This is a genomic window from Sinomicrobium soli, assembly GCF_003285545.1.
Classification (GTDB): Bacteria; Bacteroidota; Bacteroidia; order Flavobacteriales; family Flavobacteriaceae; genus Sinomicrobium.
The window spans coordinates 1-95,976 of record NZ_QLNV01000015.1 but is presented as its reverse complement, the minus strand read 5'-3'; the positions used below and the strand labels follow the sequence as shown (position 1 = coordinate 95,976).

Sequence of the window (95,976 nt, the reverse complement as noted above, 5' to 3'; positions counted from 1 at the left end):
CAAAGAACGATTTGGACCAAATGGGCCAAGTTTATTTAATTTTTAACAACGTCCCAATTTTAATGGGACACTAGTGATACCTAATATAAAATTAAAAAAGGCGTAAAATAAAAGTATCCATATTTTGTGTTCGAACACATAATTTATTACATTTGCCACTACTGTTCGTAGTCCCTTATAATTTCAAGATCTCATAATTATTATTCATACATGACCGATCATATAAAACCAGAAGAAATACATTCCATAGCCCCCGGCAGGGTTTGTCTTTTCGGGGATCATCAGGATTACCTGGGGCTTCCGGTAATTGCCTGTGCTATTAACCGTTATGTAAAGCTTCGGGCTGTTCCGAATACCAGGGGCGTCTTTCGTCTTTTCCTGAAAGACCTGGGGGAAGAACGCACCATTAACCTGGACGTATCTTCAGAGGATCTGGCATACAGGGACTACCTGTTGTCTTCCCTGAAGGTACTGCACCGTTACGGTTGCCGTCCCGATACGGGTTTCGACATAGATATCCGGGGCGATGTCCCCATGAACGCCGGAATATCGAGCTCCTCGGCCGTGGTGGTGGCCTGGATCAACTTTCTGGCCTCTACCTTCGGTATAGATGAGGAAATAACACCCGAGCTGATCTCCCGTATCGCTTATGAGGCGGAGGTTACCGAACACGGCGAACCCGGCGGTAAAATGGATCAGTACAGCATAGGGGTGGGAAATGTGGTACACATAGAAACGGGGGCACATTTTTCCTGTAACATTATACGGAAGGAGCTCCACGGACTGATCGTGGCCGAGTCGGGGGTACCGAAGGAGACCATAGGGACCCTGAGCAGGTTAAAACAGTACGCGCTGGATGCCGTGGAAGCTGTAAAAAAACAATATCCCGGTTTCCGGCTCGAGGAGACCACCCCGGGGGAGCTCGGCAAATACCTCGGTATTCTTCCGGAGCGCCTACACCCTTTCTTCGAAGCAGCCGTAAAAAATCACGACTGTACATTAAAGGCCCTCGAACTGTTCAGGACAGAAGATCCGGACCTGCAGTCGCTGGGACAACTTATGAATACGCATCACAATATCCTCCGCGACCTGCTTCACATTACCGTACCCCGTATTGATGCCATGATAGAAGCCGCGCTGGATGCCGGGGCGCTGGGAGCAAAAATAGTAGGCTCCGGCGGAGGGGGATGTATTGTAGTAATAGCCCCGAAAGAACCGCAGAAGGTCATACGCGCCATTATAAAGGCGGGGGCCCGGAACGCCTATCAGGTAGATGTGGACCGGGGTGCCCGGGTAGAAAACCATATGATAAACACCAAACCGTAAAATATACAAGATATGCACGACAATCTGATCATTCTGGCTGGCGGAGCCTCTTCGCGAATGAAAAAGCCTTCCGAAAACGCTCATCTTACGGAAGAGGAAATACACCAGGCCAACGAACGGAGCAAGGGACTTATAGGGGTAGGGCCCGAAGGCCGCCCGCTGCTGGACTATGTGCTTTTCAACGCCAGGAAGGCGGGATACAAAAACATCTATATCGTGATCAGCGAACAGGGAGAACTTTTCCGTGAATTTTACGGGTCTTCCCAAAAGGACAACGTCTTTCATGGCCTGAACATTTCGTTTGCCATACAGTATATTCCCGAAGGCCGGGTAAAACCCCTGGGAACGGCAGATGCCCTTTTCCAGGCGGTAGAGCAATACCCTCAGCTCAACCAACAGGCTTACTCGGTATGCAACAGCGACAATCTCTACTCCGCAGAAGCTTTTCTGGCCCTGCGCCGTACAGATGCTCCCAATGCGTTTATCGCGTATGACCGGGATGCCCTGGAATTTCCTTTCGAAAGGGTCTCCCGTTTTGCCGTTGCCCATACCGACAGCAGCAATGCGCTGCTCAATATCGTGGAAAAACCGGCCCTGGAAGAGGTACCGCAATACGCCGATGACAAGGGAAAAATAAGGGTGAGCATGAACGCTTTCAAATTTGACGGCAAAATGTTGTACCCCTACTTAAAAAACTGTCCCATCCATCCCGAACGCAACGAGAAAGAACTGCCCACCGCCCTGCTGAACATGGTTCATGATTTTCCCGGGTCTGCCACAGGCATCCCTTTTTCGGAACACGTACCGGACCTCACCGCCAAGGACGACATTGCAGATGTAAAAAAATACCTGGAAAAACATTTTCCGAAACTGGATTGGTAGTAGGTGATGGGGAATAGTCTGAACAAAGCCTTATTCGAGGGCGGACAGGTCTACAGACGGGGGAACTCCCGTATCCTGACGGGTATGGTAGCTGTCTATTTCGGTATTTTTACTGAAAAAACCACAGTTTCGCATAAAGAAGCCTGAACCTTCAGTTCCCCCGGCATAGTCCATTCGCGCTTCTTTCCTGGCAGTGGCATCGGCGGTAAACTTCGCCCTGGTCAGTTCGTGCCACTCGCCCGAAACATCCCTTACCCATTGATTGGAATACAGGCCCTTCCTGGATTTAAACCCGGTTTCCGTCCTGAAATTTTCCAGGAAAGAATGCGGCCTCGTCAGATAGGTACTGGTATGCGGCCTCCGGAAACTGGCCATAAGCTCCCACTCCCCGGTCTCCGGGGCAAAAAACCAGGCCGTAAAATCGGTGGAGTTATTTTCCGACGGCTCTCCTTTCAGCAGAAACCTATAGGTGGTTTCCGCTTTCCACATAAATTTCCTGTAACTCTGTCCGCCGGAACCCTCATTTCCGAATTCTCCGGCATGTACGTCGTCTCCCTTATCCAGCAATATGATCTTGTAATCATCGGGTATGCCGGAAGGGTCATCGGTTTCATAAGGGCTCCATACCGAAAACAGCACCCGCCGTTCCGATTCCGAGTTGACCTGGATACCGAAATACCCCTGGCCAAACCCGTTGGCCATAAAGTAAGACCCCACAATATCCTCTCCTTCCGGTACGGTGACTTCATTGTAAAACCAAAGAATATCTTTCGCAGCAGGTACTTCATAATTCAGGTGTACGGAAGGCCCTCTCCTGCCCCAGTAAAAATCGTCTTTTACGTAATACACCGTTTCCTCAGTGGCACTTCCCCCGATAAGTATTTCATTGATATCCGCTATATACCCGGATGATCTTTCCTTACCCTGAAGTTCCACATAGTAGTATCCCGGCGTCTCCACCTCAAATTTCCCGGCGTAAACATCCTTATAATCCGTATGATCCAGGACAATTTCACGGGTATCTCCCTCCAGGGTAACTCTCAGCACGGAGGTTCCTTCGGGAACCCTGGCATTCAGCCCCACATAGACCTTCCCCGGTGCAGTTACCTTAAACCATGTCCGTATCACCTGACCGGTATCGGTCCAGTTATGGATCCCGGAATCGGAGATAACATCTTCATTGGCCCCGGGATCGTTCACCACCCAACTGTTACCCCCCGGCGGGATACGAATGGAAAAATCCGTTTCAGGGTCACTGCCGGAACCTCCCGGCCTGGTTCCGTTTGCACAGGAGACCAGTACAAATACCGACAGTAGCATTTTAAAATATTTCACTCGAATAAATTTAAATCAGGACATTTATTTACAGCAAGTTACTTCAGTGTAAGGTTACAGGTTACAAGTTGCTGGTAACTTGCAACCTGCTCACTTCGAACTTCTGACAAATACCGTATTAATACGTGTCTTTTATCCAGTTATAGGGGTTCCTTTTTATCCAGAGTCCTCTTGTAAAGTCAGGGAAGTCCTGGGGTTCGCCGTTGTTTTCTATGGACGCTTCCGAAAGCGGGGTCACCGCACTCCATGCCGCCGCATCATAAGCATCCATCGGGGGGGCTATATTCTGTTTGGCCGATTCCACAAACGCATTGAGCACAAAGAAATCCATTCCCCCGTGACCTGCACCTGTGGCGTGCTCACCGTATTTCTGCCAAAGCGGATGGTCGTATTTTTCCAGCCATTCCTTATCGGCATCCCAGCGGTGCGGTTCCGATTTACCTTCTATATAAATACGGTCGCCGTCATTTTCCCACAGCCCGTTGGCTCCCTGCACCCTGAATCCAAGGGAATAAGGCCTCGGAAGGTTACAGTCGTGTGTTACGATGATGGTCTCACCGTTTGCGGTTTCTATAGTGGTTGTGATCACGTCGCCCTGTTTGAACTTTACTTTGGCATTGGGGTGATCTTTGCCTCCGTGTTGCACCACGTAATTGTGTAACCCGATACCCTTGGTGGCATGTGATGTCAGTGATACAAACCGGTTTCCCCTGTTAATATCGCTCATGGCTGCAATCGGTCCCACGCCGTGAGTAGGATACATATCCCCGTTGCGCTTTACGGAATGCCAGGTACGCCATTTTGCTTCCGAGATGGCCTTGTCGCCAAATTCCACTCCGCCGCCATAGGGCTGTTTTCCGTCGTTGAACTTCACCTCTCTCAGATCGTGCTGATAACCACAGCGGAAATGTACCAGTTCGCCGAAAACATTCTGTTTTACCATATTGAGCACAGCCAGGACATCTCTCCGGTAATTCACATTCTCGAGGATCATCAGGTGGCTTCCGGTTTCTTCATGAGTGTTCACAAGATCCCAGCACTCTTCGAGCGTATTGGCCGCCGAGACCTCAAGCCCGGTATATTTTCCCGCCTTCATGGCATCAACAGCCATCCTGGTATGCCAGAGCCAGGGGGTAGCAATAACCACGGCATCCACCTCATCCAGCTCCAGCAGGTTCCTGTAGTCGTATTCGGAATCTCCGAACACCTTGGGCTTTCTGAACCCTGCATCCGATATTTTTTTCAGTGCAATGTCGATCCGTTCGGGGTCCACATCGCAAATAGCCGTAATTTCCAGGTCCTTGCGCTGTAGTGCATTGTTGAGGTGGTTGGTCCCTCTCAGCCCCACTCCTATAAAAGCCAGCCTCAGGGTACTGTCGCGCTGTCCGCGACCCTGCCCGAAAGATATATGGGGCGCCACGGAGATCCCGGCACCGGCTATGGCAGCCTTTCTGATAAAATCCCTTCTTGAATTCATTTGAGTCAGTATTATGCTATGTTTTAAAATAATGAGTGATATTCCGTTACGAAGAAATGAATTTTTCATCAGAAAACAAATGTGTTCGATAACAATTTTGTTTTCAGGCCTGAATTTTAACAATTTTTAAAAATAAAAAACAGAGTGTTTTAACCAATCCGGAATCTGTGGACGTGAAGCCATAGGGTTCGACAAGTAGTGAAATTGGTGCTTGGTTGCCGGGTTATTGGGTTATTAAGTTATTCAGGCAACAACTCATTAACTCATCGTCAGTTTGCAAACGACGAAATGGTCGGAAGTCGGGAATTGTCATTCAGAACAAGGTGGGGAATCGGGCTAATGAACTACGACAATTTCTCTTCCTTCAGCTTTTTAAAATAACGGTTCATGGACCTGTTCATATCCGGGGCCAGCCACAACACGGCTATCATATTGGGGATGGCCATCAGGGCAAAGGCCAGGTCGATCAGTGAGACCACGAAATCTACGGATGCCATGGCCACAAAAATGATACTGAAGATATAGACATAGTTATAAGCCTTTCCTACCTTCTCCCCGCCCAGAAAGGTAAGGCATTTGGTGCCGTAATAGGAATAGGTAAACAACGTCGACAAGGCAAAGACGAACACCATGACCATGAGCAGGATATCGCCATACCCGAAGAGCAGTTTCTCAAAGGCATTCAGGGTCATTACGATACCGTTGGTTTCGGTCGTTTCGTGTGCGCCGCTTATAATAATGATAATTGCGGTAATGGTACACACCACGATGGTGTCAATAAAAGGGCCGAGCATGGCCACCAGCCCTTCCTTGGCAGGTTCGTCAGTCCTGGACTGCCCGTGATACATGGGCGCATTCCCTATCCCCGATTCGTTCGAAAACACAGCCCGTTGCACCCCCAGGAGCACCAGCCCCCAGAAACCACCCTGAACCGCAGTGTGAAGATCAAAGGCCTCGCGGAAGATCAGTACTACGGAAGGCCATACCTGACCCGGATTGAGCACCATGATGAGCAGTGCCGAAAGAAAGTATACCAGTACCATAAACGGCACCATGGCCGAGGCAACCCTGACAATTTTTTTAAGTCCGCCGAAGATGACCATAGAAGTAAGTACGACCAGGACAATACCGATAATCAGCCTCCATTTCAGCTCGCCGAGACGGTAAAAACTGTCGGGGTTTACCACCTCGACAATCGTCTGGGTAAGCTGGTTGACCGTAAATGCCGGAAGCACGCCGAACAGGCCGGCCAGGCAGAAAAAGACCGCAAGTATTTTTCCTTTTCTACCCATTGCAATCTTCATGTAGTACATGGGCCCTCCTTTTACCTGCCCCTTATCGTCCACTTCCCTGTACAGTACCGCCAGCCCGCAGGAGTAAAATTTGATGCACGCCCCCAGTACAGCCGTAAGCCACATCCAGAACACCACTCCCGGTCCGCCGGAATAAATGGCTATGGCCACTCCGGAAATATTCCCCAGTCCTACGGTAGCCGCCACTACAGATGCCAGAGCCTGAAAGTGGCTCACCTCCCCGGTTTCCCCCGCCTTATCATATTTTCCCGACACCACTCCTATGGCATGCCTGAAGTGCCGGTAAGGCCTGAACCGGGAGTATCCGACGAGAAACAGCCCGCCCCCGATAATGATAATAAGCATAATCCATTCGGAAATACCAGTCAATTGCTTTAAAACTCCCGTTACTGCATCCATAGACAAGGTTTTCAGTTCCAAATATAACCAAATCGGACTACAGGGACCATCATCCGGGCATTGCTTACCACAAGTTTTACAGGTCGTATCCGGAATATTTTCATTCCACAGCTCAAATACAGAAATAAATTACCAGGGCACAGATCCGGGTGCAGCGTCCGGAACGGAAGACTCCCGGACCGGATAACACATTGAAAAACAACATCTGTATCCTCTCCTGGCAAGTCATAACTCTTAAAGCCTTACGCCTGGATTTCACTTCAGGGCATCATTGGTTTTAAATTAAAATCATGTATCCTTTGGTATTGTTATTTTTCGTCGTATATTTGCCACCGCAAACATCGCGGGATAGAGCAGTAGGTAGCTCGTCGGGCTCATAACCCGAAGGTCACTGGTTCGAGTCCAGTTCCCGCTACAAAGAGTCCCGGCCTGTCGGGACTCTTCTTTTTAGGGTCATTAACTCAGTTGGTTTAGAGTGTCACCTTGACAGGGTGGAAGTCACTGGTTCGAATCCAGTATGACCCACGTTTTCAGATTATTACAATGAGAGTATCGGGGAATCGGTGCTCTTTTTTTGTGTTTGATTTTCACGGATTACAGCATTCCTGTTATTTGGGATAACTCCCTGTCATAAGATTAAAGGAATATCTTTTTTATTCATTTTGGGTAGGTTTTAGCCTTACATCATATATATCATACACATGTTTAAATGCATAAATCGCAGCACATGCAGATGTCGAACCGGATTCCGTAACCCTGAAATTGATATGGAGGCCCTCTTCCTGATATGAACCCGGCAATGTTGGGGTCGTCAAAGTATCTATCGGGGTATAATTCTCCACTTTAATCTGATATACGGGTCCGGTACAGGTCAGCTGCTTCAGTACAGTTCCCGAAAAGGTCAACTCGCTGATATTAGCATCGTCATCCCCGGAACAACTGATTCCGGTCACCAAAATAAGGAGTAAACCGAGGGGGTATATTACTTTCATAATACTAATTTTTTTATATCATATTAAAAATCAAGCAAACAGGAAATCGCAAAAGCCTTCCTGCCGACATACTAAGGGAGCTTTTTAAGCATCCATATATTACAGGACGGATGCCCTGAATTTCCCAGGCGATTGTCCAGTTTCCGGAAACCCAGTTTCTCATACCAGGCTACAGCATCGGAAAATGCCGGTAAACTCTCCAGGTATAATTCTTTATATCCGAACCGGATTGCCGATCGGATATTCAATTCCATGAATTTTTTACCCAGTCCTTTTCCCCTGGCCCTGTCTGCAATGTAAAATTTGACAAGTTCTGCACAACCGGCAGGTAAGCCTTCAGTAGGATAGACTCCGCAACAGCCTGCAATTTCCCCGTCATCCTCAGCTACCCAAAGTACGGATTTTTCCCTTTCCTTTTCAAAAAGGTCATAAAGCCTGTTCGTTACGGGGTCAGAATATACGGTTCCTTCTTTCGGGGCATTGTATTCTTCAAAAACATTCTTGATCAAACCGGCCAAAGCCCGGTTATCCGTTTTTTCTACTTTTCTGATTTTCATAAACTTAATATTTTATGTAATGATGTGGTATCCCGGCCTTCCCCTAAAGGGATCACCATACGGCACATCCGATAACCGTTTTATTGTTAAGCATTGCGAGCCACAACCTGTTGTCGTGCATTTCCCGGGAATTACCGGGAACACCTAAAGGACAAATTTACTTATTTCCCGTGTTATACCCCATTACGGCAAAAGCAACTTAAAACAGCTGTTTACCCCATAGTTAAAAACCTGACCGGGCTTTATACTTCTGTTTGGCACGGATATTGAAACCATCTCAAAAAAATATTTATCATGAAAGTAATATCATACAAACAAGCCGGTTTCTCCTTAATCGCATTTTTATGCCTGACTGCCGTAACCATGGCACAGTCATCCCTGACCAAAACCGATCTGTCCGTTTATCCCAAACCCGAAGAAGGGTTCAAACAGATGGTTATCGAAGTGCCTCATTCGGAAAATGATGCCGAAAAGAAAATAGAATTTGTCGTCGGAAAATGGATACAGGCAGACACGTGTAACAGCCACGGGCTTCAGGGAACCTTAGAAGAAAAGGATCTCGAGGGATGGGGATACAGTTATTATGTGTTTAACACAAAAGGCAATGTCATCTCTACCCAAATGGCCTGCCTCGACAATAAAACGGTCAGCAAATTTGTTTCTGCACAGCCCGAAATGGTACGATATAACGGAAAACTACCGGTAGTGATCTATGTCCCCGAAGGGTATGATGTGCAATTTAAAATATACAGGGCGGAAAAAGATGTTTACCAGGCCGGTGAAATAAAACAGTAACGGGTTTTCCGGTCTTATTTAAAAACAGAACGGGGTATTTTACCGATCCAGGAATCGGGGGCTGCGCCATCCTTACCGAAAAGCTTTAAAACAAATATCCCGGTATCTGTATTGCTATGGGGCTCGGTCATCTGCTGTTGCCTGATACCCGGGCCCCTGACTGCCCACGGAACGATCATTTCATCCGGGCTCATCCCACCGTGGCCGCGATTGATCCCTCCGTGGTCGGTAATCAGTATAAAATGTGTGTCGTCATACATATCTCCGGATTTTAACCCTTCTATCACCTCCCCCAAAGCCATATCGGCTTCTTCTATGGCCGTAATATAGGGGCCGGTCATCCAGCCGTTCTCATGCCCGGCATGATCGGTGGCGACATTGTACAGGAAAACCAGTGACGGACGGTCCCGGTGTTTTTCCATAAAGTCCAGGGCCCGCTTACAGTTAGGTATAAAGGCATCTTCTTCAAGAAAGTTAACTTCGTCAAAATATTTCCGGTTCATGGGGTTAATGAGATTGCCCCAGTTGTAGTAATAGCCGATCCTTATCTCCGGAATTTCTTCTTTTAATATCTTGAACACCGAAACCGGATAACCGTCGTTATCCGTCTCTGACGGATCTAAAGCATGTTCTTCCCTGGTCCAGTTGTTATTGTCGACACCATGTTGCTCCGGGCCACTCGATGTCAGGTGTGAAGTCCAGTTCGGCAGGGTTACCGACGGCATTACCGCTCGCGTAGTGAACGATACCGATCCGTCTTTAAAAAGCGCATCGAGATGAGGAGTCCTTGCGGTTTTAAACCCTTCTACACTCAAACCGTCCAACCCCATGACCAACACTCTTTTGGCGATAGCCCCTTTTTTACTGTCCCGGTCCTTTCCGGTTCCGGGTTTACAGGATATCCCGAATGCCAGCAGCAGCAAAACGCCGATAACCGTTAGTTTTCGTCCCCGGTCTAAAGTTTGATTGTGTATGCTCATTCCTGATATTTTTCCTTTATTAGAAGAAATCATTTATATTTTATTCCCGCTTTTGCCGATCTCCTTTTCCGGCAAGCACCTCCCGCGTACGGCGCCATCTGCCGCGAACAGCAGAATTCAGGACTGTAATTTACTATAAATAAAACCACTATATGCAAAATATCAAAAAAATCACAATACTTTGCCCGTTCACACCAGTCCTCCGTCAAAACGGAAAAACAGCCGGGTATAGTACGGAATATCGGGAATGTATGAAAAGAAAAGTGCCTTAACGGGATAATCCGAAACAATACGCGATGGTTTCCTCATAAGTTTCGGACGGTTCCAGGAAGGTCCCGGGAAAATGTTTGTGATTGGGACTATCGGGATAAAACTGACATTCCAGGCAGATTCCTTCATAAGGGCCATAACATTCATCATCACTTATCCGGGAGTTCAGAAAATCTCCCGTATAGATCTGCAAGCCGGGGTATGTTGTAAAAACCTCAAGTGTTCTGCCGGTCTCCGGATCATGTAAAAAACAGGCCGGGCTGCTTTTACCACACTCCGTCCGTACCGGGTCGAGAATAAAAAAATCATTAAGCCCCCTGGCCGTATCCGAATGTATCAGGTTTTCTCCCAAACTCAGGCCGTTGTGCGGATAAACCTCTTCCGAAGAGATGATCTTTCCGGTAGGGATGTAATCCGGGGAGGTTTCCAGTACCCTGTGGGAAGCAACCCTTAGTTTATGGTTCCAGATTTCGGACCGGGCTCCGGACAAATTAAAATAGCTGTGATTAGTTATGTTCAACGGGGTTGTTACCGTGGTTCGGGCTATATACTTTATACCTAATTCCCGTTTACGGCTCCAGGTATAATGCACTTCCAAAAAAACATCTCCGGGAAACCCTCCCGCCCCGGAAGGTGACCTCAAATAAAGAATGAGTAACTCCCCGTTTATCTCAAAATCAAAAACCTGCGCATTAAAACCGTTACAGCCTCCGTGATTTTGATGAGGTCCGTCATTGCTTTCCAGACAAACCCTATAGCCTTCGTGTACATACGAAGCATTCGCAATACGATTTGCAAACCTTCCCACCGTAGCCCCCAGGTAACACCTGTCATTCTGATACCCGCTCAAAGCAGGGAAATCCAATACCACATTCCGGAATACCCCCGCATTATCGGGAACGACAACAGATTTTATAGCTGCCCCGTAATTAGTGACCTCTGCGTAAGATCCGTCTGTATTCTCATATTTAAAAAGGAATACCGGTTTATTTTGGTGTATACCCCAAAAGGTCTGCTTCCAGGTATTGATCATTCCCATGTGCGGTTTAAATATTCCTTAAAACGGATGATTTTCACGATCTTCTCTTAATGGTCTTAATGGTCCGGATGGTTCCGTTCACTTTTACGGCAATTGATTCTACCGAGCCGGAATAAACTTTAAACCCGGTCACTTCTCCATTACTCCAGCTTACGTCCACGGTATACCCGCCCTGGGCTTTCAGGCCTGTATACCATCCGGACTCTGCCCATCGGGCGGGCAGGGCGGGCAGCAATTCTATAATACCCGAATGACTTTGCAGCAGCATTTCGGCAATTCCTGCCGTGGCCCCGAAATTACCGTCGATCTGGAAGGGCGGGCCGGCAGACAACAAATTCGGGTACACTCCTCCCCCGTCACCATAATTGATACCGGTATCTGTAGTGGGCCTTAAAATATTGGACAACAGCTCAAATGCCCGGTTGCCATCCTTTAAACGGGCCCGGAACAGCATTTTATAGGCAATGGTCCAGCTCGGCCCGTCATCTCCGCGCGCCTCCAGTGTTTTCCTGGCTGCCTCAGCCAGCTCAGGCGTATGTTCGGGAGTGATAAGGCTCCCCGGATAGAGTCCGTAAAGATGTGAAATATGCCTGTGATGTACGTCTACTTCCCTGTAGGGCCGCAACCATTCCATGATTCGCCCGTCTCCGGCAATCACGGCTACAGGAGGAATTTCCTCCAGTTTTTCGCTCAACTCGGCAGAAAAATCCGCATCGGTGTCCAGGACTTCAGACGCTACGAGTATATTCGTAAAAAGCTCCCTCACGATCTGGTTATCGATAGTCGGGCCCATACAGATATTGGTTTGTTCTCCGTCCGGAAGATAAAACGAATTCTCCGGAGATACCGAAGGGGCCGTCACCCACCAGCCTGTCTGCGGATCTTCTATGAGCATGTCCAGGTAAAACTGTGCAACTCCCTTAAGTATGGGATATATTTCCCGGAGATAATTCTCATCCCCGGTGTATAAGTAATGCTGCCATAAATTATTGCACAACCATCCGGAACCCGCATTTGATATTCCCCAGGAAGCCTGCTCTCCCGGAGCCGTATACCCCCAGATATTGGTAATAACATGAGCTACCCAGCCGTCCGAATTATAATAGGCCCTGGCTGTTTTCTCCCCGGATGCTACCATACCTGCTACCAGGTCTTTCAGCGGCAGGCTAAGTTCTGAAAGGTTAACCGTTTCCAGCGGCCAATGATTCATCTGTACATTTACATCCAGGTGATAATCGCCATTCCACGGCGTCTGTACATTTTTCGCCCAAAGCCCCTGTAAGTTAGGCGGTAACAGGCCGGGGCGCGTACTGGAAATACTCAGGTAACGGCCAAACTGAAAAAACAGCGAGGCCAGGGCATCGTCATCATCCTTGTCTTTCAGAAATTTTTCCAGACGACGGTCTGTGGGAAGGTCACTTCGTGATGAAGACCCCAGGCGTAAATTAACCCTGTCAAAGTATTTCGCATACGAAGCTATATGGTTTTTCTTTTGTAATGCATACGTTTTTTTCCGGGCATTTTCCAGCTCCCTGTCTATTCCGGCTTCGTAATCGTCCGTTTTATAATCGGTAGCAGCCGAGATAAAGAGAATCACCTGGTCTGCATTTTTTATGAGAAGCTCATTATTCTCCGCATAAAGGCTTCCTCCCTGTAACAGGGGCTTCAGTTTCACCAGGTAGCGCATTCCCTTACCATTCGTACCGTTGTTCAGTTGTCCCCTCATCACCAGGCTGCTGTCACGGGTATAGGTTGCAAACCGTTCTTCCCTGTCCATTCCGATCTTCAGGCTGATCATTCCGCCCTTATCCGCCGACAGCCTTATAATGGCAAGATCATCGTCAAAACTGGTAAAGTACTCGCGTTTATAGGTGATATCATTCATTTTATAACTACAGGAGGCGACGGCCGTATTGAGGTCCAATGCCCTCACATAATCCGAAACAGCCATTTCTTTTTCGCCTTCATGTTCGAAACCGAGATAAAGGTTGCCCAGGGTCTGATAACATCCAAAAGGCACATCGGCACCATTCCCGTTACCGGAACCTGCACCCTTGGCCACAAAATGAGTATTAATAATAGCTTCTGCCTCTTTGTTCTTTCCTTCTTTCAGGAGTGTTCTTATCTGCGGTAAATAGGCATGAGCATCGGTTTTATCGGCATCCTGCGGTTGCCCCGACCACAATGTGATATCGTTTAATACGATTTTATCGGTCTGAATGCCGCTATCCGGTGTCATGCCCAAACGGCCGTTTCCCAGCGGCAGGGTTTCCTCCCATATTCCGGCCGGCCGATCGTACCAGATGGTATTGCCGTTCTCCTGGCATTCCGCCTCCTGAATCCCGAAAGCGGCCAGGCACATCATAAAAATCAAACATTGTCTTTTAACAAATACCGGTATCATATCTTTCGTTCTTATTCAACGCTAAAGGTATATACGGGCGAATAGCTGCTATTGGCCCCATCCGAAGCTTTGATTCTCCAGTAATACGTCCTGCCACCATCCAGTTCGAGCGAAATAGCAGTATTTTCAATTGCCGTAAAACCATCATCCGGCTGCTGCATACCATCCACCTCATCCAGGTACAGGGTATAAGACAACTGATCCCCATCGGGGTCGGATGTTTCCCATTCCAGGTTAACCATCCCGTCTGAAGACCGGATTGTACTCCCGTAACCGGGGGAAAGTAGTCTGGCAGGAAAAGGGGCGTAATTATCTTTTGGCTCACCTACAAAGAAAAAATTCCATTCAGGGCTCATCCCGGTCTCCTCACTATCGATATTTCTCGATATCACATACCAGGAATACGCACGGTTATGGACTAATTCCAGTTCCTTTTTCGTATCGTATATCTCCGTATAGGTAATAAAATTCTCGCCGGTTTCAAGGTCGTTGACCACCAGGTCATAGCGCTGTGCATTTTCCGCCGGTGTCCACTCAAAGAATATCCTGCTCCTGTCTCCTGCGGAATTTATACCCTGTTCACAAGGCTGGTCCTTTAACGGGAAGACCAACCCGACATCACCGGGAATGACAGGTGCATCGTCGTCGCTATTGCAGCCTCCTGCCACAATAACAAGTATAAAAAGGGCCCATACGGAATTGAGAATATTTTTCATTTTTTCATGACTTTTACGGTTTCACCAAATGTACCGCCGGATATGCGGATCAGGTAAGTTCCGGCCCTCAGGTTGCCCATATCAATTCCTATCGTCGAATCGTTCACTTCTGCTTCAAAGCTTTTGACCGGTCTTCCCTGCAGGTCAAAAACATCTGCCGTCACTGTTTTATCCGCAGCAGGAATAGTGATATAAACCATGCTATCCACCGGGTTCGGATATACCTCGACCCCCTGTGACACATAAATTTTTTCAGTGTAGGTCCCCTGGCATTCCAGGTCTCCCTTCACGCTCAACTCGTTTAATCCTTTTTCCAATGGCAATTCATACTCTCCCGGGGTGTAAAACACTTCCCGGCCATTTAAACTGACATAATATCTTTCCGCCCCCTGCAGGCTGAGGCGGACCCTCTCCGTTCTCTTATCGTATTTTGTAACGGCACTGATCACACCCGGCTGGTCTACAGTGATCTCAAAGCACTGCCGGTAATCTTCGGCCCCGTCGATGGTAAAACATATTTCATAGATCCCGGCATCCAGCCCCTGTATATCATAATATTCCGTATTGGCAGGAAGTGCGACAGGGTCCCGATCTGAAATATGGACCGTATAGACATATCCCGGGTCCTTGAATTCCACGGCTATTTTACCATCAGCCTTTCCGTGGCAACTCACATCCGTAGAGCGTATCCTGTAATTATCAGGTAATGAAAACACACATGAATTTTCCCCCGCATTGAATTCGTAAACAGCAGCATCTTTCGCACCCAATGAGGCACTAAACTCATTGCCGTTTAATGAGAACCGGTTTCCCGAAAACAATTCCGTAATACAATAACTCCCCGTATTTATCCCCAATCTGCCCAGGTTGACATTAAATGTTTTCTCGTCCCCGTAATTAAAAACGACCAGGTAATACTTCCCCTCAGACCGGTGGATGAATAATTCACTTGCCGTTTGCCCGGTATTGCCCTCTACAGGGACAAAAACACTTCCCTCCCTGGCGAGATCCAGAATACGTCCGTTCTGTAATAATTCCCTGGAGCGTTCTGTCCATTGCCCGGAGGTCGAATAATCATCGCCGAGAATGATGCTCCCGTTAACAATGCCCGATGCCAGTCTGGCCCGGTTTTCACCTATGGACGAATTGCCGAAGACAATATGATCTGCATCGATATAATCATAGATCTCCGACTGCCACCAGCCATAAGTGGTGCTGTTCAATGTATATTCCGTAGCATTAATATCCGCATAAGCATCGCAGGCTATTCTTCTCATATGTACATAACGGCCTGTAGCCAGGTTGGGGGAGATCGCTGCATACACCAGCATATCGTTCCCTATCCGGTCTAACAGGTACTCCATTCCCGATTTAAATGCCTGCATTCCCGTAGTTACATCCGGATCATAAAAAGATGTTGCTTCGGCTGCGGCATGGCCTATAAAATCGATCTTGATCATTTCAAAACCGGCCTGCCTGAACTTATCGATGACCAGGTCTATCCTGTCTCTCGTACCGGGATGTGTCGGGTCCATCGCCCTGGCATCATCCAGATCATGGTACCCGTCTCCTACTTTGGTCCAGGTGGATGAGTAATTATAACCACTGCCCTCTACCCTTCGCTCATATTTTCCCCAGTCCACAAAAGGGGCCCAGTAAATGCCCGGGGCCAGATCATGGCTCTTACAATAATCCACAAATTCAGCCAACCTGGAGAAATCTCCCTCAAGGCCTCCGTTCACCAGGTTATCCCAGTAAGAGTCCAGGTCGATATACGCTGTATCATCACTGCGGAATACCGGAATCTCCCCGTCAAAAAAATCAACTACAGCTTTAGCTTTATCCAGTGAAATGTCCGACTGTATGCTTCCCCAGCTGTTCCACCCGAAAGGAGCTGATCCGCCCCAGTCGTCGACATATCTTCCATTCACCGCCTTACTGACCCGACCATAGGTTTCCATTCCCTCTCTCCAGTCCTCAAAAAAACCGGCAAATATCCTTGGCGATTTCAACAGGTTTCCACCGATCTTTCCGTGCGGCACCTTATCTCTTGTTCCCGAAGAAGAAGCATATCCTCCCCAGATACGAAGATAATCCAAAGAGCTTCCCGATCCCCGGCTTTCAATACCCGTTTTCCACACCGTCTGTTCTACCGATCCCGTGACCAATCCATTACGGCTATTGTTTTCATAAAAAGCGGTAACCTCAGCACTTGTATTACTTATACCACCTGCGGTAGGTATCGCATTATACCTGACCCATGCATCATTGTCAAAAGGGATATCCAGCACCCGGTTATCTCCGGCAGCGTCTATAGTGACCGCAGAAGAGATCAACGGGGCCATATAATTACTTTCCAGTATTTCCGTATCTTCCAGGAATACTTCCATTAAAAAAAACGGCTTATCGGGATAGGTATAAAATACCTGTCTCATCTCGGGCAGGTCTTCACCGGTCAGGGTCACGACAATTTTTTGCCCTGCCCCGGCATCATCGGAAAAGCTGCTTTGACTTATCGTCCGGCCGCTATAATCCCTGGAGGAGATCACGGCATCAAAATTCGACGCTTCCGAATAAGCCCTCTGAATGATTAATGTTTCCTGCCTGTAAACATCAAATGTCCCCCGGGCCTCGTTATAGACAATCCGGCCATCAGTTCCGTAATCATAGGTGCTGCAGTTTTCACAATCGCCGGGATCCGCCGGGATCAGCTCCAGGGAAAACTTATCTATATTGGGCCCGTAACCGGTGTCGTTGAAAAACTTTATGGTGTTTATCCCGCTATGGAGTTCTATCTCCAGGGCAGTTTCCGCAACCGTCGTCCAGCCACCGCTTTCACAAACCACCTCTTTAGGGCTGTCGCCGTTTGCAGAGATGAAAATGGAACGGGGGTCTCCTGAAGAAAAGGCCAACCGCAACATATATACCCCATCTTCGGCCACTTCCACATCATAGGTAAAATAACTTTGGTTGTTTCCCCCCAGGTCACCTACCTGTTTTCCTCCCGAACAGGAATCGCAGTCCTGTATGGTGGCCCCGTCAAACAATGCCCCGTCTTCGGCTTCGTATACCGCTGCAGCATATTCGCTGGCATAACTCCTGCCCGACCCATGCACACAGACTATAAAAGTAAACAATAGTGAAGCAAGGCCCTGTAAGGTTCTGTTTAAAGTAATTCCGGTTCTCATTGGCTGGTTTTTAATACAGAAGAACTGTTTTTCAGTTCGTGTCATTCACAAACTGAATGATAAACCCTCCCCGGGGAGCCATGGTATACGTCCACTCCGTGTCTACAGGATAGGTATTACTGTCGAATTCCATCAAGGGGTCCTCTCCCTCAGCAATGAGCCTGAATGCTGAAAACTCCCCGCTGTATTTGCTGAGATCTATTTTTACGGAATGCTCTTCAGCGGTACCGTTAATCCCTATGATATAGGACAGCGAATCTTTCTGCCGTGAAAGTACAATGCCCTTCCCCGGCTCCCCGACAATGCATTCGGTTTTATCCCAGGTAGCAGGCATCTCTTTCAGCAGATTTTTAACCTCTTCCGGAAAAGATCCGAATATTTCCCGGGAATCGGCAAAATGGATGATCCCGGAAGTATATATCATTGAAGTAGCCAGTTCATGTGCTGCCGTAGTTAAACGGGGAAATTTTCTCATGGTAAGGGCCACCGGTGTATAATCCGCAGGCCCGGCAACATTTCTCGTAAACGGCAATACGGTATTCTGTTCTGCGGCCCTTTCCGGAAATCTTTGCTCATAAAAATAACTCTCCGTTCCCAGAATCGCTTCCGCGGTCATAAAATTAGGCCAGGTCCTGTGCCAGCCTCTCGGCACTGTCGCTCCGTGAAGGTTGACCATCAGGTGCTCGTTTGCCGCATCTTCAAACACCCCTTGCAGAGCATTCATGGTTTCCTGCCGGTCGGAACACCAGAAGTCGATTTTAACGCCTTTAATTCCCATTGCTGCCAACTCTTTAAAACGCTTTTTTCGTTCTTCCGGGTTGAAATAATTTGCCGAATAGCCCCAAACCATAGGTTTAATTCCTTTGGACAATGCCTTTTTTATGATGTCTCCCTCCTTGTTTGCCTCTTCCCACCCGGCGTCGAACAAGGTATATTCCCAATCAAAATCGACAGCGAGATCAGTAAACCCGTCATATATTTCAGGAGAATGGTCATCGGGATGGGACCACCATGACCAGGAGGCTTTCCCTGATCCGATCCAGGAGGTGTCCTCGATCTTCGATGCCGGCGCCAGGTCCGTAATCAGGGTTGAAAGTAATATATCCCCGGCTTTATCCCCGATAATGACTACTCTCCACGGCATGGTCCAGGGAAGATCGGACCTGGGTGCAGCGTCTGCTTCTTCATCTATCGGAAGCGTATATTTTTCATCCTTTTTTGCAAAGGCAATTTTATAAATACCTCCTTCCGAATCCGGGCTCAAATGGCACCCTACATAAGACCCATCGGTTCCCGATTCGGCAATAAGCACCCAGTTTCTCTGGTTATTGACATTGAAAAGTGCAGGCATACACCAGCCCACAGACGGATTTCTGGGATCGGACATGGCATCTCCCGAGTCCATATTAAGATAAAAGTCTTCATAAGCCGGGGTATAATCTCCTGCCTTATTGTACGGCTGCAACCAGGCTTCCGCCCCTTCTCCGATATGAAAACCGGTGATCTCTTCCTCTACAATACGTATGTCCGCCGGTGCTTCCGGAAACCGGTACCGGAAAGCAACGCCTTCCTCTCCGGCAATCAGGTCAACCGTCATCAGGGCCCCGGAATCATTCTTAAAACTTACGCTCTTACTCTTCAATGCCCGGTCTATCTGCATGCTGTTGCCCACTTTTAACCGGTAGTTCTCCCTTCTTTCCTGTACAGGAGAAACTTCGTCTACGGCAAGCCCCCGTGTGAAATCACCCTGATTACATACGAGTCCCAACGGAGACTTTTTAATGAGGGATTCCCCGTTTCTCTTTACCTCGTAATAAAGTGTCCCGTTTTCATCCAGTGATAATGCTATGGTATTCAAACCATCTTTTAATGATAATTCCTGAACGGCACTTTTTTCTTCACAGCTTATAAACAGAAAAAAAAGCCCTGACATGACAATGATACTCCGAATGTCAACAAATATATGTCTCATGATGCAGTTTGTTTTTTATAAAGGTCCGTTTCTCCGGGAATCTGCCCGAACCGGACCTTTGTGTTTAGTAGCCCGGGTTCTGATCTTCCGGGTTAATATACTCATTCAGCCTGATCTCGGTATCAGGGATCGGCCAATATTTATGAAACTCCTGGATAGTTCCTTCTTCGTTTGCCCACGGATTCCGGTCCTGTATATAGGAAACAAAATTCCCGGTCCTGATGAGATCCATCCTTCGCCAGCCTTCAAAACCGAGCTCCCGCATCCTTTCGTCCATGATCTGGCTTCTGAACTCTTCCTGCGACATCCCGGTGGGCCAGGCTTCTTCCGCAGACAAGGTTCCGCCGAAAGCCCGGGCACGGACTGTGGAGTTTACCAGGTTAACGGCTTCTGCAGTATTCCCCAGCTCGTTCAGACACTCCGCCTTAAGCAACAGTATGTCTGCAAGCCGCAGATAATAAATCAGCCCTCCCGAATACCAGAAATTCTGCTGACCCTGTGTACGGATATCTTCAAACTTTCTGGTATGAGCCTCCAGTTCATCTGCCTGCCCTGTCCAGCTTGGCCCCGGGACCCTTCCGTCGGGAAGCGTAAAGTCTGTGCGGAGGCTGGCTTCTTTCCTGGTATCTCCATCCAAACCTTCCCAGACATCCTCGTAATAGTATCGGGTAGGAAGGGCAAGGTCGTATCCCCCGAAGTAGGTATTTCCGTCCAGGTCGGCTACCGGCCGGGACCCTGCATGGTGCTGTACCATATTATTATCGTTGTCCTGATTTCTGAACTGGAAGGCGTAAATGACCTCACTGCTGTTCTGGTCGAGCGTGGTATTGAACAGATCGGCATAGTTGGGGATCAGCGTATAATTCGGAATTACCATGTCAAAGTATTCCATAGCCTTCTGATAGTCCCTTACTCCCGAATCTTCGGGGGCATACATATATATTTTTCCCAGCAGGGCCTGTGCTGCTCCTTTGGCAGGCATCTTTTTATCCTCCTGCGTGGCGGGCAGATGCTCCGCTGCAAACTCCAGGTCGCGGATGATGAAGGGATAAACCGCTGTAATGGGCTGCCTTCCATACTTCATATCCTCCACATCAACAATCGGGATAGGCCCCCAGAACTGGACGAGTTCAAAGTTGACCGCCGCCCGGAGAAAGGCCGCTTCCGCCTTGAGTTTGTCATTGGGCGCATAGAATACTCCCTTGGCCGCAGGCGCTATAATCTTCGCCCGTTTGCTCCATTCTCCTGTCACCGTTGTATTGGGAGCACTAAGCGCCCCGTTGTATTTGTCGAGGGCGGCCTGGTCGCTGTTTTCCAATATCTGCTGTCCGCCTTGTTTTACCTCGTCGGTACCAAGGGAGAGGTATAGCATGCTGCGATCCTGCCGGGTTTCCCTCCACTGGGTATAGAGCCCGGATATCATCAGGGTGAGTTTCTCCTCATCCCCGAAAACTTCTTCTTCGATGAGTTTGGTCTCGGGTTGTTCATCCAGAAAATCGGAACAGGACACCACCTGAAGCGAAGTGACCACTACCAACATCAGCCACAATCTGTATTTTATGATCTTTTCCATTTTAGTCATTTTTATGCATTAAGGATACGGTGTGTTAAAAAGTAATATCGAGGCCGGTGACAAACATTCTTGCCGTAGGGTACCAGTCCCCGTTTTCAGGATCATAGCCCTTGTATTTGGTCCATGTATGCAGGTTATTTCCCGATACATAAACCCTCAGGTTCGAAAGGCCGAGTTTCTGCAGGACATTCTCCGTAAAACTATAAGCCAGTGTAAGGGTGGAAAGCCTCAGGTATGAAGCGTCCTGTAACCCCCACGAAGTTTCCCCGGCACCATAACGTAAGGAACTGTCATAAGTGGCCCTGGGGATATTGGTTTCCGTATTTTCAGGCGTCCAGCGGCTGAGCATATCGGTATGCGCCGGGCCCAGGCCCGTTCCGCTCATCAGACTTTCGTAATAGCCGCTTATCTTTTTGGCCCCGTAAGAATAGGTAAAGACCGTATTCAGGGAGAAATTCTTCCAGTTCACACCGGTGGAAAAGCCCCCGTAAAATTTCGGGTCTGACTTTCCTACCACCACACGGTCGTTCTGATCGATAACCCCGTGGCCTTCTTCTCCTTCGGGCTGCTGATCCCTGGGAAGGATATCCCCGGGTTGCAATTCTTTTCCCAGCAGGTCGAGACTGTTTACATAGTCCATGTCTTCGGGCTGAATGATCCTGTCAAACTCATAGGCATAAATAGAATTCAGCGATTCGCCCAGGAAAAGATTCCCGTCTCTCTGTATCTCGTTCCCCGTAAAGCCCCCGCGATTATATATGGCATTCGCATCACCGTAGAGTTTAGTAATCTTGTTCTTATCCGTGGAGAAATTTGCCGAAGCATTCCACTGGAAATCTTCCTTTTCCACGAGTACCCCACCCACAGTCAGTTCTACCCCCCTGTTGGTTGTTTCTCCTATGTTTTCTATGGTCTTGTCGTATCCGCTATAAAGGCTTGTCTGGTCGCGTTTTATCAGCAGATCGGAGTTTACAATATCAAAATATTCCGCGTTAATGGTCAGCCGGTTATTCAACAGGGAAATATCCACACCTATATTGAATTGCTTCTGCCTCTCCCAGACAAGGCCGGGATTACCCATCAACTCTTCCTGTATGAATTCAACGTTTTCATTGGTATACCTGGGGCCGTACAGGCTGTAACCGGAGTAATTGGGTATGCCCTGGTTTCCTACACTTCCGTACCCGAGACGCAGCTTGAGAAGGTCGAACAGGTTCTGTTCTGCCATAAAGTTTTCATTCACCAGGTTCCAGGAAAGTGCTACAGACGGGAAAAAGTTCCACCGGTTTCCTTCCGTAAAACGGGACGACCCGTCATATCTTCCGCTAAGGGTTACAAAATAGCGGTTGTCGTAATTGTAATTTACCCTCCCGAGAAAGGACACCAGGGTATTGGTGGAAAAGTCGGAACTGAGTTCAAATCTTTCTTTATCAAAGGCCGCCCCCATGTTGTGATATCCAAAATCATCGGTGGGAAAGCCCCGGGCCATTGTATTGGAATAATCAAACTCATACTTACTCATACTGTGGGATACCAGGGCATTAAGCGTATGTTTGCCAAAACCGGTATCATAAGACACAGAATTATCCCATTGGAAATAGTTGGACTGATCGAAATTATGATCAGCCTGCCCCCGGTAGGAATCCCTTTTTGCCTGCTGGATATCCTGCGGGATATATTGGTAATATTCCTGCCTGACGTTATCAATGGCAAAGGTAGTCCTGATCTTGAGTCCCTCTGCAGGAGTAATTTCAGCGTAGTTGGAAGATGCTATTTTGCTGCGGGTCCTGTCCTTATCCATCGTCAAGGTTTTCAGCGGGTTTTCCGCATTGACATCCCAGTTATTTCCCCAGCCGAGAAACAGGCTGTCTCTCGCTCTCTCTATCGGTAATAAAGGGTTTGCCGCACGGGCATCTTCAAAAACGGCCCCATCCACATCCTCACTGACAGCTTGCGTGTATGAGGTGTTGGTCCCTACCTTTATCCAGGGTTTAAGCTGGTATTCGGCATTGATCCGCCCACTGATACGTTTGTTGGAGGAATTTTTCATTAAGCCCTGTTTGTCGGCATACCCGAAGCTCAGGTAAAAAGTGCCCTTGTCCGACCCTCCTGAAAAACTAAGGGAATGGTTTTGCTGTATTGCTGTCCTGGACACCTGGTCGAGCCAGTTATAGCTTTTACCCTGTGCATAGGTTTCCCTTTCATAGTCTGCAAACCAGTTGGGCAGCACTTCATCCTCTATAAACTGTTGCCTGCTGGCATTGGGGTTAGCGGCAAAGTAGTCGTCCGCAACATGAGAATTTGCCATGGCATCGATCCTCAGGTCATATATATCCCTGGCCCCGAGTGTAATATCGTCATTGGTGAATTCCTGCATCCCTATCCAGGTCTTATAGGTAATACGCCCTTCTCCCTTTTCTCCCTTTTTGGTCGTGACCACCACTACCCCGTTGGCTCCCCTGGAACCGTACAGGGCCGTAGCACTGGCATCTTTAAGCACATTTATGGAAGCTACATCGTCGAGATTAGTCAGGTTAAAATCCCCGCTCATGACAATACCATCCACCACAAAAATGGGATTACCCCCGTATTGCAGGGAATTATTCCCCCGGATACGGATGCTGGCATTTCCTGCCGGTGACGGGTCGTTCTGTATAAACACCCCGGAAGCCCTTCCTTGCAATGCCTCGTTAATACTGGTCACGGGCCGCTCCTCGAGCACTTCGTTGTCTACATTGACAATGGCACCGGTAAGGTCGCCCGTTCTCATGGAAGTTCCCACTATGACCACCTCGTCCAGCTGCTGGGAATCCATCACCATGACAACGTCAATGACCGTTTTTCCTTCCGTCGCCATGGTTTGTGTGGTAAACCCTATATAACTGAATTCCAGGACCGATCCTTCGGGTACATTTTCCAAAACATAATTACCATCGAAATCTGTGGTCGTGCCCTGTTGCGCACCCCTGATAAGGATGTTCACACCAGGCAGGGGAACACCTTCCTCGTCTGTCACCGTACCTTCAACAGACTGCGAAAACAGTACATTGCCGGTAAACAGTGTAAAAAAAAGACATAGACATCCAATTTGAAGTTTCATAATAGTCTTGTGTTTAGTTAATAGATTGATTAAGCTCCAAAAAGCATATACGAAGTAGGTTTTTCTCGGTAAAGGGCAAGTTTGACAAAACTATGCTATACTATTCTATTTTTACTATGCAAGTATACAAATATTTTCATTAACCCCATAGACTCTTTTCTAAGAATTCACTAAAAAATTATTTGATTTTTTATTTTTTTGAGGTTACCGGAGATTATTTATGAGAAGTGGTCAATCTAAGCGATTCCCGCAGCAGAAAAAAAGGCAAAGACCAGCACCATCCCCAGCAACAGGGTTATAGCAGCCCAGTGCCGGTACTTCCAGGGAGAGATATCTACGTCTTTCCGGATCGTCTCCCTGTAGTGATGTTCCGGGAACCACCGTACAGACAACAACATACATACCGAGGTAAGAACAAATAATATGCCCAGCAAATGCAGGTAATGCAATGGTATATCCAGTATGAAATTACAGATGAGATAGGCAACAATAAAAAATACCAGTCCGGTTTTTGCAGCTCCCGGGGGCACCTTCCTGGTCACAAAACCGATAAATATAATGGTAAATACCGGTACGCAGAACATTCCCGTAAGTTGCTGCAGATAGGTATAGAACCCGGTATTTACAAACATGATGAACGGTGCACAGCACATGGCCAGCAGGGAAATCGCGATCTCAAACCTTTTTCCGTTCCGTACCAGCATGGATTCCGTAACTTTTCTGTTGCGCAACTTCATCCAGGGTTTGTAAAGGTTCAGTATAAACAGGGTACTACTGCTGTTAAGGCCGGCATTAAAGGTGGTAATGGCGGCACCCAGTACCACTGCTGCCGTTAAACCGGTCATAACGGCAGGCAGGGTATCTTTTACCACCAGGGGAAAAACTGCCGCGGTATAGGATAAGTTGTCATACAGGTGCACCCCGATAATACCTGGAATATTGATCAGAAAGGGACATAACAATTTCCCTACGCAGGCCAATGCCATTCCCTTCTGGCTATGGGAAAGGTTTTTTGCGGTCATGGCCTGCTGTACGATATACTGCTCCATCCCCCAGTAATAGAGGTTAATGATAAACATTCCCGTAAAGATGGTCCCGAAGGGAATTTCGTCGCCGGCCCCTCCTATGGAATCCAGGTGTTCCTTATGCGTGGTCAGGACCAGTTGCAAACCTTCTGTCCAGCTATCGTTTCCAAGATACCTGAATCCGAAATACGGAAAAGCGACCCCGATGATCAGCAGGCCTATACTAAGCACACTGTCTGAAATAGTAATGGCCCGGAGCCCTCCGAGTATGGAATACAGGGTCCCTATTAATCCTATTACCCATACCACGATCCAGATATTCTGCCAGTAGGTGAGGTTCAGGAAATCCAGAAAATCAAACATCCCGGTAAAGGCAACTGCTCCCCCGTACAAAACCGCCGGAAGCAGGTTTACGATATAGCTGACCAGGAACACCAGGGAAACCAGCCGCTTCGTGGAGGCATCGTACCGCTTCCCCAGGAAATCGGGAATGGTCATGGCTCCGGTACGGAAATATACCGGTAAAAAAAATTCCGCCACCAGTAACATTGCCGCAACGGAACTGACGCCCCAGGCAATGACACTCATGTTGTTTATGTAGATGGACTCATTTTCACCGATAAACTGGTTGGCACTTATATTACTCAGAAAAAGGGCTCCCCCCACCACCCAGAAGTTGTTCTTCCGGCTTGCAAAAAACAGCCCTGTAGTAGTCTCCGTATTCTTTTTCCGCGTCTTCCACCAGGAGACAAGGGCTACGAGAAAGGTAAAAAGCACAAAACTCAAAACGGTGGAAACATCCATTGCCTACAGGGAATTTCTCTCTATCAGTACAGTGGGAAGCACTTCCCGGATCTTTTCCTTTTTTACTATAAAATCGGCCGCCTTCCTGCCCATAAGCGAAAAATCCGTGGAAAATGTCGTTACCCCGTCAAAGATGATCTCCTTGATGATATCGTCATTATGCGATATAAATCCGACATCCCTGCCCAGTACAAACCCCTTGGACTTGGTATCTTTCAGCATTTCCCACAGTTCCAGGTTGTGAATGGTGAAATAGACCTTTCCCTTTTCCAGGGATCCCGGTTCGTAATTGTCCCGGATAACAGCATTTACTTTATGGTCCCTGACAAAATCATTGAACGATTCGAGGATCTCGATAGGTTCGGCCGAATTATCCGTCCTGAAGAAAAAAACAAACTGTTCAAACTTTTTTATCTTGTCCTTGAGCTTACAGAAAGCGTCATAAGAAGATTCCCTGAACTCCTGGACAATATAACTGTATTTCTCTTTCGTCCGGATATAACGGTCTACCAACAACACCCTGTTTACCGGCAGCAACCTCAGTAAACCGGGCGTGCCGGCATTCGGAATAGGAGCTATGACATACATCCCGTATTTACCCCTTATATTGTTTATGATGTTGTCAAACGTATTGTAATTGTTGTGATGAAAGAAAATATCGAGTTGGATATTATCTCCAAGGCCGTTTCTGAAACTCTCATAAAAGGTCTCCTGGAAAGTGTCAAAGGCATAGATCACCAGGGCAACTTTAAGCTCCTGCTGAATATCCTCCGTAGCCACAAAATACCCCAGCCTGTTCTTTGATTCGATGATCCCGCTATGGATGAGTTCCTTATACGCCTTAACGATCGTCTCCCTGGCAAACCCCAGCTCCTGTATCATTTTATTCACGGAAGGAAGCATTTCTCCCTTGGTGATCACTTTTTCATTAATCGCATTCAGTATTCCCTGCACGATCTGTTCGTGTTTTGACAGGGAATTAACCGACTCCAATTCCCGGATCTGCCGAATCACTTGCTCCATGTAACTTTCGTATTTTAGTACTAAGATATTACCTTCTGTTAAAATATATCTTATTTCGGTACCGTTTTTAGCCTGAGTACCACACTCGGATTATCTTTTTTCACATTCGGATTTATTCCCACTTTCATTAAATAATCCCCCGTATAGTTCCGGCTTTCGAAAACGGCCTGCTCCCCCGGATAGATATTTATTTCCTCCACCGTATACCTTGCATCCGGACGCAGTCCCTTGAGCTTTACAGGAATGTGGCTGCCTTGTTCATAACGGTAATTCACCCGGTAATTAAACACTACCGCCTCATCCTGGTGCTCCCCTACATACATCAACGAAGCCGTATTGTTTTCCCAGGGGCTGCGGAGCCGGTACAGATCTCCCTGCCATATCACATCTTCCAGTTCGTTATAATTCGCTATGGCCTGCCGGCAAAACTCCAGTTCGGAATCTTCCAGCTCGTCTATAACGACATCAAACCCCAATTTCCCCATCATGGCTACGTCGGTCTTGAATTTTATGGACTGATCTCCCCAGTCCGTAACATGTGCAGCCATAGTGAGCGAGGGATAGAAAACGGAATATTCCCACTGCATATACACCCTCTCCAGGGGGTCGGTATTGTCGCTGGGCCAGAACTCCGTAAAATATTCCAGTGCCGCGTAATCCACCCTTCCGCCCCCACCGGAACACAACATCATGGGCACCTCGGGATATTTTTTCCTGATCCTTTCCAGAACGTCATAAAGCCCTTGTACATACCTGATATACAATTCGGACTGGTTCGCTCCCAGGTAATCGGAATACGCATTGTAAATCACCGCATTACAATCCCATTTGATATATGCCAGATCGGGATTTTCGGTAAAAAGCTTGTCTACAACCCCATAGACAAAATCCTGGACCTCCGGGTTCGAGAGGTCGAGAACCAGCTGATTCCTGAAATAATGCTCCTCACGTTCCGGCTGTTTGATCACCCATTCCGGGTGTTTGTGATACAATTCACTATCCGGATTCACCATTTCCGGCTCTATCCATATCCCGAATTTCACCTGGTTTTTCCTGGCTGTTTCCACCAGGGTACCTATACCATTCGGGAGTTTTTTCCGGTTAATATCCCAGTCGCCCAGCCCGGCATCGTCATTATTCCGGGGGTAGGTATTGCCAAACCAGCCATCATCCAGCAAAAACAGGTCTACGCCGAGTTTCCTGGTATCACCGATCAGCTTTTTCAGTTTTTTCTCGTCAAAATCGAAATAGGTCGCTTCCCAGTTGTTCAGCAAGGTCAGGCGGGAACCTTTTCCATCCAGCACCTTGTGGTTTCTTGCCCATCGGTGGATGTTCCGGCTGGCGTCGCCCTTTCCCTTATCAGAAAGGGTAAACCAGAATTTCGGGGTGGTAAAGGCCTCCCCCTTCTTTAATGTATATTCCGAAGCATAGTTATTGATCCCGGAAATAATACGCAAATTGTTCAACGGGTCTACTTCAAATTCATTTCTGAAATTTCCCGACCATTCCAGGCCTCCCATCAAAACACTTCCGTGCTCTTCCGAAGCAGGCCCTCCCAAAGAGACCGTAAATACCGAAGGCTGAAACAAATTGGCACGGGTTCCGAGTTTGGAGTCATGTACCTTTATTCCATGAGATAATTTTGAGGTTTCGGGTTTCATCTCCATAGCCCAGTCCCCGCTGTAGTGGGTCAGCCAGAAATCGTTGTTCCCGCGCACATACAAATTCGCCGATGCGAATTTATGCAACCGTACATCCCCGCTTTCCCTGTTCTCAATGACGCTCCAGGTCTCCACCACATTTTCCTTACTGTAGGATTTAAAAAAAAGACGGACTTCCAGGGGATACACATTATCCCTTAATAAAATTTCCGTCTGAACAACACCGGGAGATATCTCCTGTGCTTCAGAAGATACATATTCCAGGCTCAGGGACATATTACCATCGGCATGGGTTACCTCGATGGCAGGCTCCAGGAGGTTTTTAGAGCCCGCAGGGGTATAAGCCGAAGCATAAATCCCGGTATAGTCCGTTCCCTGCTTATATTGAGACGATATCTGGCGATATTCATCGGCCTGTTTTAATTTTTCCCCAAAATAGACCGTATTTAATTCTTTGCTCTCGTTCACTTCAAACACAAGGGCATTTTCGGCGGTTTCAACAGTGATGATCTCTTGAGCAGAAACCTGAAAAAAAACAAAGAACATGGCAAACGATGCGATACGGCCCTTTAACAGGATGGATAAAGTCTTAAACATTTTTTGATCACTTAAATAATACTGATTCATAATTTTCATACTTGACAAGCGGGTGAATTATATTTCGGATAAATTGATTTTCCTCCTCCTGTAACCGGAAACACACAGGAGACGGGAGCTTTAAACAAGACGGCATAATTCACGTACCTGCCTTCCGTTATTTTCTCCCTCCCGTGCGCACAGCACAAAATCACATACTGACATTTTTAATCTGTTCTATTCTATTCCACAATAATACTATAATTTGATTAATTCCAAAAACTTTTTTCATTTAATTTCATACCGGCTTCATTACAGGAGCAGAAAGAGGCAAAAAAACATTTTGTGAACTACCTATTATTTTTTAATATTTTTTAACATTCACATATTATCATATTTAATAGATTAGCACTGTTTTTTTTAACAACCAAAATATACACATAGAGCAATTCATTAAAAAAGGACAGAAAAAAATCAGAATACCCTATTTTCTTACATGGACTCTGGCTTTAGTATCATTTAATAAATTAAACTATGTTCTCTTTTACAAAACACCATTATCACTGGTTATTCAGTATTCTTTCTCTTGTTTTTTTATCGTACCGGCCCCTTATGGCACAGGGTATCTCACTGTACACCCCCTATACCAAAATAGCGGTGGCCCCGGGCGAGACCGTCAATTATACGGTGGATGTGATCAATAACGGCGGAGGCATAAGATCGTCGGCCATCAGCGTTTACGGGCTGCCGGAAGCATGGGACTACGAGATGAAATCCGGGGGGTATACCCTGGAGGAAATAGCTGTTCTTCCGGGAGAAAAGAAAACCCTGACACTTACCGTTCACGTTCCCCTGAAAATAGACAAGGGAACTTACGGTTTCGGGATCGCCGCCGCCGGGTATACCCGTCTGCCTCTTTCGGTCACCATCTCCCGGGAGGGAACCTCACAGGCCCAGTTTACTTCAAAACAGGCCAATATAGAGGGGGCGGCAAACTCGACCTTTACCTACAATGCCGAACTGCGCAACGGCAGCAGTGAAAATGAGGTATATGCCCTCAGGGCCATGAAAGAACGGGGATGGAACGTCATCTATAAGGCAGGAGGCAAGCAGGTATCTTCGGTCAGTGTCGAACCCAACCAGACAGAGCGGATCACCATAGAGGTGTACCCTCCCGCCGAAATTAAGGCAGGTAGCTATAAGATCCCGGTTATCGCGAGTTCCGGAAATATTTCGGCCCGCCTGGAACTGGAATCCGTAATCACCGGTACCTACGACCTGCTGCTCACCACTCCCACAGGGCTACTGAGCTCCAGGGTCACCGCCGGGGATAATGAAAAGATAAAGCTACTGCTTAAAAACAGTGGTTCGGTAGGGGTCGACAATATCGATCTCAAGTCGAAAACCCCGTCGAACTGGGAAGTTACTTTCGAACCGAAAAAGATCGGTCATCTCGAGCCCGGCCAGTCCGAGGAAATATACGCCACCCTTGAAGCCGACAGTAAGGCCCTCGCCGGGGATTACAAGGTAGACCTCCAGGCCACTTCATCGGATGCCCGTTCGGAGGCTTCCTTCAGGATCTCGGTACGCACTTCCATGCTTACGGGATGGGTAGGCCTGCTGGTCATCCTGCTGGCCGTCGGAAGCGTCTACACCCTAATCCGGAAATACGGAAGGAGGTAACAGATGGAAACACCGGTAATCACAACAAGGCAGCTGTGCAAGGATTACGGCAGTCTCCGCGCGGTCAGCAACCTCGACCTGGAAATACGGAAAGGAGAGATATTCGGCCTGTTAGGGCCCAACGGCGCCGGGAAATCTACCACCATACTGATGATACTCGGGCTTACCGAACCCACTTCGGGACAGGTTTCCGCCTGCGGATACGACCCGGCAACAAGCCCGATAGAAGTCAAGAAAAGAGTGGGATACCTGCCGGACCATGTGGGTTTTTACGATAATATGACCGGACTGGAGAACCTCTGTCATATAGCGCGTCTCAACAGGATGAAAGGGGATATCAGGAACACAGCGCTCCGTTTTCTTCAGAAAGTGGGACTGGAAGCAGCCGCACACCGGAAAGCTGGCACCTATTCCAGGGGAATGAAACAGCGCCTGGGGCTGGCCGACGTACTGGTCAGGGAACCGGAAGTCATTATCCTCGACGAGCCCACCCTCGGGATCGACCCGGCAGGAGTACGCGACTTCCTGCAACTCATCCGCGAACTGAGCCGGGAGCAGGGGCTTACGGTATTACTGTCATCGCATCACCTGCACCAGGTACAACAGGTATGCGACCGTGTCGGTATTTTTGTCAGGGGTTCCCTGATCGCCCGGGGCGATATCCCTTCCCTGTCGGAAACACTTCACCAGGGGCAACCTTTTACGGTAGAAGCCGAAATATCCGGGAGCACCGCCCCCGGTAACCCTCCTGTAAAAGAACAGTTGCTCGCCCTGGAAGGCGTAAGCGATGTAACATACGACAACGGAAAAATTCAGGTTTACTGCAGCGACGACATTACTCCTGTCATAGCCCGTACCCTGGTCACGTCCGGACTGGATGTTTCCTATTTGTGCAAAAAGGAATACGGACTGGACGATATTTATCAACGTTATTTTGAAGGAAATTATGAGACTAACCGCAATATGGCATAACCGGATATTCCCGGCCCTGAAAAGCAATGTCCGGGCCGCGTCACCATCACCCTCCCCGTTTATGGTGATGGTACGGAAGGAAATGAGCGACCACATCCGCAGCTGGCGCTTTATCGTACTCCTGCTTATGATACTGCTCACCTGTTTCGGGTCGCTTTACATATCGATAACCCATCTGCCCGAAGCCCTTTCCAATGCGAACGACCCCAACCGGGATTTTGTGTTCCTGAAACTGCTGACCGCCTCCGACGGGTCCCTGCCCCCCTTTCATGTATTACTGGGGTTTTTAGGGCCCTTACTGGGAATAGGCATGGGGTTTGACGCTGTAAATTCGGAACAGAACAACGGTACCCTTATACGGGTCATGGCACAGCCCATCCCCAGGGATTACCTGATCAACGCAAAATTCACCGGGGCCATCGCCGTCATAGCGCTGATGTTCGTATCGCTCAGCCTGCTGCTGACAGGACTGGGAATGATCATTACAGGGCTGTCTCCCTCATTTGAGGAAGTACTCCGGATAGCTGCCTTCGTCTTTATATGTATCGTATATGTGGCTTTCTGGCTGAACCTGTCCATCCTTTTCTCGGTAAAGTTCAGAAGGGCTGCCACTTCAGCACTTACGGCCATTGCCGTCTGGCTGTTTTTTACGGTTTTCTACCAGATTATTATAGGTATGACAGCAAGGGCTTTTGCCGCTCCGGCAGGCTCCCGGGGCAGTTATATGCTGCAGAAATTCCTGGTAACCCTGATCGATATTGCCCCCGGCAAGCTGTTTACCGATGCCACCTCTACCCTGCTGATCCCCTCGGTACGGAGCCTGGGACCCCTTTCCATACGGCAGATGCAGGGAGCCATTCCCTCTTCGCTGTCATTTACAGACAGCCTTATGGTGGTATGGCCCCAGCTTACGGGACTTATTGCAGCAACGATCGTATGCTTCTCCATTTCCTATTACCTGTTTATGCGAAGGGAAATAAGGTAATGAATGCCGGGAGTTATTTGCAAACCCTCAAAAAACAATAGTATTTACCCCTTGGCGGGGTGGTGTCCGGGTTTACCCGGTTACCAGCTGTACCGTATTCTGCAACCGTTGTTTCAGCAAGATGTCCTTGTCGTTCTCCAGGGCTTCAAGAGCCTCCTGTGTGGCGTGCCTTACAGTGTACAGCGATACGCCTTCCACACACTCCACCTTGAACTTGCCCTTGAGTATGCGGAGCAGGTCAGACAGGTTGTTGAACTTGTTGTCTGCACAGACCGAAAAGCTGATGGCCGAGTTCTGGATCACATCCACCTTCATCCTGTGGTCGTGCAGCAGCTTGAAGATCTCGCTGATATTTTCTTCCACGATAAAGGAAAAATCCAGGGACGACAGTGAGATCAGCACCTGGTCCTTCTTTACGATAAAACAGGGTACCTTGGGATCCAGGTCCTGCCCCTTGCTTACCCTCGTACCTTCTTCCGTAGGGTTTATAAACGACTTGACATGCAGGGGTATTTCCTTTCGCTGCAAGGGTTGCAGGGTTTTCGGATGAATTACCGACGCCCCGTAAAATGCCAGTTCTATGGCTTCCGTATAGGATATCTGGTGCAGTAACCTGGTGTTTTCAAAATAACGGGGGTCCGCATTCAGTACCCCCGGGACATCTTTCCAGATGGTCACGCTCTCCGCATTGAGACAATACGCAAAAATGGCGGCGGTATAGTCAGATCCCTCGCGCCCGAGTGTCGTGGTAAAGTTGTTGGGGTCGCTCCCCAGGAATCCCTGTGTAATGTTCAGTAACCCCTTGTTGACCGCCTCGTTGATGTTTAGTTGCGTACCCTCCCAGTCTACATTGGCATCCCTGTAATGGGCATCCGTCTTTATGAGGTTTCTCACGTCGAGCCAGGTATTCTTTATCCCCGTCTCCATCATATACTGGCTCAATATGGTCGTGGAGACCAGCTCCCCGAAACCGATGACCTGGTCGTATACAAAATTGTAATTGGGCGACTTGTTACGCCCCAGAAAGGAACTCAATTCGGCAAAAAGGCCGTCGACCTTCCAGAATACCGGGTGGCTCTCTTTCTCAAAAAGCTCCAGCAGGATCTCGTTGTGGTATTTCCTGACTTCCTGCAATGAACTCTGAAGCTCCTCCCTGTTCTCAAAATAATTCCGGATCACCTCCTCGAGGGCATTGGTGGTCTTTCCCATGGCCGAAACCACCAGCAGCGTATTCTCATACCCCACGGTTTCCAGGACCTTCACTACATTCTTCACACCGGCAGCATCCTTTACCGACGCCCCTCCAAATTTAAATATCTTCATTAATTCAGTTTTTAGTTTGTAGTTCTTAGTTTGTTAGTTTGGCCGGAGATACCTCCGCGCCTGTATCGGCAGGCAGGCACTTCGGTCGGGACAACGCTGTCATTCAGAATGCAGCGCAGCGGAGTGAAGAATCTCCACCCATGCACAAAGGAACTTTAACAGCATAACCGAAGCCCCGGAGATTTAACTGCGTTGAGCCCTTCGGGGTTCTCCTTTCCCGATGTTCGGGACAGGCTGTCGGAATGACAACTTCCGACTCCCGACCTCCGACTATCTCATCGGCTTCCGGTACCGGACATATATCCCGCAATCCCTTCGGCATCCAAGTGCACCACATCCCAGTCGCGAAGTATCCTGGCTCCCTGTTTCTCATAAAAGTCGATCGCAGGTTCATTCCAGTCGAGCACTTCCCAGCAGATGCGCTTTACCCCCAGCTCATGGCCATACCTTACGACTTCCGACAACAGGGCTTTTCCCAGGCCACGGCCGCGATAAGCTTCAGATACAATAAGATCCTCAAGGTGAAGAGCCATCCCCTTCCAGGTGGAATATCTCGGGTAAACCAGGGCTATACCGGCAATATCATTTCCGGTATCGGCAACAAAGCAGTGAAATAAAGGCCGGGGGCCGAAACCGTCACGCACCAGGTCATCCGAAGTGATCTCCACAGCTTCCGGTTCCTTCTCATAATCGGCCAGCTCCCGGATCAGCCGTAAGACTTCAGGCATATCTTCCGGGCCGGCATTTCGTATGGTATAGGGTTGCATGAATTTCTTCAAGTTAAAAATCGATGTTTGAAATATAACACAAAGTTATATAAGTTTTTCGATGCCGAAAATAAAATTACAACGAAATCGTTTTCGTTTCACAATTTTACCGATATTTGTGATGTCAAAATCCGGGGCAGAATTTCCCGTTACCTCTGCCATCAGCACATTATATACCATGAGAAAAAACCAGACCCTGGGAGAATTCATTATTGAAAAACAAACCGAATTCCAATACTCTTCAGGCGAACTGTCCAAACTGATCAACGCAATCAGACTGGCCGCAAAAGTAGTTAACCACGAGGTAAACAAGGCCGGGCTGGTAGACATCACCGGAAGTTACGGAGACACCAACATCCAGGGAGAGGAGCAGCAGAAACTGGATGTACTGGCTCATGAAAAATTTATCCAGACCCTTACCAACCGCGAGATCGTATGCGGTATTGCCTCCGAGGAAGAAGAGAGTTTTATCTCCATCAACAGCCTGGACAACCGGCACCAGAACAAATACGTAGTCCTTATAGACCCTCTTGACGGATCGAGTAATATCGATGTCAACGTATCCGTAGGCACCATTTTTTCCATATACCGGAGGATAACCCCTATCGGCACCCCCGTGACCCTTGAGGATTTCCTGCAACCCGGTAAAAACCAGGTCGCGGCGGGATACGTGGTATACGGGACCTCCACCATGCTCGTCTATACTACCGGGCACGGGGTAAACGGGTTTACCCTTAATCCCGCCATAGGCACGTTTTACCTCTCCCATCCCAATATGCAATACACGGAGACCGGGAAGATCTATTCGGTAAACGAGGGCAATTACATCCATTTTCCGCAGGGGGTCAAAGACTATATCAAATACTGCCAGCAGGAAGAAGACGACCGCCCCTATACTTCTCGTTATATCGGTTCGCTCGTATCCGATTTCCACAGGAACATGATCAAGGGCGGAATATACCTGTACCCCGAAAGCAGCAAGGCGCCCAACGGAAAACTGCGCCTTCTCTACGAATGCAACCCCATGGCTTTCATAGCCGAACAGGCAGGTGGCAGCGCGAGTGATGGCTTCCGGCGCATTCTCGATCTGCAACCTTCGGCACTGCACCAGCGCACTCCTTTTTTCTGCGGAAGCCGGAAAATGGTAGCTACACTTGAAGCCTTTATGCATAAGTCCCCTATTTAAAGGGATTTGCACCATTGTTTAGGTGATTTTTGTTACCTTTGCCTCAAATTCATACCGTACAACCATGGCTAAGGAACAAAACCACCCCGAGGCAAACGGAGTATCCGTCGATCCTTCGTCAAAGATCGAGGCGATAAAAAACCTCATATTCGGCGAAAACATACAAGAGTACAACTCTGAGTTTGAAGCTGTTAAAAAAGACATTCTTCAAAAAAAGAAAGAGTTGCAGCACCTCCTGGAAGAGACCAGGGCCGAGCTTATGCAGACTATTGACAATTTGTCAACAGATCTCAACATTAGGATCACAGAACTCGAAAATTCACTGCAGGAAAAAGCAGAGAGCCTGGACCAGGAAAAAGTGGATAAATCGACACTCGGAAAGCTCCTCATTCAGATCGGAGAAAAAATAAGAGACAATTAGTATTCCGGAAGCCCCTTCCGGGTCAGGCTTCCCCGCTCAGGGAAACACGGAATGCCCCGTATACATCCCACCTGTTTCCTATCAGTGCCATAGATGCCAAATAACCGGGTAAGAACAATTGTCTTTAGCGATGAACGAGAACGATAAACTGAACATCCTCAAAGATATTCTCCTTACAGACGACAGGGAGTATGCAGAGACCATTGCCAACCGATTGAAGGCACTGGAAAAGACCTTGCATACCCGGTCTGAACTGGCCGACAGGGTAGACCCCATCATCGACACCAGGCTGGACGAGTTTATTTCCGAAATTCCCGGAACACTGGGCCCTACCATCACGGAAACCCTGAAAACAGAGATCAAAAAATCCAAGGAACAGGTGGTGGAAGCGCTCTACCCCATTATGGGCAGGATGATAAAGAAATACGTCCTGCAGGAAATAACACTGCTCTCCGAACGCGTGAGCAAACAGGTGGAAAACAGCTTCTCGGCAAAAGCCTGGAAACGGAAATTCAAGGCGTGGTTTACCGGGGTCAGGGAACAGGACCTCATACTGTCGGAACTCGGGGACACTTCCGTGGAACAGGTGTTCGTGATCGAAAAAAACTCGGGCATACTCCTCGGCAATTACGCCAAGACGGAAACCATAGACAAGGAAATGTTTTCAGGCATGCTCACGGCCATCAAATCGTTTGTCGAAGATGCTTTCCGGGGAAAAGGACAGAACCTCGAACTCATAGAATACGAGCTGTACCACATACACATACAGAGCTTTGTCTCGTATTACGTTGCCGTAGTGGTCTCCGGGCAATACAATACCCCGATAAAAAACAAACTGCAGGATATCATTTTCAGTTTTTCCCAAAACTTTCTGAGCCTGATGATCTATAATCCGGATATCGCCAAAGAAGATATCGTTAACGAACTAAACTACTATTTTAAGGATGACAGTATCTAAAAAAATCGTATTGCTGGGACATTTTGGAGTAGGCAAGACATCCCTGGTACGGCGTTTTGTAGAAAATACCTTTTCAGACAATTATAAAGTTACCATAGGAGTACACATCCTCAAAAAGGAAGTGATCCTTCCCGAAAACCAGGTCAATCTCATTATCTGGGACATAGAGGGCAACGAAGATATCTCCGCGACCAGGTCGTCATACCTCATGGGGTCGCATGGTTTTATCTATGTTTTCGATACGACCAGAAGATCTACTTTCGAACACCTCGAACACGACCTGGACCACCTCAGGAACCATTACAACAATGTACCGGTAACCGTGGTAGGGAACAAGAACGACCTGATAACCCCTGCCCATCTCAGGGAAAACAGGCCGCTTTTTAAACGGGCCGACTTCTTTACCAGTGCCAGAACCGGAAAAAACGTAGAGCTTATTTTTGAAGACGTGACCAAAAAAATGATGTCGTGATGCTCGAAACCTATAAAAAGCAATACCTCTATCCCAAAGTACAGTTTGTAGTCATTACAAAAAACGGGAAAGTTGCGGAATCGGACGACAGCCTGTTTCCCCTTCGGAGAGGAACAGATATCACCGGGTTTCACCCCTTCTTCGAAAGTATCCTTCCGCTTACGGACCGGGCAGGAGAACACCTGTCCTATTCCTGTGTGCACATTAAAGACAGGATATGTGATGTGGATTGCAGAACATTCAAAGACAAGGATCCCCTGATCGTTATCCACGATCTTACGGAACACTACCAGTCGCTCCAGACCGTGGCCCAGAAACGGAACGAAACGGTGATCGAAACCGAGGTCCTCACCCTCCAGAACACCTACCTGCAGGAAAAGGAGGCGTTCAAGCGCACCTTTATAGCCAATTTCAGCCACGAGATAAGAAACCCGCTTACAGGGGTATTCTCTTTTACCGAAATGCTCGAGAAAACCCAGCTTTCAGACGAACAATACGACCTGGTGGAGATCATCAAGTCACTGTGCCAGGATCTCAATATAATGATCAACGACATCCTGGACCTTTCCAAAATCGAGGTCGGCAAATTCTTTATAAACAATGAAATATTCGACTTCAATGCACTGCTGGAATCTATAAATTTCATCTACTCGACCAAGGCCAGACAGAAAAATTTACAGTTTCACATACACCGTGACGAAAATATTCCGCAATATATCGAGGGAGACCGGAACCGGATAAAGCAGGTACTCGCCAATATTATTGAAAACGCCATTAAATTTACCGATAAGGGGCAGGTAGCCCTGTACGTACGGCTGAACAATAAAAGAGCGAACAAGATCAACATACAATTCGAGGTCACCGATACCGGCATAGGGATCGCCAAAGAAGATATCGACGATATCTTTACCAGTTTTACCCAGGTACACAAGGACAGTAAATACCCGGGAACAGGACTCGGGCTGGCCATAGTCAAAAACCTGGTCAACCTGATGGAAGGGGATATCTCGGCAGGGAGCGAGCCGGGGAAAGGGACTTCCATACGATTTAATCTCAGGTTAAAATTTCCCCTTCATCACAAGCCCCGGCAAATAAAAAACCAGGAAGAGGAGGGAAATATCCTGTTCAACAATCGCAACAAATACAATGTGCTGCTTATCGAAGACAACAAGATCAGCCAGATCATCGTACTGAAGATACTGGCATCGCAGGGGTCCTTCTTTCTCGACATCGCAGAGAACGGCTCCCAGGCCCTGGACAGGATAGAAGAGACCCGATACGACCTTATTCTCATGGATATCCGCCTCCCCGATGTTACCGGCTACGAACTGGCCACCGTGATCCGGAACACCCCTGAAAAGAAATATGCCGGGACCCCTATAATAGCCCTGTCGGGCAGCATGATGGGAGACGGAAAGAAAAAATACAAAAAAGCCGGTATCAGCGATATCCTTCAAAAACCGTTTAAAGAACAACAATTGCTCAAGAAACTCAAAAAGTTCCTGAAATAAAGCCTGTCTCCCTACCGGTTCATATGCTTCATCTCTTCCTTGAAAGTATCGAGGTCCACTCCGTGAGATACCAGGTCGTATGCCTTGGCTACGATATATTTTACATTACCCGGTGAGAAACCCAGCCCTACTCCCAGCTTGTGCAACATGGCGGTCTCTTCCTCCTCCGCGATATGGTCTACATACACCATACGGGTGAGATCGTAAAGACGCTCCAGCCTCGAATCGTAGAAAAACGGGGGATTTATGGGATACCTGGAAGGATCTTTCAGGATCACTGCATACTCTTCCTCGGAAATATTGAGGTTATGAGCCAGGCGGTCGAGAAAAGCTTTTTCTGCTGCATTGATGTCACCATCCGATAAAGCCACGCGGACGATCGCCGCAAAATGGTCTCTGTTCCGCTCCAGGAAGGCACTGGAATACAAATCTAAAATTGACATATCTACGTAGTATTGACGCTTTGAATATTTGTCGCAAATATACATTTTTATCCAAAACGAGTACAACGACAGTTTTAATAATACAATTCCCGCTTTCAAATACCTCAGTCACATCACTTTTATCTTTCTTCTCACACAAAACTGTTTTTATTACCTTTGCACAAAATTTTAAGTGTGAATAATACCCAGGCCTTGCCAGCTTCTTTCCCGGCAGCCATAGGGGCGCCCGGCCTCTTACAGTCTCCGCAGATGCGAAAACTGCGGAACGCTATTGCCGCGATCCGGCCACCGGAAAAAATATATGTGGGCGGACTGGTAGGGTCTTCGCTGTCGTTTGCGGTGGCACAGCACTTTACGGAAAGCGGACTTCCCCATATGCTTATTCTCAACGATAAGGAAGAAGCTGCCTATTACCTCAACGACCTGGAACAACTGCTGGGGGAAGAAAACGTTCTCTTTTATCCCGGCAGCTACCGCAGGCCCTACCAGATCGAGGAGACAGACAATGCCAACGTATTGCTCCGGGCCGAGGTGCTGAACCGTATAAACTCCAAAAAGAAACCTGCTCTCATCATTACCTATCCCGATGCCCTCTTTGAAAAGGTCGTTACCCGGAAAACCCTGGAACAGAACACACTGAAAATGAAGACGGGGGAAAACATAGCTCCCGATTTTGTCAATGAAGTGCTTTTCGAATACCATTTCAGGCGCGTGGATTTTGTTTCCGAACCGGGGGAATTTTCCGTTCGTGGAGGGATTATCGATGTCTTTTCGTTTTCCAATGACGAGCCCTACCGCATAGAATTTTTCGGAGATGAGGTAGACAGTATCAGGACCTTCGATGTGGAAACACAACTCTCGCTGAAAAAACTGAAAAAAATAAGTATTATCCCCAATGTGGAACAAAAGACACTGGGCGAGACCAGGGAGAGTTTTCTTCGTTATATCCCTCAGAAAACAGTGATCTTCCGCCAGGACAGCGGAATGTTCACCTCCAGGATCGACCACTTGTTCGGAAAGGCGGAAGAAGCCTTTGCCTCCCTGTCCGGAACCGTTAAACACGCTTCCCCCGAAGAACTGTTCTGCACCTCCCGCCTGCTGGAAAAACAGTTCGGCGAGTTCGCCGTAGCCGAAACCGAAAACCTGTCGGCCCTTCCTTTTAAAAAGAAAGATACCGACGCAAAAGAGATCATTACCTTTCACACCCGGCCGCAACCCTCGTTCAACAAACAGTTCAACCTGCTCCTCGAAGACCTTGCCCGGAACCGTGAGGACGGATATGAGAATTATATTTTCTGCAGCAGTGAACAACAGGCCCGCCGCTTTCACGACATTTTCGAGGAACTGGAAGGGGATGTTCCCTATAAAACCGTCATATTTCCGATATACCGCGGATTTATCGACGACGACCTGAAGATCGTGTGCTATACCGACCACCAGATCTTCGAAAGGTATCACAAATTCACCCTCAGGAACGGCTATGCGAAGAAGCAGGCTATTACCCTCAGGGAACTGAACCACCTGCAGATAGGCGACTATGTTACCCATATAGACCACGGGATAGGTAAATTCGGCGGCCTTCAGAAGATACAGGTGGAAGGCAGGCCGCAGGAAGCCATAAAACTGATTTACGGGGAACGCGATATTCTCTATGTAAGCATCCATGCCCTGCACAAGATCACCAAATACAACGGCAAGGACGGAAAGCCTCCCAAAATATACAAACTGGGCAGCAATGCCTGGAAAAATCTCAAGAAAAAGACCAAGAACAAGGTCAAGGAAATTGCCTTCAGCCTGATCGAGCTATACGCCAAAAGACGGACAAAACAAGGATTCTCCTTTGCTCCCGACAGCTACCTGCAACACGAACTGGAGGCGTCGTTTATCTACGAAGACACCCCGGACCAGAGCAAGGCCACCCGGGAAGTCAAAAACGATATGGAGAACGAACATCCCATGGACCGGCTCGTATGCGGGGATGTAGGGTTCGGGAAGACAGAAGTGGCGATCAGGGCTGCTTTTAAGGCCGTAGACAACAGCAAACAGGTAGCCGTGCTGGTGCCTACCACCATCCTCGCCTTCCAGCATTACAAAACCTTCAGCGAACGGCTGAAAGACCTGCCGGTTACCGTAGATTACCTCAACCGCTTCCGTACGGCCAAAGAGAAAAAGGACATCCTCGAACGCCTGGCATCCGGGAAAACCGATATTATCATCGGCACACACCAGCTGGTCAACAAGAGTGTGCGTTTTCACGACCTGGGCCTCCTTATAGTAGACGAGGAACAGAAATTCGGCGTAGCTGCAAAAGACAAGCTCAAGACCCTGAAAGAAAATGTGGACGTACTTACCCTGACGGCCACTCCCATTCCGAGAACCCTGCAGTTCAGCCTTATGGCGGCACGAGACCTGTCGGTGATCACCACCCCGCCACCCAACCGGTATCCCATAGAGAGCCATGTGATACAGTTCAGCGAAGAAATAATACGGGACGCGGTCTCTTATGAAATACAGCGGGGAGGACAGGTGTTCTTTATTCACAACCGCATTGAGAATATCAAGGAAATTGCCGGCATGATACAACGGCTGGTCCCCGATGCCAAAATAGCTGTCGGGCACGGCCAGATGGAAGGCAGGAAACTGGAACAGCTGATGCTTTCCTTTATGAACGGTGAATTCGATGTACTGGTGTCGACCACCATTGTCGAAAGCGGCCTGGACGTTCCCAATGCCAACACCATTTTTATCAACAATGCCAATAACTTCGGACTGAGCGACCTTCACCAGATGAGGGGCCGGGTCGGGCGGAGCAATAAAAAGGCTTTTTGCTATTTTATCACCCCTCCCTATTCCGTCATGACCGAAGATGCCAGGAAGCGCATACAGGCGTTGGAACAGTTCACCGAACTGGGCAGCGGGTTCAACATAGCGATGAAAGACCTCGAAATAAGGGGAGCCGGGGACCTGCTGGGAGGAGAACAGAGCGGCTTTATCAACGACATCGGTTTCGATACCTACCAGAAAATCCTGAGCGAAGCCATCGAGGAACTCAAGGAAAACGAGTTCAGCGAGCTGTACGGGCAGGACGATGACGAGCGGGAATATATCAGGGACACCCAGATCGATGCCGATTTCGAACTGCTGTTCCCCGACGAATATGTAAACAACGTTACCGAAAGGCTCAACCTGTACAACCAGCTCAGTACCGTAAACAACGAAGAAGAGCTCAGAAAATACGAAGAAAACCTGAAAGACCGCTTCGGCCCGTTGCCTGCACAGGTCACAGACCTTCTCGACAGCGTAAGGATCAAGTGGATCGCCTCTTCCATGGGACTGGAAAAAGTGATCCTCAAACACGGAAAAATGGTAGGGTATTTCATTGCCGACCAGCAGAGCCGCTTCTACCAGAGCAAGGCCTTCCGGCATATCATGCAACTGATACAACAACAGCCGGGACACTGCAAAATGAAGGAAAAGAACACCCGTATGGGGCTTCGCCTCCTGCTCACCTTTGAAGGCATCACTTCTGTCGACAAGGCCCTGAATGCCCTGAAACCCTTTGTATTTCAAGGAGAAGCAACCTCTTCCTCCTGAAACACAAACAGGTAATACAGCAAATGAATACGCTTTTTTTATGAATCCGGCTTCCGGAGGCAAGATTCGAATTATGAATTCGTTATATTTGCAGGGAAGCCGGAAAAACAGGTAACAATCCATGAGCAAATCGTTTGAAAGATACCAGAAACGGAGACTGATCTCCTCGTATTTCTCCGTCATACTCAGTATATCTCTCGTATTATTTCTGCTGGGCATGCTGGGCATGATGGTGATCAACACCAAAAAACTGGCCGATCACTTCAAGGAACAGGTAGCCGTGTCCGTTTTCCTGAAAGACGATGCCAAAAAGACGGAAATCGAACAATTGCAGAAAAGCCTTGCCCTGGCCGAATATACCAAATCAGTGGCATTCGTTTCCAAGGAAGCTGCTGCGGAAGCCCAGAGCGAGGAAATGGGAGAGAATTTTATGGACTTCCTCGGGTACAACCCCCTGCAGAACTCCATAGATGTCAGGTTGAAGGCTGATTTTGTAGACGCGCAGAAACTGGAAGAAATTGCCGGGGAGATAGGAGCAAAGAACTTCGTGGACGAAGTGTCCTACGACCGCCCTCTTATCACCCTGCTCAACAGGAACATCAAACGGCTAAGCCTCTGGATATTGCTGGCCAGCGGCGCTTTTACCATCATAGCCGTCCTGCTGATCAACAGCTCCATAAGGCTATCCATCTATTCGAAGCGGTTTATCATTAAAACCATGCAGATGGTAGGGGCCACAAAACGCTTTATACGGAAGCCGTTTATCTGGACCAGCGTTAAACTGGGTATCATAGGGGCCATCATCGCCGTGGCAGCCATGGCCGCATGCCTGTATTATTTCGACCAGAGATTTCCGGAACTCGGCCTGATGCAGGACCCGGCCCTGCTCATGATGCTGTTTGCCGGCATATTCCTGATGGGAGCGGTCATAAGCTGGATCAGCACCTATTTCGCCGCCCAGAGGTTCCTGAACCTGCGTACGGACGACTTGTATTACTAATAAAACGACATTATGAATAAAAAAGATAAACAATCGCAACAGGAATTCATATTCGGGAAAAAAAATTATACGATCATGTTCACGGGCCTCGCCCTCATAGCTCTGGGATTTATCCTGATGAGTGGCGGAGGCACGGACGACCCCACTACCTTTAACCCCGAGATATTCAGTTTCCGCAGGATCAGGGTCGCCCCCACTCTCGTCATCATCGGTTTTGCCCTGCAGATATACGCCATCCTGCTGTCCCCGAAAACAAAAAAGGACAAAAACGAATAACCAGGTCAATTGCGTATTCAGGCAAAACCGACCCACTAATCCAATAACCGAATAACTTAACATCCAATAAACCGCTTCCCCCTTCGTTTAGTCAGATAAAAGATCATAACCCGACAGTGACATATGGACATTATTGATGCAATTATCCTGGGGATCATCCAGGGGCTCACCGAATTCCTGCCCGTTTCTTCCAGCGGTCATCTCGAAATAGGAAAGGCCCTGCTCGGCGATAACTCCATCCCTGAAGAGAGCCTTATCTTTACCGTAGTACTTCACTTTGCCACCGCCCTGAGTACCATAGTGATATTCCGGAAAGAAGTGGTCGAAATCCTCCGCGGACTGTTCCGGTTCAGGGACAACGAGGAAACCCGGTTTTCATTCAAGATCCTCATATCCATGATCCCCGCAGTCTTTGTCGGCCTTTTTTTCGAGGAACACCTCGAGCAGCTTTTCGGAGAGAACATACAGCTGGTAGGGTTTATGCTGCTCATTACGGCATTACTGCTGTTCCTTGCAGACCGTGCCAAAGACACCTCAAAAAGCGTCACCTACGGCAATGCCTTTATCATAGGGATAGCCCAGGCCATCGCCATGCTCCCCGGAATATCCCGGAGCGGCTCCACCATTTCGGCCTCGGTACTGCTCGGGATCGACAAGAGCAAAGCCGCACGTTTCTCCTTTCTCATGGTAGTGCCCCTCATATTCGGGAGCATTGCCCGGGAACTGCTCTCCGGAAAAATAAGTTTCGAACCGGAGCAGATCACCCCCCTGGCCATAGGTTTTGCCGCGGCCTTTTTCTCCGGACTGCTCGCCTGTACCTGGATGATCAGGCTGGTACGGAACAGCAAACTCACCTATTTTGCGGTATACTGCCTTATCGTAGGGGCCGTGGTTATTGTTTATTCCTTTTTATCCTTGTAATCAATACCTTCGGCAGGCAAACCGGAAAAATAACTCATCTGATCTTTTACCATGGCATATCCCCTCTTCATCTGAAGAGGGGAGTCTTCAACCTGTATTCATTTCAAAAAGTGAAGGAAAAATCCCTCAAAAAGTATTTTGTAGAAAAATAAACACTATCTTGTACAAGTGAAAAAATCACCTATACATAACATTAAACCCCTCAAAAGATTTCGGAGGGAATTGCGTAAAAATATGACTCCAGCTGAAGCTTTTTTATGGAAGCATATTAAAGCGAGGAAAATTGATGGATATCGTTTTACTCGGCAACACAGTATAGCCGGTTATATTGTAGATTTTTATTGTGCACAGGCACATCTTATTATAGAACTGGACGGAGAAGTATACAATAATCATGCCTCAGAAGAATATGATCTTCGACGTACACAGACCCTAAATAGTGCAGGATATCACCTATTGCGTTTTGAAAATAAAATGGTATTCCAAAATTTTGAATCCGTTATACAGGAAATCAAAGAACATTTAGAGTAACAGTAAAAACTCCTCCCTTCAGACGAAGGGAGGTGGCAGAACTTTGTTCTGACGGAGGGTTTGAAAGCCCGAAACATTAAATAATCCGCAACGTCAGGGATAGGTACACCAGGTTTTATACCAGTAAAAACTGCATAAAAATTTATCACATTTGCGTACCTTCGCAAAAAAGATCATTTACCAGAAATGAAGGATAATTTTTCTGCCGAACATTTTCAAGAAGGGCAGGTTCTCCTTATCGACAAACCCCTGCACTGGTCATCGTTCCAGGTGGTAAACAAGGTCAGGTGGGCCATCCGGAAAAAGTTCGGCCTCAGGAAGATCAAGGTAGGCCACGCCGGGACCCTGGACCCCCTCGCTACAGGGTTGCTGATCCTCTGCACCGGTAAATTCACCAAAAAAATACCGGAACTCCAGGGGCAGGTCAAGGAATACACCGGGACCATTACCCTTGGGGCTACCACCCCTTCATACGACCTGGAAACGGAGATAGACCGCACCTGGCCCACCGTACACATTACCCCGGAGCTGATCCGGGAGGCCGCGGCGGCATTCACAGGAGAAACAGCGCAGGTACCCCCGGTGTTCTCCGCCATTAAAAAAGACGGAAAAAGGCTGTACGAACACGCCCGGAAAGGGCAGGAAGTAGAGATCGCCCCGAGAAAAGTAACCATACACACCTTTGAGACAGACGACCGCAATTTCCCGGAGATCAATTTCCGCGTCGTATGCAGCAAAGGCACTTACATACGCTCCCTCGCCCACGATTTCGGGCAGGCCCTGCGATCGGGGGCACACCTTTCCGCGCTTCGCCGTACGGCCATAGGCCATTACCGGGTCGGGGAAGCCGTTGGCCCGGAAACCTTCGTGGAAAACCTCCGTGAAAGCCCGTGATTTTTTAGTATATTTTCGCAAAAAACCCGGACCCGTCCGTTTTCCAGGAACTGTATGCAGTTTCTCACCCAATTATTTTGCGGTTCGGGCGTTATAATAAGGTATGGAATTGAACAGGAAACAATACGCACTGCTGCTGTCATCACTCTCCGTGATGCTCCTGGCCCTTATACTGTTCAATATCCACCTTTCCGGACAGGAAGAAAAGGAGTACCTGTTCGAACTCCGGATCGAGGAAACTGTCGAACAGGAGATGAAGGTCCCGGAGGAGAAAAACCAGCTTCAGACCCATATGGCCTATAACGAATCGGTAAAGAGCAGGTTCGAGAGAGAGGTCAGGGAATTCAGGACACTTGAAGAACTCCGGGAAGGAAAAAGATCGGAAGAGGCCGAAGAAGACCACGAGGAAGAAACTACGGCCGAAACTCCCCGTAATACGACCGAAAACGAAGCTTCCGACGAAGGGACAATCCCGGCGGAAACGCCGGAAGAAACCCCGCAGAAATCCGAAAGGTCAGACGGGGACGACAGCTCCCGGGCAACGGTAAAAAACAATAGCGTAAACCGGCACAGCTCCATTTCGTATTCCCTGCTAAACAGGGTCCATCGCTACCTGCCCAACCCCGTATACACCTGCTCCGCCAGGGGTAAGGTCGTAGTCAATATCCGGGTAAATGCTGCCGGACAGGTAACCCACGCCGATTTTAACAGGAAGAGTTCCACATCCGATAACGGCTGCCTGGTAGAGCAGGCCATCACCTATGCCCTGCAAGCCACCTTCGAGAGCAGTGAAGACCGGGGAGAACAACGGGGCACCATCACCTACCACTTCCAGGGAGAATAAGCCCCGGCTATTCCGGCAGGCTGATCTTTCCCATACTCACCCACGGATGGGCCGGGGAACCCTGTAATTCCGAAGTGCCCGCCACAGTTTCATTGGCCAGCAGGGCAAACAGTACCGCTTCCTTGGCATCGGGGTCGAGTCCCAGCGATGAGGTATCCGTAAACTCCATCCCGGAACAGGATGCCCTGAGCAGTTCCATCAGCAGGGGGTTGGAAGCGCCCCCGCCACTTACAAAACCGCTTACCCCCTCCGGAACCCCCCGTTCCCGTATACATTTTACGATCCCTTCCACTGTAAAACGGGCCAGGGTATGGAGCACATCCTCATGGGACACCACACCTCCGCAATGTTCAAGTGCCCTGTCCAGATAATTCAGGTTAAACAATTCCGGTCCTGTTGTCCGGGATTCGCTCCCCGTAAAAAAGGGATCGTCCAGCAAGGCTTCCAGCAGTTTCCCGTGCAGGCGCCCCCGTCGTGAAATCAGGGCATCCCGGTCAAAAGGCAGGTCAAAATACTTTTTTACATAGGCATCCATAAGCGTATTCCCCGGTCCGGTATCCGTACAGAAAACCTCGTTAAAACCAGCCCCGGCAGGAAGAAAGGTAAGATTGGCAATACCGCCGATATTGAGCAATAGCCGCGATGTGGCGGCATCCGCAAAAAGCAGGTAATCACCGTATACGGCCAGAGGGGCTCCTTCGCCTCCCGCGGCAACCTGTTTCTGCCTGAAATCAGACAGGGTGATAATCCCGGTCCTTACCGCAAGATGGTCGCCATCGCCCAGCTGAAGGGTAGCATCGGAAAACCCGGCACGGCCGTGATAGCGCTGCGGGGCGTGATAGATAGTCTGCCCGTGACTGCCCACAAGGTCTACTTCTCCGGGCCCCACCCCCCAGTCCTTCAATGCCTGCAGTATCATACCGGCGTGTACTTCCGCTATATAGGGATGCAGCAGGCACAATTGTTCTATACTCCCGGACTCCCTTGCAAATATTTCACCGATACGGTTCCTGAAGGTATCCGTATAGGGAACCGTAACAAACCGCAGCAGCTCCGCTTCCGTATCCGTCCCATGCCCCTTCACCCTGCATAGGGCGATATCCAGGCCATCGAGGGAAGTACCGCTCATCAGGCCGATGATCAGGCGTGACTTTTTCCGGGCGATCTCGTACAGTTTTGCTATGGAGTGCTGCATGGTTTGGTTTATTTAGTTGTTAGTTGGTAGTTGTTTAGTTCTTAGTCTGGGCTCTGAATTCTGAACTGGCTATAGTTGTCATTCTGAGCGAAGCCCGTCCCGACCCTTGGTCGGGGGAAGAATTTCCCCCAGCGATCAAAGGAACTTCAACAGCATCCCCGAAAGACCGCAGATTCCTCCTTCGTCGGAATGACAACTCCCGACTTCAAGCTTCCGACTTCCGCCCATTCCGTCATTTCCCCGGTCCCGGGGCCAGGCTTTTATATGCAAATATAGCGCATTCGGGTATCCCGGAGCAACACAGCGGAGATTACTTCCGGGGAGTGCGATTAAATCCTTACTTTTACACCAACAAACGTCAACAATACTTATGTCAGCACAAAAACGCCTTTTTCTACTGGACGCTTACGCATTGATATTCAGGGGATACTATGCTTTTATCAAGAACCCCAGGATAAATTCCAAGGGTATGGACACCTCGGCTATCATGGGGTTTACCAACTCCCTTCTCGATGTGATAAGACGTGAAAAACCGGACCACCTCGCAGTGGCATTTGACAAGGGGGGCTCCATAGCGCGCACGGAAATGTTTGAGGCGTATAAGGCCAACCGGGACGAAACCCCGGAAGCCATACGCATTGCCATTCCGTATATTCAGTCCATTCTGAAAGCCATGCACATCCCGGTGATCGAAAAAGAAGGTTTTGAGGCAGACGACATTATAGGCACCCTGGCCAAACAGGCCGAGAAGCAGGGATACCTCACCTATATGGTTACCCCTGATAAGGATTTTGCCCAGCTGGTTTCGGAAAATATCTTCATATACCGCCCGTCCCGGATGGGCAACGGAATCGAGATCTGGGGCATCCCGGAAGTGCAGAAGAAATTCGAGGTGGAAAAACCCGAACAGGTGATCGATTACCTGGGGATGATGGGAGATTCCGTAGACAACATCCCCGGCTTTCCGGGGGTGGGAGAAAAAACGGCCAAGAAATTCATCAGGGAATTCGGCAGCGTGGAAAACCTGATCGCCAATGCCGACAGCCTGAAAGGTAAGATGAAGGAAAAGATAAAGGAAAATGCCGGACAGGGATTGCTCTCCAAGGAACTCGCCCGGATCATGCTCGATGTTCCGGTAGCTTTTCACGAAGAGGATTTTGAGCTGAACACTCCCGATTTCGACAAGGTAAAGGAGATCTTCCAGGAACTGGAATTTCGCCGCCTTACGGAAAACTTTATAAAAATTTTCGGGCAGGAAACCACTTCCGGAAGCGATACCGGGACCCCGGCAGTCACAGCCCCGGTACAATCCGGCACCCAGTTCGACCTCTTTGGCAATCCGGGAGAAGAGAGTACACAGCCCGAGGCCGGTACCAGCGGTTATAAGACCCTGGAAACAGCCCCCCACCTGTACCAGCTGGTCAATACCCCCGTGGCAAGAGGCCTGCTGCTGCAAAAACTGATGTTGCAGCCAAGTGTATGTTTCGACACCGAAACCACCAGCCTCAAGGCATTGCAGGCAGCACTCGTAGGGATCGCTTTCTCATGGGAAGCCGGCAAGGGATATTACCTCGCCCTGCCGGAAAACCGGGAAGAAATCCTGGCCATCCTGGAAGAATTCCGTCCCTTTTTCGAAAACGAAAAGATCGAAAAAACGGGGCAGAACCTCAAGTACGATATCAAGGTGCTCTCCGGGTACGACATAAGGGTAAAAGGAAAGCTGTTCGATACCATGATCGCCCATTACCTCATCAACCCCGACATGAGGCACAATATGGATGTCCTTGCCGAGACCTATCTCAACTATCAGCCATTGCCCATAGAAGCCCTTATCGGCAAAAAGGGAAAAAACCAGGGGTCCATGCGCGATGTGCCCCTCGACAGGCAAACGGAATACGCCGTGGAAGATGCCGATATCACCCTGCAGCTGAAACAGCTGTTCCAGGCAGAACTTCCCAATCGCAATGCCCTTAAACTGTTTGAAGAGATCGAAGCTCCCCTCGTACAGGTCCTTGCCGATATGGAGATCGAAGGGATCCGGGTAGATACCGAATACCTCAAATCCCTGTCACAGGCTTTGGACAAGGACATCAGGGAACTCGAAAAAAACATATACGAACAGGCAGGAGAAGAGTTCAACCTGGCCTCCCCCAAACAGCTCGGCCCCATCCTGTTCGACAAACTGAAACTGGTAGACAAACCGAAAAAGACCAAGACCGGGCAGTATTCCACCGCAGAAGACGTACTCTCTTACCTGGCTAAAGACCACAGGATCGTGGAAGATATCCTGATGTGGCGGCAACTTCAGAAATTGCAGAACACCTATGTAGACGCCCTGCCCAACGAGATCAACCCGAAGACAAACCGTGTACATACCGTGTACAGCCAGGCCGTTGCCGCAACCGGGCGGCTGAGCAGCAACAATCCCAACCTGCAGAATATCCCGATCCGCACCGAAAGGGGCCGGCAGGTGCGAAAAGCCTTTATACCCCGGAATGAGGACTATATCCTGATGGCCGCCGACTATTCGCAGATAGAACTGCGGATCATCGCTGCACTGAGTGAAGAAGAGAACATGATCAGGGCCTTCGGGGAGGGACAGGATATTCACGCCTCCACCGCAGCAAGGGTCTTTGGCGTTCCCCTGGAGGAAGTGACCCGGGAGCAGAGGAGCAATGCCAAAACGGTAAACTTCGGTATCATTTACGGAGTGTCCGCTTTCGGGCTCAGCAACCAGACCACCCTGTCCAGAAGCGAGGCCAAGGAGCTCATAGATACCTATTACAAAACCTACCCGAAACTCCGGGCGTATATCAACAACCAGATACATTTCGCACAGGACCACGGCTATGTGGAAACCATACTCGGAAGAAGGCGCTACCTGCCCGATATCAATTCCAGGAACCAGGTGGTTCGCGGGGCGGCCGAACGAAACGCCGTAAATGCTCCCATCCAGGGCAGTGCGGCCGATATCATCAAGATCGCCATGATCAGTATTCACCGCAAGCTCCGGGAAGGCGGTTTCAAAACCAGGATGCTGCTGCAGGTACATGACGAACTGGTATTCGATGCCTACAAACCCGAACTGGAAACGATCAGGCCGCTGATCAAGTCCGAAATGGAAAACGCCTACCAGCTGGCTGTTCCCCTGGACGTGGAAATAGGCCTCGGGGAAGACTGGCTCAGCGCACACTGAGCCGGCCCTCTTATTCTTATTCTATGTTTACCCGTATCCCTTCGGAATGCGCACTCATTTCGGGAGCATACATACACTGCAGGGAGGTGATGCCGTTGGAAAAATCACCGCTGTTACCGGCACGCAGGTCATATTCGAAGACATAAACCCCTTTGGGCATACGGTCGGCAAAAAAATTGGTGGCGGCATCACGGGTACTTTCGTAATACCCCAGACCGCCCTGCCAGCGATATCCCGAAAGCACATTTACCGGTTCGAAACCACTGGCACGCATATCCTTGATATGAACAAACTCCATATCACGGTCGTTCTTTATTTCGAGGCGAACAGTGACCAGGTCTCCTACCTGTATAGGTGTTTTTTCAGTGATCCGCTGCAATTCCGGCCCCTGGTCGGTCAGCTTCTTCAGGAAGAGCTCCTTTTTGAAGCGTATCCCCGTAGCTGCGGAAGTGATCTGGTCGAGGTCTTCGAAATACTGCCAGTACAACGCTCCCCAGGCCACACCCGGCGAGGTTTTCTTTATGTCTACAGTGCCCATTTCCGGGGTTATTTCCTTCCCTTTCCAGGCGGTCTTTACATAACCGCTTCCCTGCTGCGCTTCTTCCATTTTTTCAATATCCAGGCTGTCTCCCCCGATACTTACCGCTAATCCCCCTTCGGAATTTACCCAGTCTTTGCCGGTACTCATCAGGACAAAAACCGCCTCGGTAGTGGCTTTGGTAGACACCCAGCGATTGGTCTGCCTGTTTTTCAGCAGCCACACCTTCATCAGTTCCACGCTTCCGGTATCCTGCAATACTTCATCAAAAGCCTCTATCAGCAGGGCCTGTGTTTCTATGGGAGCATTGTACCAGTACCATCCCGGACGGTTGTCTTTCCAGTACATTCCCATCTCATCGCTTACCACCGACTGGTCTTTTACGGATCGCAACAGTTTCTCCGCCGGGCCGTTTTTCCCGAAGCGGTGGAACACCAGTGAAAGCATCGCCTGGTGGTACCTGGAACCGGTGAATTTTTCCTTGTCCAGCTTATCCAGGAAATAATCGGCCACGGCCTTTCCTTTCCCGCTCAGCGGGTAACTTTCCAGGAAATAACTCCGGGCATACATCCACGACACCCCGTTATACAAGGAAGGCGGATACTTCTCATTCTTCTGATAGCGGTCCCATTCCGCTTCCATCTCCCCGTCGATAAACCCGATGGCCTTCCCGATCATATCGTCCGGGCGGATATCCGTGTTTTCATACCCGATCCCCATGGCCTGCAAATGACCGAAGCCGGAAACAATATGGGTAGTGATATTCCTGTTAGGCGCCCCTCCGTCAAACCATGGGAAAGCCCCGGAAGACAATTGTTTGCCCTGTAGTTTACGGAAAGTATCTCCCAGTTCGTTGCGCATGTTGTTCAGGTCGAACAGCACGGCAATCCGCTTCATCTGCTCTTCCTCTCCCGCTGCCTGGCGTACCCAGGGAGTCTCTTCCAGCAACAGGGATTTCAGTTCTTCGTTGAGTTCCAGCCTGGACTGCAGCTGCCCATTGCGGTTCCAGTCGTCAAAAACCGCCTTTATCCGGGGATTGGAATTCACCAGCTGCTGCGAGACCAGGTTTCCGTACAGCCTGGAAAACACCTGTTCCGAGCATTCGTAGGGAAACTCCCTGAGATATGGCAGGGAGAACACGGCATACCAGACCGGGTTGGTGGTCATTTCGAAAGTAAGCCTGAAATTTTCCCTGGTTGCAGAATTCGTACCGGCCAGCTTGTCCAGTTCAAACCGCTGTTCCTGTCCTTCACGTATGTGCAACGGCAGTGTTTCGGTAACCAGCATCCGGTTGGTAAGCACCGGCAGTGCCGATTCCTCCCCGTCGGAATAATTCCCGGCACTGGCCACCACCCGATACACTATGGCCTGTTGCCCCGAAGGAACGCGCAGGGTCCACGACACATTATCGCTCTGTCCCTCTGCCGCATTGAAATCCCGTTCGTTATTCCCGTTTTCAAAAGCCGTATCTACGGGCTGCATGGTAAACGCGTCAAAAAGCAGCAATTGAGCCTTTCCGGAGAGGTCTTTTCCGGAAAGGTTGGTCACCTTGGCCCGGAACTCGACAACATCCCCTTCCCGTAAAAACCGGGGCGGATTGGGGACGATCATCAGTTCTTTCCGGGTACGCACACTGGCTTCGTAATTGACCGTATACAAGCCGGGGGTATGTGCCAGGGCCATAAACTTCCACTCCGTAAGGCTTTCAGGTGTGGTAAAACGAAGCTTTACATTCCCTTCCTCATCCGTCTTGAGATGCGGAAAGAAAAATGCAGTTTCCTGCAGCGCACGCCGGGGCTGTACGGCAGACAGGCCTGTTTCCGTATCGTCAGGCGACGGAGGGGATGCCGGTTCTGCTTGCATTTCCGTTACCATCTCTTCCAATGCTGCACTATCCTCCATCATGGCATATTCCTGCACCTCCGTATTCTTCTGCGCTGCCATCCTGAGCGTACCGCTGGTACTCACCCCTCTGATCACGACATTCCCCCTGTTCCTTCCGTTGATATCGAACCCGAACCAGTTGATCCTGTCAAATACCGGCTGTACCCCGGTTTCCGGTAAGGGAAAGGGCCTATACAGTACCTGTGCGAGCGAAGCAGACCGGTATGCCCTGTGAATATCCCAGTACCCGTAATCCGGGTGCCGCAGCATGCTGTTGCGGGGCGTCCATTGTATATCATGCGGTTTAAACTGGTCGAGCGAAGCGTCGTACATGGTTGCAAGTACCTCGGCTCCACCGGTGGCCAGCCCGGCCAGGAAAGCATCCTTTCCTTTTCCGCTTACCGTCAGTTCCCAGCTTTCTTCATCTCCCGGCTGCAGCTTGTCGCGCATGGTCCCGGCGGTGATCTCCAGGGTGTTTTCCGCCAGGGGGACCGCAATGGTCTGCACTCCCTGGCGGGCGGTATTGTACTTCCCGAAATAATAATGCACAAAGACATTGCCCCGGTAATCTTCCTCTACCGGGAATGCGAAAGTCTTTACCCCCTTGTTTATTTTCAGCACTTCCCGTTTTATGACCTTTCCGTCGTACTCCAGTTCCGCCGTCACCACGGCATCGGGAGCGGAAGACGCAAAAGTGACCCTGGCCGTCTCCCCGGGGGTATAACGGTCCTTGTCTGTGGTTACGGCAAAGAGCTCCCGGTCTACAGGCTGCTTTTTCTCCCTTTTATACAGGTACACCAGTTGTTCCGAAGGGATACTGTCTTTCCCGTCGCGGATATATCCCCGCAACAGGTAATACCCCTCTTTCCATCCTTTCCGGGGTTTTACTGCGATCTCTTTTTCCTTTCCGGTATCGAACCCTGTCGAGATCACCGGGGTTTCCTCCTTCCAGTTTTCCTTTTTGTCTTCCTGGTCATACGGATCGTTCGGGAACAGGTTTACAAACTCTTCCCTGCCGTACAGTTCGTAATCACCGGCCGGTAGCGACACCTCCCGCAATACGCGTTCCGGCGGTACGATCTTGGTCAGGGTCAGTTCCCCTTTGGCCGGCATAAACTGCCCGTTGAGGTTTTCGGTACGAAGGCCTATCTTTTCCAGGTCTTCCCAGGCTACCCTGGCCGGCATGTCCAGGTAGAGGGTATACCTGAGGTCTCCCACGGTAATACTCTGGCTCCCGGACCGGGTTTCCCCGTTGATATCCGTAATATCCGCCTCTACGGTATAGGTATAGGTACGGGGGGTTTCTGCTTTCTTCCCGGAAAGCAGGGACGACGGGGGCCTTGCTTCGAAAGGAACCTCGAAATTCCCTGCTGCGTCCGTAGTCGTTTCCCCGTATGTGATCTCTTCTCTCGGCTCCGGGTGGATATCTGCCCGTCTCCACCAGGGGAGATAGGGATATACGGCCTGCCGGTATACCCGGTACACCACTTTAGCGCCATCTATATCAGCACCTGAATATGCCTGTGCCTTTGCTGTTGCCCTGATCTCCTCTCCCAGGCGGAAGGTTTTTTTCACCGTATCGAACACCACTTCAAAACGGGGGCGTTTGTATTCCTCCACGCTGAAGCTGTATACTTCCGCCCAGTCGCATTCCAGCCTGAACATCCCGGTAAGCCCTCCCGTGGGCAGGACAAACTCGCCGGATGCGGAGCCAAAGGTATTGGTGGTCAGTTTCAGAGTCCCTACCGTACGGTTGTTGGGGTCCTTCAGTTCAACATCCAGTGCCTCACCGGGGACCGCCTCTGTTTTTCCGTCCGGGGTCTCCCTGTAGTATACAGCCTTGAAATAAACCGTCTGTCCCGGCCGGTATATGGAACGGTCCGTAAAGAACCTGGCGGTATAGGAGATTTCCTTTTCCCGGTTGGTATCCCCCCGGTAACCGTACAGGTCGTAAAACACATCTTCTCCTTTAATACGGTAGTAATACCGGTGGTATCGCTGCCCGGAATAACGGATGTCCGCCTTCCCGGACGCATCGGTGGTAACGGTCTTGACCGGCTTCAGCCGCTCGCCGTCCCTTTCATACACCTCTATGGTCTTTCCCGGTTGCGGATGCCCGCTCCGCCGTTCAGTAACCAGCAATTCCCGGCCGTTCCCCACTACGGCATAAGGGGTAACATCGATCTGCTGCGACTGTAATACGGCACCTTCCTTTCCCATATTAAAGTCTGCCGCATTGGTCGCGAGGATAATATATCTTCCCTCCGGCAGGGTTTCCAGTGCTGCTGTTGTGGTATGCGCCTGGTAATCGTCGAAGGTTTTCAGTTCCAGTGTAAATTCCTTTTCGAGGGGATACCTGCGGAACAGGGCTTCCAGCAGTTGCTGCCGGTCCTCTTCTTTGGCATAACGGATCTCCTGTAGCGGATCTTCGAAATAATCTTCGGGATCGGGTCGGAACCGGAGTATCCTGAAATAGATCCTGCCCAGGTTCTTATGCGTCACCGACATGGGGTTGGCCTGCCCCGACGGGATATAGGATTCCAGCTGTACGGAAAACTCCTCCGCCCGTATCTGCCGTTCCAGTTGCCGGGCCGCAACTGCTGCGGAAGTCCCTTTGTAATCGCTTGCTATCGTCCCGGTAAGTGCCAGGGCTTTATCGCACCATGCTTTCTTCACTTCGAAATCGCCGGCTTCCTCCTCACCGGCCTGTTCGTTGTAAAACCGGGCCAGTTCCAGCAGCACCTCCCCGCTGTACCAGCTTCCGGGGGCAATGCGGGAAAGTTTTTCCAGCGCTCCGGCATATTCATCATCACCGTATTCCTGCCTGCGGAGTTTAAGCGCCTCAAGCGCATTGTAGAGCCGGGCATTCGTGTTTCCGTTTGCCCTGTGAAATTCCTCCAGTTCGCGGAGCAGGGCCAGGGCCTTGTCCTTTTTGCGTTCCGCATCCGCATCCTTCCCGAAGGTATTGAAAAAGACATCGGGCTGGTCGCGGAAAAAATCTATGGCCCGGTGGGCGATAAGGTCGTACATGGCGGGACGAAGTTCCCTTCCCCGCTCAAGACCTGCATCTTTTCCTTTCCTGTCTTCCCCGGCCTGCGCATCGGGACCGGGTTCCAGGATCTCCTGCCACTGTGCTGCGGGTTGCTGCCGGAGTATCTCCGCATTTTCCAGCGACCCCAGGTAAAGTGCCGTAACCCTGTCGTCAAAGATATTTTCACTCCAGAACCGGAAATCTTCGGTCGAGGCTTCTTCCATACGGGTGCGCCGGTCAATAGTCCACCTGTTATTGCGGTAGTAAGAATATATGGTCTCGGCCAGCATGGATTCCAGCAGGCTTTTTTCCGCACCCTCCGCTTCAGACAATTCCCCCTCAAAATCGCGGATGACCTCCTGCTGTATCCCGTCGTCATCACTGGTTAGTACCGCAATCCGGCTGCGGTACAACAAGGCCCGGATACGTTGTGTGACATTGCCGTCCTTCCCGGCCGCTTCGTATATCTCGTTCACCCCGGGAAGCGCGCTTTTAAGCAGTCCTTCGGCTTCTTTTTTCTCGATCTCTTTCCACTTCTTTTCATAGGGAAATTCCTGGGCGGCAAGGGGCACACAGAAAAGGATTACAATACAGAATAAATAGGTGTTCACACGAATAAATTTAAGTTAAACTTCTTATATACCGAAAGTTGTATGTTGCAGGTTTTAGTTTTTTTCCGGTTTTTAAAAATACGTCATTTCAGACGATTATACCTCAGCAAATATCAAATAATATGCCACAAGGCCCTGTAATTTTCCCACATCGTCCCTGCACACCGCACCTTTCGTCCAGACAGGAGATTACACTGATGAAAACCAAACGATTATCCGCTTTAAAATAATAACGGCCTGCATTTGTAATTACAAGATATAGTTGTACATTTGCACCCCGTTTATTGGGAATGGAATGTTTAATTTAAAAAAATTAATGTGAACACGTTAAGCTACAAAACCATTTCGGCAAACAAGGCGACTGCGGACAAAAAGTGGTTACTTGTCGATGCCGAAGGACAGACGTTGGGACGTCTTGCCTCTAAAGTGGCCAAGCTGCTCCGGGGAAAGCACAAGCCCAACTACACTCCTCATGTGGACTGTGGAGATAATGTGGTGATTATCAACGCAGAAAAAATCAATTTAACCGGCAACAAGTGGGAAGCCAAAAAGTATATCCGCCATACCGGATATCCGGGCGGACAACGGGAACTGAATGCCCGGGAACTCTTCACGAAGGATCCTGCCCGCCTGATCGAGAAATCGGTCAAGGGAATGCTGCCCAAGAACAAACTGGGAGCCGAGCTTTTCCGCAACCTGAAGGTATACACAGGGGCCGAGCACAAACAGGAGGCGCAAAAACCCGCTGCTATTAACTTAAACGAGCTGAAGTAATGGAAGTAATTCACAAGATCGGCAGAAGAAAAACTGCAGTTGCACGTGTATATGTTTCTCAGGGAAGCGGAAACATTACCATCAACAAAAAAGAACTCAACACCTATTTTCCTACTGCGACATTACAGTACAAGGTAAAGCAGCCGTTGACCCTTACCGATACCGCAGAGCAATACGACATCAAAGTGAACGTATACGGCGGAGGGAGCAACGGACAAGCCGAGGCTGTTCGTCTCGCTATTTCGAGAGCGCTTTGTGAAGTAGATACGGAAAACAGGGTTACGCTGAAACCGGAAGGCTTACTCACCCGGGATCCGCGAATGGTAGAACGCAAGAAATACGGACAGAAGAAAGCCCGTAAGAAATTCCAGTTCTCCAAACGTTAATTTTTTCAGGATCTCTGCCCGTCCACAGACAGGCCTGATCCGCAATTCAATCTTACCGGACCCGGTTATACCGGTCGGGGTATTAAAACAACATGTTGTCGTTGTCCCGGAACACCGGGAAATTAGTTTAGCATCCAAATGGTGAAGGCCTCGACAGAGCCACTTCAGCATTGCTAACTCAACGGAACGTAAACTATTACAGAAAATGGCAAGCAAAATAGAAGTTAAAGACTTATTAGAAGCAGGTGTACACTTCGGACACCTCACCAGAAAGTGGAACCCGAACATGGCTCCTTATATCTACATGGAGCGAAACGGCATCCACGTGATCAACCTGTACAAGACCGTAGCCAAGATCGAGGAAGCCAACGAAGCCCTCAGGAAAATCGCGGCATCCGGAAGGAAGATCCTTTTTGTGGCTACCAAGAAACAAGCCAAAGACATTGTCGCCGAAAAAGCAGGTGCTGTCAACATGCCTTATATTACGGAAAGATGGCCCGGCGGAATGCTGACCAATTTCGTAACCATCCGTAAGGCGGTAAAGAAAATGACGGCCATCGACAGGATGAAAAAGGACGGCACATTCAACACCCTTTCCAAAAAAGAACGGTTACAGGTAGATCGTTTAAGAGCAAAGCTGGAAAAACAACTCGGTTCGATAGCAGACATGACCCGTCTTCCCGGGGCATTGTTTATTGTAGATACCATGCGTGAACACATTGCCGTAAAAGAGGCTCAGAAATTAAACATTCCCATTTTCGCCATGGTGGATACCAATTCGGATCCGCGCGACGTGGATTACGTCATCCCTTCTAACGATGACGCTTCCAAATCCATTGAGAGCATACTCTCGCATGTTACCGGTGCCGTAGCCGAAGGGCTTTCCGAAAGAAAGGCCGAACGCGCTGAAAAAGATGCTGTAAAAGCTGAAAAGCAGGCAGATAAGGACGAAGCCCCTGCCGGAAAAGAAGAAACAGCTGCAGACAACAGCGATGAAGTAAAGGCAGAAGCTACGGAAAGCAACAACGAAAATTAAACCTAAATTTAATATTGAGGTGATCTCCCCGGGCGGATATTGAAATATTTTTATTCCGTGCCGTACGGGGATTTTCCCGGTATTCAAAATAAAATCTGAAAGAAATGGCAAAGATCACAGCCGCAGAAGTTAATAAATTAAGACAGGCTACCGGTGCCGGTATGATGGACTGCAAGAAAGCATTGGTAGAAGCCGAAGGTGATTTTGACAAGGCGATAGAAATACTTCGTAAAAAAGGGCAGAAAGTAGCGGCCAACCGGGCAGACAGGGAGTCTACCGAAGGAGCGGTTATCGCCAAGGTAAATGGTGATGCTACCCGTGGAGTGATCGTATCGCTGAACTGCGAGACCGACTTCGTAGCCAAAAACGAATCCTTTGTAAAGCTGGCCAACGACCTGGCCGAAATGGCGCTGAACCACGCTACCAAAGAAGAACTCCTGAAAGCAGACTACAACGGTATTACCGTAGAAGAGAAGCTTACGGAGCAAACCGGGGTTATCGGGGAGAAGATTGAGATCGGAGGCTTTGAAACCATCGAGGCTCCTTTTGTTGGGGCTTACATCCATGCCGGAAACAAGATCGCTACGGTGGCCGGCCTGTCAGCCAATGTTGACGGTGCAGAAGAAGCAGCCAAAAGCGTAGCCATGCAGGCTGCGGCAATGAACCCTATTGCGCTTGACGAAAACGGCGTAGACCAGTCTGTTATTGACAAGGAGATCGAGATCGCCAAAGACCAGCTCCGTGCCGAAGGCAAACCGGAAGCCATGCTCGACAATATCGCCAAAGGGAAACTGAAGCGTTTCTTTAAAGACAACACCCTGGTAAACCAGGATTATATCAAGGACAGTAAGACCAGCGTGGCCAATTATGTAAAATCGGTGAACAGCGATCTTACCATCACAGGCTTCAGGAGAGTTGCTCTCGGATAATACGACAAATACCGGAAATACCGGTTCTGATCATATGAAAAGCCATACCGGTTACGGTGTGGCTTTTTTCTTGTTACGGGAAGATCACAAAAAGCCGCAGGGGATTAAAATTTCCACTTTCCTAATTTGAGATAATCATTATATTTGCACACAACTCATCCGAAAAACTATGCAATACAAAAGAATTCTCCTCAAACTCAGTGGAGAGGCACTGATGGGACAAAAGCAATACGGGATAGATCCCCGGCGCCTTTCAGAATATGCCAATGATATCAGGGAAATCGCGGAAAAAGGTGTTCAGGTAGCCATAGTCATCGGGGGAGGAAACATTTTCAGGGGAGTAGCCGGCGCCAGCAACGGCATGGACCGCGTTCAGGGCGACCATATGGGCATGCTGGCCACCGTTATCAACGGCCTGGCACTCCAGAGCGCCCTTGAGAATACCGGAGTACAGACGCGCCTGCAGTCGGCCATCCATATCAATGAAGTAGCCGAGCCGTTTATACGCAGAAGAGCCATAAGACATCTCGAAAAGGGACGCGTCGTTATCTTTGGCGGAGGAACGGGCAACCCCTATTTCACCACAGATTCCGCTGCCGTACTTCGCGCCATCGAGATCGATGCCGACGTCATCCTCAAAGGGACCAGGGTAGACGGGATTTACACTTCCGACCCGGAAAAAGACGAAAACGCTACCAAATTTGATTATATTACCTTTGACGATGTCCTGAAAAAAGGCCTGAAAGTAATGGACACCACCGCTTTCACCCTCAGCCAGGAAAACGAACTGCCGATTATTGTTTTTGATATGAATAAAAAAGGTAATCTTTACAAAGTTGTTTCCGGTGAAAAAGTGGGAACGAAGGTAAATCTTTAATCCCGCTGTTTACCACCTAATAAAAACGGACCATCATGAACGAAGAGATCAGCTTTATACTGGACAGTACCACGGAGGCCATGGAAGGAGCCCTAAGCCACCTGGAAAAAGAGTTCACCAATATCAGGGCCGGCAAGGCAAGCCCGGCTATGCTCGGAAGCATTTTCGTGGACTACTACGGATCGCAGACCCCCCTGGGCCAGGTAGCCAATATCAGCACCCCCGATGCGCGTACCATTACGGTACAACCCTGGGAGAAAGGCATGCTCCAGACCATTGAAAAAGCCATTATCGTAGCCAATATCGGGTTCAACCCGATGAATAACGGGGAGAACATCATTATCAATGTTCCGCCCCTTACCGAGGAACGGCGCAAGGAGCTCGTCAAACAGGCCAAAGCCGTATCCGAAGATGCCAAGGTAAGCATAAGAGGGTCCAGGCAGGATGCCAACAAGGAGGTTAAAAAGCTGGAAGAAGCCTCTGAAGATGTCAAAAAAAATACCGAGGTGGATATTCAGACCCTTACCGACAGCTATATCAAAAAAGTCGATGAGCTGTTAGCGGTAAAGGAAAAGGAAATAATGACCGTTTAAATGAGTGCCGGAACAGACAGACACGACCATATTAAAATGCCCGGGATTTCGGGCATTTTTTATATAACATTCCCGTTTTTTGTCCGTTTACCATTATAATCTACCGAACCGATGAGAAATTTCCTGATCCTGTTCCTTGTTCTGACCACCTCTTTAACAGGCCATGCCCAGGACATGATCTCCGGGATGGTACGCGACCGGGACACCGGTGTCCCGCTGCCGTTCTCCAATATAGTCACCAATACGGGAAAAGGCGCCATCACCGACGCAGAAGGGAAATTCGAGATCGAAAACCCCGGGGGAAATATTCTCGAACTTACTTTTTCATATATCGGTTATACCCAGAAGAAGGTATCCCTGGTCCCGGAACAGCATTACTACACCGTATCCCTGTCCCCATCACCGGAAAAACTCCGGGAAGTCGTCGTTCAGGGTGGGGAAAACCCCGCCATCGGCATTATCCGGGAAACGCTGAAAAGGCGAAAACTCAATAACCCCGAAAAAAAGCTGGAGAGTTTTTCCTTCAAGGCCTACAACAAGTTGCTGGTCACGGCAAACCCCGATTCCATTTCCGGAAGTATCGATTCCATTTACAAAGAGGAAAGAGGAAAAAAAATATTCGTCAAACCCGACTCTACCAATTATCTCCTCAAAAAGGAATTGTCGCGATCGCACCTGTACCTGTCGGAAAAGGTTTCGGAATATCTCTTCAACACCCGCAAGGGGAAAAGGGAAACGGTACTGGCCACAAAAATGGCGGGATTCCGGGAGCCGCTGTATGAAATTCTCGCCATACAGATGCAGTCCTTTTCCTTTTACGACAACAATTATGCTATCCTGGGCACAAAATATCCCGGCCCCGTCGGTTCCAATGCCCTTACCGCCTATCACTACAAGCTGCTCGACACGGTCGTGAACAAGGAGACCGGCAGGGCGGCATACATGATACACTATTTCCCGAAAGAAAAACGGAAAACTGCCGGTATGGAAGGGGTGCTTTATATCGACACCCTGTCTTATGCCCTGCAGAAAGGCATAGCACAACTCAAGGCCATTATCAATATCGACGCTTCCCAGACATTCCGCTATTTCCCGGAACAGGACCTGTGGTTTCCGGAGTCCAGGCAGATCAGGATCATCAGGGGAAAAAATGAAGACGGCATATCCCTGCTCGGGGTCTCGTTTACCGATTTCGGCAAAAAAACGGAAGATACCATCAACTCCTCTACCCGGCAGGATATCTCCCGGAACATCCATTTTATCAGCAGGGAAGAAAACTTTGATTACAGTTTCAACAAGCCGGTGACGATCAAGGGGAAAGGCATTGCCATGGAAATAGAGGACAATGCCCACCGCAGGGACGAAGATTACTGGAACCGGTACCGTACCATTCCGCTCACGCAAAGAGGGCAGCAGACCTACGAAGTACTGGACAGCGTGGTAGACGCCAATAATGCCGAGCGCAAGATACACCTGGCAAGGAAACTGATCAAGGGGTATTACCCGATCAAATATGTAGACCTCGACCTGAGGTACCTGCTCAAATACAACAACTACGAAGGTTTCCGGATCGGTATGGGCGCGGTGACCAACACCGACTTCTCCTCGAAATACCGCCTGAAGGCTTACAGTGTATACGGCACCAAAGACAAGAAGATAAAATTCGGGCTGGACGGCGCAGCACGCCTGGCCAAAATAACCAACACCTGGATAGGGGCATCCTATATGGATGACCTCGTGGAAACCGGCGGTACCGAGTTCATCAACGAAGCCCGCAATTTTTCTCTTTTTGAACCCCGCCTGTTCAATATCACCATGTTTCACAAGACCCGCAGGTCAAGTGCCTACCTCGAACACGATATCACGGCAAAAATAGGGGCCAAGATCCAGTTCAGCCAAAGCAATATCGTTCCGGCCTACAACTACTTCTATGTACACCAGGGCGATTCCTACCACCATTTCAAGCTTTCGGAAGCTACCCTGGCCTTACAGTGGAACCCCTTCAGCCGGTATATGCAGACCAGGCACGGAAAAGCTACCATGAAAAACGAATACCCCAATTTCACCGTCCAGGTAACCCGTGCCATGAGCAATGTACTGGAAGGTGATTTCGACTTTACCAAGATCGACTTCCGCGGGATCTACGAATTTCAGCACCCCAACAGGTCGAAAAGCAGTTTACTGGCTACGGGCGGACTGGCTTACGGCGACCTGCCCGTAACCCACCTGTACCAAGCCTCTCCCAACCAGCCCAGGGGTGATGTCATTCTGCAACGATTTTCCGTAGCCGGTCGCAACAGCCTGGAAACCATGTATTTCAACGAATTTTATTCCGACAGGTACCTGATGCTCCAGGTAAAGCACCAATCCAACCGGTTTAAGATCGCCGGCCCGATAAAACCGGAACTCATCCTGATCTCCAGGTTTGCCCTGGGGAGCGTTACGCACAGTGAAAAACACATCGGTATAGACGTCCGGTCGTTCAACAAGGGATACCTGGAAAGCGGTTTCGAGCTGAACAAGATCTTCAAGGGGTTCGGCCTGAGTGCCATGTACCGCTACGGGGCATACCAGTTGCCCCGGTTTGATGAAAACATCTCTTTTAAGTTTACCTACTACATGAGCCTGGGTTTTTAGGCTGTTATGCCTGAATTCCTTACCTTTGCCCGGTTAAAAAAACAAAATGGTCGCTTGGATTAGCAAAGGGTTTTGGGAGCGGGTTGCCAGGGTAATTCTCCGCAACAGGATATTGATACTCCTTATCATTACGGGGCTTACGGTTTTTCTGGCCGTCCAGTGGAAAAACATGCGTTTCACCTATACCGAAGCCAATCTGCTGCCCGATCATCACCCGGTAAACATACAGTACAACAAATTCCTCGAGACTTTCGGGGAAGAAGGCAACCTCATTGTACTCGCAGTCAAGGATCCCTCCCTTTTTACCCCGGAACACTTCAACCTCTGGAACAGGCTGAGCAAACAGCTCAATGCCTTCCCCGAAGTAGACCTTGTCGTTTCGACGGAGAACCTCAGGGAACTGGTAAAGAACGACGAAAAACAACAGTTTGAACTCAACCCCCTTATCACACACCCCCTGGAATCGGAAGAGGCCATAGACACCCTGAAACAGCATCTTTTCCACGAACTGCCTTTTTATGAAGGCCTGCTCTTTAACAAGGAGACCCAGACCATTCGTACCGCCGTATACCTGGACAAGGAGATCGTAAACACGCCGGTAAGAAAAGATTTTATTTTTAACGACTTTGTCCCGCTCATTGAAAAATTCGAAAAAAATACCGGGCTTAAGGTCCACGTTTCGGGAATGCCCTATGTCCGCACCCTGAATTCCCAGAATATCATCGACGAAATAGGAGGGTTTATCCTGGCCGCGCTGGGGGTCACCTCCCTGATTTTCTTTTTCTTTTTCCGCTCTTTCAGGGCTACCTTTATCTCCATGATCGTGGTCATTATCGGGGTCATGTGGGCTTTCGGGACACTGGGGCTTCTGCACTACGAGATCACCGTGCTTACCGCACTCATCCCGCCGCTCATCATAGTGATCGGTATCCCGAACTGTATCTTCCTCATCAACAAATACCAGCAGGAAATACAGAAACACGGCAACCAGGCCAAATCACTGCAGAGAGTGGTTTCCAAGGTAGGGAATGCCACGCTGATGACCAATGCGACCACGGCGATAGGCTTTGCTTCCTTTATTGTTACGGAGAGTACGCTGCTGAAGGAATTCGGGATCGTGGCTTCCATAAACATCATGACCATTTTTATCCTTTCACTGCTGATCATTCCGGTCATATACAGCTTTATGCCCGTTCCGAAAAACCGCCACCTCAAACACCTGAACAAAAAATGGATCGGCGGTTTTGTAAAATGGAATGTACATATCGTAAAGCATAGGCGTATCGCCATTTCCATCACCTCTATCGTACTGCTGATCCTGGGAATTATCGGGATCTACCAGATAAAAATATCGGGCAGCCTGATCGAGGACATGCCTAAAAACACTGATTTCTTCAGGGATATCCGCTTCTTCGAAAAGGAATTTGACGGTATCATGCCCCTGGAGATCACCATCGATACCAAAAGGAAAAACGGGGTCATGAAGCTGTCTACACTCCGCAGAATGGACGAACTGGAAAACCTTATTACCGATATCCCCGGCCTGTCCAAACCCATTTCGGTGGTAAACCTGGTCAAGTATTCCAAACAGGCCTATTACAACGGGAACCCCAATTATTATCAACTTCCCACAAACCAGGAAAATCACTTTATATTGTCGTATGCCCGGAAATCGTCGGATAATGCAGACCTGTTACACAGCTTTGTCGATTCCACCGGGCAGATCGCCCGTATAACCACCTTTATGCAGGATATGGGAACCGATAACATGGAAGATGCCCTGGAACAGGTGCAGACCACCATAAAAAAGCTGTTTCCCGAAGACCGCTACGAAGTAACGCTTACAGGAAAGGCCCTGGTGTTTATGAAAGGCACCAAATACCTGGTCAACAACCTGATCGCATCGCTGGCCCTGGCCGTTTTCCTGATCTCGCTGTTTATGGCCTATATGTTCCGGTCTTTCCGGATGATCCTCATATCGCTGGTTCCCAATATCTTTCCCCTGCTTATCACGGCCGGGGTCATGGGGTACCTGGGCATCCCCATCAAACCGTCTACCATACTGGTTTTCAGTATCGCTTTTGGTATATCCGTAGACGACACCATACATTTCCTGGCCAAATACCGGCAGGAACTGGTGAGCAACGGCTGGAAAATACGAAAATCGGTATATGCCGCACTGCGGGAAACAGGAGTGAGCATGTTCTACACTTCCATTGTACTGCTCTTCGGCTTTTCCGTTTTCACGACATCGAGTTTCGGCGGTACCGTAGCCCTGGGAGGACTCGTATCCATTACCCTGCTGTTCGCCATGATGTCCAACCTTATCCTGCTCCCTTCATTGCTGTTGTCGCTGGAAAAGAGCATTGCCAACAGGAAAATCCTGAAAGAGCCCAATTTTGATGTCCTCACCGGAGACGATGACGACAGTTGATATACTGGTTAATCAATCTGTTCGGAAGAGCTTCAGCAACATCACTGAAGGCCCGGAGATCCCTCCCCCGGCCAGAAGCCGGTACAGACGCTGCGGTCGGGAAAAACTCCCCACTTCAAGCTCCGTGCCCCGTGCTTCAGACAATTCAACATTCAAAACCCTGATCGCCCTGCATTCTTTGAAAAAACAACTATATTTGCCCCTTAGTATTAATCGCATTATCACGCTTTTTTCTACAGCAGAACGGCTGTGGAAAGCGTGTATAATTTTATTTGCAAGCTCATAAGAACATGAAGGCATACTGCGTAAAAGACCTGCTCACCAAAGATTTGTTATTGCAGGAGATCAGTGTCAAGGGATGGGTAAGAACCTTCAGGAGTAATCGTTTCATTGCCCTGAACGACGGTTCCACCATTCACAACATCCAATGTGTAGTGGATTTTGACAACACCTCCGAAGAAACCCTGAGGCGCATTACCACGGGGGCCGCACTCCATATACAGGGCACACTGGTAGAGAGCTCCGGAAAAGGGCAAAAGGTAGAAATACAGGTTGGCGAACTTAAAATACTGGGCGATGCCCACCCGGACGAATATCCCATACAGCCCAAAAAACACTCGCTGGAGTTCCTCAGGGAAAAAGCCCACCTGCGTACCCGGACCAATACTTTCGGAGCGGTGATGAGGGTACGGTCGGCGCTCTCGTTTGCCGTGCACCGGTATTTTCAGAACAACGGGTTCAATTATGTAAATACCCCCGTGATCACCGGAAGTGATGCGGAAGGAGCGGGAGAGATGTTCCGCGTCACCACCCTCGATGCCAAAAACCCTCCGCTGGAAGAAGACGGCAGTGTAAACTACAGGGAAGATTTTTTCGGCAAGGAAACCAATCTCACCGTGTCCGGACAGCTCGAAGCAGAAGCCTATGCCATGTCGCTGGGAAAAGTGTATACCTTCGGCCCTACGTTCCGTGCCGAAAACTCCAATACCTCCAGGCACCTGGCCGAATTCTGGATGATAGAGCCCGAAGTGGCTTTCATGGACCTGGATGGCAATATGGACCTGGCCGAGGATTTTATCAAGTATGTGGTGCGCTATGCGCTGGAGCATTGCAAGGACGACCTGGAGTTCCTGGAGAAGCGCCTGGCCGATGAGGAAAAAACAAAACCCCAGAACGAAAGGAGCGGGATGACCCTTACGGAAAAGCTGCATTTCGTCCTGGACAACAACTTTAAGCGGGTAAGCTATACGGAAGCTATCGATATCCTCAGGAACAGCAAGCCCAACAAAAAGAAGAAATTCCGGTACCTGATCGAGGAATGGGGGGCCGACCTGCAAAGCGAACACGAACGCTACCTGGTGGAAAAGCACTTCAAGTGCCCGGTAATCCTGTTTGATTATCCCGCAAAGATCAAGGCGTTCTATATGCGGCTGAACGACGATGGCCAGACCGTAAGGGCCATGGATATCCTCTTTCCCGGCATCGGGGAGATCGTAGGAGGCTCACAACGGGAAGAGCGGTATGACGTGCTCCTGGAAAAGGTGCGTGCCATGGGGATCGACGAAAAGGAACTCTGGTGGTACCTGGACCTGAGAAAATACGGTACTGCCGTGCACAGCGGTTTCGGACTGGGCTTCGAACGGCTCGTCCTCTTTACCACGGGAATGACCAATATCAGGGATGTCATCCCCTTTCCGCGGACTCCGCAGAACGCAGAATTCTGATCTCATATCAAAAACTCCCGGATGTGGTTTGCGCCCCCGGGAGTTTCTCCTACTCCCCACCCGGCGGGAGACCGCCACATACCGGGCAGACTTCTTTAACTGTCAATCTTTCCCCGGTTCAAAGTTTTCGACTATTTTTGTAGTATACATCCGGTTTTAATCGCAATAACAGATGCTGAAGCAACAGTTACAGTTCAAATTATCCCAGAAGCTATCGCCTCAACAGATCCAGTTGATGAAGCTGATACAATTGCCTACCCAGGCTTTTGAACAGCGCCTCAAGCAGGAGATCGAGGAAAACCCGGCTCTGGAAAGCGGCAAGGAGGAAGAAGCCGCTTACGATGACGATCTCTACGGTGCTCAGGACGATCCTTACGACGATGGCAATGAAAAGATAGAAGCCGAAGACATCAACGTAGACGAATATCTCAGTGATGACGAAATCCCCGAATACCGGCTTCAGACCAATAACTACAGCGCAGACGACGAGGAAAAAAGTGTGCCCTACGCGGCAGGGACCTCCTTTCACCAGAACCTCGTAAATCAGCTCAACACCTACAGCCTGAACGACAACCAGCGGGATATTGCCGAATTCCTGGTAGGCAGTGTAGACGAGAGCGGCTACATAAGACGGTCTGTAGAAGACATTATGGATGACCTCGCCTTTACCCAGAACATCTACACCGACGAGGAGACCATAGAAAAAGTGCTCCGCCTGGTCCAGCAACTCGATCCGGCAGGAGTAGCTGCCAGGGACCTGAAGGAGTGTCTCCTGATCCAGTTGAGGCGTAAAAAACCCACTCCTCCCGTCCTGATGGCCATAGATATCATTGAACGCTCCTTCGAGCAGTTCTCCAAAAAACACTATAACAAACTACTTCAAAGACACCATATCGGAGAAGAAGAGTTAAGAGATGCCATCCAGGAAATAGAGCGGCTCAATCCCAAGCCCGGAAGTTCCTATTCCGGGAATAACCGCATGATCGAGCACGTGGTGCCTGATTTCAGTATCCGCATTGTGGACGGGGAGCTCGAACTGTCGCTCAACGGAAGGAATGCCCCGCAGTTACACGTCTCCAAAGAGTACAGCAACATGTTGCAGGGATATAAGGATTCCAGGGAAAAATCAAGATCACAGAAAGATGCCGTACAGTTTATCAAACAGAAACTCGATGCGGCAAAATGGTTTATAGATGCCATAAAACAGCGGCAGGAAACACTCTTTGTAACCATGAATGCCATTATGCATTACCAGAAAGAATATTTCCTGACCGGCGATGAAAGAAAATTGAAACCGATGATCCTCAAGGACATTGCAGACCGTATAGGAATGGATGTCTCTACCGTATCGAGAGTGGCCAACAGTAAATATGTAGATACGCCCTACGGCACCAAACTGATCAAGGAATTCTTTTCGGAAGCCATGAAAAACGAACAGGGAGAAGATGTCTCCACCCGTGAGATCAAGAAAATACTCGAAAGCATTATCGAGGAAGAGGATAAAAGGTCTCCCCTGACCGACGACAGGCTGGCCGTCATGCTCAAGGAAAAGGGATATCCCATTGCCCGGAGGACCATCGCCAAATACAGGGAACAGCTCGACATCCCCGTGGCCAGGCTGAGAAAACAGATATAGAAAAGGAAGCCCCTGCTGCTTTTAAAACCACATATTATCCCGGAACCATGATCATATGCAGGATATTCAGCTATCTTTTTCACCCCCTGTTCATGCCTTTCACGGGGACCATGGCCTTTTATATGCTATCCCCGCAACACATCCCGTACGAATCACGAAAAAACGTCATTCTCCCGATCCTCATCCTCACCGTACTTATCCCGATAGTACTGTACCTGCTCCTGAAGCACCTGGGGTGGGTACAATCTCATGAACTCCGCTCCGCAAAGGAGCGGAAGATCCCTCTTTACGCCGCCATAACCATCACGTATGTGATTATCCTCCATATCGCCCCCCCGGCGTTCTCACCTACCCTGCACTACTTCTTCGTAGGCATCATGAGCACCCTGTTCCTGTGCCTGCTGCTCGTTATCCTGAATGTAAAGGCAAGTATCCACATGATGGGAATAACCGGCGTAGCCGCCTTTATTTTCGGTTTCAGCCTGCACTTTCAGGTCAATACGGCGCCGATACTCGCAGCACTGGTCATCATCTCCGGAGTCATTGCTGTTTCGCGACTGTACCTCAGGGCCCATACTCCCCGGGAAATAGCTACGGGAGCCCTTATCGGCACCATACCCCAGCTTGTCATATTCTGCTTTCTGTTATGACCGTCAGAGGGCATAAAAAATGATCCCCACTTTCAGGGCCCTCATTTCCAGAACCTCCCCGCCTGTAGTAATAATATCATCCTTAAAGAGTTTCCCCAGCCCGTAATACACGTAAAAATTCCAGGTATTATACCCGGCACTCAATTGCAAGCCGCTTTGAAACTTCCTGATATCACTATTGGAAAAACGTACGGTCTCATCCCCGAGAAACTTATAGCGGTTGGAAAATACATACCCCAGGCGAACCCCTGCATAGACCCTCCAGAACTTATAGCTTCGGGCCGTAGAAGTCCGCCATCGGAATTCGATGGGAACTTCCAGCACATGGGTATCCATCTTGTTGCGCTTGTAATCCGTCCCTTCCGGGATCAGGCCGTATTCCATGCCCCCTTCATTCCTGACCATCTGCAAATTGTGAAAATAAGAATTAAATCCGTACCCCAATCCGATACCAAGGGCCACATTCCGGGCGGCATTCAGGGGCATATCCTTGATAATCCCTACCTGGACCCCCCTGGAAAGATTCTGTTGTTTCACATCAGCAGGCCGGTTGAGCAGGATATTATAAGTAATCCCGACGTATACCTGGTCTTCCCTGTATTTGTCATCCACCCTGCTGGTATCGGACAAAGACAAGCGCACATCTTCTTTTTCCTGGGCCTGTACGCCCAGGCTTCCTGTAAAACAGCAGAACGATATCAACAACAGCTGGATTTTCATGTGGTATTGGTTATTGGGTTATTGAGTTTTTCTTTCTGTCTGATAACTTAATAACTGATTAACTTATTATTCCCCCGGAAATAAAAAAACCGGTCAAACGACCGGTCTTTCAAAATATAAGTTTCAAGAAATGCCAAAAATTATTTAAGGTTATTCATCGCATCCCCTTCCTTCGTGGTATAATTTACTTTAAGGGCATTCACCTTTCTGAGTTCCTGCTTGATATCGGAAACAAGTCCCATATTGGTTTCCTTGTCCACTTTTAAAGCCGTGGTCATCAAAGGTTGCAGCTCCTGCCTCATACTCGCTCTTTCGGCCAGGATATACGAAGCTACGGCATCTACGCTTTCGAACTTGTCGTTCAGCTGTATTCTCGCCTGCGTACCGTATTTAGACTGGTAACGCGGATGGGGTTTACCGGCATAAATATAAACCACCCTGTCCTTTTTGTCCAGTTTCTGTACCTGATTTGCCGTGGGCAGTTCGTTTTCCACCATAATATCATCATCTTTCATCACGGTAACCGTCATAAAGAAAAACAACAACATAAATACGATATCCGGCAGAGAGGCTGTAGACACCGCTGGTAATTCGCCACTTTTCTTCTTTTTGAATTTAGCCATAATACTGTATTTTTAGTTCTTCCTCGGTTCCGCCTCAGACAATAATTGAGGATACATTTTCTGGATGGTCTCAATGCGCTCTTTAAGCCTGTCCTTTACGTCGTCATCCGTTTTAGGGTCGTTATAAACGCTCTGCATCTCGGTAAAATCGGTCTTGTAAAGACGCTGGGCCTCCCTGTTTCTCAGTACATTATAGGCCGCCACCAGTTCGTTCTGTACGGCGATATACGTACTGTACTTGGTCTCCCTGTCGTTTACAAGAGAGATGATCGCTTTATCCGGGTGAACGGATGAAGTTTCATCCCTGGCTCCCTGGCAATAATCACAGGTTTCCCCCTGATCGTTCGTACCCCCTCCGTTATCCAGGAAATCTACTGCTCTTTGCCGCAGGTCTTCAAGTTCTACCAACTCCTCATTAACCATGAGCTGGTTGTCCTTGTTTATAAGTACCTGCAACAGGTTCCTCTCCCTGATGGTCACTTCCTCATCCTGTGGCTCCATCGGTGGAAGTTTCCGGTCCAGACCGGAATCTGTTTCAATAGTAGTAGTTACCAGGAAGAAGATCAGGAGCAGAAACGCTATATCTGCCATAGATCCCGCGTTCACTTCTGGTATTGCTCTTCTTGCCATAATTCTATTTAAATAATATTTTCTTTACTCCGGAAAACAGCATGGCTGCAATAGCCAGGGCTGTTAAAATATAAAACGCTATCAATCCGCCCCCGACAAGCTTCGCTGTGGAAGAATCTGCCGCAACCGATCCGTCCTGTGCCAGGATCTGGTCTCCGGAAGCCAATGAATAACTCACCACCAGTACCAGGCCGAAGACTACGATAGAGATAATCATTTCCTTCAGCTTGTGGTGCGACAACAATGCCGTTATACTGAAAATCACTGTGAGCAGGACAGCTATTCCGAGCAGGATGTAAGACACCACGAACATGAGGTTTACATTGGAGTCTCCCGACGCTACCTCTACGGGTGTTTCGCTATCCGGAAGCATCAGCCAAAGCACGGCGCCTACCACGCTCAACAGGATTAATAATATTTTAAATACTTTCATAATTCTATATATATCTCGTTTGATTATTTTTTATGAGCTACCAACAGGTCGATCAAAACGATAGAAGCATCTTCCATATCGTTAACGATACTGTCTATCTTGGCGATGATATAGTTATAGAAAATCTGAAGAATGATCGCTACAATAAGACCGAATACCGTAGTCAGCAGGGCTACTTTAATATCGGCAGCGATAAGAGAAGCGTCAAGGCCTCCTGCAGCACTAATTTTGTCAAAGGCCTGGATCATCCCGATTACCGTACCCATAAACCCGAGCATGGGGGCTATGGCAATAAAGAGGGAAAGCCAGGATACGTTTTTCTCCAATTGTCCCATCTGCACACCACCGTAAGCTACAACAGCTTTCTCGGCTGCTTCAACACCTTCATCGGTTCTGTCCAGCCCCTGATAATAAATAGAGGCAATGGGGCCCTTGGTGTTCCTGCACACTTCTTTTGCAGCTTCAACACCTCCCGTAGCAAGAGCATCTTCTACCTTGGCAGTAAGTTTTTTGGTATTTGTTGTAGACAGGTTAAGGAACATGATCCTTTCGATAGCTACGGCAAGACCGAGTATCAGACACAGAAGTACGATACCCATAAATCCGGCACCACCCTCTATAAACCTCTCTTTCAATACCTGGTGAAATGACTTGTTGCTTTCCTGAGAAGCAGCAGCATCATCATCCTGAACAAAAGCAGCAGCGTCATCTGCGACAGCAACGATCTCCGAAACAGTTTCAGGTACAACAGGAGCAAGATCCTTCGCTTCTGCCGTCGTTGCGTTGAGAGCCATTAATCCGGCAACAGCCAGAATAGAAAATAATCTTTTCATTTCTTTTAAACTTAAATTTTGTTAGTTAATAGGGTTAAAGATATAAAATTTTTACAATTAAAAAATCCGCAATAAAAGAAGATAAACCCCTTTCGGGCCTTATCTCTCCGGCGCGACAACCGGAATATCAATAGTTTTTTTACAGAACTTACTATTTATTGTCTTTTTTTTCTTTCAGACAAAAGCAGAAATCGCTGTTGTCTTATAACGGAGAAACAAGTAATCAAAAACAACCTGTTCTTTGCAGAGAGGAAGGGATTCGAACCCTCGATACGCTTGTGACGTATACACACTTTCCAGGCGTGCGCCTTCGACCACTCGGCCACCTCTCTCTTTGTATTGCTTGCCCCGCGGGGATTTGTTCGGGGTGCCAAATAACGAATTTTTTTTTAGTTGATAAAATTTATCTCGTTATTTTTACTGCATTTCCCCCCGTAATGGTGTTTCAAACACAGTTCTAAACGCTTTTTTACTGATATTATTTCCCAGGAGGTACATTAGTTTTGCCAGGGCAGCCTCCGTCGTGATATCTTTTCCATTGATAAGCCCCAGTTTCTTCAGGTGAGTACTGGTTTCGTATTTCCCCATAAGCACACTGCCACCGGAACACTGGGTCACATTGACCACGAAGATACCGTTCTCTACCGCTGTTCCCACTATATCCCGGAACCCCTTTCCCGTAGGAGCATTTCCGGCCCCGTAGGTTTCCAGCACCACGGCCTTCAGTCCCGGTGTTTCCAGGACGGCCTTAAGCACTGTATCACTGAGCCCCGGAAACAGCCGGACCACCGCGATATTATTGTCCAGAGCCTTGTGTACCCTGAACTTCTTCCGGCGGTTGGGTGCCAGCAGGTATTCCCTGTTGATTTTCAGGTGAACACCGCTTTCGGCCAGGGGAGGGTAGTTCAGCGAGGCAAAGGCTTCAAAATGTTCCGCATTGATCTTGGTGGTGCGGTTGGCACGGTACAGCTTGTATTCGAAATAAAGGCATACTTCAGACACCAGCGGCTTCCCCCTGTCCTGCAACGCGGCGATCTGTATGGATGTGATCAGGTTCTCCTTGGCATCGGTACGGAGGTCACCTATAGGCAACTGCGACCCGGTAAGGATTACCGGCTTGGACAGGTTTTCGAGCATAAAACTCAGGGCTGCCCCGGTATAGCTCATCGTATCGCTGCCATGAAGCACCACAAAGCCGTCAAAGTCTTCGTAGTGTTCCTCTATGATCCCGGCGATGCGCCTCCAGTACTCCGGGTCCATATTCGAAGAATCGATCGGTTCTTCGAAAGCCACGGTTTTTATATTGCAATCCAGGTGCGACAGTTCGGGAATACGGTTGAGCAGCTTGTCAAAGTCAAAGGCCCTGAGCGCGCCCGTTTCATAATCCTTTATCATCCCGATAGTCCCTCCGGTATACACCAGGAGTATATCCGATCTTTTTCCCATATACAGCTTTGTGAAATCATTTTTGACAGGAAAACCCAACGAAGCGGGGGCCGTCATCTCCATGTTAAAACACGGGGGCAACACATCCCGGTTTTTACAGGGTTGTTTCGTATTTCATCCGGTTTATCACCGGGTTGGCATACATGGCCAGAAAGTTTTTCCGGGCTATATCGTCTTCTTCCCCTACCCTTCTCTCCAGCCTTCTTTCAAACTGCCTTTTCTCTTTTTCACTGTAATGATCTGCAAACCTTTCGGTATTGTGCAACAGGTCATAGGCCAGGTAATTCGTGGGCCACAACCGGTAATTCCTGCGGATCTGTTCATCGATACAGTCGGCGAGCATCTGGAACTGCCTGTTCACAGATTCCCCGCTGTCCCTGATCGCATCGAGCTGCTGGTCGGTGATCTCCCCCACCTGGATGCATATGCGCTTCTTTTGTCCCAGCGCCCCTTTCAGGATGGAATTAAAATCTTCATTACTGGTCTTTACGTATTCGATATCGTAATGCCTGGCCATGAGTTCCGGCATTTTCAGCAGGTCGGTCGGATCGTATTCATAGGAAATGGCCACCGGTGTAATACGGAGCTTTTTGAAATAATCCATAATCTGCCTTTCTTCGCTGGCCAGGGCAAGCATCTTGAGGACTCCCTGTTGCGTCTGGTCATTTCCATCCTTGGTACGCCCTTCCCGTTGTGCGATCCAGACCGAACGTCCTTCTTCCTCCAGCAGGTGTTTTACATAGGCGGACACCTTCCGGGAACTTTCCAGCATTTCCCGGGGAGACAGCCCCCGCTTGATCAGAAAATTCCGCACCAGCTTCGAAAGCGCCAGCAAAAACGGCTTGTGTACCAGGTTATCACCAATGGCAGACGCCGTAAGCACCAGCCCGTTATCCAGCAGGGCTACATTCAGCAGGCTGGTATCCATAACAATATCCCGGTGATTGGATACAAAGAGATATGAAGTATCGGGCTTAAGTTTCTCAAACCCGTGCGTAAAGAACCCTTCGGAACTTTTTTCCAGGATATTCCTGACACTGTGATATATTACCCTCGACTGAAAATCGGTAATGGAGTTACAGGAATCCAGTATTTTTTCTATTTCTTCCTGGCTTTTGTCCGGAAAGGTAAAATGCAGTAAGGCACGAATCATGGGATGTTCCTTGTACTCGTGCAGGACAGCTTTTACCTCACTATCCAGATAAGGCCTGATTTCTTTATAATTATCCAAATGACTATTGCTTTAAACAGAACTTCCTTTCCTCAAGGACAACAGCACCGTGATTCACAGCATCATTCGTCTTATCAGAACCGGGAGTTCGGGCCCGGTAACAAATTTACATACACCATACAAATGAACAAAACTTTATTGACTTAACAGCCAAAGCCCGTTCAAAATAAGCATTATTCGGCTTTACAGCTCATATCCCGAAAACCTCCGCAGCATTTGCAGTAGTCTTAAGGGCGACTTCCTCTTCGGGCATGCCGTATACCTCGCTTATTTTTTCGAGTACTTTTACAAGATACGCACTTTCATTCCGCTTTCCCCTGAAAGGAACAGGGGCAAGATAGGGAGCATCGGTCTCCAGGACAATACAATCCAGGGGGATCCGGTCCAGAAAGCGGTCTATTTTTCCGTTCTTAAAGGTAACCACCCCTCCTATCCCGAGTTTCATTCCATACGAAATGGCCTGTTCTGCCTGTTCCTCCGTACCGGTAAAACAGTGAAAAATACCATACAGCCCATCACCCTTTTCCGATTCCAGAATTTCAAAAACCTCGTCAAAGGCCTCCCTGCAATGTATTACTATGGGAAGCCGGTATTCCCGGGCAAGCCGTACCTGTCTTCTGAACGCCTCCTGCTGCTGTTGCAGGAACTTCCGGTCCCAGTACAGGTCGATACCGATCTCCCCGACCGCATAATACCTGTGCCGTTCCAGGTTTGCCGCCACATGGGCCAGTTCCTCCTCAAAATTTTCTCCTACATGTGTAGGATGCAATCCGGCCATCAGGAACATCCTTCCCGGATACCGGCGTTCGAGCTGCAGCATGGCTTCCGTATAAGAGGAATCAATAGCGGGTATAAAAAAACGCTCTACCCCCGCCCCGATGGCACGCTGTATCATTTCGTCCCTGTCGGCGTCGAAAGCCTCGCTGTACAAATGTGTATGGGTATCGGTGATGATCATGCCGCAAAAATATAAACATTAAACTATCTTTGCATAAATTTTTAAAAAAGGCCAGTATCCCCGGCATCAATGGTCCGGTTTACATTCCTGATATAACCAAGGTAATACATGAAAAGTCTGAAAACCCTGCTCAAGGAGAAAAAATTCGTTCGCGTCCCCCTGGAACTCACCTTTACCAATCATTTCGAGATCATTGCCGAGATCAACGGTATCCAGGGCAGGTTTATCCTGGACACCGGGGCTTCCAGCACCTGCGTAGGCACCGATTGTGCGACGCATTTCAAGCTGAACACCAAAGATTCCGAGATCAAGGCTTCCGGGGCAGGTGCTGCCAATATGGATACGCAGGTATCTCACAAAAACACCCTCTCTATCGGGAGCTGGACCTACGACAAGGTAAAACTGGTCCTCTTCGACCTCTCACACGTCAACGAAGCCCTGGTACAACACCACTGTCCGCCCGTTCACGGCATTATAGGTGCCGATATCCTCAGAAAATCAAAGGCGGTCATCGACTACGGAAAAAAATGTGTCTACCTGAAGAAAAAGAGGGTGACAGGAAAAAAGAACAATAAGGCATAAGTGCCGAAAACCGGAAATAACGTATTATAAAAACACGACAGCCCCTTACCGTTTCCGGGAATAACGCATCTCCACATACTTGTTCTCAAATCCCAGTTCTTCGTACAGGCGTACTGCCGGATTACCGGCATCCACGTGAAGCGCCAGGTCGCCTTCGGCAAGCGCCATGACCTTTTCCACCAGGCTCCGGCCAATTCCCTCTCCCCTCATTTCCCGGTGGGTTGCCACATATACCAGGATGTGTTCCTGGATATATCCTTTCATTCCCCTGCCTGTTACGGCACCGTCCCTTACGAACCGAGATCTTCGGGTTTTTTGCCATACCTGCGCGTGTCTTCCCTGGTCAGCACCCTGAAATTGCCGGTCCTGGGCAGTTCGTATAACAGGGAGAGAAACCTTTCGGGCAAGGTAGTGAGTTTACGGGATTTCATATCTATCCAGGCCCCCATCATTTCACAGTGTGCAAAATTCCGGCCCGAGGCATCGTAAAAATTGTGATGAAACTCGAAAAACATACCGTCTTCGCTCATTCCGGCCAGTTCCAGTGATACCCGTACGGGCTTCCCCGGGAAAGCCTCTCTGAAATAGTAGATATGTTCGTAAAAAACAACCGGCCCGAGCTGGTGCCGGACAAGCTGTTCCTGGTCGAGACCCCGCTCCGTAAGATAAGACATCCTGGTATGGCTCATAAAATTCACATACGCCGAATTGGCCAGATGACGATTGGCGTCGATATCACTCCATCTAATGTCAAATTCCTTAAAATACATAAGATCACCTTCTTTAATGTTATGCGTGCATAATAATTGTAAAGATACATTTTTTGACCGAAAAAAAATATGCTAACCAGCAGCCAACTATAACGTTAAAGCTTTTAAAATATGTTAAAACCCCCCGGTAAAATCTGTTTTATTACCTATATTAGTGGCTTAAAATCACAAATACGCCAAAAAACGGACCAGGGATGAGTATCCCTTTTTTTTGGCGGGGTCGTGATATAGTTTCAGATGAACCTAAAATGCAGAAGGCGAGAGTAACCCGGTATTCCGGAGGCTGTCCCGACGCATTGGCAAAACCGTTAGAAAATGAAAAAATTATTGTTCACCATGGCCCTGGGCACGGCCATCGTACTCGTGAGTTGCGGGGAGAAGAAAGAAGAAAAGAAAAAATTCAGTTACGAAAGGACACAGACCGAAAAAAAAGAGTCAAACAAGGGGGGCCAGGCTTCACAGGTTCCCGTAGACATGGACAATAAAGGAATAGGTCCCATAACGGAAGTCACTTTCGGAGATATAGACCAGGCTATGGTAACCCGGGGAGAAGAAGCCTTTAAGACCAAGTGTACCGCCTGCCACAAGACCGACCAGAAATTCATAGGTCCGTCCATGACAGGTATCTACGACAGGCGCAGCCCGGAATGGGTGATGAACATGATGCTCAACCCGACGGAAATGCAGAAGGAAGACCCTATTGCCAAGGCATTGGTTGAAGAGTACAAAGGCACGCTCATGCTGGACCAGAACCTTTCCGAAGACGAAGCGAGGGACATCGCCGAATTCCTCAGGACACTGTAAAAGAAAGACCTTACAAGATTTTACAATACCACATCCCTTTTCCGCAATCCGGAGGAGGGATTTTTTTTAGTTCAGAGTTCAGTTAACCTGCAACTCGCAACCTCCTATAACTCTTGTAACCCCCACCCCCTCACATAAAAGCATCCACTTCCTTATAGGCATTGATCACGGCGAGTTCTCCTTCCCCGTCGGGCCGGGAGTTACCGTGTTCCATCCCTACGATCCCGTCAAAACCGCGGTCGTGAATATATTTAAACACATTCTTGTAATTGATCTCACCGGTGGTGGGTTCTTTCCGGCCGGGGTTATCCCCCACCTGAAAATAAGCGATCTCCTCCCAGCTGGCCTCGATGTTCGGAATGAGGTTTCCTTCGGTGATCTGCTGGTGGTAAATATCGTATAATATCTTGCAGGAAGGCGAGGCTACCGCCTTGCATATCTCATAGCCCTGGGCCGATTTGGAAAGGAACATTCCCGGGTGGTTCATATAGTTCAGCGGCTCAAGGACCATGACAATCCCGTGAGGTTCAAGGATACCGGCAGCCCTTTTGAGCGACTCCACCACATTGGCGGTCTGATAACCGGGTTCCAGGCGGAGGTCTCTATACCCCGGCACCACGGTAACCCATCTGGCATTGACCCGTTTGGCCACCTCTACGCTCTTCCGTATTTCCGAAAGGAACTCTTCGCGCTTGTTCTCATTCCCGCTGGTCAGGTTGGGCTCAGACCAATGTATCTTGTGGGCGACAAACACCCCCATTTCCATATTCCACTTCTGCATGGTAGTGGCTATGGCCTCCTGTACATTTACAGGGCGGTCGCTCATGCCATTGTCTTCAAAAGCCGTAAAGCCCTGATCGGCCATATATTCCAGCTGGGAAATAACATCTCCTCCGGCGCTGTGCTTGAACATGCCTTCATGGGGAGCGTATTTGAGGTTGAACTTATGCCCCTGCCGGGCTTTTTCCCGTTCCTGTCGTTTTTCTGTACCAAAAACCCCGGTAGTACCTGCCACCGATGCCCCCAGGGTAGCCATTAATGAATGTTGTACAAACTTTCTCCTTTTCACGTTTTTCAGTTCAGGTTGGTTTATGTCTATCAGTTCAGAGTTATGAATTCAGAGTTATGGGTTTGGGGAGTATACCTCCGAACCCATAACCCCGAACACTGAATTTTACAAAGACCACAGTTTTCCCCCGGTGGCTTCTTCCAGGGAAATGCACCCTTTCTGTGCTCCGGGGATGGGGTCGTAGGCCATTACCTCCTCTCCTATATACTCACTGATCTTATATCCCTGAATGGTCTTGCCCCTCACTTCCTTGACAAAGCCGGACACCAGGGCATCACGGTTCTCAGGAGCAGCGCCGTCGTCGGTATCGCGGTATTCCCTCAGCATCCTGTCCCATTCCTTGCGCTGTTTCTCATCGGCCTGTAAAGCCGAAGCAATTACCTTTTCAATTTCCTCCGGGCTTGCTTTCAACAGGTCTCCGGGGGTCTCCGCCCCGAGCTTTTCAGCAAAGGCCTTCATCCCGTCCCGCATCATCTTCTGATCTTCCGGACTGTAAACCTCGTTGACGTATTTATCGATAAACTGCGGTACGTTGAGTTCTCCCGCACCGGGCAGGTCTTCCGTAGGCGGGATGATGATATCTACCATCTTAGACAGCACATCGCCTTCTTCAGGACTGAAGAATTCAGGGGTCCAGGTAGCTTTGGGGTCTGCAGTACAACTTTGCAGGATACTGAACAGGGTAGGTGTCGCTGCTACAAGTCCGAGCGACAATCCTATATTTTTTAACGCATCTCTTCTTTGCATGGCTTTCTATGCTTTTACAGGTTCATTTTCTTCAGTTCTTCCACCGCGTGATTAGCAGCCCTTGCAGTAAGTGCCATATAGGTAAGCGAAGGGTTCACACAACTTGCAGAGGTCATGGCCGCTCCGTCGGTCACATAGACATTAGGCACGTCATGCAGCTGGTTGTGGGCATTGAGCACCGAAGCTTTCGGGTCTCTTCCCATACGGGCCGTTCCCATTTCGTGTATACCGAGTCCGGGCGCCCCGACATTATCATAGGGGCTTATATCTTTAAATCCGGCCGCTTCGAGCATATCTATGGCCTGCTGTTTCATGTCCTTGCGCATACTGAATTCATTTTCCCTGAACTTCGCATCGAAAGTCACCGTAGGGAGCCCCCATTGATCGGTCTTTTCGTAATCCAGGTACATCCTGTTGTCGTGATGCGGCAGCATTTCGCCGAAAGCCGTCATACCTACGCTCCACCCCCCGGGTTTGAGGATGGCTTCCTTGAGTTCCTTTCCGTACATCAGTTCTTTTACCGAAGAGGCCCAGTCCCCTCTTCCGCCACCGCCCTGGTAACCATATCCGCGAACAAAATCTTTCTGGTCTGTTTGTCCTCCCACATTGCGGAACCTCGGAATATAGAATCCGTTGGGCCTTCTTCCCTTGATGTATTTATCTTCAAAGCCATCTACCTTCGCAGAAGCACCTACCCGGAAATGGTGATCCATCAGGTTGTGCCCCAGTTCTCCGGAATCATTGCCCAGCCCGTTCGGGAAGCGGTCCGATCTCGATTGCATCAGGATAGAGGTAGACCCTATGGCAGAAGCACACACAAAGATCACCTTGGCCTTGAATTCATAGGTTTCCTTGCTTTCGGCATCTATAATACGGACACCGGTAGCACGCTTGCTGTTTTCGTCATACATGATTTCATGAACAATGGAGAACGGCCTGAGCGTCATGTTCCCCGTGCGTTCGGCAGCCGGAAGTGTCGAGGAGTTACTGCTGAAATACGCCCCGAACGGACATCCTCTCGCACAGCGGTTCCTGTACATACAATGGCTCCTGCCTTCAAATTCCCCGTTGGTAATATGCGCCACCCGGCCTATAGTGATCAAACGTCCGTCATTAAACTTTTCCGCTACCTTATTCTTGAGTTCCTGCTCCACACAGGAAAGCTCCATAGGGGGGAGAAACTGCCCGTCGGGCAATTGCGGTAGCCCCAGTTTTTCACCGCTTACCCCGATATATTTCTCCACATAGTCATACCAGGGTGCTATATCCTTGTACCTGATCGGCCAGTCTGTGGCGATCCCGTCCTTGAGATTGGCTTCAAAATCGATATCGCTGAGACGGTAACTCTGCCGTCCCCACATGATGGAGCGCCCTCCCACGTGGTATCCGCGCATCCAGTCAAAACGCTGATCCTCATTATAGGGATGCTCCAGGTCGTTGACAAAAAAGTGTTTGGTATCCTGGCGGATCGTATAACCGGTCCTGGCCTGCTTGCCCTGCTTGCGAAGGTCTTCCTGGGTGGGGGCCCCTCCGTTTTCCATGTCCCACGGATCCAGGTGCATGGTAGGGTAGTCCTCAATATGTTTCACCATACGCCCGCGCTCCAGCACAAGCGTCTTTAATCCTTTCTCACACAATTCTTTAGCAGCCCATCCGCCACTGATTCCGGTGCCAATAACAATAGCATCGTACTCCTCCTGGGGAGGATTATAATACATAGTGCCCATTTATTCGTTGTTGTTTTTACATTTCTGAATACGTTCCAAATATATGAATTTTGTATATTCTTCCGCATTTTTTTCCACAGATAAATACAATTTGCTTTTAAATCTTATTATTTTAGCATTTCTTAAACAAAAACCCTTTTAGCATGAACAGACGAAATTTCCTGGAAAATTCGGGTAAAGCGGGTGTTGCCTTATCGTTGTTAGGACTATATGCGTGTAAGGATACGAAAAAAGGTGAAAAATCTCAACCTGCTTCCGAAAATACCGTTGCAGATCACGGGGACCCTCTCTTTTTTAAATTATCGCTCGCACAATGGTCCATTCACCGGATGATACGGGAACAGGGATTCGACCCCCTGCGTTTTGCCGAAAAGGCGAGTGAATGGGGGTTCGGGGGGCTCGAATACGTAAATCAGCTGTACAAGGACGAACTGACAAAAAACTCACACACTCCTACCGCCATGAGCCAACTCGTGGAAAAACTCCGTAAACGCAGCTCGGACCACGGGATGAAAAACCTGATCATCATGGTCGACGGTGAAGGGAACCTTCCCGTAAAAAACAAGGCCGACCGCAGGAAAGCCGTGGAAAACCACTACAAATGGGTAGATGCCGCCGCCGCACTGGGGTGCCATTCCATCCGGGTCAATCTCTTCGGGGAACAGCAGGCGGAGGACTGGAAAAAATACGGGGCAGAGGCGCTTTCCGAGCTTTCGGACTATGCCGCCGGGTCCGACATCAATGTACTGGTGGAGAATCACGGGTATTTTTCATCCGATGCCGCGCTACTGGCCGAAGTTATGGAAGCGGTAAACATGCCCAACTGCGGTACCCTGCCCGATTTCGGGAATTTCTGCCTCAAACGGAAGGACGGAGCCCAGTGGGGCGCCGAATGTGTGGAAGAATACGACAGGTATAAAGGGATACGGGAACTCCTTCCCTATGCCAAAGGGGTAAGCGCCAAGTCGTACGATTTTGATGCGGAAGGCCTGGAAACCACCATAGATTATGAAAAAATGATGCGTATGGTCAAGGATACCGGGTATACGGGATACGTAGGTGTGGAATACGAAGGCAACAGGCTGAGCGAGGAAGAAGGTATTAAGGCCACACGTGATCTCCTGCTGAATATCGGTAAAAAGATCTCCTGAGATCATCAACAGTAAAAACATCTAACCACTATAGTTCCGGAAGTATCCGGAACGTTAAAAAACAATGTTCATGAACAAGAAAATACAATTTCAGCTTTCCTTTATGATGTTCCTGGAGTTTTTTATCTGGGGGGCATGGTTTGTTACCCTTGGAAGATTCCTTCCCGTCAATCTGGATGCCAATGACTACGAGATTGCAAATGTGTTCTCTACACAATCTTGGGGAGCGATCATCGCTCCATTCATAATCGGAATGATCGCTGACCGCCTTTTTAATGCGGAACGTATCCTGGGGGTTTTGCACCTCATCGGTGCGGTACTGATGTATCTGATGTACCAGGCAACCGATATTTCCACGTTTTTCCCTTACGTGCTGGCGTATATGATTTTGTTTATGCCTACTTTAGCATTGGTAAACTCAGTATCTTTCAGACAGTTAAAAAATCCGGAAAAACAATTTTCCAACATCCGCATCTGGGGGACTATCGGCTGGATTATCGCAGGGTTGAGTATATCATTCCTATTTGCCTGGGATTCCAACGAAGGCGTGGCAAATGGCTTGTTGAAAAATACTTTCCTGATGGCTTCGATCGGCTCCCTGATCTTAGGATTATTCAGTTTTACCCTACCGAAAACACCCCCTGTAAAAATAGAAGCTTCGGAAAAAGCGTCTTTCGCTTCCATTATCGGTCTGGATGCCGTCAAGCTATTAAAAAACAAGAATTTCCTGGTATTTTTCATCTCTTCCATCCTTATCTGCATTCCTTTGGCTTTTTATTATCAGAATGCAAATAATTTCCTCGGTGAAATAGGCATGGAGAATGTCACTGGAGCCATGACTATAGGACAGATATCTGAAGCCTTATGCCTCCTGCTATTACCCGTGTTCTTTTCTCGTTTTGGCTTTAAGAACACCATTATAGTAGGTATGCTGGCCTGGGCAATCCGGTATACGCTTTTTGCGTATGGCGATGCCGGTGCAGGTACATATATGTTGTTGATCGGTATTGCCCTGCACGGAATCTGTTACGATTTCTTTTTCGTTTCCGGGCAGATCTATACCGACAGTAAGGCCGGTGCAAAATACAAGAGTGCCGCACAGGGGCTAATTACACTGGCAACTTACGGTGTCGGACAATTAATTGGTTTCTGGGTAGCAGGTTATATAGGTACGGTATACGCCGGGATCAAATCGGAGGATGTAGCTGCATTTTGGCAGCATGTCTGGTTAGTTCCGGCCGGAATAGCTGTTATCGTAATGATACTGTTCCTGGTTTTCTTTAAAAACGAAAAAATAGAATTCAAAGAATAATCACAGCTTAACCTGATCCCCGGAAAATCCGGGAACAATTTCTGTACAGGGGGCAACATTTATACTCAAACGTAAAATCAATAATATACAGTCTAAAAAAATGAGCAACAAAATCAGATTAGGAATTCTCGGAGGAGGAGGCGATTCGCTGATAGGAGTATTGCACCGCGTAGCCTCGGCCATGTACGACAGCTATCAGCTTACGGGAGGCGTCTTTAACCCCGACTTTGAACTCAATACGGGCTTTGCCGAAAAAATAGGGATCCCCACCGACCGCGTATACCGGGATTTCGACACTCTTATAGAAGAAGAACTCAAATTGCCGGAAACGGAAAGAATGCAGGTCATCTCTGTGCTCACCCCCAATTTCCTGCACTTCCCCATGGCGAAAAAACTCCTGGAAAACGGTTTTAACGTGATCTGCGAGAAACCGATGACCACCACCTATGAGGAGGCCCTGACACTACAGGAAATACAGAAAAAGGCCAATACCGTTTTTGCGGTTACCTATACCTATACCGGCTATCCCATGATACGGCAGATGAAGGAAATGATCGCCTCCGGGGTGATCGGGACCGTTCAGAAGATAGACGTACAGTATTACCAGGGATGGATCAACCCCATTATTCACGATAAGGAAAAACGGGCGGCTACCTGGCGGCTCGATCCGGAAAAATCCGGGATCAGCTGTTGTATCGGGGATATAGGCACCCATGCTTTCGACATGATAGAATACGTGACCGGGATGGAAGTAAAGGAAATACTCGCCGACCTGAACTACGTGTACAGCGATAATAAAATGGATGTGGACGGCACCGTGCTGCTGCGCTTTTCGGAATATGTAAAAGGGCTGATCAGGACAAGCCAGATCGCGACCGGGGAAGAGAATAATTTTGCCGTGAATATCTACGGGGATAAGGGCGGACTGAAATGGGAGCAGGAAAATCCCAATTACCTCTACCACCTCACCGAGACCGAACCGCTCAAGGTGTTAAAGCCGGGGCATGCCTACAACAGCGAATTATCACTCGACGGGACAAAACTTCCTCCCGGGCATCCGGAAGGGATCTTCGATTCGATGGGGAATATCTACAGGGGAGTGGCCAGGGCGATCCGGAAGGAATTCTGTCACCCCGGGGAATTCCCGACGATCAATGACGGGGTACGCGGCATGAACTTTATCGAAAAGGTCGTGGAATCACATCAGAAAGGAAACACCTGGGTCAGGGTATAGGCTGCTGTACTTTGATCCGGATAACAATAATTCTGTAACCTGAAATAGCATACGAAATGAGAAAACTGAGAATGGGTATGGTCGGTGGTGGTATCGGCTCCTTTATGGGGGGCGTTCACCGCAAGGCATCGGCCATGGACGGTATGGTGGAACTGGTATGCGGGGCCTTCAGCAGTACGCTTGAAAAATCCAGGGAAACGGGAAAATCCCTGTTCCTCCCGGAAGAGCGTTGCTATGAGAGCTTTCGCGAAATGATAGAAAGGGAAAGCGAACTTCCCGAAGGGGAACGCATGGATTTCGTATCGGTACTCACCCCGAATCACCTGCATTTCGAACCGGCTAAAATGGCACTGGAACACGGTTTTCACGTGGTCTGTGACAAACCGATGACCCTTACCGTGGCAGAAGGTGAAACCCTTCAAAAGCTGGTAAAGGAAACCGGGCTGCTGTTTGCCCTTACCCACAACTACACCGGCAATGTCATGGTAAAGCAGGCCAGGGCGATGGTAAGGAACGGGGATCTCGGGGAGATCAGGAAGGTACAGGTACACTACCTGCAGGGGTGGATGGCTGCCGAACCGGATGAACAGGCCGCCATAAAACCCTGGCGGGCAGACCCCTCGAAATCGGGAGTGGGAGGCTCACTGGCCGATATAGGAACACATGCCGAAAACCTGGTGTCTTATATTACCGGGATAAAGATCACGGAGATGGCCGCCGACCTGGGGCGGATAGGCCAGGGCCGTGTACTGGACAATGACGGGAACATTCTCTTCCGTATGGAAAATGGCGCCAAGGGCTGCATGTCTATGTCGCAGATTGCTGCGGGAGAAGAAAACGACCTCGCCATACGGGTATATGGCAGCAAGGGAAGCATACAGTGGAAACAGGAAGACTCCACACGCCTGTATGCCAAATGGGTAGACCGCCCGGAACAGACCTTTACCCCGGACGGAAACGATATATACGACCAGGTAAGGGCTGCTTCAAGAGTACCCAAAGGCCATCCCGAAGGTTATCTCGAGGCATTTGCCAATATCTACCGGAACTTTGCGGCACACCTGATGGCGGTGATGGAGGGAAAAGAACTTCCGGACCCCGATTACCCCACCGTAAACGACGGGGTACAGGGCGTAAGGTTTATCTATGCCGCCGTGGAAAGCGACAAAAAAAATTCGGCCTGGGTAAGCCTGTGACCACACGGTTACTGCACAAATGCCCCGAAGCATACTGAAGACAACGTTTAACATCTAACTGCAACACCATGAAAACCATAAAGGGTCCTGCCGTATTCCTCGCACAGTTTGTAGACAACAAAGCCCCTTTCAATTCGCTCGAGGGCCTGTGTGAATGGGCTTCCGGGCTCGGATACAAGGGCATACAGATCCCCACCCCGGAAACCTTTCTGATAGACCTGGAAAAGGCCGGAAGTGCGGACGAAACGGAAGGACAGGAATACTGCGACGAATTAAAGGAAAAAGTAGGATCGTACGGACTGGAGATCACAGAGCTGTCTACCCATCTCCAGGGGCAACTCGTCGCCGTACATCCCGCCTATGATATCATGTTCGACAATTTTGCCCCCGACGCTTATAAAAACAACCCCAAAGCCCGTACCGAATGGGCCGTGGACCAGGTAAAAAAGGCTGCAGCAGCCAGCAGGAGGCTCGGCCTTAAAGCTCATGCCACCTTTTCAGGTTCTTTGCTGTGGCACACTGCCCACCCCTGGCCCCAGCGGCCTCCGGGCCTGGTGGAAATGGGCTTCGAAGAACTCGCAAAACGCTGGAAGCCCATACTCGACACCTATGACGAAAACGGGGTGGACGTGTGCTATGAGATCCATCCCGGCGAAGACCTGCACGACGGGGATACCTTCGAGAGGTTTCTCGAAGCCACCGGGAACCACAAGAGGGTAAACATCCTCTACGATCCCAGCCACTTCGTATTGCAGCAGCTGGATTACATCACCTATATCGATCATTATCACGAGTTTATCAAGGCATTTCACGTCAAGGATTCCGAGTTTAATCCCACCGGGAAAAAAGGGACTTTCGGGGGGTATAACGACTGGAGAGACCGGGCAGGAAGGTACAGGTCTCCGGGAGATGGCCAGGTCGACTTCAAGACCATCTTTTCCAAGCTCACCCGGTACGGCTGCGACGTATGGGCCGTAATGGAGTGGGAATGCTGTATAAAATCTCCCGAACAGGGTGCCCGGGAAGGCGCACCCTTTATTCAACAGCACATCATAGAAGCTACCGAAAAAGCCTTTGACGACTTTGCCGGGGGAGATATTGACAAGGACAAACTGAAGAAAATACTGGGGGTGTAGTCTTTTAGTTTGTTAGTTGGTAGTTCTTAGTTGTTGATTGACTGACTACGAACTAACAACTACAAACTAAGAACTTTTTAAGAATAATTTACTTAATAACACATGGCAGATCGTTCTGCTTACAAAAAATGTAAACGATGAAAAGAATAAGTATTTGTGTAATGGCCCTGGTCCTGATGACCGGGTGTAAAGAAAAAGCCGGTAAGGAAAACCCGGAACAATCGGTTGAAGAACAGCGCAGTGAACAACCGCAGGACAACAACACCGAAACACAGGAAGAATCGGTAGCCCTCTTTGACGGACAGACCTTTGACGGATGGCACGGTTACAATGCCGATGAGATCTCGCCCGAGTGGAGTATCGAGGACGGGGTCATGGTCCTTACGCCTGACAACAAGAGCAAGGCAGGAGGCAAAAACCTGGTCACCGATAAAGACTATACCAATTTCGAATTGTCTTTGGAGTGGAAAATATCCGAGGCGGGAAACAGCGGGGTATTATGGGGTATCGAGGAAGATGAGAAATATCACGAGCCTTACCAGACCGGCCCGGAGATCCAGGTACTGGACAACGACAAACATCCCGATGCCAAAGCGGGAACCACACACCAGGCAGGAGCCCTGTACGACATGATCGCCCCTTCGGAAAATGTGGTCAGGCCCGTGGGTGAATGGAACACCATGGTAGTACGTATAGACCATAACAGCAATGAAGGCAAGGTATCGCTGAACGGTACCGAAATCGTCAAATTCCCGGTTCACGGTGCGGAATGGGACGAAATGGTCAAAAACTCCAAATTTACCGACTGGGAAGGGTTCGGGAAACACAGAACGGGAAAAATAGGGCTTCAGCATCACGGAGACCAGGTTTCCTATCGCAACATCAGGATAAAAGAGCTGTAGGCCATGAAACTCGTTTTAAGATGCACCGCCGTAATACTGCTGCTGCCCTTTCTTGCCACGGCTCAAAAAAAGGAACCCATGGAAAAAGAACCCACCAAACCCGAAGCTACCGAATTTTACAAACCGGTGCCTCCGGTGGTTACTCCGGCCGTAGAGAACGACGGGGTTCCGGGTGATGCCATAGTCCTGTTTGACGGAAAGAGCCTGGATGAATGGGTCAGCTCAGAGACAGAAGGAAAAGCCGGGTGGACGTTAAACAGCGACGGCAGCATGTCGGTCAGACCCGGTGCCGGCGATATTCACAGTAAAAAGGAATTCGGAAGCGTACAGCTGCACCTGGAGTGGAAATCGCCGGAAAAGATCGAAGGAGACGGCCAGAACAGGGGGAACAGCGGGGTTTTTCTGCAGGACCGGTATGAAATACAGATCCTGGACAACAACAATAACGACACCTATGTAAACGGCCAGGTAGGATCGTTGTACAAACAGCAGGTGCCACTGGCCAGGGCCTCGGTAAAGACCGGGGAGTGGAATACCTACGACATTATCTTTCATGCCCCCGTATTCGAAAAAGGGCAAAGGGTAAAGAAAGGGACCATTACCCTGCTGCACAACGGCATCCTCGTACTGGACCACGTCAGAATAAAGGGGACCACCGAATACATAGGATGGCCCAAAAACGAACCGCACGGCAAGGGCCCCATAAAACTGCAGGACCACGGAAGCCCGGTAAGTTACAGGAATATCTGGATCAGGGAACTCCCGTAAACCTGTGGGTGTCCCGAACGGTAAAAACACCGATCCCGGCAAATGACCCGGAGATCGGTGTTTTTATTTCGTATCCCTCATGTTTTCTAATTTACTTACCTTTGTGCAACTTTTTCTTTAAAAAAACCGGATGATAAAATCTATGACGGGCTTCGGGAAGTCGGTAATACAGCTTCCTGCCAAAAAGATCACCATAGAGCTCAAATCGCTCAACAGCAAGAGCCTGGACCTCAATGCCAGGATACCCTCCCAGTACCGGGAAAAGGAACTGCAGATGCGCAGTACCATTGCCGGCGCCCTGGTGCGGGGAAAAGTGGATTTCGGTCTCTATGTGGAAATTACCGGGGAGGAAACCTCTTCCCAGGTCAATGAGGCCGTGGTAAGGGAATATATCCGGCAACTCAGGAACATTACGGATGCCGGCGATATCGAGCTCCTGAAGATGGCCGTCCGGATGCCGGACGCCCTTAAAACGGAACGGGCAGACATCGACGAAAAGGAATTCGAAGCCATTTCCCGTGCCCTGGACGAAGCCATTGCAGAAACAGACACCTTCCGGCGTGAGGAAGGAAGTGCCCTGGAAAAAGATTTCCTGCTGCGTATCGAAAACATAAAACACCTGCTGGAACAGGTGAAAGACCTCGATCCGCAACGCATGGCCCACGTACGCGAACGCCTGGAAAAGGCCGTGGCCGATGCCAGGGAAAACGTAGATGAAAACCGGTTTGAACAGGAACTGATATACTACCTGGAAAAGTTTGATATCACGGAAGAAAAAGTACGCCTGGCCAATCACCTGGACTATTTTGTAAGTTCCCTGAACTCAGAAGACTCCAACGGGAGAAAACTCGGTTTTATAGGCCAGGAGATAGGAAGGGAAATCAATACCATAGGCTCAAAGGCAAACTATGCACCCATGCAGAAAATCGTGGTGCAGATGAAAGACGAACTGGAAAAGATCAAGGAACAGGTACTCAACGTACTCTAAAACCCCATAACCCAACCCCGTACAGACATGGCAGACAACAATACCCGCGAACAAGGAAAACTCATCGTATTTTCGGCACCTTCGGGGAGCGGAAAGACCACTATCGTACGACATTTGCTGGGCATTGAAAAACTGAACCTGGAATTTTCCATTTCCGCCACATCACGTGCCCCCCGGGGCAATGAAACCGACGGGAAAGACTATTATTTCCTCAGTCTGAAAGACTTCAAGACGCACATAAAGGATGGGGATTTCCTGGAATGGGAAGAGGTGTACAGGGACAATTTCTACGGCACGCTCAAAAGCGAGGTGGAACGTATCTGGGCCCTGGGAAAGCACGTCATCTTCGACATCGACGTGGCAGGGGGATTGCGCATCAAGAAAAAATTTCCCGAACGTACCCTGGCCGTTTTCGTAAAGCCCCCCAGTGTAGACGAACTGAAAATACGCCTCAAGAAACGTAAGACCGAACCCGAAGACAAGATCAACATGCGTATTGCAAAAGCTTCGGTAGAGCTCGCTACGGCGCCCCAGTTTGACCGGATCATCAAAAATTACGATCTTGCCACCGCCCTGAAGGAAGCCGAAGAACTGGTTGATGATTTTGTGAACGGGCATAACGACTAATACAACGATTACAGCGTGACTATCCATAAAAAGACAGGCCTTTTTTTCGGAACGTTCAACCCGGTACATGTGGGGCATATCATTATCGCCAACCACTTTGCCGAACACAGTGACCTCGACGAGATATGGCTGGTGGTTACCCCCCATAACCCGTTTAAGAAAAAAAACACATTACTCCCCGACCACCACCGCCTGGAAATGGTGTACCGGGCTACACAGGACTTTGAAAAAATAAGACCCTCCGATATAGAATTCAAGCTTCCCCAGCCCAATTACACCGTGAATACGCTTGCACACCTCCAGGAAAAATATCCCGGAAGGGAATTCTGCCTTATCATGGGCGAAGACAACCTGAAAGGCTTGCACAAATGGAAGAATTACGAGGTCATCCTCAAACACCATCCCATCTACGTATATCCCAGGATCACCGCCTCCGGGCAGCCCACCGAGGTGCCCCGCGACCGTATTTTCAAGATCGACGCCCCCGTCATAGAGATCTCCGCCACAGCCATACGCAACGACATCAGGGATGGAAAAAACGTAACCCCCCTCCTGCACCCCGAAGTATGGAAGTATATCGACGAGATGAACTTCTACAGGTCAACAACCCCGGGGCAGGCCCGCGAAGCATAAATTTGAATGGTGCTGTATGTGCCCGGACTACGAACTAAAAACTACCAAACTTATAACCCGAAAGTTAAGCCTCACCCCCTCGGGTACAAATACCCTTCAAAAACCTGTGAGAACTCCCCGGCCAGGACCTCGGGGTCAGTAGGAGATTTTTCCTTGAGGGGCGTCTGCCGGTAAAAGGCAATATTTCCTCGCTCCCCATCAAAAATGACCGTATGTATCGTAATATTCGATTTCAGAGGTACCGGAGCATATAATCCCAAAGTCAATATCCCTAAGGCCGCTCCTTTGGCTACCTGTCCGCCGTAGTTCCCTTTCCGCCGGTCAAAACCCGAAACGATACTCGCCATAGCAAACCGCGTATTACCGGCCTTTAACAAGGAGTCTACCATCGGGCTTAAACGCACCTGCTCCGGCTTTTTTGTCTTGAAAGCCTGCCCTATAAGCGTACTGATCTCTTCCTTTAACCGCTCTTCAAGGCCAGTGTCCTGCACTTCTATTTTTTTGGATATCCTGAGCCTTTTAACATCAGCATGTATCACCGAATCCAGCCGGAACGAAGCCACGGAGGACAGGGAATCATTAGGTGCGGGCTTGTTCTTTTTTTCGATCAGGCTGATATAGGATACGGGCTCAAAATATGCCATTTCCGACACCTCTCCGGGCTTTACCAAAGAAGCGAGGTATTTGTTTGCAGCACAGGAAGCAAGTGCCCCTGCGATCAGTACTAAAAAAGTAGTTTTTCTCATGATATAATCTATTTGGTTGTTCTTTATTCTTTGGCCATAAACAATGTCCAGCCGTAATTCCGGGCCAGTTCGTTGTAAATGATTAGTATACCGTAAAGTGCCATAAGTATTCCACCCAACCAATATCCAAAATCATCTATTTTATCTCCTAATCTGGACATGTCCCCATAATCGTCTCCAAATCTTTTTTCTTTAATACTTACTAAGGATTCATTGAAATATTTAAAATACACAAAAACAGCTAAAAAACATAATACACCTTTTCCTATTTCCCACCAGTCCATAATTTTTACTTTGGTTTTAATAATTTGGATCATTAGTGGGCACTTAAAACCCATTGATTTTCAATTGATTATTTTTTAGTTCTTTGATATTCTTGTAATCGCAATCA

Annotated in this window: 79 protein-coding genes and 3 tRNA genes; 44 read left to right on the top strand and 38 right to left on the bottom strand. The window is 49.0% G+C overall.

The window, feature by feature from the left end:
* The first annotated feature begins 210 nt into the window (after positions 1-210).
* Positions 211-1,326, top strand: coding sequence for a mevalonate kinase family protein (locus tag DN748_RS15955; protein ID WP_112372827.1), 1,116 nt, complete (start codon positions 211-213; stop codon positions 1,324-1,326).
* 12 nt (positions 1,327-1,338) lie between these two features.
* Positions 1,339-2,208, top strand: coding sequence for a sugar phosphate nucleotidyltransferase (locus DN748_RS15950; RefSeq protein WP_112372826.1), 870 nt, complete (start codon positions 1,339-1,341; stop codon positions 2,206-2,208).
* A gap of 30 nt (positions 2,209-2,238) precedes the next feature.
* On the opposite strand, the gene DN748_RS15945 is transcribed toward DN748_RS15950, so the two are convergent.
* From DN748_RS15945 to DN748_RS15935, 3 genes are all read right to left on the bottom strand, one after another.
* Positions 2,239-3,543 (bottom strand): DUF3472 domain-containing protein, encoded by a 1,305-nt coding sequence (locus DN748_RS15945; RefSeq protein WP_236636897.1) that lies wholly within the window; start codon positions 3,541-3,543, stop codon positions 2,239-2,241.
* Positions 3,544-3,661: 118 nt separating this feature from the next.
* Positions 3,662-5,020 (bottom strand): Gfo/Idh/MocA family protein, encoded by a 1,359-nt coding sequence (locus tag DN748_RS15940; protein ID WP_112372824.1) that lies wholly within the window; start codon positions 5,018-5,020, stop codon positions 3,662-3,664.
* Positions 5,021-5,364: 344 nt separating this feature from the next.
* Positions 5,365-6,732, bottom strand: coding sequence for an alanine/glycine:cation symporter family protein (locus DN748_RS15935; protein ID WP_112372823.1), 1,368 nt, complete (start codon positions 6,730-6,732; stop codon positions 5,365-5,367).
* Positions 6,733-7,074: 342 nt separating this feature from the next.
* On the opposite strand from DN748_RS15935, the gene DN748_RS15930 reads away from it, so the two are divergent.
* Positions 7,075-7,147 (top strand) — tRNA-Met (locus DN748_RS15930).
* 35 nt (positions 7,148-7,182) lie between these two features.
* Positions 7,183-7,257 (top strand) — tRNA-Val (locus tag DN748_RS15925).
* 128 nt (positions 7,258-7,385) lie between these two features.
* On the opposite strand, the gene DN748_RS15920 is transcribed toward DN748_RS15925, so the two are convergent.
* A complete protein-coding gene (locus DN748_RS15920) occupies positions 7,386-7,724 on the bottom strand; it encodes a hypothetical protein (RefSeq protein WP_112372822.1) in 339 nt (112 codons plus the stop codon).
* A 71-nt stretch (positions 7,725-7,795) separates the two neighbouring features.
* Positions 7,796-8,281: a GNAT family N-acetyltransferase gene (locus tag DN748_RS15915; RefSeq protein ID WP_112372821.1), complete on the bottom strand. Its 486-nt coding sequence runs from the start codon at positions 8,279-8,281 to the stop codon at positions 7,796-7,798.
* A 294-nt stretch (positions 8,282-8,575) separates the two neighbouring features.
* Between DN748_RS15915 and DN748_RS15910 the strand changes: the two genes are divergently transcribed.
* Complete coding sequence (locus DN748_RS15910; protein ID WP_112372820.1) at positions 8,576-9,076, top strand: ecotin; 501 nt, start codon at positions 8,576-8,578, stop codon at positions 9,074-9,076.
* Between the two features lie 14 nt (positions 9,077-9,090).
* Here DN748_RS15910 and DN748_RS15905 read toward each other — a convergent pair whose 3' ends face one another.
* From DN748_RS15905 to DN748_RS15855, 11 genes are all read right to left on the bottom strand, one after another.
* Positions 9,091-10,056 carry an alkaline phosphatase family protein gene (locus tag DN748_RS15905; RefSeq protein WP_112372819.1) on the bottom strand — a complete coding sequence of 322 codons (966 nt, stop codon included), beginning with the start codon at positions 10,054-10,056 and terminating at the stop codon, positions 9,091-9,093.
* 268 nt (positions 10,057-10,324) lie between these two features.
* Complete coding sequence (locus tag DN748_RS15900) at positions 10,325-11,359, bottom strand: aldose epimerase family protein (protein ID WP_161554583.1); 1,035 nt, start codon at positions 11,357-11,359, stop codon at positions 10,325-10,327.
* A gap of 40 nt (positions 11,360-11,399) precedes the next feature.
* Positions 11,400-13,730, bottom strand: a complete 2,331-nt coding sequence (locus DN748_RS15895; protein WP_112372817.1) for a glycoside hydrolase family 95 protein — start codon at positions 13,728-13,730, stop codon at positions 11,400-11,402.
* Positions 13,731-13,780: 50 nt separating this feature from the next.
* Positions 13,781-14,485, bottom strand: coding sequence for a hypothetical protein (locus tag DN748_RS15890; protein WP_112372816.1), 705 nt, complete (start codon positions 14,483-14,485; stop codon positions 13,781-13,783).
* Positions 14,482-17,673 carry a T9SS type A sorting domain-containing protein gene (locus DN748_RS15885; RefSeq protein WP_161554582.1) on the bottom strand — a complete coding sequence of 1,064 codons (3,192 nt, stop codon included), beginning with the start codon at positions 17,671-17,673 and terminating at the stop codon, positions 14,482-14,484. The genes DN748_RS15890 and DN748_RS15885 overlap by 4 nt, the downstream gene beginning before the upstream one ends.
* A gap of 31 nt (positions 17,674-17,704) precedes the next feature.
* Complete coding sequence (locus DN748_RS15880) at positions 17,705-19,645, bottom strand: glycoside hydrolase family 97 protein (RefSeq protein WP_112372814.1); 1,941 nt, start codon at positions 19,643-19,645, stop codon at positions 17,705-17,707.
* A gap of 64 nt (positions 19,646-19,709) precedes the next feature.
* On the bottom strand, positions 19,710-21,218 hold the full coding sequence (locus tag DN748_RS15875; RefSeq protein ID WP_236636896.1) for a RagB/SusD family nutrient uptake outer membrane protein: 1,509 nt from the start codon (positions 21,216-21,218) through the stop codon (positions 19,710-19,712).
* 34 nt (positions 21,219-21,252) lie between these two features.
* Complete coding sequence (locus DN748_RS15870) at positions 21,253-24,318, bottom strand: SusC/RagA family TonB-linked outer membrane protein (protein WP_112372813.1); 3,066 nt, start codon at positions 24,316-24,318, stop codon at positions 21,253-21,255.
* A 236-nt stretch (positions 24,319-24,554) separates the two neighbouring features.
* A complete protein-coding gene (locus tag DN748_RS15865; protein ID WP_112372812.1) occupies positions 24,555-26,147 on the bottom strand; it encodes a solute:sodium symporter family transporter in 1,593 nt (530 codons plus the stop codon).
* Between the two features lie 3 nt (positions 26,148-26,150).
* Entirely contained in the window at positions 26,151-27,170 is a 1,020-nt protein-coding gene (locus DN748_RS15860; protein WP_112372811.1) for a GntR family transcriptional regulator, read from the bottom strand.
* A gap of 50 nt (positions 27,171-27,220) precedes the next feature.
* A complete protein-coding gene (locus tag DN748_RS15855) occupies positions 27,221-29,428 on the bottom strand; it encodes an alpha-galactosidase (protein WP_112372834.1) in 2,208 nt (735 codons plus the stop codon).
* 513 nt (positions 29,429-29,941) lie between these two features.
* On the opposite strand from DN748_RS15855, the gene DN748_RS15850 reads away from it, so the two are divergent.
* Genes DN748_RS15850 through DN748_RS15840 form a run of 3 tightly spaced genes read left to right on the top strand, consistent with a single transcriptional unit; the run spans position 29,942 to position 33,047 of the window.
* Entirely contained in the window at positions 29,942-31,090 is a 1,149-nt protein-coding gene (locus tag DN748_RS15850) for a COG1470 family protein (protein ID WP_112372810.1), read from the top strand.
* Positions 31,091-31,093: 3 nt separating this feature from the next.
* Positions 31,094-32,062 (top strand): ABC transporter ATP-binding protein, encoded by a 969-nt coding sequence (locus DN748_RS15845; protein WP_112372809.1) that lies wholly within the window; start codon positions 31,094-31,096, stop codon positions 32,060-32,062.
* Positions 32,037-33,047 carry an ABC transporter permease gene (locus DN748_RS15840; protein WP_112372833.1) on the top strand — a complete coding sequence of 337 codons (1,011 nt, stop codon included), beginning with the start codon at positions 32,037-32,039 and terminating at the stop codon, positions 33,045-33,047. The genes DN748_RS15845 and DN748_RS15840 overlap by 26 nt, the downstream gene beginning before the upstream one ends.
* 72 nt (positions 33,048-33,119) lie before the next feature.
* Here the strand turns inward: DN748_RS15840 and DN748_RS15835 are convergent, their stop codons facing one another.
* Positions 33,120-34,370: an aspartate kinase gene (locus DN748_RS15835; RefSeq protein ID WP_112372808.1), complete on the bottom strand. Its 1,251-nt coding sequence runs from the start codon at positions 34,368-34,370 to the stop codon at positions 33,120-33,122.
* A 275-nt stretch (positions 34,371-34,645) separates the two neighbouring features.
* On the bottom strand, positions 34,646-35,137 hold the full coding sequence (locus tag DN748_RS15830; RefSeq protein WP_112372807.1) for a GNAT family N-acetyltransferase: 492 nt from the start codon (positions 35,135-35,137) through the stop codon (positions 34,646-34,648).
* Between the two features lie 121 nt (positions 35,138-35,258).
* On the opposite strand from DN748_RS15830, the gene fbp reads away from it, so the two are divergent.
* The 5 genes from fbp (at position 35,259) to DN748_RS15805 (ending at position 39,685) form a co-directional block, all read left to right on the top strand.
* Complete coding sequence (gene fbp, locus DN748_RS15825; RefSeq protein ID WP_236636898.1) at positions 35,259-36,323, top strand: class 1 fructose-bisphosphatase; 1,065 nt, start codon at positions 35,259-35,261, stop codon at positions 36,321-36,323.
* A 64-nt stretch (positions 36,324-36,387) separates the two neighbouring features.
* The gene (locus DN748_RS15820) at positions 36,388-36,744 is read left to right on the top strand and encodes a fructose 1,6-bisphosphatase (protein WP_112372806.1); all 357 of its coding nucleotides are present in this window, start codon (positions 36,388-36,390) and stop codon (positions 36,742-36,744) included.
* 130 nt (positions 36,745-36,874) lie between these two features.
* Complete coding sequence (locus DN748_RS15815; protein ID WP_112372805.1) at positions 36,875-37,702, top strand: cell envelope biogenesis protein OmpA; 828 nt, start codon at positions 36,875-36,877, stop codon at positions 37,700-37,702.
* Positions 37,689-38,174 carry a Rab family GTPase gene (locus tag DN748_RS15810; protein ID WP_112372804.1) on the top strand — a complete coding sequence of 162 codons (486 nt, stop codon included), beginning with the start codon at positions 37,689-37,691 and terminating at the stop codon, positions 38,172-38,174. Before DN748_RS15815 ends, DN748_RS15810 begins: the two co-directional genes overlap by 14 nt.
* Positions 38,174-39,685 (top strand): ATP-binding protein, encoded by a 1,512-nt coding sequence (locus tag DN748_RS15805; RefSeq protein ID WP_112372803.1) that lies wholly within the window; start codon positions 38,174-38,176, stop codon positions 39,683-39,685. Before DN748_RS15810 ends, DN748_RS15805 begins: the two co-directional genes overlap by 1 nt.
* Positions 39,686-39,696: 11 nt before the next feature.
* Here the strand turns inward: DN748_RS15805 and DN748_RS15800 are convergent, their stop codons facing one another.
* Positions 39,697-40,128: a TerB family tellurite resistance protein gene (locus DN748_RS15800; RefSeq protein WP_112372802.1), complete on the bottom strand. Its 432-nt coding sequence runs from the start codon at positions 40,126-40,128 to the stop codon at positions 39,697-39,699.
* 249 nt (positions 40,129-40,377) lie between these two features.
* Here DN748_RS15800 and mfd point away from each other — a divergent pair, with 249 nt between their 5' ends.
* The 7 genes from mfd (at position 40,378) to DN748_RS15765 (ending at position 48,188) form a co-directional block, all read left to right on the top strand.
* Entirely contained in the window at positions 40,378-43,722 is a 3,345-nt protein-coding gene (gene mfd / locus DN748_RS15795) for a transcription-repair coupling factor (protein WP_112372831.1), read from the top strand.
* Positions 43,723-43,843: 121 nt separating this feature from the next.
* Positions 43,844-44,722, top strand: a complete 879-nt coding sequence (locus DN748_RS15790) for a cell division protein FtsX (RefSeq protein ID WP_112372801.1) — start codon at positions 43,844-43,846, stop codon at positions 44,720-44,722.
* A 12-nt stretch (positions 44,723-44,734) separates the two neighbouring features.
* On the top strand, positions 44,735-44,998 hold the full coding sequence (locus DN748_RS15785) for a DUF3098 domain-containing protein (RefSeq protein ID WP_112372800.1): 264 nt from the start codon (positions 44,735-44,737) through the stop codon (positions 44,996-44,998).
* A 123-nt stretch (positions 44,999-45,121) separates the two neighbouring features.
* Positions 45,122-45,919 (top strand): undecaprenyl-diphosphate phosphatase, encoded by a 798-nt coding sequence (locus DN748_RS15780; RefSeq protein ID WP_112372799.1) that lies wholly within the window; start codon positions 45,122-45,124, stop codon positions 45,917-45,919.
* A 168-nt stretch (positions 45,920-46,087) separates the two neighbouring features.
* Positions 46,088-46,450, top strand: coding sequence for an endonuclease domain-containing protein (locus DN748_RS15775; RefSeq protein WP_112372798.1), 363 nt, complete (start codon positions 46,088-46,090; stop codon positions 46,448-46,450).
* A gap of 186 nt (positions 46,451-46,636) precedes the next feature.
* On the top strand, positions 46,637-47,344 hold the full coding sequence (truB, locus tag DN748_RS15770) for a tRNA pseudouridine(55) synthase TruB (RefSeq protein ID WP_112372797.1): 708 nt from the start codon (positions 46,637-46,639) through the stop codon (positions 47,342-47,344).
* A 103-nt stretch (positions 47,345-47,447) separates the two neighbouring features.
* Positions 47,448-48,188, top strand: coding sequence for a hypothetical protein (locus DN748_RS15765; protein WP_146746630.1), 741 nt, complete (start codon positions 47,448-47,450; stop codon positions 48,186-48,188).
* A gap of 7 nt (positions 48,189-48,195) precedes the next feature.
* On the opposite strand, the gene DN748_RS15760 is transcribed toward DN748_RS15765, so the two are convergent.
* A complete protein-coding gene (locus tag DN748_RS15760) occupies positions 48,196-49,383 on the bottom strand; it encodes an anhydro-N-acetylmuramic acid kinase (RefSeq protein ID WP_112372795.1) in 1,188 nt (395 codons plus the stop codon).
* A 370-nt stretch (positions 49,384-49,753) separates the two neighbouring features.
* Between DN748_RS15760 and polA the strand changes: the two genes are divergently transcribed.
* Complete coding sequence (gene polA / locus DN748_RS15755; RefSeq protein ID WP_112372794.1) at positions 49,754-52,579, top strand: DNA polymerase I; 2,826 nt, start codon at positions 49,754-49,756, stop codon at positions 52,577-52,579.
* Positions 52,580-52,595: 16 nt separating this feature from the next.
* Here the strand turns inward: polA and DN748_RS15750 are convergent, their stop codons facing one another.
* On the bottom strand, positions 52,596-58,643 hold the full coding sequence (locus tag DN748_RS15750) for an alpha-2-macroglobulin family protein (RefSeq protein ID WP_146746629.1): 6,048 nt from the start codon (positions 58,641-58,643) through the stop codon (positions 52,596-52,598).
* Between the two features lie 318 nt (positions 58,644-58,961).
* Between DN748_RS15750 and rplM the strand changes: the two genes are divergently transcribed.
* The 8 genes from rplM to DN748_RS15710 all read left to right on the top strand — a co-directional run bounded on the left by rplM (position 58,962) and on the right by DN748_RS15710 (position 68,309).
* Entirely contained in the window at positions 58,962-59,417 is a 456-nt protein-coding gene (gene rplM / locus DN748_RS15745) for a 50S ribosomal protein L13 (protein WP_112372792.1), read from the top strand.
* Positions 59,417-59,803 (top strand): 30S ribosomal protein S9, encoded by a 387-nt coding sequence (gene rpsI / locus DN748_RS15740; protein ID WP_112372791.1) that lies wholly within the window; start codon positions 59,417-59,419, stop codon positions 59,801-59,803. Before rplM ends, rpsI begins: the two co-directional genes overlap by 1 nt.
* Positions 59,804-60,008: 205 nt before the next feature.
* Entirely contained in the window at positions 60,009-60,839 is an 831-nt protein-coding gene (rpsB, locus tag DN748_RS15735; protein WP_112372790.1) for a 30S ribosomal protein S2, read from the top strand.
* Between the two features lie 104 nt (positions 60,840-60,943).
* Positions 60,944-61,768, top strand: coding sequence for a translation elongation factor Ts (gene tsf / locus DN748_RS15730; RefSeq protein WP_112372789.1), 825 nt, complete (start codon positions 60,944-60,946; stop codon positions 61,766-61,768).
* Positions 61,769-61,937: 169 nt separating this feature from the next.
* On the top strand, positions 61,938-62,645 hold the full coding sequence (gene pyrH / locus DN748_RS15725; protein WP_112372788.1) for a UMP kinase: 708 nt from the start codon (positions 61,938-61,940) through the stop codon (positions 62,643-62,645).
* A 35-nt stretch (positions 62,646-62,680) separates the two neighbouring features.
* The gene (frr, locus tag DN748_RS15720) at positions 62,681-63,238 is read left to right on the top strand and encodes a ribosome recycling factor (RefSeq protein ID WP_112372787.1); all 558 of its coding nucleotides are present in this window, start codon (positions 62,681-62,683) and stop codon (positions 63,236-63,238) included.
* A 111-nt stretch (positions 63,239-63,349) separates the two neighbouring features.
* The gene (locus DN748_RS15715) at positions 63,350-65,875 is read left to right on the top strand and encodes a DUF5686 and carboxypeptidase-like regulatory domain-containing protein (RefSeq protein ID WP_112372786.1); all 2,526 of its coding nucleotides are present in this window, start codon (positions 63,350-63,352) and stop codon (positions 65,873-65,875) included.
* Positions 65,876-65,921: 46 nt separating this feature from the next.
* Positions 65,922-68,309 carry an efflux RND transporter permease subunit gene (locus DN748_RS15710; RefSeq protein ID WP_112372785.1) on the top strand — a complete coding sequence of 796 codons (2,388 nt, stop codon included), beginning with the start codon at positions 65,922-65,924 and terminating at the stop codon, positions 68,307-68,309.
* 12 nt (positions 68,310-68,321) lie between these two features.
* Here the strand turns inward: DN748_RS15710 and DN748_RS15705 are convergent, their stop codons facing one another.
* Positions 68,322-68,528: a hypothetical protein gene (locus DN748_RS15705; RefSeq protein WP_112372784.1), complete on the bottom strand. Its 207-nt coding sequence runs from the start codon at positions 68,526-68,528 to the stop codon at positions 68,322-68,324.
* 71 nt (positions 68,529-68,599) lie between these two features.
* On the opposite strand from DN748_RS15705, the gene asnS reads away from it, so the two are divergent.
* The 3 genes from asnS (at position 68,600) to DN748_RS15690 (ending at position 72,319) form a co-directional block, all read left to right on the top strand.
* Entirely contained in the window at positions 68,600-70,033 is a 1,434-nt protein-coding gene (gene asnS, locus DN748_RS15700) for an asparagine--tRNA ligase (RefSeq protein ID WP_112372783.1), read from the top strand.
* Between the two features lie 172 nt (positions 70,034-70,205).
* The gene (gene rpoN, locus DN748_RS15695) at positions 70,206-71,669 is read left to right on the top strand and encodes an RNA polymerase factor sigma-54 (RefSeq protein WP_112372782.1); all 1,464 of its coding nucleotides are present in this window, start codon (positions 70,206-70,208) and stop codon (positions 71,667-71,669) included.
* 47 nt (positions 71,670-71,716) lie between these two features.
* Entirely contained in the window at positions 71,717-72,319 is a 603-nt protein-coding gene (locus DN748_RS15690; protein ID WP_112372781.1) for a hypothetical protein, read from the top strand.
* A 3-nt stretch (positions 72,320-72,322) separates the two neighbouring features.
* Here DN748_RS15690 and DN748_RS15685 read toward each other — a convergent pair whose 3' ends face one another.
* The 9 genes from DN748_RS15685 to DN748_RS15645 form a co-directional block, all read right to left on the bottom strand.
* Complete coding sequence (locus DN748_RS15685) at positions 72,323-73,039, bottom strand: porin family protein (RefSeq protein ID WP_112372780.1); 717 nt, start codon at positions 73,037-73,039, stop codon at positions 72,323-72,325.
* Between the two features lie 140 nt (positions 73,040-73,179).
* Positions 73,180-73,662 (bottom strand): ExbD/TolR family protein, encoded by a 483-nt coding sequence (locus DN748_RS15680; RefSeq protein WP_112372779.1) that lies wholly within the window; start codon positions 73,660-73,662, stop codon positions 73,180-73,182.
* A 12-nt stretch (positions 73,663-73,674) separates the two neighbouring features.
* Entirely contained in the window at positions 73,675-74,292 is a 618-nt protein-coding gene (locus DN748_RS15675) for a biopolymer transporter ExbD (protein ID WP_112372778.1), read from the bottom strand.
* A 4-nt stretch (positions 74,293-74,296) separates the two neighbouring features.
* Positions 74,297-74,725, bottom strand: coding sequence for a hypothetical protein (locus DN748_RS15670; protein WP_112372777.1), 429 nt, complete (start codon positions 74,723-74,725; stop codon positions 74,297-74,299).
* 23 nt (positions 74,726-74,748) lie between these two features.
* On the bottom strand, positions 74,749-75,558 hold the full coding sequence (locus DN748_RS15665; RefSeq protein WP_112372776.1) for a MotA/TolQ/ExbB proton channel family protein: 810 nt from the start codon (positions 75,556-75,558) through the stop codon (positions 74,749-74,751).
* 244 nt (positions 75,559-75,802) lie between these two features.
* Positions 75,803-75,890 (bottom strand) — tRNA-Ser (locus DN748_RS15660).
* Positions 75,891-75,975: 85 nt separating this feature from the next.
* The gene (locus DN748_RS15655; protein WP_112372830.1) at positions 75,976-77,004 is read right to left on the bottom strand and encodes an asparaginase; all 1,029 of its coding nucleotides are present in this window, start codon (positions 77,002-77,004) and stop codon (positions 75,976-75,978) included.
* Between the two features lie 94 nt (positions 77,005-77,098).
* Positions 77,099-78,235 carry a 1-acyl-sn-glycerol-3-phosphate acyltransferase gene (locus DN748_RS15650; protein WP_236636895.1) on the bottom strand — a complete coding sequence of 379 codons (1,137 nt, stop codon included), beginning with the start codon at positions 78,233-78,235 and terminating at the stop codon, positions 77,099-77,101.
* Between the two features lie 190 nt (positions 78,236-78,425).
* On the bottom strand, positions 78,426-79,193 hold the full coding sequence (locus tag DN748_RS15645) for a TatD family hydrolase (protein ID WP_112372775.1): 768 nt from the start codon (positions 79,191-79,193) through the stop codon (positions 78,426-78,428).
* Positions 79,194-79,301: 108 nt separating this feature from the next.
* On the opposite strand from DN748_RS15645, the gene DN748_RS15640 reads away from it, so the two are divergent.
* Positions 79,302-79,775: a retropepsin-like aspartic protease gene (locus tag DN748_RS15640; RefSeq protein ID WP_112372774.1), complete on the top strand. Its 474-nt coding sequence runs from the start codon at positions 79,302-79,304 to the stop codon at positions 79,773-79,775.
* Positions 79,776-79,820: 45 nt separating this feature from the next.
* On the opposite strand, the gene DN748_RS15635 is transcribed toward DN748_RS15640, so the two are convergent.
* Both DN748_RS15635 and DN748_RS15630 read right to left on the bottom strand, forming a co-directional pair.
* Positions 79,821-80,039 carry a GNAT family N-acetyltransferase gene (locus DN748_RS15635; protein WP_112372773.1) on the bottom strand — a complete coding sequence of 73 codons (219 nt, stop codon included), beginning with the start codon at positions 80,037-80,039 and terminating at the stop codon, positions 79,821-79,823.
* 26 nt (positions 80,040-80,065) lie between these two features.
* Complete coding sequence (locus DN748_RS15630; protein WP_112372772.1) at positions 80,066-80,545, bottom strand: acyl-CoA thioesterase; 480 nt, start codon at positions 80,543-80,545, stop codon at positions 80,066-80,068.
* A 315-nt stretch (positions 80,546-80,860) separates the two neighbouring features.
* Here DN748_RS15630 and DN748_RS15625 point away from each other — a divergent pair, with 315 nt between their 5' ends.
* Complete coding sequence (locus tag DN748_RS15625) at positions 80,861-81,349, top strand: c-type cytochrome (RefSeq protein WP_112372771.1); 489 nt, start codon at positions 80,861-80,863, stop codon at positions 81,347-81,349.
* 130 nt (positions 81,350-81,479) lie between these two features.
* On the opposite strand, the gene DN748_RS15620 is transcribed toward DN748_RS15625, so the two are convergent.
* The 3 genes from DN748_RS15620 to DN748_RS15610 all read right to left on the bottom strand — a co-directional run bounded on the left by DN748_RS15620 (position 81,480) and on the right by DN748_RS15610 (position 84,892).
* Positions 81,480-82,418 (bottom strand): hydroxypyruvate isomerase family protein, encoded by a 939-nt coding sequence (locus tag DN748_RS15620; protein ID WP_201741503.1) that lies wholly within the window; start codon positions 82,416-82,418, stop codon positions 81,480-81,482.
* A gap of 105 nt (positions 82,419-82,523) precedes the next feature.
* On the bottom strand, positions 82,524-83,165 hold the full coding sequence (locus DN748_RS15615; RefSeq protein ID WP_112372769.1) for a gluconate 2-dehydrogenase subunit 3 family protein: 642 nt from the start codon (positions 83,163-83,165) through the stop codon (positions 82,524-82,526).
* 14 nt (positions 83,166-83,179) lie between these two features.
* Positions 83,180-84,892 (bottom strand): GMC oxidoreductase, encoded by a 1,713-nt coding sequence (locus tag DN748_RS15610; RefSeq protein ID WP_112372768.1) that lies wholly within the window; start codon positions 84,890-84,892, stop codon positions 83,180-83,182.
* Positions 84,893-85,035: 143 nt separating this feature from the next.
* On the opposite strand from DN748_RS15610, the gene DN748_RS15605 reads away from it, so the two are divergent.
* From DN748_RS15605 to nadD, 10 genes are all read left to right on the top strand, one after another.
* The gene (locus DN748_RS15605) at positions 85,036-86,043 is read left to right on the top strand and encodes a sugar phosphate isomerase/epimerase family protein (RefSeq protein WP_112372767.1); all 1,008 of its coding nucleotides are present in this window, start codon (positions 85,036-85,038) and stop codon (positions 86,041-86,043) included.
* A 70-nt stretch (positions 86,044-86,113) separates the two neighbouring features.
* A complete protein-coding gene (locus DN748_RS15600; protein WP_112372766.1) occupies positions 86,114-87,355 on the top strand; it encodes a nucleoside permease in 1,242 nt (413 codons plus the stop codon).
* 100 nt (positions 87,356-87,455) lie between these two features.
* The gene (locus DN748_RS15595; protein WP_112372765.1) at positions 87,456-88,589 is read left to right on the top strand and encodes a Gfo/Idh/MocA family protein; all 1,134 of its coding nucleotides are present in this window, start codon (positions 87,456-87,458) and stop codon (positions 88,587-88,589) included.
* 56 nt (positions 88,590-88,645) lie between these two features.
* Positions 88,646-89,785 carry a Gfo/Idh/MocA family protein gene (locus DN748_RS15590; protein WP_112372764.1) on the top strand — a complete coding sequence of 380 codons (1,140 nt, stop codon included), beginning with the start codon at positions 88,646-88,648 and terminating at the stop codon, positions 89,783-89,785.
* 68 nt (positions 89,786-89,853) lie between these two features.
* Entirely contained in the window at positions 89,854-90,921 is a 1,068-nt protein-coding gene (locus DN748_RS15585; protein ID WP_112372763.1) for a sugar phosphate isomerase/epimerase family protein, read from the top strand.
* A gap of 137 nt (positions 90,922-91,058) precedes the next feature.
* Positions 91,059-91,823: a 3-keto-disaccharide hydrolase gene (locus tag DN748_RS15580; protein ID WP_112372762.1), complete on the top strand. Its 765-nt coding sequence runs from the start codon at positions 91,059-91,061 to the stop codon at positions 91,821-91,823.
* Between the two features lie 3 nt (positions 91,824-91,826).
* A complete protein-coding gene (locus tag DN748_RS15575; RefSeq protein WP_112372761.1) occupies positions 91,827-92,591 on the top strand; it encodes a 3-keto-disaccharide hydrolase in 765 nt (254 codons plus the stop codon).
* Positions 92,592-92,721: 130 nt separating this feature from the next.
* Positions 92,722-93,579, top strand: a complete 858-nt coding sequence (locus DN748_RS15570; RefSeq protein ID WP_112372760.1) for a YicC/YloC family endoribonuclease — start codon at positions 92,722-92,724, stop codon at positions 93,577-93,579.
* 27 nt (positions 93,580-93,606) lie between these two features.
* Positions 93,607-94,206, top strand: coding sequence for a guanylate kinase (gene gmk, locus DN748_RS15565; protein ID WP_112372759.1), 600 nt, complete (start codon positions 93,607-93,609; stop codon positions 94,204-94,206).
* A gap of 21 nt (positions 94,207-94,227) precedes the next feature.
* The gene (gene nadD, locus DN748_RS15560) at positions 94,228-94,839 is read left to right on the top strand and encodes a nicotinate (nicotinamide) nucleotide adenylyltransferase (RefSeq protein ID WP_112372828.1); all 612 of its coding nucleotides are present in this window, start codon (positions 94,228-94,230) and stop codon (positions 94,837-94,839) included.
* Positions 94,840-94,910: 71 nt separating this feature from the next.
* On the opposite strand, the gene DN748_RS15555 is transcribed toward nadD, so the two are convergent.
* Together DN748_RS15555 and DN748_RS15550 are read right to left on the bottom strand one after the other, a co-directional pair.
* A complete protein-coding gene (locus DN748_RS15555; RefSeq protein ID WP_112372758.1) occupies positions 94,911-95,585 on the bottom strand; it encodes a hypothetical protein in 675 nt (224 codons plus the stop codon).
* Positions 95,586-95,608: 23 nt separating this feature from the next.
* A complete protein-coding gene (locus DN748_RS15550) occupies positions 95,609-95,869 on the bottom strand; it encodes a hypothetical protein (RefSeq protein WP_146746628.1) in 261 nt (86 codons plus the stop codon).
* Positions 95,870-95,976 lie beyond the last annotated feature (107 nt).

What these genes read in the sequence shown, in the direction of transcription:
- DN748_RS15655 (WP_112372830.1), bottom strand. Translation starts at nt 77,004, where the DNA reads ATGGGAAAAAGATCGGATATACTCCTGGTGTATACCGGAGGGACTATC.
- DN748_RS15635 (WP_112372773.1), bottom strand. Translation starts at nt 80,039, where the DNA reads ATGAAAGGATATATCCAGGAACACATCCTGGTATATGTGGCAACCCAC.
- DN748_RS15835 (WP_112372808.1), bottom strand. Translation starts at nt 34,370, where the DNA reads ATGAAGATATTTAAATTTGGAGGGGCGTCGGTAAAGGATGCTGCCGGT.
- DN748_RS15790 (WP_112372801.1), top strand. Translation starts at nt 43,844, where the DNA reads ATGAGCAAATCGTTTGAAAGATACCAGAAACGGAGACTGATCTCCTCG.
- DN748_RS15810 (WP_112372804.1), top strand. Translation starts at nt 37,689, where the DNA reads ATGACAGTATCTAAAAAAATCGTATTGCTGGGACATTTTGGAGTAGGC.
- DN748_RS15870 (WP_112372813.1), bottom strand. Translation starts at nt 24,318, where the DNA reads ATGAAACTTCAAATTGGATGTCTATGTCTTTTTTTTACACTGTTTACC.
- tsf (WP_112372789.1), top strand. Translation starts at nt 60,944, where the DNA reads ATGGCAAAGATCACAGCCGCAGAAGTTAATAAATTAAGACAGGCTACC.
- frr (WP_112372787.1), top strand. Translation starts at nt 62,681, where the DNA reads ATGAACGAAGAGATCAGCTTTATACTGGACAGTACCACGGAGGCCATG.
- DN748_RS15640 (WP_112372774.1), top strand. Translation starts at nt 79,302, where the DNA reads ATGAAAAGTCTGAAAACCCTGCTCAAGGAGAAAAAATTCGTTCGCGTC.
- DN748_RS15575 (WP_112372761.1), top strand. Translation starts at nt 91,827, where the DNA reads ATGAAACTCGTTTTAAGATGCACCGCCGTAATACTGCTGCTGCCCTTT.
- DN748_RS15665 (WP_112372776.1), bottom strand. Translation starts at nt 75,558, where the DNA reads ATGAAAAGATTATTTTCTATTCTGGCTGTTGCCGGATTAATGGCTCTC.
- DN748_RS15895 (WP_112372817.1), bottom strand. Translation starts at nt 13,730, where the DNA reads ATGATGTGCCTGGCCGCTTTCGGGATTCAGGAGGCGGAATGCCAGGAG.
- DN748_RS15630 (WP_112372772.1), bottom strand. Translation starts at nt 80,545, where the DNA reads ATGTATTTTAAGGAATTTGACATTAGATGGAGTGATATCGACGCCAAT.
- asnS (WP_112372783.1), top strand. Translation starts at nt 68,600, where the DNA reads ATGAAGGCATACTGCGTAAAAGACCTGCTCACCAAAGATTTGTTATTG.
- DN748_RS15680 (WP_112372779.1), bottom strand. Translation starts at nt 73,662, where the DNA reads ATGGCTAAATTCAAAAAGAAGAAAAGTGGCGAATTACCAGCGGTGTCT.
- DN748_RS15955 (WP_112372827.1), top strand. Translation starts at nt 211, where the DNA reads ATGACCGATCATATAAAACCAGAAGAAATACATTCCATAGCCCCCGGC.
- DN748_RS15880 (WP_112372814.1), bottom strand. Translation starts at nt 19,645, where the DNA reads ATGAGACATATATTTGTTGACATTCGGAGTATCATTGTCATGTCAGGG.
- DN748_RS15845 (WP_112372809.1), top strand. Translation starts at nt 31,094, where the DNA reads ATGGAAACACCGGTAATCACAACAAGGCAGCTGTGCAAGGATTACGGC.
- DN748_RS15585 (WP_112372763.1), top strand. Translation starts at nt 89,854, where the DNA reads ATGAAAACCATAAAGGGTCCTGCCGTATTCCTCGCACAGTTTGTAGAC.
- DN748_RS15590 (WP_112372764.1), top strand. Translation starts at nt 88,646, where the DNA reads ATGAGAAAACTGAGAATGGGTATGGTCGGTGGTGGTATCGGCTCCTTT.
- DN748_RS15935 (WP_112372823.1), bottom strand. Translation starts at nt 6,732, where the DNA reads ATGGATGCAGTAACGGGAGTTTTAAAGCAATTGACTGGTATTTCCGAA.
- DN748_RS15675 (WP_112372778.1), bottom strand. Translation starts at nt 74,292, where the DNA reads ATGGCAAGAAGAGCAATACCAGAAGTGAACGCGGGATCTATGGCAGAT.
- DN748_RS15840 (WP_112372833.1), top strand. Translation starts at nt 32,037, where the DNA reads ATGAGACTAACCGCAATATGGCATAACCGGATATTCCCGGCCCTGAAA.
- DN748_RS15610 (WP_112372768.1), bottom strand. Translation starts at nt 84,892, where the DNA reads ATGGGCACTATGTATTATAATCCTCCCCAGGAGGAGTACGATGCTATT.
- fbp (WP_236636898.1), top strand. Translation starts at nt 35,259, where the DNA reads ATGTCAAAATCCGGGGCAGAATTTCCCGTTACCTCTGCCATCAGCACA.
- DN748_RS15785 (WP_112372800.1), top strand. Translation starts at nt 44,735, where the DNA reads ATGAATAAAAAAGATAAACAATCGCAACAGGAATTCATATTCGGGAAA.
- DN748_RS15865 (WP_112372812.1), bottom strand. Translation starts at nt 26,147, where the DNA reads ATGGATGTTTCCACCGTTTTGAGTTTTGTGCTTTTTACCTTTCTCGTA.
- truB (WP_112372797.1), top strand. Translation starts at nt 46,637, where the DNA reads ATGAAGGATAATTTTTCTGCCGAACATTTTCAAGAAGGGCAGGTTCTC.
- rpsB (WP_112372790.1), top strand. Translation starts at nt 60,009, where the DNA reads ATGGCAAGCAAAATAGAAGTTAAAGACTTATTAGAAGCAGGTGTACAC.
- DN748_RS15915 (WP_112372821.1), bottom strand. Translation starts at nt 8,281, where the DNA reads ATGAAAATCAGAAAAGTAGAAAAAACGGATAACCGGGCTTTGGCCGGT.
- DN748_RS15615 (WP_112372769.1), bottom strand. Translation starts at nt 83,165, where the DNA reads ATGCAAAGAAGAGATGCGTTAAAAAATATAGGATTGTCGCTCGGACTT.
- DN748_RS15850 (WP_112372810.1), top strand. Translation starts at nt 29,942, where the DNA reads ATGTTCTCTTTTACAAAACACCATTATCACTGGTTATTCAGTATTCTT.
- DN748_RS15820 (WP_112372806.1), top strand. Translation starts at nt 36,388, where the DNA reads ATGGCTAAGGAACAAAACCACCCCGAGGCAAACGGAGTATCCGTCGAT.
- DN748_RS15780 (WP_112372799.1), top strand. Translation starts at nt 45,122, where the DNA reads ATGGACATTATTGATGCAATTATCCTGGGGATCATCCAGGGGCTCACC.
- DN748_RS15605 (WP_112372767.1), top strand. Translation starts at nt 85,036, where the DNA reads ATGAACAGACGAAATTTCCTGGAAAATTCGGGTAAAGCGGGTGTTGCC.
- rpsI (WP_112372791.1), top strand. Translation starts at nt 59,417, where the DNA reads ATGGAAGTAATTCACAAGATCGGCAGAAGAAAAACTGCAGTTGCACGT.
- DN748_RS15670 (WP_112372777.1), bottom strand. Translation starts at nt 74,725, where the DNA reads ATGAAAGTATTTAAAATATTATTAATCCTGTTGAGCGTGGTAGGCGCC.
- DN748_RS15875 (WP_236636896.1), bottom strand. Translation starts at nt 21,218, where the DNA reads ATGGAAAAGATCATAAAATACAGATTGTGGCTGATGTTGGTAGTGGTC.
- DN748_RS15685 (WP_112372780.1), bottom strand. Translation starts at nt 73,039, where the DNA reads ATGAAAATCCAGCTGTTGTTGATATCGTTCTGCTGTTTTACAGGAAGC.
- DN748_RS15710 (WP_112372785.1), top strand. Translation starts at nt 65,922, where the DNA reads ATGGTCGCTTGGATTAGCAAAGGGTTTTGGGAGCGGGTTGCCAGGGTA.
- DN748_RS15625 (WP_112372771.1), top strand. Translation starts at nt 80,861, where the DNA reads ATGAAAAAATTATTGTTCACCATGGCCCTGGGCACGGCCATCGTACTC.
- DN748_RS15815 (WP_112372805.1), top strand. Translation starts at nt 36,875, where the DNA reads ATGAACGAGAACGATAAACTGAACATCCTCAAAGATATTCTCCTTACA.
- DN748_RS15910 (WP_112372820.1), top strand. Translation starts at nt 8,576, where the DNA reads ATGAAAGTAATATCATACAAACAAGCCGGTTTCTCCTTAATCGCATTT.
- DN748_RS15715 (WP_112372786.1), top strand. Translation starts at nt 63,350, where the DNA reads ATGAGAAATTTCCTGATCCTGTTCCTTGTTCTGACCACCTCTTTAACA.
- DN748_RS15905 (WP_112372819.1), bottom strand. Translation starts at nt 10,056, where the DNA reads ATGAGCATACACAATCAAACTTTAGACCGGGGACGAAAACTAACGGTT.
- polA (WP_112372794.1), top strand. Translation starts at nt 49,754, where the DNA reads ATGTCAGCACAAAAACGCCTTTTTCTACTGGACGCTTACGCATTGATA.
- DN748_RS15765 (WP_146746630.1), top strand. Translation starts at nt 47,448, where the DNA reads ATGGAATTGAACAGGAAACAATACGCACTGCTGCTGTCATCACTCTCC.
- DN748_RS15580 (WP_112372762.1), top strand. Translation starts at nt 91,059, where the DNA reads ATGAAAAGAATAAGTATTTGTGTAATGGCCCTGGTCCTGATGACCGGG.
- DN748_RS15940 (WP_112372824.1), bottom strand. Translation starts at nt 5,020, where the DNA reads ATGAATTCAAGAAGGGATTTTATCAGAAAGGCTGCCATAGCCGGTGCC.
- DN748_RS15555 (WP_112372758.1), bottom strand. Translation starts at nt 95,585, where the DNA reads ATGAGAAAAACTACTTTTTTAGTACTGATCGCAGGGGCACTTGCTTCC.
- gmk (WP_112372759.1), top strand. Translation starts at nt 93,607, where the DNA reads ATGGCAGACAACAATACCCGCGAACAAGGAAAACTCATCGTATTTTCG.
- DN748_RS15805 (WP_112372803.1), top strand. Translation starts at nt 38,174, where the DNA reads ATGCTCGAAACCTATAAAAAGCAATACCTCTATCCCAAAGTACAGTTT.
- DN748_RS15570 (WP_112372760.1), top strand. Translation starts at nt 92,722, where the DNA reads ATGATAAAATCTATGACGGGCTTCGGGAAGTCGGTAATACAGCTTCCT.
- DN748_RS15855 (WP_112372834.1), bottom strand. Translation starts at nt 29,428, where the DNA reads ATGTTTAAGACTTTATCCATCCTGTTAAAGGGCCGTATCGCATCGTTT.
- mfd (WP_112372831.1), top strand. Translation starts at nt 40,378, where the DNA reads ATGCGAAAACTGCGGAACGCTATTGCCGCGATCCGGCCACCGGAAAAA.
- DN748_RS15885 (WP_161554582.1), bottom strand. Translation starts at nt 17,673, where the DNA reads ATGAGAACCGGAATTACTTTAAACAGAACCTTACAGGGCCTTGCTTCA.
- pyrH (WP_112372788.1), top strand. Translation starts at nt 61,938, where the DNA reads ATGCAATACAAAAGAATTCTCCTCAAACTCAGTGGAGAGGCACTGATG.
- DN748_RS15645 (WP_112372775.1), bottom strand. Translation starts at nt 79,193, where the DNA reads ATGATCATCACCGATACCCATACACATTTGTACAGCGAGGCTTTCGAC.
- DN748_RS15830 (WP_112372807.1), bottom strand. Translation starts at nt 35,137, where the DNA reads ATGCAACCCTATACCATACGAAATGCCGGCCCGGAAGATATGCCTGAA.
- DN748_RS15900 (WP_161554583.1), bottom strand. Translation starts at nt 11,359, where the DNA reads ATGATCAATACCTGGAAGCAGACCTTTTGGGGTATACACCAAAATAAA.
- DN748_RS15595 (WP_112372765.1), top strand. Translation starts at nt 87,456, where the DNA reads ATGAGCAACAAAATCAGATTAGGAATTCTCGGAGGAGGAGGCGATTCG.
- DN748_RS15920 (WP_112372822.1), bottom strand. Translation starts at nt 7,724, where the DNA reads ATGAAAGTAATATACCCCCTCGGTTTACTCCTTATTTTGGTGACCGGA.
- DN748_RS15760 (WP_112372795.1), bottom strand. Translation starts at nt 49,383, where the DNA reads ATGCAGCACTCCATAGCAAAACTGTACGAGATCGCCCGGAAAAAGTCA.
- DN748_RS15600 (WP_112372766.1), top strand. Translation starts at nt 86,114, where the DNA reads ATGAACAAGAAAATACAATTTCAGCTTTCCTTTATGATGTTCCTGGAG.
- rpoN (WP_112372782.1), top strand. Translation starts at nt 70,206, where the DNA reads ATGCTGAAGCAACAGTTACAGTTCAAATTATCCCAGAAGCTATCGCCT.
- DN748_RS15890 (WP_112372816.1), bottom strand. Translation starts at nt 14,485, where the DNA reads ATGAAAAATATTCTCAATTCCGTATGGGCCCTTTTTATACTTGTTATT.
- DN748_RS15800 (WP_112372802.1), bottom strand. Translation starts at nt 40,128, where the DNA reads ATGTCAATTTTAGATTTGTATTCCAGTGCCTTCCTGGAGCGGAACAGA.
- DN748_RS15550 (WP_146746628.1), bottom strand. Translation starts at nt 95,869, where the DNA reads ATGGACTGGTGGGAAATAGGAAAAGGTGTATTATGTTTTTTAGCTGTT.
- DN748_RS15705 (WP_112372784.1), bottom strand. Translation starts at nt 68,528, where the DNA reads ATGCGATTAATACTAAGGGGCAAATATAGTTGTTTTTTCAAAGAATGC.
- DN748_RS15690 (WP_112372781.1), top strand. Translation starts at nt 71,717, where the DNA reads ATGATCATATGCAGGATATTCAGCTATCTTTTTCACCCCCTGTTCATG.
- DN748_RS15950 (WP_112372826.1), top strand. Translation starts at nt 1,339, where the DNA reads ATGCACGACAATCTGATCATTCTGGCTGGCGGAGCCTCTTCGCGAATG.
- DN748_RS15860 (WP_112372811.1), bottom strand. Translation starts at nt 27,170, where the DNA reads ATGGAGCAAGTGATTCGGCAGATCCGGGAATTGGAGTCGGTTAATTCC.